At 71.6% G+C, this 106611-nt stretch carries 99 protein-coding genes and 1 pseudogene; 58 read left to right on the top strand and 42 right to left on the bottom strand.

Annotation, left to right across the window (positions count from 1 at the left end):
• From ABT254_RS40360 to ABT254_RS40395, 8 genes are all read left to right on the top strand, one after another.
• On the top strand, positions 1-408 hold a 408-nt coding region (locus ABT254_RS40360), incomplete at its 5' end, for an alpha-glucosidase C-terminal domain-containing protein (protein ID WP_351482094.1).
• A 25-nt stretch (positions 409-433) separates the two neighbouring features.
• Complete coding sequence (gene treS / locus ABT254_RS40365; protein WP_351482097.1) at positions 434-2158, top strand: maltose alpha-D-glucosyltransferase; 1725 nt, start codon at positions 434-436, stop codon at positions 2156-2158.
• A 22-nt stretch (positions 2159-2180) separates the two neighbouring features.
• The gene (locus ABT254_RS40370) at positions 2181-3542 is read left to right on the top strand and encodes a maltokinase N-terminal cap-like domain-containing protein (RefSeq protein WP_351482100.1); all 1362 of its coding nucleotides are present in this window, start codon (positions 2181-2183) and stop codon (positions 3540-3542) included.
• 4 nt (positions 3543-3546) lie between these two features.
• The gene (glgB, locus tag ABT254_RS40375) at positions 3547-5757 is read left to right on the top strand and encodes a 1,4-alpha-glucan branching enzyme (RefSeq protein WP_351482103.1); all 2211 of its coding nucleotides are present in this window, start codon (positions 3547-3549) and stop codon (positions 5755-5757) included.
• Positions 5758-5821: 64 nt separating this feature from the next.
• A complete protein-coding gene (locus ABT254_RS40380; protein ID WP_351482107.1) occupies positions 5822-6910 on the top strand; it encodes a glutamate--cysteine ligase 2 in 1089 nt (362 codons plus the stop codon).
• Between the two features lie 124 nt (positions 6911-7034).
• Positions 7035-8942, top strand: coding sequence for an AMP-dependent synthetase/ligase (locus ABT254_RS40385; RefSeq protein WP_351482109.1), 1908 nt, complete (start codon positions 7035-7037; stop codon positions 8940-8942).
• 232 nt (positions 8943-9174) lie between these two features.
• Entirely contained in the window at positions 9175-10551 is a 1377-nt protein-coding gene (locus ABT254_RS40390; protein WP_351482112.1) for an NAD(P)/FAD-dependent oxidoreductase, read from the top strand.
• Between the two features lie 78 nt (positions 10552-10629).
• A complete protein-coding gene (locus ABT254_RS40395; protein WP_351482115.1) occupies positions 10630-12873 on the top strand; it encodes an FUSC family protein in 2244 nt (747 codons plus the stop codon).
• Positions 12874-12883: 10 nt separating this feature from the next.
• Here the strand turns inward: ABT254_RS40395 and ABT254_RS40400 are convergent, their stop codons facing one another.
• From ABT254_RS40400 to ABT254_RS40420, 5 genes are all read right to left on the bottom strand, one after another.
• Complete coding sequence (locus ABT254_RS40400) at positions 12884-13315, bottom strand: hypothetical protein (RefSeq protein ID WP_351482118.1); 432 nt, start codon at positions 13313-13315, stop codon at positions 12884-12886.
• 28 nt (positions 13316-13343) lie between these two features.
• Positions 13344-14183, bottom strand: a complete 840-nt coding sequence (locus tag ABT254_RS40405) for a DUF1206 domain-containing protein (RefSeq protein ID WP_351482121.1) — start codon at positions 14181-14183, stop codon at positions 13344-13346.
• A 94-nt stretch (positions 14184-14277) separates the two neighbouring features.
• Complete coding sequence (locus tag ABT254_RS40410) at positions 14278-14511, bottom strand: DUF5133 domain-containing protein (protein ID WP_351482124.1); 234 nt, start codon at positions 14509-14511, stop codon at positions 14278-14280.
• Between the two features lie 26 nt (positions 14512-14537).
• On the bottom strand, positions 14538-15389 hold the full coding sequence (locus tag ABT254_RS40415) for a SigB/SigF/SigG family RNA polymerase sigma factor (protein WP_351482127.1): 852 nt from the start codon (positions 15387-15389) through the stop codon (positions 14538-14540).
• Positions 15390-15563: 174 nt separating this feature from the next.
• Positions 15564-16007, bottom strand: coding sequence for an ATP-binding protein (locus tag ABT254_RS40420; RefSeq protein ID WP_351482130.1), 444 nt, complete (start codon positions 16005-16007; stop codon positions 15564-15566).
• Between the two features lie 253 nt (positions 16008-16260).
• Between ABT254_RS40420 and ABT254_RS40425 the strand changes: the two genes are divergently transcribed.
• From ABT254_RS40425 to ABT254_RS40435, 3 genes are all read left to right on the top strand, one after another.
• Positions 16261-16482, top strand: coding sequence for a hypothetical protein (locus ABT254_RS40425; protein WP_351482132.1), 222 nt, complete (start codon positions 16261-16263; stop codon positions 16480-16482).
• Positions 16483-16560: 78 nt separating this feature from the next.
• A complete protein-coding gene (locus ABT254_RS40430) occupies positions 16561-18048 on the top strand; it encodes an aminotransferase class I/II-fold pyridoxal phosphate-dependent enzyme (protein ID WP_351482135.1) in 1488 nt (495 codons plus the stop codon).
• Between the two features lie 267 nt (positions 18049-18315).
• Positions 18316-18771: a cyclic nucleotide-binding domain-containing protein gene (locus ABT254_RS40435; RefSeq protein ID WP_351482138.1), complete on the top strand. Its 456-nt coding sequence runs from the start codon at positions 18316-18318 to the stop codon at positions 18769-18771.
• 198 nt (positions 18772-18969) lie between these two features.
• On the opposite strand, the gene ABT254_RS40440 is transcribed toward ABT254_RS40435, so the two are convergent.
• Both ABT254_RS40440 and ABT254_RS40445 read right to left on the bottom strand, forming a co-directional pair.
• A complete protein-coding gene (locus ABT254_RS40440; RefSeq protein WP_351482141.1) occupies positions 18970-20268 on the bottom strand; it encodes an MFS transporter in 1299 nt (432 codons plus the stop codon).
• Between the two features lie 239 nt (positions 20269-20507).
• Positions 20508-21122 (bottom strand): LysE/ArgO family amino acid transporter, encoded by a 615-nt coding sequence (locus ABT254_RS40445; RefSeq protein WP_351482144.1) that lies wholly within the window; start codon positions 21120-21122, stop codon positions 20508-20510.
• Between the two features lie 66 nt (positions 21123-21188).
• On the opposite strand from ABT254_RS40445, the gene ABT254_RS40450 reads away from it, so the two are divergent.
• Positions 21189-22115: a LysR family transcriptional regulator ArgP gene (locus tag ABT254_RS40450; protein WP_351482147.1), complete on the top strand. Its 927-nt coding sequence runs from the start codon at positions 21189-21191 to the stop codon at positions 22113-22115.
• A gap of 32 nt (positions 22116-22147) precedes the next feature.
• A complete protein-coding gene (locus ABT254_RS40455) occupies positions 22148-22633 on the top strand; it encodes a winged helix-turn-helix transcriptional regulator (protein WP_351482150.1) in 486 nt (161 codons plus the stop codon).
• Here ABT254_RS40455 and ABT254_RS40460 read toward each other — a convergent pair.
• From ABT254_RS40460 to ABT254_RS40470, 3 genes are all read right to left on the bottom strand, one after another.
• Positions 22591-24270, bottom strand: coding sequence for an MBL fold metallo-hydrolase (locus ABT254_RS40460; RefSeq protein ID WP_351482153.1), 1680 nt, complete (start codon positions 24268-24270; stop codon positions 22591-22593). The two genes, ABT254_RS40455 and ABT254_RS40460, sit on opposite strands and share 43 nt — an antisense overlap.
• A 19-nt stretch (positions 24271-24289) precedes the next feature.
• Positions 24290-25705 (bottom strand): DHA2 family efflux MFS transporter permease subunit, encoded by a 1416-nt coding sequence (locus tag ABT254_RS40465; RefSeq protein ID WP_351482156.1) that lies wholly within the window; start codon positions 25703-25705, stop codon positions 24290-24292.
• A gap of 100 nt (positions 25706-25805) precedes the next feature.
• On the bottom strand, positions 25806-26513 hold the full coding sequence (locus tag ABT254_RS40470; RefSeq protein WP_351482159.1) for a TetR/AcrR family transcriptional regulator: 708 nt from the start codon (positions 26511-26513) through the stop codon (positions 25806-25808).
• Positions 26514-26623: 110 nt separating this feature from the next.
• Between ABT254_RS40470 and ABT254_RS40475 the strand changes: the two genes are divergently transcribed.
• Both ABT254_RS40475 and ABT254_RS40480 read left to right on the top strand, forming a co-directional pair.
• Positions 26624-27838 (top strand): saccharopine dehydrogenase family protein, encoded by a 1215-nt coding sequence (locus ABT254_RS40475; RefSeq protein WP_351482162.1) that lies wholly within the window; start codon positions 26624-26626, stop codon positions 27836-27838.
• A 110-nt stretch (positions 27839-27948) separates the two neighbouring features.
• Positions 27949-28206 (top strand): WhiB family transcriptional regulator, encoded by a 258-nt coding sequence (locus ABT254_RS40480; protein ID WP_351482165.1) that lies wholly within the window; start codon positions 27949-27951, stop codon positions 28204-28206.
• A 14-nt stretch (positions 28207-28220) separates the two neighbouring features.
• Here the strand turns inward: ABT254_RS40480 and ABT254_RS40485 are convergent, their stop codons facing one another.
• From ABT254_RS40485 to ABT254_RS40500, 4 genes are read right to left on the bottom strand one after another with little or no spacing between them, the layout of a single operon-like run.
• Entirely contained in the window at positions 28221-30047 is a 1827-nt protein-coding gene (locus tag ABT254_RS40485; protein ID WP_351482168.1) for a sensor histidine kinase, read from the bottom strand.
• Positions 30044-30742 (bottom strand): response regulator transcription factor, encoded by a 699-nt coding sequence (locus ABT254_RS40490; RefSeq protein WP_351482171.1) that lies wholly within the window; start codon positions 30740-30742, stop codon positions 30044-30046. The genes ABT254_RS40485 and ABT254_RS40490 overlap by 4 nt, the downstream gene beginning before the upstream one ends.
• An 18-nt stretch (positions 30743-30760) precedes the next feature.
• On the bottom strand, positions 30761-31525 hold the full coding sequence (locus tag ABT254_RS40495) for a L,D-transpeptidase family protein (RefSeq protein ID WP_502972136.1): 765 nt from the start codon (positions 31523-31525) through the stop codon (positions 30761-30763).
• 41 nt (positions 31526-31566) lie between these two features.
• On the bottom strand, positions 31567-32934 hold the full coding sequence (locus ABT254_RS40500) for a M1 family metallopeptidase (protein WP_502972137.1): 1368 nt from the start codon (positions 32932-32934) through the stop codon (positions 31567-31569).
• Between the two features lie 207 nt (positions 32935-33141).
• Here ABT254_RS40500 and ABT254_RS40505 point away from each other — a divergent pair, with 207 nt between their 5' ends.
• Positions 33142-33501, top strand: a complete 360-nt coding sequence (locus ABT254_RS40505) for a DUF488 domain-containing protein (RefSeq protein WP_351482179.1) — start codon at positions 33142-33144, stop codon at positions 33499-33501.
• Here the strand turns inward: ABT254_RS40505 and ABT254_RS40510 are convergent.
• From ABT254_RS40510 to ABT254_RS40535, 6 genes are all read right to left on the bottom strand, one after another.
• Positions 33456-35315: a GMC family oxidoreductase gene (locus ABT254_RS40510; protein ID WP_351482182.1), complete on the bottom strand. Its 1860-nt coding sequence runs from the start codon at positions 35313-35315 to the stop codon at positions 33456-33458. The two genes, ABT254_RS40505 and ABT254_RS40510, sit on opposite strands and share 46 nt — an antisense overlap.
• The gene (locus ABT254_RS40515) at positions 35312-35551 is read right to left on the bottom strand and encodes a hypothetical protein (RefSeq protein WP_351482185.1); all 240 of its coding nucleotides are present in this window, start codon (positions 35549-35551) and stop codon (positions 35312-35314) included. The genes ABT254_RS40510 and ABT254_RS40515 overlap by 4 nt, the downstream gene beginning before the upstream one ends.
• Positions 35548-36930 carry a tocopherol cyclase family protein gene (locus ABT254_RS40520; protein ID WP_351482188.1) on the bottom strand — a complete coding sequence of 461 codons (1383 nt, stop codon included), beginning with the start codon at positions 36928-36930 and terminating at the stop codon, positions 35548-35550. Before ABT254_RS40520 ends, ABT254_RS40515 begins: the two co-directional genes overlap by 4 nt.
• On the bottom strand, positions 36927-37613 hold the full coding sequence (locus tag ABT254_RS40525) for a FadR/GntR family transcriptional regulator (protein WP_351482190.1): 687 nt from the start codon (positions 37611-37613) through the stop codon (positions 36927-36929). Before ABT254_RS40525 ends, ABT254_RS40520 begins: the two co-directional genes overlap by 4 nt.
• A 174-nt stretch (positions 37614-37787) precedes the next feature.
• Positions 37788-39458 carry an FAD-binding dehydrogenase gene (locus ABT254_RS40530; RefSeq protein ID WP_351482192.1) on the bottom strand — a complete coding sequence of 557 codons (1671 nt, stop codon included), beginning with the start codon at positions 39456-39458 and terminating at the stop codon, positions 37788-37790.
• A gap of 55 nt (positions 39459-39513) precedes the next feature.
• Positions 39514-40140 carry a TetR/AcrR family transcriptional regulator gene (locus tag ABT254_RS40535; RefSeq protein ID WP_351482195.1) on the bottom strand — a complete coding sequence of 209 codons (627 nt, stop codon included), beginning with the start codon at positions 40138-40140 and terminating at the stop codon, positions 39514-39516.
• A gap of 119 nt (positions 40141-40259) precedes the next feature.
• Between ABT254_RS40535 and ABT254_RS40540 the strand changes: the two genes are divergently transcribed.
• From ABT254_RS40540 to ABT254_RS40550, 3 genes are all read left to right on the top strand, one after another.
• A complete protein-coding gene (locus ABT254_RS40540; protein WP_351482198.1) occupies positions 40260-40886 on the top strand; it encodes an alpha-ketoglutarate-dependent dioxygenase AlkB in 627 nt (208 codons plus the stop codon).
• A gap of 172 nt (positions 40887-41058) precedes the next feature.
• Positions 41059-41805, top strand: coding sequence for an MBL fold metallo-hydrolase (locus ABT254_RS40545; RefSeq protein WP_351482201.1), 747 nt, complete (start codon positions 41059-41061; stop codon positions 41803-41805).
• 41 nt (positions 41806-41846) lie between these two features.
• Positions 41847-43082, top strand: coding sequence for a DUF4032 domain-containing protein (locus tag ABT254_RS40550; RefSeq protein WP_351482204.1), 1236 nt, complete (start codon positions 41847-41849; stop codon positions 43080-43082).
• Position 43083: 1 nt separating this feature from the next.
• Here ABT254_RS40550 and ABT254_RS40555 read toward each other — a convergent pair whose 3' ends face one another.
• Entirely contained in the window at positions 43084-43956 is an 873-nt protein-coding gene (locus ABT254_RS40555; RefSeq protein WP_351482207.1) for a universal stress protein, read from the bottom strand.
• A 61-nt stretch (positions 43957-44017) separates the two neighbouring features.
• Between ABT254_RS40555 and ABT254_RS40560 the strand changes: the two genes are divergently transcribed.
• The 5 genes from ABT254_RS40560 to ABT254_RS40580 all read left to right on the top strand — a co-directional run bounded on the left by ABT254_RS40560 (position 44018) and on the right by ABT254_RS40580 (position 51115).
• Positions 44018-44371, top strand: coding sequence for a VOC family protein (locus ABT254_RS40560; RefSeq protein ID WP_351482209.1), 354 nt, complete (start codon positions 44018-44020; stop codon positions 44369-44371).
• A 129-nt stretch (positions 44372-44500) separates the two neighbouring features.
• Positions 44501-46177 carry an NAD(P)/FAD-dependent oxidoreductase gene (locus tag ABT254_RS40565; protein WP_351482211.1) on the top strand — a complete coding sequence of 559 codons (1677 nt, stop codon included), beginning with the start codon at positions 44501-44503 and terminating at the stop codon, positions 46175-46177.
• Positions 46174-47631: an ATP-binding protein gene (locus tag ABT254_RS40570; RefSeq protein ID WP_351482214.1), complete on the top strand. Its 1458-nt coding sequence runs from the start codon at positions 46174-46176 to the stop codon at positions 47629-47631. The genes ABT254_RS40565 and ABT254_RS40570 overlap by 4 nt, the downstream gene beginning before the upstream one ends.
• The gene (locus tag ABT254_RS40575) at positions 47628-47978 is read left to right on the top strand and encodes a UBP-type zinc finger domain-containing protein (RefSeq protein WP_351482216.1); all 351 of its coding nucleotides are present in this window, start codon (positions 47628-47630) and stop codon (positions 47976-47978) included. The genes ABT254_RS40570 and ABT254_RS40575 overlap by 4 nt, the downstream gene beginning before the upstream one ends.
• Positions 47979-48142: 164 nt before the next feature.
• Complete coding sequence (locus tag ABT254_RS40580; RefSeq protein ID WP_502972138.1) at positions 48143-51115, top strand: helix-turn-helix transcriptional regulator; 2973 nt, start codon at positions 48143-48145, stop codon at positions 51113-51115.
• Between the two features lie 2 nt (positions 51116-51117).
• On the opposite strand, the gene ABT254_RS40585 is transcribed toward ABT254_RS40580, so the two are convergent.
• Positions 51118-52365, bottom strand: coding sequence for an SGNH/GDSL hydrolase family protein (locus tag ABT254_RS40585; protein WP_450749280.1), 1248 nt, complete (start codon positions 52363-52365; stop codon positions 51118-51120).
• A gap of 265 nt (positions 52366-52630) precedes the next feature.
• Complete coding sequence (locus ABT254_RS40590; protein ID WP_351482222.1) at positions 52631-54436, bottom strand: M4 family metallopeptidase; 1806 nt, start codon at positions 54434-54436, stop codon at positions 52631-52633.
• A gap of 262 nt (positions 54437-54698) precedes the next feature.
• On the opposite strand from ABT254_RS40590, the gene ABT254_RS40595 reads away from it, so the two are divergent.
• The 7 genes and pseudogenes from ABT254_RS40595 (at position 54699) to ABT254_RS40625 (ending at position 63316) form a co-directional block, all read left to right on the top strand.
• Entirely contained in the window at positions 54699-55892 is a 1194-nt protein-coding gene (locus tag ABT254_RS40595) for a serine hydrolase domain-containing protein (RefSeq protein ID WP_351482225.1), read from the top strand.
• 81 nt (positions 55893-55973) lie between these two features.
• A pseudogene (locus ABT254_RS40600) lies at positions 55974-57463 on the top strand (CAP domain-containing protein).
• A gap of 64 nt (positions 57464-57527) precedes the next feature.
• Entirely contained in the window at positions 57528-58205 is a 678-nt protein-coding gene (locus tag ABT254_RS40605) for an AIM24 family protein (RefSeq protein WP_351482227.1), read from the top strand.
• Positions 58206-58380: 175 nt separating this feature from the next.
• Entirely contained in the window at positions 58381-59421 is a 1041-nt protein-coding gene (locus tag ABT254_RS40610) for a tetratricopeptide repeat protein (RefSeq protein WP_351482230.1), read from the top strand.
• Positions 59418-60455 carry a polyprenyl synthetase family protein gene (locus ABT254_RS40615; RefSeq protein ID WP_351482232.1) on the top strand — a complete coding sequence of 346 codons (1038 nt, stop codon included), beginning with the start codon at positions 59418-59420 and terminating at the stop codon, positions 60453-60455. Before ABT254_RS40610 ends, ABT254_RS40615 begins: the two co-directional genes overlap by 4 nt.
• Before the next feature lie 143 nt (positions 60456-60598).
• Positions 60599-61558: a pyridoxal-phosphate dependent enzyme gene (locus ABT254_RS40620; RefSeq protein WP_351482235.1), complete on the top strand. Its 960-nt coding sequence runs from the start codon at positions 60599-60601 to the stop codon at positions 61556-61558.
• Between the two features lie 132 nt (positions 61559-61690).
• Positions 61691-63316 (top strand): serine/threonine protein kinase, encoded by a 1626-nt coding sequence (locus ABT254_RS40625; RefSeq protein WP_502972139.1) that lies wholly within the window; start codon positions 61691-61693, stop codon positions 63314-63316.
• On the opposite strand, the gene ABT254_RS40630 is transcribed toward ABT254_RS40625, so the two are convergent.
• The gene (locus ABT254_RS40630; RefSeq protein WP_351482240.1) at positions 63308-64753 is read right to left on the bottom strand and encodes a serine hydrolase domain-containing protein; all 1446 of its coding nucleotides are present in this window, start codon (positions 64751-64753) and stop codon (positions 63308-63310) included. The genes ABT254_RS40625 and ABT254_RS40630 overlap by 9 nt on opposite strands.
• Positions 64754-64827: 74 nt before the next feature.
• Between ABT254_RS40630 and ABT254_RS40635 the strand changes: the two genes are divergently transcribed.
• From ABT254_RS40635 to ABT254_RS40645, 3 genes are all read left to right on the top strand, one after another.
• Positions 64828-65799, top strand: coding sequence for an LLM class F420-dependent oxidoreductase (locus tag ABT254_RS40635; RefSeq protein ID WP_351482243.1), 972 nt, complete (start codon positions 64828-64830; stop codon positions 65797-65799).
• An 84-nt stretch (positions 65800-65883) separates the two neighbouring features.
• On the top strand, positions 65884-66900 hold the full coding sequence (locus ABT254_RS40640) for a hypothetical protein (protein WP_351482246.1): 1017 nt from the start codon (positions 65884-65886) through the stop codon (positions 66898-66900).
• Between the two features lie 90 nt (positions 66901-66990).
• On the top strand, positions 66991-67698 hold the full coding sequence (locus ABT254_RS40645) for a DUF2238 domain-containing protein (RefSeq protein WP_351482248.1): 708 nt from the start codon (positions 66991-66993) through the stop codon (positions 67696-67698).
• On the opposite strand, the gene ABT254_RS40650 is transcribed toward ABT254_RS40645, so the two are convergent.
• Positions 67622-68092 (bottom strand): DUF6328 family protein, encoded by a 471-nt coding sequence (locus ABT254_RS40650; protein WP_351482250.1) that lies wholly within the window; start codon positions 68090-68092, stop codon positions 67622-67624. The genes ABT254_RS40645 and ABT254_RS40650 overlap by 77 nt on opposite strands.
• Positions 68093-68279: 187 nt before the next feature.
• Here ABT254_RS40650 and ABT254_RS40655 point away from each other — a divergent pair, with 187 nt between their 5' ends.
• On the top strand, positions 68280-68624 hold the full coding sequence (locus ABT254_RS40655) for a hypothetical protein (RefSeq protein WP_351482252.1): 345 nt from the start codon (positions 68280-68282) through the stop codon (positions 68622-68624).
• 14 nt (positions 68625-68638) lie between these two features.
• Here ABT254_RS40655 and ABT254_RS40660 read toward each other — a convergent pair whose 3' ends face one another.
• Complete coding sequence (locus ABT254_RS40660) at positions 68639-69622, bottom strand: aldo/keto reductase (RefSeq protein WP_351482255.1); 984 nt, start codon at positions 69620-69622, stop codon at positions 68639-68641.
• 190 nt (positions 69623-69812) lie between these two features.
• On the opposite strand from ABT254_RS40660, the gene ABT254_RS40665 reads away from it, so the two are divergent.
• Positions 69813-71492 carry a cholesterol oxidase substrate-binding domain-containing protein gene (locus ABT254_RS40665; protein ID WP_351482258.1) on the top strand — a complete coding sequence of 560 codons (1680 nt, stop codon included), beginning with the start codon at positions 69813-69815 and terminating at the stop codon, positions 71490-71492.
• Positions 71493-71515: 23 nt separating this feature from the next.
• On the opposite strand, the gene ABT254_RS40670 is transcribed toward ABT254_RS40665, so the two are convergent.
• On the bottom strand, positions 71516-72121 hold the full coding sequence (locus ABT254_RS40670) for a TetR/AcrR family transcriptional regulator (RefSeq protein WP_351482261.1): 606 nt from the start codon (positions 72119-72121) through the stop codon (positions 71516-71518).
• Positions 72118-73557 (bottom strand): MFS transporter, encoded by a 1440-nt coding sequence (locus ABT254_RS40675; RefSeq protein ID WP_351482264.1) that lies wholly within the window; start codon positions 73555-73557, stop codon positions 72118-72120. The genes ABT254_RS40670 and ABT254_RS40675 overlap by 4 nt, the downstream gene beginning before the upstream one ends.
• Before the next feature lie 393 nt (positions 73558-73950).
• Between ABT254_RS40675 and melC1 the strand changes: the two genes are divergently transcribed.
• The 3 genes from melC1 (at position 73951) to ABT254_RS40690 (ending at position 75718) form a co-directional block, all read left to right on the top strand.
• Positions 73951-74322, top strand: coding sequence for an apotyrosinase chaperone MelC1 (melC1, locus tag ABT254_RS40680; protein WP_351482267.1), 372 nt, complete (start codon positions 73951-73953; stop codon positions 74320-74322).
• A gap of 34 nt (positions 74323-74356) precedes the next feature.
• Entirely contained in the window at positions 74357-75181 is an 825-nt protein-coding gene (gene melC2 / locus ABT254_RS40685) for a tyrosinase MelC2 (RefSeq protein ID WP_351482270.1), read from the top strand.
• 84 nt (positions 75182-75265) lie between these two features.
• A complete protein-coding gene (locus ABT254_RS40690) occupies positions 75266-75718 on the top strand; it encodes an SRPBCC family protein (RefSeq protein ID WP_344398215.1) in 453 nt (150 codons plus the stop codon).
• Positions 75719-75758: 40 nt separating this feature from the next.
• On the opposite strand, the gene ABT254_RS40695 is transcribed toward ABT254_RS40690, so the two are convergent.
• On the bottom strand, positions 75759-76457 hold the full coding sequence (locus ABT254_RS40695; protein ID WP_351482273.1) for a ribonuclease H family protein: 699 nt from the start codon (positions 76455-76457) through the stop codon (positions 75759-75761).
• A gap of 53 nt (positions 76458-76510) precedes the next feature.
• Entirely contained in the window at positions 76511-77305 is a 795-nt protein-coding gene (locus tag ABT254_RS40700) for a VOC family protein (RefSeq protein WP_351482276.1), read from the bottom strand.
• 162 nt (positions 77306-77467) lie between these two features.
• Between ABT254_RS40700 and ABT254_RS40705 the strand changes: the two genes are divergently transcribed.
• The 7 genes from ABT254_RS40705 (at position 77468) to ABT254_RS40735 (ending at position 85755) form a co-directional block, all read left to right on the top strand.
• Positions 77468-78472 (top strand): zinc-binding alcohol dehydrogenase family protein, encoded by a 1005-nt coding sequence (locus ABT254_RS40705; RefSeq protein ID WP_351482362.1) that lies wholly within the window; start codon positions 77468-77470, stop codon positions 78470-78472.
• Between the two features lie 254 nt (positions 78473-78726).
• The gene (locus ABT254_RS40710; protein ID WP_351482279.1) at positions 78727-80169 is read left to right on the top strand and encodes a family 2B encapsulin nanocompartment shell protein; all 1443 of its coding nucleotides are present in this window, start codon (positions 78727-78729) and stop codon (positions 80167-80169) included.
• Between the two features lie 14 nt (positions 80170-80183).
• The gene (locus tag ABT254_RS40715) at positions 80184-81233 is read left to right on the top strand and encodes a family 2 encapsulin nanocompartment cargo protein terpene cyclase (RefSeq protein WP_351482282.1); all 1050 of its coding nucleotides are present in this window, start codon (positions 80184-80186) and stop codon (positions 81231-81233) included.
• Between the two features lie 47 nt (positions 81234-81280).
• Entirely contained in the window at positions 81281-82159 is an 879-nt protein-coding gene (locus ABT254_RS40720) for a geranyl diphosphate 2-C-methyltransferase (protein WP_351482285.1), read from the top strand.
• 233 nt (positions 82160-82392) lie between these two features.
• The gene (locus ABT254_RS40725; RefSeq protein WP_351482288.1) at positions 82393-83067 is read left to right on the top strand and encodes a response regulator transcription factor; all 675 of its coding nucleotides are present in this window, start codon (positions 82393-82395) and stop codon (positions 83065-83067) included.
• A 29-nt stretch (positions 83068-83096) separates the two neighbouring features.
• A complete protein-coding gene (locus ABT254_RS40730; RefSeq protein ID WP_351482291.1) occupies positions 83097-84758 on the top strand; it encodes a hybrid sensor histidine kinase/response regulator in 1662 nt (553 codons plus the stop codon).
• An 82-nt stretch (positions 84759-84840) separates the two neighbouring features.
• Entirely contained in the window at positions 84841-85755 is a 915-nt protein-coding gene (locus ABT254_RS40735) for an SGNH/GDSL hydrolase family protein (protein ID WP_351482294.1), read from the top strand.
• A gap of 42 nt (positions 85756-85797) precedes the next feature.
• Here the strand turns inward: ABT254_RS40735 and ABT254_RS40740 are convergent, their stop codons facing one another.
• Complete coding sequence (locus ABT254_RS40740; protein WP_351482297.1) at positions 85798-86280, bottom strand: VOC family protein; 483 nt, start codon at positions 86278-86280, stop codon at positions 85798-85800.
• A gap of 123 nt (positions 86281-86403) precedes the next feature.
• Between ABT254_RS40740 and ABT254_RS40745 the strand changes: the two genes are divergently transcribed.
• The 3 genes from ABT254_RS40745 (at position 86404) to ABT254_RS40755 (ending at position 88966) form a co-directional block, all read left to right on the top strand.
• A complete protein-coding gene (locus ABT254_RS40745; RefSeq protein WP_351482300.1) occupies positions 86404-87615 on the top strand; it encodes an epoxide hydrolase family protein in 1212 nt (403 codons plus the stop codon).
• 108 nt (positions 87616-87723) lie between these two features.
• Complete coding sequence (locus ABT254_RS40750; RefSeq protein WP_030927332.1) at positions 87724-88362, top strand: ClpP family protease; 639 nt, start codon at positions 87724-87726, stop codon at positions 88360-88362.
• A gap of 1 nt (position 88363) precedes the next feature.
• Positions 88364-88966, top strand: a complete 603-nt coding sequence (locus ABT254_RS40755; protein ID WP_351482303.1) for a ClpP family protease — start codon at positions 88364-88366, stop codon at positions 88964-88966.
• 21 nt (positions 88967-88987) lie between these two features.
• Here the strand turns inward: ABT254_RS40755 and ABT254_RS40760 are convergent, their stop codons facing one another.
• Positions 88988-89380, bottom strand: coding sequence for a helix-turn-helix domain-containing protein (locus ABT254_RS40760; RefSeq protein WP_351482306.1), 393 nt, complete (start codon positions 89378-89380; stop codon positions 88988-88990).
• A gap of 207 nt (positions 89381-89587) precedes the next feature.
• Here ABT254_RS40760 and ABT254_RS40765 point away from each other — a divergent pair, with 207 nt between their 5' ends.
• On the top strand, positions 89588-90475 hold the full coding sequence (locus tag ABT254_RS40765) for an RNA polymerase sigma factor SigF (RefSeq protein WP_351482310.1): 888 nt from the start codon (positions 89588-89590) through the stop codon (positions 90473-90475).
• Between the two features lie 57 nt (positions 90476-90532).
• On the opposite strand, the gene ABT254_RS40770 is transcribed toward ABT254_RS40765, so the two are convergent.
• Positions 90533-90988: an ATP-binding protein gene (locus ABT254_RS40770; RefSeq protein ID WP_351482313.1), complete on the bottom strand. Its 456-nt coding sequence runs from the start codon at positions 90986-90988 to the stop codon at positions 90533-90535.
• Between the two features lie 118 nt (positions 90989-91106).
• A complete protein-coding gene (locus ABT254_RS40775; protein ID WP_351482316.1) occupies positions 91107-92249 on the bottom strand; it encodes a DUF6777 domain-containing protein in 1143 nt (380 codons plus the stop codon).
• Between the two features lie 161 nt (positions 92250-92410).
• Here ABT254_RS40775 and ABT254_RS40780 point away from each other — a divergent pair, with 161 nt between their 5' ends.
• Both ABT254_RS40780 and ABT254_RS40785 read left to right on the top strand, forming a co-directional pair.
• Positions 92411-93688: a streptophobe family protein gene (locus ABT254_RS40780; protein WP_351482319.1), complete on the top strand. Its 1278-nt coding sequence runs from the start codon at positions 92411-92413 to the stop codon at positions 93686-93688.
• Between the two features lie 53 nt (positions 93689-93741).
• Positions 93742-94158 carry a nuclear transport factor 2 family protein gene (locus ABT254_RS40785; protein WP_351482322.1) on the top strand — a complete coding sequence of 139 codons (417 nt, stop codon included), beginning with the start codon at positions 93742-93744 and terminating at the stop codon, positions 94156-94158.
• 51 nt (positions 94159-94209) lie between these two features.
• Here the strand turns inward: ABT254_RS40785 and ABT254_RS40790 are convergent, their stop codons facing one another.
• From ABT254_RS40790 to ABT254_RS40805, 4 genes are read right to left on the bottom strand one after another with little or no spacing between them, the layout of a single operon-like run.
• Entirely contained in the window at positions 94210-95205 is a 996-nt protein-coding gene (locus tag ABT254_RS40790; protein WP_351482325.1) for a serine/threonine-protein kinase, read from the bottom strand.
• Positions 95195-95740 carry a hypothetical protein gene (locus ABT254_RS40795; protein ID WP_351482328.1) on the bottom strand — a complete coding sequence of 182 codons (546 nt, stop codon included), beginning with the start codon at positions 95738-95740 and terminating at the stop codon, positions 95195-95197. Before ABT254_RS40795 ends, ABT254_RS40790 begins: the two co-directional genes overlap by 11 nt.
• On the bottom strand, positions 95740-98079 hold the full coding sequence (locus ABT254_RS40800) for an FHA domain-containing protein (protein WP_351482331.1): 2340 nt from the start codon (positions 98077-98079) through the stop codon (positions 95740-95742). Before ABT254_RS40800 ends, ABT254_RS40795 begins: the two co-directional genes overlap by 1 nt.
• 59 nt (positions 98080-98138) lie before the next feature.
• The gene (locus ABT254_RS40805) at positions 98139-98549 is read right to left on the bottom strand and encodes a hypothetical protein (protein ID WP_351482334.1); all 411 of its coding nucleotides are present in this window, start codon (positions 98547-98549) and stop codon (positions 98139-98141) included.
• A gap of 324 nt (positions 98550-98873) precedes the next feature.
• On the opposite strand from ABT254_RS40805, the gene ABT254_RS40810 reads away from it, so the two are divergent.
• On the top strand, positions 98874-99257 hold the full coding sequence (locus ABT254_RS40810) for a nuclear transport factor 2 family protein (RefSeq protein WP_351482336.1): 384 nt from the start codon (positions 98874-98876) through the stop codon (positions 99255-99257).
• Positions 99258-99480: 223 nt separating this feature from the next.
• Here ABT254_RS40810 and mgrA read toward each other — a convergent pair whose 3' ends face one another.
• Positions 99481-100473 (bottom strand): L-glyceraldehyde 3-phosphate reductase, encoded by a 993-nt coding sequence (gene mgrA / locus ABT254_RS40815; RefSeq protein ID WP_351482339.1) that lies wholly within the window; start codon positions 100471-100473, stop codon positions 99481-99483.
• A 139-nt stretch (positions 100474-100612) separates the two neighbouring features.
• Between mgrA and ABT254_RS40820 the strand changes: the two genes are divergently transcribed.
• Both ABT254_RS40820 and ABT254_RS40825 read left to right on the top strand, forming a co-directional pair.
• Positions 100613-101506: a LysR family transcriptional regulator gene (locus ABT254_RS40820; protein WP_351482342.1), complete on the top strand. Its 894-nt coding sequence runs from the start codon at positions 100613-100615 to the stop codon at positions 101504-101506.
• A gap of 17 nt (positions 101507-101523) precedes the next feature.
• Positions 101524-102039, top strand: a complete 516-nt coding sequence (locus ABT254_RS40825) for a mycothiol transferase (RefSeq protein ID WP_351482345.1) — start codon at positions 101524-101526, stop codon at positions 102037-102039.
• On the opposite strand, the gene ABT254_RS40830 is transcribed toward ABT254_RS40825, so the two are convergent.
• Positions 102021-103091: an adenosine deaminase gene (locus ABT254_RS40830; RefSeq protein WP_351482348.1), complete on the bottom strand. Its 1071-nt coding sequence runs from the start codon at positions 103089-103091 to the stop codon at positions 102021-102023. The two genes, ABT254_RS40825 and ABT254_RS40830, sit on opposite strands and share 19 nt — an antisense overlap.
• Positions 103092-103140: 49 nt before the next feature.
• Positions 103141-103533 (bottom strand): VOC family protein, encoded by a 393-nt coding sequence (locus ABT254_RS40835; RefSeq protein WP_351482351.1) that lies wholly within the window; start codon positions 103531-103533, stop codon positions 103141-103143.
• Positions 103534-103825: 292 nt separating this feature from the next.
• Here ABT254_RS40835 and ABT254_RS40840 point away from each other — a divergent pair, with 292 nt between their 5' ends.
• Entirely contained in the window at positions 103826-104923 is a 1098-nt protein-coding gene (locus tag ABT254_RS40840) for a bile acid:sodium symporter family protein (RefSeq protein ID WP_351482354.1), read from the top strand.
• A 48-nt stretch (positions 104924-104971) separates the two neighbouring features.
• Complete coding sequence (locus tag ABT254_RS40845) at positions 104972-105430, top strand: pyridoxamine 5'-phosphate oxidase family protein (protein WP_351482357.1); 459 nt, start codon at positions 104972-104974, stop codon at positions 105428-105430.
• A 49-nt stretch (positions 105431-105479) separates the two neighbouring features.
• On the opposite strand, the gene ABT254_RS40850 is transcribed toward ABT254_RS40845, so the two are convergent.
• On the bottom strand, positions 105480-106385 hold the full coding sequence (locus tag ABT254_RS40850; protein WP_351482359.1) for an aldo/keto reductase: 906 nt from the start codon (positions 106383-106385) through the stop codon (positions 105480-105482).
• Positions 106386-106553: 168 nt separating this feature from the next.
• On the opposite strand from ABT254_RS40850, the gene ABT254_RS40855 reads away from it, so the two are divergent.
• Positions 106554-106611, top strand: a 58-nt coding sequence (locus ABT254_RS40855; RefSeq protein WP_351482365.1) for a helix-turn-helix domain-containing protein, incomplete at its 3' end; no start/stop codon positions are given.

The raw sequence follows: 106611 nt of genomic DNA on the forward strand, positions 1-106611 counted from the left end.
TCGGAGAAATACCAGCTGCGCCCCCGCGACTGGGAAACAGCCGAACGCGAAGGCCGCACCATCACCCCCCTCATCACCCGGCTCAACGCCATCCGACGGCGCCATCCGGCTCTTCAGCGCCTCAGGAACCTGCGTTTCCACCACACCGACAACGACATGGTCATCGCCTACAGCAAGACCACGGGCCAGGACACGGTCCTCGTCGTCGTCAACCTCGACCCGCACCACACCCAGGAGGCCACGGTCTCGTTGGACATGCCGCAACTCGGTCTGGAGTGGCACGCATTCATGTCCGCGCACGACGAACTGACGGGTGAGACCTATCACTGGGGCAGAACCAACTATGTGCGCCTGGATCCCGGGCGGGCCCCGGCACACGTGTTCCACATCCAGCAGTCGTCCGCGTAGCCACCGATCGGAGATTCAGAGCGACATGACCGTCAACCAGCCCGTCCCGGACACCTTCGAGGACACTCCCGCCAAGGACCGGGACCCGGAGTGGTTCAAGCGTGCCGTCTTCTACGAGGTCCTCGTCCGTTCCTTCCAGGACAGCAACGGCGACGGCATCGGCGACCTCAAGGGGATCACGGCCAAGCTGGACTATCTGCAGTGGCTGGGCGTCGACTGCCTGTGGCTGCCGCCCTTCTTCAAGTCACCGCTCCGCGACGGCGGCTACGACGTCTCCAACTACACCTCGGTCCTGCCCGAATTCGGCGACCTCGCCGACTTCGTCGAATTCGTCGACGCCGCCCACCAGCGCGGCATGCGCGTCATCATCGACTTCGTCATGAACCACACCAGCGACCAGCACCCGTGGTTCCAGGAATCGAGAAAAGACCCGGACGGCCCCTACGGTGACTATTACATGTGGGCCGACGACGACAAGCAGTATGCCGACGCGCGGATCATCTTCGTCGACACCGAGGTCTCCAACTGGACCTTCGATCCCGTCCGCGGGCAGTACTTCTTCCACCGCTTCTTCTCCCACCAGCCGGACCTCAACTACGAGAACCCGGCCGTCCAGGAGGAGATCCTGGCCGCCCTGCGCTTCTGGCTGGACCTGGGCATCGACGGATTCCGCCTGGACGCCGTGCCCTATCTGTACGCGGCCGAGGGCACCAACTGCGAGAATCTGCCCGCCACCCACGCGTTCCTGAGGCGCGTCCGCCGCGAGATCGACGCGATGTATCCGGATACCGTGCTGCTGGCCGAGGCCAACCAGTGGCCGGAGGACGTGGTCGACTACTTCGGCGATTTCCAGAGCGGCGGCGACGAATGCCACATGGCATTCCACTTCCCCGTCATGCCCCGCATCTTCATGGCGGTACGACGGGAATCCCGCTACCCCGTCTCGGAAATCCTCGCCAAGACCCCCGCCATCCCCGCGGGCTGCCAGTGGGGAATCTTCCTGCGCAACCACGACGAGCTGACCCTGGAAATGGTCACCGACGAGGAACGCGACTACATGTGGGCGGAATACGCCAAGGATCCGCGTATGCGCGCCAACATCGGCATCCGCCGCCGGCTCGCCCCGCTCCTCGACAACGACCGCAACCAGATCGAGCTGTTCACCGCCCTGCTGCTGTCACTGCCCGGCTCGCCGATCCTCTACTACGGCGACGAGATCGGCATGGGCGACAACATCTGGCTCGGCGACCGCGACGCCGTACGCACCCCGATGCAGTGGACACCGGATCGCAACGCAGGTTTTTCGTCCTGTGACCCCGGGCGGCTGTTCCTGCCGACCATCATGGACCCGGTCTACGGCTACCAGGTGAGCAACGTCGAGGCGTCCATGTCCGACCCGTCCTCGCTGCTGCACTGGACCCGCCGGATGATCGAGATCCGCAAGCAGAACCCGGCCTTCGGCCTCGGGTCCTTCACGGAACTCCCGTCCTCCAATCCGGCGGTGCTGGCCTTCCTCAGGGAGTACGGCGACGACCTGGTGCTGTGCGTGAACAACTTCTCGCGGTTCGCGCAGCCCACCGAGCTCGATCTGCGGGCCTTCGACGGGCGCCATCCCGTGGAGCTCATCGGCGGGGTGCGCTTCCCGGCCATCGGTGAGCTGCCGTATCTGCTGACCCTCGCCGGCCACGGCTTCTACTGGTTCCGGCTCACCCGAGTCGCATCCCGCATCGGCCGCCGTCCTCTGGCGTGAGGCGAGGAAAGGACGCGTCACCATGGCGAAGACCGCACCGCTCCGCCCGAGACCCAGCGTCGCCGCCGGGCCCATGACCTCGCTCGCCGGGCTGCTGCGCGAGTGGCTGCCGAGGCAGCGCTGGTTCGCGGGCAAGGACCGACCCGTCACGGACCTCGGCCTGCTGTCCATGACGGAGCTGTTCCCCGGCTGTCTGCATCTGCTGGTGCACACCGGTCAGAGCGGCCTGCCCGCGCCCAGCGGCGCCACGCCCGCCGGTGACTGCTACCAGCTGCTGCTCGGCGTGCGCCGGCACCTGTCACCGAGGCTCGGACGGGCCCTGATCGGCAGGGCGGAGGAGGGCCCGCTGGCCGGTCTGACGGTGTACGACGCGCTGCAGGATCCCCGTTCGGCGCAACTGCTCCTGGAGCGGCTGCGGCAGCCCGGTGCGGCGGGCCCGCTGCGCTTCGAGGCAGATCCGTCCGTGCATGTGCCCGCCGGGCTGGTGCCGCGGGTGCTGGAGGCCGAGCAGTCCAACTCCTCCCTGGTGTACGGCGACGAGTTCATCCTGAAGGTGTTCCGGCGCGTGCAGCCCGGCGTCAACCCCGACCTGGAAGTACCGGGCGCGCTGGCCGGGCAGGGCTGCGGCCGGGTGCCGGCGCCGGTGGCGTGGTTCCGTACGACGCATCCGCAGGAAGCGACGCTCGGTGTGCTGCAGCCGTTCCTGCCCGATGCCTCCGACGGCTGGGCGCTGGCCCTGCAGGCGCTCGCCGCCGGCGACGAGTTCACCGTGCAGGCCCGCGAGCTGGGCCGGGCCACCGCGGAGGTACACCTCGCGCTGGCGGCCGCTTTCCCCGCCGGGGCACACGACGAGAGCGTGCGGACGGCGGCGGCCATGACCGAGCGCCTGGACGCCGCAGCCCACTGTGTGCCGGCGCTGCGCCCGTACGTGCCCCGGCTGCGCACCGCCTTCGGCGCCCTCGTCGCCTGCGATCCGGGGCCGCCCGCCCAGCGCATCCACGGCGACCTGCACCTGGGGCAGGTGCTGCGGGCCGGCCGGGACTGGTTCGTCATCGACTTCGAGGGCGAGCCGTCCCGCCCGCTCGCCGAGCGGCGCAGCACCCAGTCCCCGGTGCGGGACATCGCGGGCATGCTGCGCTCCTTCGACTACGCCGCCCGCCAGCGCCGCCCGTGGCGCCCGGAGTGGGCGCGCCGCTGCCGCGAGGCCTACTGCGCGGGCTACGCCGAGCGGGCCGGCTGGGACCCGCGCAAGAAGCACGGACTGCTCCGTGCCTATGAGACCGATCGAGCCGTGTACGAGGTCCTGTACGAAGCCCGGCACCGGCCGGACTGGCTCCCCGTACCGATGGCGGCGATCGAACGTCTCGCCGTAAGAGGAGGCTGACCCCGTGGCCCTGCGTGACACCTCGCTCCCCGAGCCGTCCGGACCGCACACCGCCGGATGTGCGAGCGCGCCCGCCCTGGATCCCGGCGAACGAGAACGCCTGCTCACCGGCCGGCACCACGACCCGCACGCGCTGCTGGGCGCCCACCCGGTCCCGGACGGCATCGTCTTCCGGGCGCTACGGCCCTACGCCCGCGCGGTGAGCGTCGTCGTCGACGGCAGGCGGCGAGCGCTGGCCTCGGAGGGCGACGGCCTGTTCTCCGGGGTGCTGCCCCTCGACGCGATCCCCGAGTACACGCTGGTGGTGCGGTACGCGGACGGTGAGCACGAGACGGCCGACCCGTACCGTTTCCTGCCCGCCCTCGGTGAGCTCGACCTGCATCTCATCCGCGAGGGCCGGCACGAGCAGCTGTGGAAGGCGCTCGGCGCCGAGCCCATGGAACACGAGGGCGTGACCGGCACCCGGTTCACCGTGTGGGCCCCGAACGCCCAGGGCGTCCGGGTCGCCGGGGACTTCACCTGCTGGGACGGAACAGCTCTGCCGATGCGCTCCCTGGGCGCCTCGGGGGTGTGGGAGCTGTTCGTGCCCGGTATCGGGGAGGGCGCGCTGTACAAGTTCGAGATCACCTCCCGCTACGGTGGCCGTTTCCTCAAGGCCGACCCCATGGCGCGCTACGCGCAGGTCCCGCCGGACACGGCGTCGGTCGTGCACGCCTCGCACTACGAGTGGGGCGACGAGGAGTGGATGGCGCACCGCGGTGACCTTCCGGTGCACGAGGCGCCCTTCTCCGTGTACGAGATCCATCTCCCCTCCTGGCGGCACGGGCTGACGTATCGCCAACTCGCCGAGCAGCTGCCGCCGTACGTGAGCGGTCTGGGGTTCACCCACGTCGAGTTCATGCCGGTCGCCCAGCACCCCTTCGCCGGTTCCTGGGGCTACCAGGTCACCGGCTTCTATGCGCCGATGTCGCGGCTGGGTACGCCCGACGACTTCAAGTACCTGATCGACGCCCTGCACCGGGCCGGCATCGGCGTGATCATGGACTGGGTGCCCGCCCACTTCCCCAAGGACGACTGGGCCCTGGCGCGGTTCGACGGGGATCCGCTGTACGAGCCGGGGGACTCGCGGCGGGCCGAGCACCCGGACTGGGGGACCTACGAGTTCGACTTCGGGCGTATCGAGGTGCGCAACTTCCTCGTGGCGAACGCTGTTTACTGGTGCGAAGAGTTCCACATCGACGGTCTGCGGGTGGACGCCGTGGCCTCCATGCTCTACCTGGACTACTCGCGCGACTCGGGCCAGTGGACGCCGAATGTGCACGGAGGGCGGGCGGACCTGGACGCGGTGGCGTTCCTGCAGGAGATGAACGCGACCGTGTACCGGCGGGCGCCCGGCGTGGTGACCATCGCGGAGGAGTCCACGGCGTGGGACGGGGTCACCCGCCCCACCGACAGCGGCGGGCTGGGCTTCGGCCTGAAGTGGAACATGGGCTGGATGCACGACTCCCTCGGCTACATGGAGCACGAGCCGGTGCACCGCAAGTACCACCACAACGAGATGACGTTCTCGATGGTGTACGCCTACAGCGAGAACTACGTCCTGCCCATCTCGCACGACGAAGTGGTGCACGGCAAACAGGCGCTGGTGTCGAAGATGCCGGGCGACTGGTGGCAGCGACGCGCCAACCACCGGGCGTACCTGGGGTTCATGTGGGCCCACCCGGGCAAGCAGCTCCTGTTCATGGGGCAGGAGTTCGCCCAGGGTTCCGAATGGTCCCAGGAGCACGGGCCGGACTGGTGGCTGGTCGACCCCGGCTACGGCGCCGAGCCCGACCATCGCGGAGTCCGCGACCTGGTGCGCGACCTCAACGCCGTCTACCGCCGCACCCCTGCGCTGTGGCAGCAGGACACCCGGCCCTGCGGCTTCCAGTGGGTGATGGGGGACGCCGCCGAGGACAACGTCTTCGCTTTCCTGCGGTTCGCCAGCGACGGCAGCCCGCTCCTCGCGGTCTCCAACTTCTCCCCCGTGGTGCGCCACGACTACCGCCTCTGGGCGCCCGACGAGGTGCCCGCCTGGCGGGAGATCCTCAACACCGACGCCATGCGCTACGGCGGCAGCGACGTCACCAACCCCGACGACGTCAAGGTGGAGGAGGCAAGGATCACGCTCACCCTGCCGCCGCTCGCCACGATCTGGCTGACTCCGCTGCTGTGACCGGCCAGGCGGGGTACTCGGTGCTCGTCCTAGCCGCAGCCCGGCCACAGAAAGGCGGCCACACGTGCGCACCGTCGGAGTGGAGGAGGAGCTCCTCCTGGTGGACCCGGAGACGGGCGAGCCCAAGGCGTTGTCCGCCGCGGTGCTCGCCCGTGCGGCGCGGGACGACACCTGCGAGGGCGTGTTCGAGAAAGAGCTGTACAACCAGATGCTGGAGTTCAACACGCATCCCCAGTCCGACATGGCGGACCTGAACGCGGAGATCGTGCGCTGTCGCCGGGAGGCCGCCCGGCACGCCGGGGAGATCGGGTGCACGGTGGCCGCGCTGGCCACCTCGCCCCTGCCCGTCAGCCCCACCGTCACCAGGGGAAGCCGCTACCAGTGGATGGAGGAGCAGTACGGCATCGCCGTACAGCAGCAGCTCGTGCTCGGCTGTCACGTCCATGTCTCCGTCGACTCCGACGAGGAGGGCGTCGCGGTCCTCGACCGCATCCGGCCCTGGCTGTCGGTGATCTCCGCGCTCAGCGCCAACTCCCCGTTCTGGCAGGGCAGGGACACCCGCTACAACAGCTATCGCAGCCGGGTGTGGCAGCGCTGGCCGTCGGCCGGTCCCACCGAGGTCTTCGGCTCGGCCGAGCGCTACCACGGGCGGGTGGCGGACATGGTCGCGAGCGGGGTGATCCTCGACGAGGGGATGATCTACTTCGACGCACGTCTGTCCCGGCAGTACCCGACCGTCGAGGTCCGGGTCGCGGACGTCTGCCTGCACGCCGACACGGCCGCCCTCGTCGCCACGCTCACCCGGGGTCTCGTGGAGACCGCCGCCCGGGAGTGGTGGGACGGCCACCCGCCCCTCGACCACAGCGTCAGCCTGCTCCGGCTGGCCGCCTGGCAGGCCGCGCGCTCCGGTCTCACCGACGAGCTGCTGCACCCCGTGACCATGCGGCGGCAGCCCGCCGAGAACGTGGTGGGCGCGCTGCTGGAACACATCGGCGACGCGCTCGCCGACAGCGGCGACCTGGAGCGTGCCCGGGAGACCTGCGTCCGGCTGCTCAAGGGCGGCACCGGCGCACAGGTTCAGCGTGAACTCCTGGCGCGCAACGGCAATCTGCGGGAGGTCGTCACTGGCTGCGTGCGTCACACCCAGGCCTGATCATCACGGATCCGCAACTTCGCAGGTTCCGGTCACCATCCGCACCCACCTGGGCTAGATTCGAGCACCGTCGACAACGGAACTCGTCGGCATGGTCACCCTCCGTACAGCTCAGGAGCAGCGCATGCGCGACTTCGCCCTCGCTCCCCCCACCGTCTCGCCCCTGACCGGCGGACTGGCCGACACCGTTTTCGACACGGCAGCTCACCACCCCACCCTGCCCATGCTCGCGCGCCGCCCCGCCCCGTCCTCCACCACCTGGGAGGAAGTGACCGCCGTGGAGGTACGGGACGAGGTGGTGGATCTGGCCAAGGGGCTGGTGGCGTGCGGGATTTCGCCCGGCCACCGCGTCGCGATCATGGCGCGCACCCGGTACGAGTGGACGGTGCTCAGCCACGCCCTGTGGGCGGTCGGTGCCGAGGTCGTCCCGATCTACCCGACCTCCTCGCGCGACCAGGTGGAGTGGGTCCTGCGGGACGCCGGCTGCGTGGCCGTGGTGGTGGAGGACGAGCAGGCGGTGATGACGGTCGGCTCCGTGTGCGGGGCGCTGCCGCTGCTGCGCCACGTCTGGCAGTTGGACGCGGGGGCGCTGGGCGACCTGCGGGAGCGCGGCAGGTTCATCCCGCTCGCCACGGTCGACTCGCTGCGCCGCATCGTGCTGCCGGACTCCACGGCGGCCATCAGCTACACCTCCGGCACCACGGGCCGGGCGCTGGGCTGCGCGCTCAGCCACCGCAACCTGGCGAGCGCCTGCGACACCCTGCTGAGGGGCTGGGGTCACACCGTGATCCCGCCGGGCGAGCAGCAGGCCTCGGTGCTCGCCTTCCTGCCCTTCTCGCACGTCTACGGCCTTCTGGTGCAAACCCTGTGCATCCGCGGCGGCATGGTGATGGCGCACGAGCCCGACATGAGCGAGGAAGCGCTCTCGGCGTCCCTGCTCTCCTTCCGGCCCACGTATCTGTGCGCGGTTCCCTCGCTCCTGGAGAAGATCTACAAGAACTTCCTGCGCGTCGCCCAGGAGGCGGGCCGCGGGGCGCTGTTCGAGCGGGCCGCGGACACGGCACGGGACTTCGCCGCGGCGCTGGAGCGGCACCGGCTGGGCGGCGGTTCGGGGCCCGGTTTCGATCTGCGGCTGCAACACGCCCTGTTCGAGCGGACGGTGTACCGCAAGCTGCGCGCGGCGATCGGCGGCCGGGTGATGCGGGCGTCGTCCGGCGGCTCCTCCCTCAGCCGTGAACTGTCGCTGTTCTACGAGGGGATCGGAATCTATGTGGACGACGGGTACGGCCTGACGGAGGCCGCCGGCGGCATCACCGCGCAGCCGCTGGGCCGGGAGATGTCGGGCACCGTCGGGCAGGCGCTGCCGGGCAACGAGATCGCGGTGGCCGAGGACGGCGAGATCCTGGTCCGCGGTCCCTCGGTGTTCCAGGGCTACATCAACGCCGAGGCGGCGACGCGGGCCGTGCTGCGCGACGGCTGGCTGGCCACCGGCGACCTCGGACGGATCGACGCGCAGGGCTATCTGACGATCACCGGCCGCAAGAAGGACATCATCGTCACCAGCAGCGGCAAGAACGTCGCCCCGTCCGCCCTGGAGCAGCGGTTGAGGATGCATCCGCTGATCCACCAGGCGGTCGTCGTCGGCGACAACCGGCCCTGTGTGGGGGCGCTGATCACCCTGGATCCGAAGTTCCTGGCGTACTGGCGCGGTTCCCTCTCCCTGCAGAGCGACACGCCGAGCCGGGAGGCTCGCGAGGAGAACGCGCTGCGCGAGGAGATCGGGCGGGCCGTGGCCGCGGCCAACAGCGCCGTGTCGCGCTCGGAGTCGATCCGGGTCTTCCGGGTGCTGCCGGAGCAGTTCGACATGTCCAACGGGCTGATGACGCCGTCCATGAAGCTGCGCCGGGACGCGATCGTGCGGCACTACGCGTTCGAGATCGACGCGATGTACCAGGCACGCACCCGTGCTCCCCGGCAGACCGTGCCGGACGAACTGTCGAGCTGGGACGAGGCCGACAACGTGTTCCGCTGACCGCGCCGAACACAATCTCGCCACTTCCTGTGCAGCACGTGATCCAAAAGGTTCACTCCTGACCGGTGCGTTTCCGCATGCAGACGGGCATGGTGGTGCTCGACGCGTTCGTCTGCCTGCCGCACCCAGCTGGCGGAACGGCTGGGGCCACGGTGGGATCGATGTGGTGCAAGCAGCGATCCAGGGCATGCGAAGGGCGTTGGATGCAGACCGCCTGGAGCCGCAGAGAGGGATGAACACCGTGACACGACCCAGGATCCTGGTGGTTGGCGCAGGTTTCGCCGGCGTGGAGTGCGTACGCCGGCTGGAGCGGAAACTCGCGCCCGACGAAGCGGAGGTCACCCTGGTGACGCCGTTCGCCTACCAGCTCTATCTGCCGCTGCTGCCCCAGGTCGCCTCCGGGGTGCTGACGCCCCAGTCGATCGCCGTCTCGCTGCGGCGCAGCAAGAAGTACCGCACCCGGATCATTCCGGGCGGAGCCATCGGCGTCGACCTGAAGGCCAAGGTCTGCGTCATCCGCACCATCACCGACCGGATCGTCAACGAGCCGTACGACTACATCGTGCTGGCCACCGGCAGCGTCACCCGCACCTTCGACATTCCGGGTCTGACCGAGCACGCCTTCGGTATGAAGACCCTCGCGGAGGCCGCGTACATCCGCGATCACGTCATCTCCCAGCTCGACCTGGCCGACGCCAGCGACGATCCGGCGGAGCGGGCCTCGCGGCTGCAGTTCGTGGTGGTCGGCGGCGGCTACGCCGGCACCGAGACCGCCGCCTGTCTGCAGAAGCTCACGCACGCCGCGGTCAAGCGCTACCCGCGCATCGATCCGGCGCTGATCAAATGGCATCTGATCGACATCGCCCCGAAGCTGATGCCCGAACTGGGCGACAAGCTCGGCCGCAGCGCCCAGGAGATCCTCAAGCGGCGCGGCATCGACGTCTCGCTGGGTGTCTCCATCGCCAAGGCGGGCCCCGAGGAGGTCACCTTCACCGACGGCCGGGTGATCCCCACCCGCACCCTGATCTGGACCGCCGGTGTCGTCGCGAGCCCGCTCATCGCCACGCTCGACGCGGAGACGGTGCGGGGCCGGCTCGCCGTCAACGCCGAGATGAACCTGCCCGGCCACGACGGCGTGTTCGCGCTGGGCGACTCCGGCGCGGTGCCGGACAAGGCCAAGGACGACGAGTCGGCGATCTGCCCGCCGACCGCGCAGCACGCCATGCGGCAGGGCAAGCACGTCGCGGACAACGTCATCGCGACCCTGCGGGGCAAACCCCTGACGCCGTACGTCCACAAGGACCTCGGGCTGGTGGTCGACCTCGGCGGCAAGGACGCCGTCTCCAAGCCGCTCGGCATCGAACTGCGCGGTCTGCCCGCCCAGGTGGCCGCCCGCGGCTACCACTGGATGGCTCTGCGCACCAACGTCGCCAAGGTCCGTGTGGCGACGAACTGGACGCTCAACGCCCTGGCCGGCGACGACTTCGTCCGTACCGGCTTCCAGGCCCGCAAGGCGGCCACGCTGAAGGACTTCGAGTTCACCAACGCCTATATGACGCCGGAACAGGTACGCGCGCATGTCGAGGAGACGGACCGCAAGGAGACCTGAGGCGGTGCGCACGCTCCGGTCACGTCGTGCCATGCTGAGATCCGGATCATGACGTGAAGCGGGAGTGAGTACGGCGGCGTGAGGGCAGCGGAAGGGTCGGTCCGGGCACGGCTGCGCGATCTCGTCGCGGCCTCCGATCCCGGGTTGCTCCGGCTGGCCGCGGGCCTGAGAACGGTGGGCGCCATCGCCCTCACGCTGGCCGTGCTCTCCCTGCTCGGCGCCGACGTGCGCCATCTGGTGGCGGGCGCCATCGCGGCGATGGTCTCCACCTTCGCCATCCGGGAGAAGCAGCGCGGCCCGCAGGCCGTCACACTCGCGCTGGGCCTTCCGGTCGCGCTGGCCTCCGTGTCCCTGGGTGCGCTCCTGCACACCCGGGTGGTGGGCGGTGACCTCTTCTTCGTCGCCCTCATCTTCTGCGCCGTCTACGCCCGCCGCTTCGGTGACCGCGGCACCGCGCTCGGGCTGATCGGCTTCCAGGTCTACTTCATGTCCCTGTTCGTCGGCGCCACCATGTCCGCGCTGCCGCAGCTGTGGGGCGTGGTTGCCGTCGCCGTCGCCTGCAGCGCCGTGGTGCGCTTCGCGCTCGTACCCGAGACGCCCGCGGGCATCCTGCAACGGCTGCGTGAGGCCTTCCGCGCCCGGCTGGCGCAACTGGTCACCGCACAGCTCGCCCTCCTCGACGCCGGACCGGACGAGATCGACAAGGCGCTTCAGGACGTACGCGACGGCACCGCCCGCCTCAACGAGACGGCCATGATGATCCAGGGGCGGCTGGAGGAGGGCACCGCCGACGAGGCCGTGGCCCGGCTCGTGCAGCGCCGCATCGCGGACGCCGAGATCGCCGCAGAACGCCTCGGACTGCTGCTGCTGAACGCCCGCAGCGCCGAGCGGGCGGACACCCTGACCCTGCATCTGCCGGGGGCGCCCGTTCCGCCGGGCGGCCGGCTGCCCGTACAGGACGAGTCGACCGCGACCCTGCGCCGCGACCTGGGGGCGCTGCGCCTGCTGGTGCTGCGGCCCGTCTCCGAGGACCTGGGAACCGGCCTGGCCCAGCTGCGCAACCGGCTCCTCGGCTACCGCGACGAGGAGAACCTCCCGAAGGCCTCCCCCGCCGTCCAGGACGTCTTCCGCGGTGTCGGCGAGGCCGCCCGCGCGGTGCTCGGGCTGCGGATCGCACTCGGCGACCCTCAGGACGACGCGGACGACACCCCGTCGACGGCACGCTCACGCGAGGAACTGGACGCGGAGGACGCGGCGATCGACGCGGGCGAGGAGGCCACCGAGGAGGCGCCGAAAGGTCTGAAGCGGCCCACCACCCGCGCCGCCGTGCAGGTCGCGGTGGGATCGGCGCTGGCGATCGTCGGCGGTGAGTTCCTCTCCAGCCAGCGCTGGTACTGGGCGGTGCTGACCTGCTGGATCGTGTTCATCAACACCGCCTCGACCGGCGAGATCCTGGTCAAGGGCTACCGGCGGCTGCTGGGCACGGTGCTCGGCGTGGTGGCCGGTCTGCTGCTCGCGGCGCTGGTCGGGCACCACACCTGGACGGCGTTCGCGCTGGTGCTGCTGTGCGTGTTCGCGATGTTCTACACCGCCCCGCTGTCCTACACGCTGATGTCCTTCTTCGTCACCGCGGCGCTGGGCGTGCTGTACACCCTGCTGCACACCTACAGCCTGTCGGTGCTGGTGCTGCGGGTGGAGGAGACGGCGCTCGGGGCGGCCTGCGGGATCATCGCCGCGGCGTTCGTCCTGCCGGTGCACACCGACCGCCGTACCAACGACCTCCTCGTCACCACCCTGGAGCGGCTCGCCGACGTCACCGAGGCCGCCGTCGACCAGCTCAGCGGCGGGGACCCGGCCGAGCTCCTCGACAAGGCGCGCGACCTGGACCAGGCGCTGGCGGACCTGCGCACCGCCACCCAGCCCCTCACCCACCCGGTCACTCCGCTGCGGGCCCGGCGCAACACCGCCCGTTATGTGGTGGCCCTGCTGGAGACCTGCGCGTACCACGCGCGTTCGCTGGCCGCGATGGCCGAGCTGCTGCCGACGCATCCCTCGATCGCGGCGGATCCGCGGTTGCGGCGGGCCGGCAAGCGCATCCTCGGCAACATCGGGACGATCGCCGCCCGTGTCGCGGACGGGCGGGCCGCCGTCGAGGTCGAGACGGGGGCGAGCATCGCCTCCCTCCTGGAGTCCGACCTGCCCGGCGGCTCACGCTACGGCCGCATCACCGACCGGGTGCTACGGCATCTGCAGCGCCTCGACGAGGCGGTGGTCGGCCTGGCCCGGCCACTGAAGGTGCCGGTGGCTACGCCGAAGCGGTGAGCGCCTGCCCTCAGAAGTCGGTGGGCAGACCGCTCACCTCGGCGATGCCGCGCAGCTCCTCGTCCTGGCGGTGCCTCTCCCGGATGTAGTCGGCGATCTCACCCAGCCGCACCGGGTCCGAGGCGGTGTCCGCATCGGTGATCACCCTGATCGGGCCGGTCCCCTCGAGGTCGATCTCGACGACCTCGTTGTCGAGCCGGCCGGTCACGGCGGCGGCGATGACCAGGGCCGCCTCGTCACGGACCTCCTGGGACAGCCCCTCCCCGTGGTCGTCGCCGAGCGCGAAGTCCACGGAAGGCATGCGCTGTTCCTCGAGCGCCCGCAGGACCGGTTCGACCACCCCCAGCAGCTGCCGGAAGTCCTCCGTGTCCATCCGGGTGCGCAGGAGACCGAGGTAGAGGTCGACGGGCCGGTGCTCCGGTGGAAACTCGGATTCGTTCATCCGATTCGTGTTCCCCGTGTGGCGCGTGTCAGACCCTGCCCCAGCGGGCCAGCGCGAACGAGAACAGACCGAACAGGGCGAAACCGGCCGCGACGCAGGCGAGCAGCGACGGACCCAGCGGAGTGTGGGCGAACGAGCGCAGCGTGTCGTCGAGCCCCTTCGCCCGCTTCGGGTCGTAGTCGACCGCGGCGCGCACCGCGAAGGTCCCCGCGGCGGCGAACACCAGGCCGCGCGCCGCGCCGCCCACCACGCCGGTGACGTCCACCAGCCGTCGCGACCAGGGGGACATCTCACCCAGCTTGAGCTGCTCGCGGTAGTCACGCCGCACGGCTTGGACACCGATCCACACGCCCGCCACGACGACGCCGGCACCTGCCGCGCCCACGAGCCACTGCCCTGCGGGCAGGTCGAGGACCCTGGCCGTGACATCACGGGACTGGGCGTCACTCGACCGGCTGCCGCCGCCGTGCGGGCCCGCCGCGAACGTCAGCACCGAGTAGGCGACCACCGCGTAGAAAACGCAGCGGGCGACCCCGAGCAGCCGCTTTCGTGGCGTACGGCCGTCCGGGCCGACCGAGCCGAACACGGCCTCCGACAACCGCCACACCGCCATGCCGGCCAGCCCCAGACCCAGCGCCCACAGCAGCACGGTGCCGAACGGCTGCCCGGCCAGCGTGGCGAGGGCGCCACCGCGGTCCGCCTGCCGGCCGCCGTCCCCGAACGCGATCTGCAGCGCCAGGACGCCGACCAGGAGGTAGATGACGCCGCGGGCGGCGAGCCCCGCCCGGGCGGCGCCCTCGGTCACCGAGCCGCGCGCCGCCCGCTCGGCCTCGCGCCTGCTCGTCCGCGCCATGGCACTGGAATTCACGGGCACCTCCCGGGCTCCGCAGGGCAGGTGTGCTTCTCGGTGACCGGGCCGCGCTCCGCCCGGCCGGCGACCTGGACGTCGTCCATGCGCGGTGTCACCGGATTCCGATCTCCGGCGCCGCCGATCGTGACGGGGGTGTGGCCGCGAGCAGCCGGTGTGCCGCTTCCAGCGCCCGTGCCACGTTGCGCGTGCCGGTCGACACGCACAGGGTGTAGGCCAGGTCCTGGACCCGGGGGCTCGCCCCGCCGCCGCGCCCGGCCTCCTCGGCCAGCGCGGTCTCGTACTCCTCGACAAGCCTGCGCAGGACGGCAGGATGAGGGATCAGCATCGGTCCTCCTCCTCGCTGCGGGCCGCTCAAGCCGCGGCCGCCCGTCCGTTGCCGGCCGCCTGCCCCAGCGCCTCGGCCCGCACCCGGGCGCAGCTGCGGCTGATGAGGCGGGAGACATGCATCTGGGAAATGCCGAACCGGTCGGCGATCCGGCTCTGTGTCATGTCCTCGAAGTAGCGCATGTAGAGGATGGCGCGGTCGCGTTCGGGCAGACGCCGCAGGCCTTCCTTGGCGGCTTCGCGGTCGATCACGACGTCGTACGCGGAGTCCGCCGCGCCGAGGGTGTCGGCGAGGCTGTAGCCGTCCTCGTCACCCGAGAGCTCGGCGTCCAGCGAAAGGGTGCTGAAGCTGTCGAGGGCCTCCAGGCCGGAGTTGACCTCGTCCTCGGTGAGCCCGGTGTGGGCGGCGATGTCGGCGGCGGAGGGTTCGGAGCTGCCCGGGGTCTGGGTCAGCTCGCGGCGGGCCACCCGCACCTTGTTGCGGAGTTCCTGGATCCGGCGGGGCACCCTGAGGGCCCACATACGGTCCCGGAAGTGGCGCTTCACCTCACCGGTGATGGTGGGCACGGCATAGCTCTCGAACGCTCCCCGCTCGGGGGCATACCGGTCGATCGCCTTGACCAGGCCGAGCGCCGCGACCTGGCGGAGATCCTCGATGGACTCGCCGCGGTCGCGGAAGCGGCCGGCGATCCGGTGGGCCATGGGCAGCCAGGCCGTGACGAGTTCGTCGCGGACCGCCTCCCGCTCGGGGCCGTCCTCCAAGGTGGCGAGGCGGGCGAAAAGGTCCGCCGTGTCGGGGGCGTCGTCGTGCCGCCGCCGGGTGGCGGCGGTCGTCCGGGCCTGGGTGCCGGAAGTGCTGGTCGACATGTCGATAAGCATGCGGATTCGCTCCTGAACGAGGGGTTTCAGGGACTTACCGCGGGAAGACCGACGCCCGGACCGAATGGAGGGTCCAGGGCAGCCATATCGCTCCCGCTGGCGCGCCTCCGGTCCGAAGCACGAACATCCGTATGCCCGGCGGTCGAGGGAACAAACGCCGCCTTGTGGAGGCCTTCAGTGGAAGGGGACCACGGCCGTGATGCACTTGCCGCCGGCGGGCAGTTCCGACACGCGCACGTCGCGGGCCAGCCGGCACACGATGGGCCAGCCGTGGCCGCCGACGCGGTGCCGTCGCCGTGGGTCCGTGGGCTGCCTGGTCACCGGCAGCCGGTCGCTGCGGTCGCTCACCGAGACGCGCACGCCCGTTCCCAGGACGTCGACGCGGAAGTCCGTGACGCCGCCGCCGTGCAGGATGGCGTTGGTCGTCAGCTCGGTGGCGACGAGCAGGGCGTCCCCGAGGGCCTCCTCGTCGCAGTGGGTGTGGGTGGCCCTGCAGCGTTCATTGACCGCCCGCTCGACCGCCCTGCGCGCCTCGGCGGGCCTGCACGAACACGGCGGTCCGGTCCGCTGCGCGCCCAGCCGCCCGAGGGTGGATTCGGTCCCGTGCTCCTCGCACATCGCCTGGCTCCCTGATCGGTGAAGAACCGGCCTCCCTTGTGCAGGGGGAGGGAAGCCGGACCCTGCCTCGCCCGCGGCCGCCGCAGTCCGGGCACACGCCTCTCGGACACGGCTTTCCCCCGCCCGTTCGCAGCGATTGCGCCTCCTGCTGCGCGGGCACCGCAGGTCTCCTTGTTCGGCTCACCTGCGCAGGCCCGGCCAAACCTCCCGGCGGAAAGTACGTGCCCGGGCCATCGGGGGGTACGCGGATGTCATGACCGATGTAGTGGACTCAGACGAACTGCTGCGGCGCATCCAGCGTGCGCGGGCCTGCGCGCAGCAGGAGCAGCGCCGGTGGCGGGAGCGGGACGAGGGCCTGCGGGCGGACGAGCCCGAGGCTGCGCGCGAGGCCGCCGTACGGACGCTGGCCTATGAAGCCGTCCTCAGGGTGCTGGACGAGATCGTGACCCCGGGCAAAGCCGGCGGACAGGGCTGAGCGACGGGCCGGGCGTCCGCTTCGACGGCTCGGTGCGCGCCCGGTTGGCGGTGTCCGATGGCGGGAACCCGGGTGCGCATGACTGTCGATCACAGCCGAGCGCCCATCCTGGAAGCCCTGGCCGACTACCACCGCCGCGGGCGGCTGGGGTTCACCCCGCCGGGCCACAAGCAGGCCCGCGGCGCCGATCCCGCCGTACGGGAGGTGCTGGGTGATGCGGTCTTCCTCGGTGACGTACTGGCATCGGGCGGGCTGGACGACCGGCTCACCCGGGGACGGGTGCTGGTGCGTGCCGAGGAGTTGATGGCCGACGCCGTGCACGCCGAGCACACGTTCTTCACCACGTGCGGCAGTTCCCTGTCCGTCAAGGCGGCGATGCTGGCCGTGGCGGGACCGCACGAGAAGCTGCTGATCGGCCGGGACGCCCACAAGTCGGTGGTGTCGGGGCTGATCCTCTCGGGCATCGAGCCCGTCTGGGTCGAGCCGCGCTGGGACCCGCAACGCCACCTCGCGCATCCGCCGTCGGCGCAGAGCTTCGAGGCGGCCTTCGAGGCTCATCCCGATGCGAAGGGTGCGCTGGTCACCAGCCCCACGCCGTACGGGAGTTGCGCGGAACTGCAGGCGATCGCCGAGGTCTGCCACCGGCGCTCCGTCCCGCTGGTCGTGGACGAGGCCTGGGGCGCCCATCTCCCCTTCCATCCCGACCTGCCGACATGGGCGATGGACGCCGGCGCGGACATCTGTGTGACGAGCATCCACAAGATGGGCAGCGGCCTGGAACAGGGCTCCGTCTTCCATCTCCGCGGCGACCTCGTCCCGCCGGATCTGCTGAAGATGCGGGCCGATCTGTTGGGCAGCACCAGCCCGTCGGTGCTGATCTACGCCGGACTCGACGGCTGGCGCCGCCAGATGGCCCTGCACGGCAGGGAGTTGATGGGCGGTGCGCTGGACCTCGCGGCCGAGGTCCGTGCCGCGATCGAGGAGATCGACGGGATGCATGTCAACGACCGTGAGGACTTCTGCGGTCCGGACCGGGCCGACGATCTCGACCCGCTGCCCGTGATCATCGACATCGCCGGGCTGGGCATCACGGGGTTCAAGGCCGCGGACTGGCTGCGGGACCAGCGGGCCCTGGACGCCCACCTGGTGGACCACCGCCGCATCGGCGCGCAGATCACCCATGGAGACGACCGGCAGACGACCGGGGAACTGCTCGCCGCGCTCAAGGACCTGGCTCGCGCCGCGCCCGGACTCGGACCGGGCCCGCGGGTGGATGTGCCGTCGCCCTCCGAGCTGCGCCTGACGCAGGCGGCACTGCCCCGGGACGCCTTCTTCGGCCCCGCGGAGAACATACCCATCGAGGATGCCGCAGGCCGCATCGCGGCGGAGATGATCACGCCGTACCCGCCCGGAATCCCGGCCGTACTGCCCGGCGAGCGGCTCACCGAGCCCGTTCTGCGCTATCTGCGCACCGGTCTGGAGGCGGGGATGTACCTGCCGGACCCCAGCGACTCGAAACTCGAGACGATCAGGGTCGTGGCGGCCGGTGAAGAGGCCGAGGAGTGAAACCGGTCACGTGACCCGCTTCTGGCGGGGCAAAACACCGGCAGATGGTTTACGGTTCATTCATACGTGGTGACGGAGTCGACCGTACCGTCCTCCGACGCCACCGCTTACGGCCCTGGCTGGCCTCCCCCGTCCAGCCAGGGCTTTTTCATGCCCTGGAGATTCCCGGCGGGAACTGCTGTCCGCCGAGGTGCTCGGGGCGTCGGCAGCGGCTGAAATGGGCGTAGGGAAAGCACCGGAACCGATCCCGGCGAGGAGCCCCGCGTCATGACCAAAGCCATAAAACTGCTGACCGCCCTTGCCCCGCCCCAGCGGCAGAGCCTGATGACGCTCGCGCAGGAGGTCTCCTTCCCGGAGGACACCCGGATCTTCGAGGCGGGCGGCAGGGCCGACCGCTTCTGGGTCATCCGCTCGGGCGCCGTCTCGCTCGACCAGCGGGTCAACTCGCTGCAGCGGGTGACCGTGGCGAGCCTCGGCTCGGGCGATCTCCTCGGCTGGTCCTGGCTGTTCCCGCCACACGAGTGGGACTTCGGCGCGGAGGCCTTCAGCCCCGTGCGCGCCTACGAGTTCGACGCGGCGGCCGTGCTGCGGCTGTGCGAGCAGGACACCCAGCTCGGGCTCGCGCTGGTGCGCAGCGTCGCGGAGATCCTCGCCCACCGGCTGGAGGTGACCCGGGGCAAGCTCATGGAACAGCACATGGGCCGCGGGCGCAGCGTGCTCTAGAGCCCGTCCGGCAGGTCGGGTCGACTGTCGGACGCGCCTCGCAGCGGCGCCCAGCGGCGTGCGACTGCAGCACCCAGCGCCGGCATCCGGCGGCGAACACCGCTGAGGTTCCCCGTTCCCCTGGGAGGATCGGGGAGCGCAGCCAGGGCCCGCGACGCCGAGCTGATCCGCCGGACGGGCCCTGGCCCCGCCTCGGGGTCAGATGCGGTAGCGGCGCAGTGCCGGGATCGCTGCGGTCAGGGCCAGCATCACGGCGACGACGAGGAGGCCGCCGCCCGCCACGGCCGCGCGCGGGCCGAAGGCCGAGCCGGCGGTGCCGTGCAGGACGTCGGCCAGGCGCGGGCCGCCCGCGACGACGACCGTGAAGACGCCCTGCATACGGCCGCGCATCTCGTCGGTGGCGGCGGACAGCAGGATCGCACCGCGGAAGACCATCGAGACCATGTCGGCGACGCCGGCCAGGGCCAGGAACGCGGCCGCGATCCACAGGTTGCCGCTCAGCCCGAAGCCGGTGATCGCCGCGCCCCAGGCGACGACCGCGCCGATCACCATCCAGCCGTGCCGGCGGGCCCGGGAGAACGTGCCCGAGAACAGACCGCCGAGCACCGCTCCGATGGGGATCGCCGCGAACAGCAGACCGAGGGCGAGCCCTTCGCCGTAGGAGCTGTAGGTCTGGGCGGCGAGCTGCGGGAACAGGGCGCGGGGCATGCCGAGGACCATCGCGATGATGTCGGCGAGGAAGGACAGCAGCAGCACCTTGTGCCCGGAGATGTAGCGGAAGCCCTCCGCTATCTCCCGTACGCCCGCGCGTCGCTTCTCGGTGCCCGTCAGGGGCGGCAGGGAGGGCAGCTTGTAGACCGCCCACACCGTGACGCAGAGGGCGAGGGCGTCGATCAGGTACAGCTCGGGCAGACCGATGACGGGGATCAGGGCGCCCGCGAGCAGCGGTCCGACCACCTGCCCGGTCTGCATGACCGTCGAGCCGAGGGCGTTGGCCGCCGGAAGCTGGCCCTCGGGGACCAGGCGGGCTATGGAGGCGTTGCGGGCGGGGGCGTTCAGCCCCCAGAAGGCTTGCTGCACCGCCAGCAGCACCATCAGCGCGGCCACGGACTCGAGCCCCGTGAAGGCCTGGAGCCAGAACAGCAGCGAGGTGACGGCGATGCCGCTGTTGGTGATCAGGAGCAGCTTGCGGCGGTCCATGCTGTCGGCGACCGCGCCGCCCCACAGCGCGAACACGATCAGCGGCAGCAGCCCGGCGAGGCTCGCCGCGCCGACCCACGCGGAGGAGCCGGTGATGTCGTAGATCTGCTTGGGCACGGCGACCGCGGTGAGCTGACTGCCGACGGCCGTGACGATCGTCGAGGACCACAGCCGTCGGTAGGCCGGGATGCGCAGCGGCCGGGTGTCCATGGCCCAGCGGCGCCAGCCGCGCCGCGGCGGGTCGGCCGCGACCGGGTCCGGTGTCTGCGGTTCGGTACTGCTCTCACTGGTGTCCACGGGCTTCCTGGTTGCTCGATACATCTTTCGGGGCCGGGGTTCACTATCCCAGCCCCGCCCGAGAGTTCGGGGCGCGGATGCCCGGGTTGTGGACTTCAGTGCCTGCTCAACTCGTGATCAGAGTTCTCCGACCTTCCGAGCTGAAGGTCGAGGCGGCAGCCGCCCAGGCCGGCCTTACGGCGACCGTCGACGGAGGTGCGGAGCGCGGGTTGGATCCGCAGATGCAGTGGCTCGGCTTCTCAGGCCCTGGCGACGAGCAGGCCGCCGAGTGTGATCATCGTCGCGGCGACGAGGCCGTCCAGGATCCGCCAGGCGGCCGGCCTGGCCAGGAAGCGGCCCAGAGCACGGGCGCCGAATCCGAGCGCGGCGAACCAGCACAGGCTGGCGAGGGCGGCTCCGAGGCCGAACGTCCAGCGCAGGGGGCCGCGGTGGGCGGCGATCGAGCCGAGCAGGAACACGGTGTCGAGGTAGACGTGCGGGTTGAGCCATGTCAGTGCCAGACAGGTCAGCACGGCCCGCCTGCGCGAGAGCGCCGTCTCCCCCTCGGTCTGCAGGGCGCCGCCCGGCTTCAGCACCCGGCGGGCGGCGAGGGCGCCGTAGCAGAGCAGGAAGGCGCCGCCGATCAGGCCGACCGCGGTGAGCGCCTGCGGGTAGGCGACCACCACCGCTCCCACGCCGCCGACACCGAGTGCGATGAGGACGGCGTCGGACAGGACGCAGATGCCGACGACGGCGAGGACCGCGTCGCGGCGGATTCCCTGGCGCAGGACGAAGGCGTTCTGGGCGCCGATGGCGACGATGAGTGACAGGCCGGTGCCGAAGCCCGCGGCCGCGGCGGTCAGAGCGTTGGTCATGGCTTTGACGCTACGGATTCGATCACTACGCGTACAGCTAAAGATTCTTACGTATCATTAGCCAATGTGAAGACGGAGTTGACGGAGCTGCCTCTCGACCAGGTGCGAACGCTGCTGGCCGTGGTGGACGAGGGCACTTTCGACGCGGCGGCCGCGGCCCTGCATGTGACGCCCTCGGCGGTCAGTCAGCGGGTGAAGGCGCTGGAGCAGCGCACCGGCCGGGTGCTGCTGATGCGCACGAAGCCGGTGCGGCCGACCGAGTCGGGTGAGGTCGTCGTGCGGTTCGCCCGTCAGCTGGCGCGGCTGGAGCGTGATGCGCGCGCGGAGCTCGGCATGAGCGGGGCCGGGGAGCCGACCCGGGTGTCGATCGCGGTGAACGCCGATTCGCTGGCGACCTGGCTCCTGCCGGCGCTGACGCGGGTGCGGCACGAGCCCCGGCTCTGTTTCGAGCTGCGCCGCGAGGACGAGACGCGCACGGCCTCGCTGCTGCGGGAAGGCCTGGTGATGGCGGCGGTGACCTCGTCCGCCGAGCCCGTCACGGGCTGCAGCGTGCGCGCGCTGGGACGGATGCGCTATGTACCGGTGGCCAGTCCGGACTTCGCCCGGGAGTATTTCGGCGGGCCGTTGCCGGAGGCGCTGGCGGTGGCGCCGACGGTGACCTTCGACCGCAGCGACGACCTGCAGGACGCCTTCGTGCGCAGGCTGCGGCACGGCAGGAGCGGGGCGAGTCCGGTCCGGCACTTCGTGCCCACCTCGGAGGGGTTCGCCGAGTCCGTCGCGGCGGGCCTGGGCTGGGGCCTGGTGCCCGAGGTGCAGGCCGAGCCGTTGCTGTGGGCCGGGCGTCTGGTGCGCCTCGCTGCGGACCAGACCCTCGACGTCCCGCTGTACTGGCAGCAGTGGAAGCTGGACTCCCCGGCGCTCGCGGCGGTCGCCGAGGCGGTGCTGGAGGCGGCTGCCGGGGCGCTGCGCGGCGGGGCCGTCCCGCGCCACTGACTTGCGTGATGCAATCGACGTACGATGGGGACGTGCTTCCTCGTACGTACGAAGGTCAGGTCTGCTCGATCGCCCGGTCGCTCGAAGTGGTGGGTGAGCGCTGGACGTTGCTGATCGTGCGCGACGCGCTGCGCGGCACACGGAGGTTCGAGGACTTCCGCGCCGGCCTCGGCATCGCGCACAACGTGCTGTCCGACCGGCTGGGCAAGCTCTGCGAGGCCGGGATTCTCGAGCGGCAGCTCTATCAGACCCGCCCGGAGCGGTACGAGTACGTGGTGACCCCGGCGGGCCTCGACCTCTGGCCGGTGATCATGTCCCTGCTGCTGTGGGGGGACGGGCACCGGGCGCCGGATGGGCCGCCGCTGGTGGTTCTGCACCGCGGCTGCGGCGGCCGGCTCCGGCCCGGGCTCACCTGCTCCGCCTGCGGGAAGCCGCTCGGTCCGTACGACTGCGAGATGCGGCCCGGGCCGGGTGCTCAGCCCGCGGGCGCCACGGTCAGTCCCGCGAGCCCCGCGTAGTACGCGAACCTGAACGGGCTGAACAGCTGGTGCCGTTCGACGAGCGCGCGCAGGATCCGTCCGCGCAGCTCGGCGAGCGCCGCGTCCTCCGGGTGACCGAGCAGGGCGCAGTCGACGATCCTGAGCGCCACGGCCGTCTCCCCGCGCGCCAGCAGTTCCTCGCCCGCCGCGCCGAACGCCTCGGCGCGGCCGCCGGCCAGCAGGTCCAGCGCTGCGGCCCACTGTCCCCGGCCAATGGGGTCCACGCCTTCTCCGTCCGCCTTCCAGTAGCCGGTCCGCTGGTCGTGGACGCGCTGGATCAAGCCCTCGCGCATGACCAGGTACGGGAGGATCGCCGCCGGATGCCCGCGCAGCACCTCGGGCAGGTGGTCACGTTCCAGCAGGTCGGTCAGTGACCGGCCCGCGACGATGTCGTCCGCGACGACGGTGTGCAGCTCGCGCAGCGCGGCGAGCAGGCCGGGCAGCGCCTCGACGGTGAAGTTCTCGGTCAGCGGCGGGTGGCCGTGGATCAGCAGCCGGGGGCGCAGATCCAGGACCGTCCGCAGCGCGTCGAACAGCCCCTCTGCCGAGCCTTCGGCGAAGAACGGCGCCCCCAGATACGGCATGCACATGTCCCCGGTGAACACCACGCCCTCGTCGGGGAGTTGGACCAGGAGACCGTCGCGTGTCTCGCCTCCGGCGATGGGGACGAGGGTGAACCTCCGCCCGCCGACGGTCAGCGTCTCGGGCTGCTCGACGAGCCGGTCCGGCACGACGTGCGGACGGCGCTCCTGGCCGTCCGGCAGCAGGGCCGGGAAGGGCGGCGGGCTCACGGCCTGCAGCGCGAGTTCGTCGGGGAAGGCGGCCTGGGCGACGACCTGTGTCCCGGGGCCGGCCAGGGCTTCCATGCCTCCGATGTGGTCGAAGTGTGCGTGGGTGAGGATCACATGAGTGATCGGCGCGGGGGTGACGGCCCGCAGATCGCGCAGGGCCGCTTCGGCGTGCCGGGGGTGGCTGGCCGCGTCGATCGCCACGATGCCCTCGTCCGTGACGACGAACGCGAGGTCGGCGAAGTCATAGCCCTGGGCGACGTGCACGCCCGGCGCCATCTCCACCAGCCATGGCGCGGTCATGCGCAGGCCGTCCTCGGCGCTGACCAGGTAGTCCGTGACGAGTGACAGGCCTGGGGCGTGTCCGATGCACTCGCGCGCGGCCCGGGCCTCCTCGGTACGGCCCTGACAGGCGTAGGCGCGGGCCAGGGCGGCGTGCACGGAGTGCAAGAACCCGGCCGGGAACTGGTCCCGTACGGCGAGCACGAACTCCAGGTCGGCGATCACCGTGTCGGCCCGGCCCGCGCAGTCCGGGAGGTTCGCGAGGGCGGTTCCCCTGAAGTACTGCGGCAGCCCGAGACCGCGTTCCGCGGCCGCGTCGAGCCGGGCGATCGCCTTCTCGTCCGGTCCGTCGAGGCGGGCCTGGAAGACTCCCGTCAGGCTTTCGGCCAGGGCCGATTCGGGGCGTTCGGCGCTGAGCGCGGTGAAGTAGTCGTACCCTTCGCGGAATTGGCGGGCTGCGAGCATCTGCTGGGCGAGCACGGCGGTCACCCGGTCGGGAATGCCGGGCCAGCGCACGGCACGGCGCAGGGCGTCGGTCTCCTTCATGGCCTCTCCTTCAGCGACGTCATGGTGTTTCGTTCAGGGGCGCGGTCCGCTGCGGGACGGCCTTCTCGGGTTCCGGTCGCGGTGCCCGGACGCGACCCAGGGCGAGTGAGACGACGGCGGCGAGCCAGCCGGCGCCGGTGATCATGAGCCAGGCGTGGCGGAAGCCGCCGAGGGCCTGGGGTCCGGGTGTGCCGAGGAGGGCGACCAGGGCCGCGACGCCGACGACTGCGCCCAGTTGCCGCAGGGCGGACGTCATGCCGATACCGGTGGCGAGGCTCGACGGCGGCAGTTCCAGGACGGCGGCGCCGCCGAGGGCGGGCAGGGACAGGCCGACTCCGACGCCGGTGATGGTCGCCGCCGGGAACAGGACCGTCCAGTAGTGCGGCCCGGCCGTGGCGGTCAGGGCCAGCAGGAGCGGGCCGGTGCCGAAGAGGAGGGTGCCCGGCACGGCGGCGACGCGCGGTCCGTACCGGTCGGTGACCCTGCCGGCCAGCGGGGCCATGAGGGCGGCCATCAGGGGCCCCGGTGTGACCGCGGCTCCGGCGCGCAGGACCGGCCAGTGCCACACGGTGGTCAGGAACAGCACGTTGCACAGCAGCGAGGCGAAGAACCCGGCGCCGAAGACGAACGTGCCGAGGGTGGCGACGGTGAAGGAGCGCAGGCGGAACAGGCCGAGGTCGGCCACCGGTGTCGCGTGGGCCACCGACCGCACGACGAACAGGGGCAGCAGTACGGCGGCGGTCCCGAAGGCGGTGAGCACCGCGCCCGAACTCCAGCCCCAGTCCGCGCCCTTGACGATGCCCAGTGCGAGGCCGCCCACGGCGCCCACCAGCAGCAGCGCGCCGAGGGCGTCGGGAACGCCCTGCGCCCGCTCGTCGCGGCTCTCGCGCAGCAGCCGTGCGGCGGCCACGAGTGCGGGCAGGCCGATGACGAGGTTGACGAAGAACACCGCACGCCAGCCCTGCCAGTCCACCAGCAGTCCGCCGAGCGAAGGGCCCACTCCGGCGGCCACCGCTCCCGCCGCCGTCGACAGGGCGATCGCGGTGCCGCGGCGCTCGGGCGGGAACTCCGGCAGGGTCAGGCTCAGCGAGGTCGGCAGCACGGCCGCGGCGCCGAGTGCCTGCACGACGCGGGCCGCGACGAGGACCGGCACCGACGCGGCCAAGGCGCTCGCCACGGACGCGGCCAGGAACAGCAGCAGCCCGGCGAGGAAGAGCCGTCGGCGCCCGTACCGGTCGGCCAGGCGGCCTGCCGGTACGAGGGCGGCGGCGAACACCACGCTGTATCCGTTCAGCACCCACGACAGGTCGGCGAGGGAGTCGCGCGGGAACGACCGCCCGAGGTCGGTGAACGCGATGTTCACGATGGTGACGTCCAGCAGGGCCATGAAGACCACGGCCGAGGTGACGACGAGGACCTTCCAGCGACGCTCCATGTTTCCGCCTCCGGCACCGAGCGGTCGATTGTTTGATGCAATCGACTCCACTGACTATAGAGACGTGACTTGCATCAAGCAATCGAGTGGCCGGATTACGTCAGGAACCCAGTGCCGCCAGCTGCGCCGCGGCGCTGTCCAGCAGCATCTCCAGTGCCGTCGGATACGCGCTGTCGACCATGCGGGCCGCCAGCAGGGGTGCCGCCTCGGCGATACGCGGGTGGGTGGTGCGGGGCAGCCGGGCGTACGTCGAGCGCCACATCTCCTCGTCGGCGCGCAGCGCAGCGCTGGGCAGAGCGAGGGCGGCGGCATCGAGGGCGGCGAAGGCCAGGGTCTGGTCGATGAAGGCGTGATAGATGCGCACCGTGTCCGGCAGCGGGAATCCGGCGGTGCGCAGGACGTCCAGCACGGCCTCGTCGGCGGCCAGTTCGTTGGCCCGGCCGGTGACCCGGCTGGTGGTCAGCACCGCGGCCTGCGGGTGGGCCAGATAGGCGGCGTGGATGCGCAGGCCGACCGAGCGCAGGTCGGCCCGCCACTCCCCCGTCGGGCGCCAGCCGTCGAGGGCCTGCCCGATGAGTGCGTCACCGATGGCGAGGGTGAGCTCGTCCATGCCGCGGAAGTAGCGGTAGAGGGTGCTCGGGTCGGCGTCCAGGGCGAGTCCCAGGCGGCGGGCGGTGAGGCCCGCGCTGCCGTGTTCGCGCAGCATCCGCAGCGCGGTCTCGACGATCAGCCGCTCGGACAGCACCGTGCCGCTCTTCGTGGGCCGGCGCCTGCGCCGCTTCTCCTCGGGCACCACCGGTTTGGGCATGACAACCTCCCGAGGCCCTTATGCCAACGCCATTGACCTTACGTGAAACGGCGGCGTTGCATCTGCGGCGGGGCCCCTCGTCATCAACCCTTAGGACAGGGAGATCTGTCATGCGTGTCCTGCTCGTGGGCGCCGGCGGTGTCGGCACCGCCGTCACCCGGATCGCCGCCCGCCGTTCGTTCTTCGAGGCGATGGTGGTGGCCGACGACGACCCGGCGCGGGCCGACGCGGCGGTCGCGGCCCTCGACGACGGCCGCTTCTTGGCCGCCCGTGTCGACGCAGGCGACGAGTCGGCCGTGGTGGAGCTGCTGCGCCGGCACGGCTGCGACGTGCTCCTCAACGCCACCGACCCGCGCTTCGTGATGCCGCTGTTCCGCGCGGCGCGCTCCGCCGGCGCCACCTACCTCGACATGGCCATGTCCCTGTCGCACCCGCACCCCGAGCGACCCTACGCGGAGTGCGGGGTCAAGCTCGGCGACGACCAGTTCGCGCAGGCCGAGGAGTGGACGAAGGCGGGCGCGCTGGCCCTGGTCGGCATGGGCGTGGAGCCCGGTCTGTCGGACGTCTTCGCCCGGTACGCCGCCGACGAACTCTTCGACGAGATCGAGGAGATCGGCGTCCGAGACGGCGCGAACCTCACCGTCGACGGCTACGACTTCGCCCCGTCCTTCAGTATCTGGACCACCATCGAGGAGTGCCTCAACCCGCCGGTGATCTACGAGGCCGGGCGCGGCTGGTTCACCACCGAGCCGTTCAGCGAGCCCGAGGTGTTCGACTTCCCCGAGGGCATCGGTCCCGTCGAGTGCGTGAACGTCGAGCACGAGGAGGTGCTGCTCGTCCCGCGCTGGGTGCACGCGCGCCGGGTCACCTTCAAGTACGGGCTGGGCCGGGAGTTCATCGAGACGCTGAAGACGCTGCACCTGCTGGGCCTGGACCGCACCGAGCCGGTGACCGTGCCGAGCGCCGCCGGTCCGGTCTCCGTCTCGCCCCGGGACGTCGTCGCCGCGTGCCTGCCGGACCCGGCGACACTCGGCGAGCGGATGCACGGCAAGACCTGCGCGGGCACCTGGGTGCGGGGGGTCAAGGACGGTGCGCCGCGCGAGGTGTACCTGTACCACGTGGTCGACAACCAGTGGTCCATGACGGAGTACGGCAGCCAGGCGGTGGTGTGGCAGACGGCCGTCAATCCGGTCGTCGCCCTCGAACTCCTCGCCACCGGCGCCTGGTCCGGCACGGGCGTCCTCGGCCCGGAGGCGTTCCCCGCCCGCCCGTTCCTTGATCTGCTGACCGTCTACGGCTCCCCGTGGGGCATGCGCGAGCAATGAGCACCGGATCTGCGCGATTTCCGTCGTTTCACTCCCGCATCGACAGGTGACTCGAAACCGAGTAAGCCATTCGCGAGGGCACGTACGACTTCGATCGCAGGTGACATTTCATGGACAACTGGCGAGACCAGGCCGCGTGCCGAAACGAGGACCCCGAGCTGTTCTTCCCGATCGGCACCTCAGGCCCCGCGTTGATGCAGACGGAGAAGGCGAAGGCGGTGTGCGCCCGCTGCCCGGTCCGGGAGCAGTGCCTTGAATGGGCGCTGGGCCACGGGGAGATCCTGGGCGTGTGGGGCGGCACCGGAGAGGCGGAACGGCACGCCATGCAGCGCAGGCGCCGCCGGCGCGCGGCCGCACGCAACGGTTAGGCCTGTCCGGCGGCTCAGCCCTTTGGGGCCGGGCCGCCCGGCAGTCTCAGGGTGAACACCGCGCCGGCACCCGGTTCGCACTCGGCGACCGCCGTTCCGCCGTGTGCGGCGACCAGGTGACGGACGATCGGCAGCCCGAGTCCGCTGCCGCCGGTGCGGCGGCTGCGGGACTTCTCGGCACGCCAGAACCGGTCGAAGACGTGCGGCAGGTCCTGCGGCGCGATACCCGTGCCGGAGTCGGTCACCGTGAAGACGACCTCGTCGCCGTCACGGCGGGCGGCCAGGGTGACAGTGCCCTCGGCGGGTGTGTGCCGCAGCGCGTTGGAGACGAGGTTGCCCAGCGCCTGCCGCATGCGCACCGGATCAGCGTCGAGCCACGGGCTGCCGTCCTGTTCGGTGCGTACGGTGACACCGGCCGCGTCGGCGGCGACCCGATGCGCGGCGGCGACCTGGTCCAGCAGTTCGTCGGCGCGCACCGGTTCGCGGTGCAGGCGCAGGGTGCCCGCGTCGGCGGCCGCGAGGTCCTGGAGGTCGTCGATGATGCGCTGCAGTACCAGCGCCTCCTCGTGCAGGGAGCCGAGCAGCGCGGGATCCGGGTCGACGACGCCGTCCCGGGTGACCTCCAGCCAGCCGCGGATGTTGGTCAGCGGGCTGCGCAGTTCGTGCGCGATGTCGCTGACCATGGCCTTGCGCTGGGCCTCCAGCCGGGCGCGCCGCTCGGTGAGGTCGTTGAACGCCTCGGCGAGGATGCCCGTCTCGTCCCGCGTGGTCACCGGCACCCGTACATGCATGTCCGGCGGTTGCTGCGCCGCCTCGGTCAGCGCCCGCAGGGGCCGTACGAGCCGGGTGGCGACAACGGCCGTGACGGCGAGGGTGACGGCGAGGACGAGACCGGCCGCACCGACGATCTTGGCCTTGTTGGCCGGGGACATGTCGAAGCGGGGCGGGGTGGTGTCGTCGCCGCCGAGGTACAGCTCGGCCACAGGCGCCACATACGGGTCGAGTTGGGTGCGCAGGGCGTCGTCGCTGCAGGTCTGCGCCGTCTTCACCGCCTTCGCGTCGCCCTCCTTGGCGAACTTGGCGATGGCGTACCGGCTCACGGGGGCCTTGCCGGGGGGACTGAGCATGAGGTAGAGAGGCCTGCCGAGGTTCAGGCCGTGTTGCTGCAGACAGGCGCGGGCGCCCCGGGTCAGCTCGTCGAGCGCCTTCTTCTCGGTGCCTGTGGGATCGCTGAACAGCCCGTAGCCGCAGTCCTCGGCCGGATAGTCGGGGGCTGCGGTGCCGTCGGAGTTGACGATCATGGGACGGCCGCTCGGGCTGTGCTCGACCTTGGTCTCGACGCCGAACCGGCGGTAGCACGTCCGCTGTTTCTCCGCGATCGCGTCCAGTTGGGCGCGCTCTTTCGCCGTGAGCCGGTAGGGGCCCACGGCTCGGGGATCGATCCCGCTGAGCTGGGCGCCGGTCTCGGTGTAGGTGTCGGTGTGCAGGGGGTCCACGGTGGCGGCCGCGCCGAGGGGCAGGGAGGTTCCCTTGCGCGCCGAGTCGGCGATGAGGGTGCGGTCGGCGGTGGTCAGGGCGATACGCCTGCCCATGGTGGCGGCCAGGGAGCGGACGGTGGCCCCGACACCCTTCCAGTCGGGGTGCGTTGCCGCGTAGCCGCTGAGCTCCGCGAGGATCCGCATGTCGTCCGCGAGATCCTGACCCTGCTCCTCACGTAGGGCACGGGTGGTGGTCTCCACCGCCAGCCAGGCCGTCGCCGCCACCGAGCACACCGCGATCAGCACCGACGCGATCAGCAGCCGCACCAGCATCCGCTTGCGCAGCGGGATGCGGCGCTTCACGGACGGCCACCGCTGAGCTTGTAGCCGACCCCGAACACGGTCAGCAGCCGCGCCGGCCGGCGCGGGTCGGCCTCGATCTTCCTGCGCAGGTTCATGATGTGGACGTCGACGGCCCGCTCGGTGGAGGACCGGTCGAAACCACGGGTGCACTGCAGCAACTGCCGTCGGGTGAAGACCCGTTCGGGCTCCGCCACCATGGCGAGCAGGATCTGGAACTCGGCCGGCGTGCACTCCACGGATACGCCGTCGCAGCGCACCTCGTGCCGTTCCGGATCGACGGCGAGCCCGGCCGCGCGCACCACCGGATCCTCCCGCACGCCCGCCGTCCGGCCGCTTCGCCGCAGCACGGTACGGATGCGGGCCATCAGCTCGCGCGGGCTGTACGGCTTGGTCATGTAGTCGTCGGCGCCCAGTTCCAGCCCGAGCAGGACGTCGTCCTCCTCGGACCGTGCGGTCAGCATGAGCACCGGTATGTCCTCCTCGCCCCCGCGCAGCACCCGGCACACCCCGAAGCCGTCGACCACGGGCAGCATCAGGTCGAGGACCACGAGGTCGGGTCTGAGCCGGCGGGCGGCGTCCAGGGCGGCCGCGCCGTCATGGACCACCGTGGCCGTGTGGCCCTCCGACAGCAGGGAGCGGCGTATGAGTTCGGCCTGCATCTCGTCGTCCTCGGCGACCAGCACATGTGCGCACACGCGGCGGATCCTAGGCGCTCAGCGGGCGAGGGACTTCGCGTCGCCCATGACGACGACGGGGTGGAGGGCGGGGTCGAGCGCGCGCAGCAGGTCCTTCATGTGCTGCTCCGAGACGCTGACACAGCCGTGGGTGGGGCCGCCGTGGTCGACGTGGAACCATATGCCGCCGCCGCGGCCCGCGCCGAGGGGGCGGGTCCAGTCGAGGGGCGAAGTGCCGGGCTCGCGGTTGTAGTTGATGGCGATCACATAGTCGAAGGAGCCTGCGAGGGGCTCGCCCTCGAAGCCCGTGCCCGGTGAGGTGAAGGCACGGGAGCGGTGGTACGGCAGCCGGGTGCCGGGATCGCCGAGCAGCCCGCCGGCGTCGGTGAGGCCGTACACGCCGACGGGCGAGCGCAGGTCGCCGCCCGTGTGGTGGTCGGACCAGCCCTTGAGCGCGTTGTGCGCGGGCCAGCTCGCGCCGGCCTGCCAGCCGGCCGCGGTGCGCTCGTACAGCACGACCGTGGACTGCGGGGAGTTCCTGTCGCGTCCGGTGACGACGACTGCCTGCCGGGCGTCGCCGGGGATCGCGGCCAAGGTCTTCGGTCCCAGGCCGGGCAGGTGCAGCGGCGCGGCCTGGACGGACAGCTGCGGCGAGGGCGGGGCGAGGGCGGCCACGTCCGGTGTGCTCGTCGTGGCCGTGGGGGCGCCGGACGGGTGTCCCGGCGAGGCCACTGCCCCGCCGCTGCATCCCGTGAGGAACAGGGATGCGGCGAGCAGGGCGACACGGGGTCTATTCATGATCACGGGTCGACTGTGACCGACACATGTGAGGAACTCGTCAGGTTCTAGGCTTGGTTCGGCTTCCCTGGACTGTACAGCCACGTGGTGAACAGGTGGTCAAGGTCCTTGCCCGACTTCCGTTCCGCGAGGCGGACGAACTGCGCGGTCGTCCCGTTTCCGTCGTGATGTTCGGCGGCCCAGGCCCGCAGGATGCCGAAGAAGGTGCGGTCGCCGACGGCGGTGCGCAGTTCGTGCAGGGCCATGGCGCCACGGGCGTAGACGGGCGTGCCGAAGATGTTCTTGCCGCTGCCGGGGTCGCCGGGCGGGAACGCCCACAGGCGGTCGCCGGCCGGACGGGCGTAGAGGTCGTCGAAGGTCTCCTGGGCGCTGTCGCCGCCGTGCTGCTCGCTGTAGAGCCACTCGGCGTAGGTCGCGAAGCCCTCGTTGAGCCAGATGTCCTTCCAGGAGGTGAGCGAGACGGAGTCGCCGAACCACTGGTGGGCGTTCTCGTGGACGAGGGTGCTCAGGTCCGGCGCCGAGTCGTACAGGGGGCGCGACTGGGTCTCCAGCGCGTACCCGACGTCCGGCGCGTGGTCCACGATCGACCCGGCGTTGCGGAAGGGGTAGGGCCCGAAGAGTTTGCTCTCCCATGCCAGGACGGACGGCAGCTTCTTCAGGACGGGTGCCGACTCGGACGCCTCGCGCGGGTCGACGGCGTTGTAGACGCGGATGGCGTCGCGGGTGGTGTACTGCTCGACCTTGAACTTCCCGATCGTCGCGGTGGCGAGGTAGGCGGCCATGGGTTCGCTCTGGCGCCAGTGGAAGGTGGTGTGCCCGTGCGCGGTCCGCTGCCCGACCAGCGTGCCGTTCGAGACTGCGGTGCGGTTCTCGGGGACGGTGACCGTGATGTCGTACGAGGACTTGTCCTTGGGGTGGTTGTTCGCCGGGAACCAGGTCATGGCGCCCTGCGGCTCCCCGGCGACGAAAGCGCCGTCGTCGGTCGTTATCCAGCCGTCGGCCGAGCCGTCGGGGTCGGTGACCTGCTTGGGGATGCCGCTGTAGGTGACGGTGACGCGGAACGTCTCGCCCTTGTGCAGGGGGCGGTGCGGGGTGACGACGAGTTCCTGGCCGTCGCGGCGGTACTGCGCCCGGTCGTGGTCGACGGTCAGGCCGGTGACCTTCAGCCCGCTGAAGTCGAGGTCGAAACGGGTCAGGTCCTGGGTGGCGCGGGCGGTGAGGACGGCGGTGCCGTCGAGGTGGCGGCTCGTCGGGTCGTAGCGGAGGTTCAGGTCGTAGTGGTCGACGTGGTAGCCGCCGTTGCCGGCGAGCGGGAAGTACGGGTCGCCGACGCCGGATGCGCCTCCGGTGCCGGCCGTCGCGGGTCCGGCGGCGGCGAGCAGTGCCGCCAGGGCGACCGGAACGGTCGCGGTCATGGCCTCGCGGCGAAGCACCGTGGCGGGTCTGACGGAGTGTCGGCCGGACTGCCTCATATGCGCTCCTGGGGGTGGCTGATGATCATACGAAGCCAGGTTATGGGCAGCACTCCACGGTTTCCTCCTCGATTGGGTCAAGTGATACGGCGTCACCCGACGCCTGCGCACTACCCTCGACGTCACCCGCCCCCCCAGAAAGGCCCGATCGTGAGCGTTCGCGTGCGTCGCGTCCACGAACCGCCCGAGCCGGACGACGGTGTACGCGTCCTGGTCGACCGGCTGTGGCCGCGCGGCCTGTCCAAGGACGCCGCGCACGTGGACGAGTGGCCCAAGGCGCTCACCCCGTCGACCGAACTGCGCCGCTGGTATCACGCGGGTGAGGGGTCCTACGAGGAGTTCGCCGACCGTTACGAGGCGGAGCTGGACGCCCCTGAGGCGTCCGAACTGCTCGAGCACGTCCGGGAGTTGGCGGCCAACGGGCCCGTCACGCTGCTGACCGCGTCCAAGGAGCCCGGGCGGAGTCATGCCGAGGTGCTGGTCCGGCTGCTGGGTTCGCGTTCGAGGTAGGTCTCGGTGACGGCCAGCGCGGCCGCCATGATGCTCAGTTGCGGGTTCACCTCCGGGCAGCCCGGCAGCACGGAGGCGTCCGTGACGAGGAGGCCGTCGACGCCGCGCAGCCGGCCCTCGGCGTCGGCCGGTGCCCGCTCGGGGTCGCTGCCCGCGGCGACCGTGCCGGCCGGGTGGAAGGCCGACAGGTGCAGGTCGCGCGGGGTGATCCCGGTGAGCAGCGCGTCGAGTTCCGCGAAGGTGCGGGCGCGCGGCACCCGTGGGATGCCGGTGAGCACCTCCACGGCGCCGGCGGCGAAGAGGATGCGGCCCATGGCTCGTACGGCCGTCATGAGCCGGTCGCCGTCGCGGGGGTCCAGGCGGTAGCGGACGAGGGTGCGGCCCCGGCCCAGGACCCGGCCCGAGGGCCGGTCGGCGATCATGGCGCCGAGGATCGCCAGCCGGTCGGCCTCCTCCAGTTCACGGCGCAGCGAGCGCCCGAGGCCGGGGAGCACGAAGCTGCTCATGCCCGGCGGGCTCGCGGTCGCCTCGATCAGGATCCCGCGGTCGTGCAACTCCTCGACACCGGTGCTCTGCAGGACGCCTTCCCAGGACGTGACCGGTTCCGTGAAGCGGCCGGCGACGCTGGTGGCCGGGTGGACGCTGAGGTTGCGGCCCAGGCGAGGATGAGCGCCCGGGCCGCTGCGGCGCAGCAGCGGCGGGGTCTGCAGGGCGCCCGCGGCCGTGACGACGAGGGGGCTGAGGATCTCCAGCTCGCTGCCGTCCGCCCGGCGGGCCAGCACGCCGGCCGCCCGTGGCGGGCCAGGGCGGTCGTGGTCCAGCAGGATCCGCAACACGCGTGCGCCGGTGACGATGCGGGCTCCGTGGGCACAGGCGTCGGGCAGTACGGACAGCTGCACGCTCTGCTTCGCGCCGGTGGGACAGCCCACGACGCACTGGCAGGAGCCCTTGCAGCCCGGTGCGTTGCGGCGCAGTGGACCGGCCCGCCAGCCGAGTCGTTCCGCGCCGGCCAGAGCGAGCAGGCCGTTGGCGCCGAGGACGTCGAGGGGCTGGGTGGCGACGCGCAGGGTGCGTTCGATCTCGTCCAGCCGAGCGGGAAAGCCGTCGGCGAGACGGAAGCCGTGACGGCTGACCCAGCGCGCGAGGACACGATCCGGAGTCCGGTAGCAGGTGCCGGAGTTGACGACGGTGGTGCCGCCGACGGCGCGTCCGACCGGCAGCAGGAGCGGCGGATCACCCAGCGCCGCGGTCGCCCCGCCGTCCCGGTACAGGTCGGTGAAGCGGTCCAGCGGTGCACGGTGGCCGAAGGAGGCCGTGCTGTGGTGCTCGCCCTCCTCCAGCACGACAACGGCGAGCCCGGCGCGCGCGAGAGTACGGGCGGCGACGGCTCCTCCGGCGCCCGATCCCACGACGACGGCGTCCGCGGTGGCACGCGCGGGCCACTCCTCGGCCGGGGTGCAGTTCAGGGGAGGGTCCTCGGGGGCGACAACCGGCGCTCGTGGGGTAGGGGTTCGCTCGGTGGCTGCGGCGAGTAGCACGGGGATCTTCAGGAGATCCAGCGCCGGTACGAGTCCGGGACGCGAGGCAAGGGAGCCGAGCACCGTCTCACGCTCGTCGGGAGCGAGGGCGGCCAGGCGGCGCCCGCTGTGCAGGACCGCGTACGCGTCGACCCCGGCGGTGGCGGCCCGCACTGCGGCCCGTACCGGAGCGGGCAGCGCGGCCAGGAACGCGTCGAGCGTGCCGGGCACCCGCCCCAGCCACTCCTCGTCCCCGGTGTCGGCAAGCAGAGCAGCGACCAGCCCCCGCCCGGTCACCGGTCCCCCACCTCCGCGTGCGCGGTGCCTCGCAGGGTCCATGAGGCTTCGGGAGCGAGACGGGCCAAGCGGCGCCAGATGTCCAGAAAAGCGTAGGCGTCGACGGTGGTGACGGCGGCCCGTACCGGAACGGGCAGCGCGGCCAGGAACGCGTCGAGCCTGCCGGGCACCCGCCCCAGCCACTCCTCGTCCCCGGTGTCGGCAAGCAGAGCAGCGACCAGCCCCCGCCCGGTCACCGGTCCCCCACCTCGGCGTGCGCAGTGCCCCGTAGGGTCCATGAGGCTTCGGTGCGCCAGTGGCCCCACCAGCGCTCCAGGAGGATCTTCGCGTCTGCGCTCTCGCTGTTGCGGCAGACCGCGGGGGAGCCGTCCGGGTCGCGGTAGTCCAGGGCGAGGGTGCGCTCGGCCGGCTGGGTGACCTCGACGCGGATGCGGCGCAGCAGCGTGCGGCCGGTCACCGTCCAGTCGGGCAGTGCGAGGCGGGCGCGGAACCGTCCGATGCCGAACAGGCCCACGGCGGAGCGCTCCGCCCGGCGCGGCCAGGTGCGGTCGCCGTGCCGCAGGCGCAGGAAGACGAGCGGGGGCAGCCGCCGCAGTACGGGCCGCGTGGACACCGCTGCGATCACCTCGAGTACATCGCCGTCGCCGAGATCCGCGTGGAGCCAGGCCCAGCGGCGGGCATTGCCGTGGCCGTGAATGCGGGCGGAGGCGCCGGGGGCGCCGCGCAGGGTCAGCGTCTGCTTCCCGTCACTGAAGGTTCCGTCGTACGTGGCCCGGGCGGCCGGAAGCATGTGGGCGGCGGGGAGCAGGGCGTGCCGCCAGGACCAGCGGGGAAAGGTGAACAGCGGCTCGGCCAGGGGCTGTTCGGCGAGGTCCCAGTGGAAGTCGCCCACGCTTCCGGTCAGTTGGCCCGCGGTGGCGGAGACGCCCGGGGTGGTGAATCCGTGCGTGGGATTTGTCCAGGGAGCGGGTCCGAAGCGGACGTGGCGGACCTCTCCGTCGGGTGGGAAGGCGGCGGCCCAGCCGTGTGCGTGCGGCGCGGATCCGTCGGTGGGTGCGACCAGTTCGTGGTGGAGCCAGATGCCGGTGCCGGTGGTGGGGTCGGTCAGCGTGGTGTACCAGACCTCGGCGCGGCCGGGGCTGCCGTCCCAGCGCGGTGCGAGGTACTGGGCGGGCTCCTCCTGCCGGGGAAAGCGGAAGCTGAGGAGGAAGGGTGCCAGGCCAGTGGTGACGGGGAAGCGGAGGGTGCCCTGGCCGATCCTCGCGCCGCCCTCGTACAGCGTGAAGGGCAGCACGGTCATCGACTTCACCGGACGACGCGGGGTCACGGACTTCCAGCCGTCCAGGGTGAGCGGGCGGCCGTCGGCGGTGAACGTCAGCCGGTAGCGGATGCGGCGGCGGGCGAGGGGCGAGATTTCCAAGTCGCCTGTGGCGTCCGGGTCGTCGGCCAGTCCGCTGATGCGGATACGGCCGGCGAGCCGGGCCCGGGTGGTGCGGTGCGGGCGCAGGACCTCGTCGGCCTCGGCCCGCAGGTCGAGGCGGATGCGGCGAACCGGGCCCGGGCCGTCGAGCCGGACCGTGCCGAGCATGGTCTCCGTGAACGTGGTGCCCCTCACGCCAGTCCCTCCAGCATGATGCGTTCGGTCTCGCGCAGATAGTCGTCGGCTGCCGTGTGGGCCTGGCGGCTGTCGCCGGACGTCACCGCCTCGACCACCGGGGCGAGGCGCCGGTGGGCGGTTTCGGCGTCGGTGAACGGTCCGCGCAGGGCGGCGCGGACGGGGAGGTAGGCGTTGAAGAGGGTGTTGGTCAGCAGGACGTAGACCCGGTTGCCGGTCGCGCGGGCGAGGGCGCGGTGCACCTCGACGTCGGCCAGCTGCACGGCGTCCGCGCCGTCCGCCTCCCGAACGGCCTCCAGGAGGCGGCGCAGTTCGGCGTGGTGGGCCCGGGTGGCCCGGGCCGCGGCCCGCTCGGCGATCAACGCGCCCACGGACCGCCGTACTTCGAAGATCTCGCGCACCCACTTCGCGTCGTGCCGCACGAGCATCGGCAGGAGGTCCGCGCCGCCGAGCCGGGCGTAGTCGCGGACCTTGGTGCCGACGCCGTGCCGGGTCTCCAGCAGGCCGGCCTGGACGAGGCGGCCGAAGGCGTGTTTGAGGGTGGTGCGGGTGACGCCGTACCCGTCTGCCAGTTGGCGTTCCGGGGGCAGGTAGGTGCCCGCCGGATGGTGTCCGGCCAGGATGTCCTCGCGCAGTCGGGCCTCGAGGACGTCCACGATCGTCTCGCGGGGCAGGGCCTCCACGGATGCCTCCTCGCATGGGCGGAGTGGATGAGTGGCTCAGCCACTGAAGCAGCGGAGGCGTCTGCGGGTCAATCCCCTTGCGAGCCAATCCCCTTGGAAGACCGGGTTGTTCACGCGAGGACGCGGCGGGGCGGCCGGGGTCGTTCCCCGGCCGCCCCGCCGCGCGTCCGTCGCTCAGGCGGTCTGCTTCGCCGCCGCCCGTCCGGCTGCTCGCCCGGAGAAGAGGCAGCCGCCGAGGAAGGTGCCCTCCAGGGCGTTGTAGCCGTGCACGCCTCCGCCGCCGAAGCCCGCGACCTCGCCGGCCGCGTAGAGGCCGTCGATCGGGTTGCCGCCTGCGCCCAGGGCGCGGGAGTCCAGGTCGGTCTGGATGCCGCCGAGGGTCTTGCGGGTGAGGACGTGGAGTTTGACGGCGATGAGCGGGCCGGCCGCCGGGTCGAGGATGCGGTGCGGGGTGGCGACGCGCCCGAGGCGGTCGCCGATGTAGCGGCGGGCGTTGCGGATGCCCTGGATCTGGGAGTCCTTGCTGTAGGGGTTGGCGACCTGCAGGTCGCGCGCCTCGATCTGGCGGCGCAGGGCGTCCGCGTCGAGCAGTGGCTTGTCCGTCAACTCGTTCATCCTGGTGACGAGTTGCTCCAGGGTGGGTGCGGTCACGAAGTCGGCGCCCTTGCGCAGGAACGCGTCGACCGGGGCCGGTGCGCCCTTGCCCAGGCGGTTCTTCAGGACCGCGCCCTTGTCCTTGGCGGTGATGTCGGGGTTCTGCTCGGAGCCCGACAGCGCGAACTCCTTCTCGATGATCTTCTGGGTGAGGATGAACCAGGAGTGGTCGTACTCCGCGATGTCCGGGGTGGTGCGCAGGTACTTCAGGGTGCCGAGGGTGTCGTAGCCGGGCAGGCAGGGGTCGGGCAGCCGGCGGCCGAGGGCGTCGAACCAGAGGGAGGACGGGCCGGGCAGGATGCGGATGCCGTGGCCGGGCCAGATCGGGTCCCAGTTCTGCAGACCCTCGGTGTAGTGCCACATGCGGTCGCGGTTGACCAGGCGGACGCCCGCCTCGGCGCTGATGTCGAGCATGCGGCCGTCGACGTACGCGGGGACGCCGGTGACCATGCCGGTGGGCGGGGTGCCGAGGCGCTCGGGCCAGTAGCGGCGGACGATGTCGTGGTTGGCGCCGATGCCGCCGGTGGTGACGACGACGGCCTGGGCGGTGAGTTCGAAGTCGCCGATGCGGTCGCGGTTGGAGGCGGCGCCCCGGGGCGAGCGGTCCTCGGCGAGCACCGTGCCGCGCACTCCGCGGGCGGCGCCTTCCTCGATCACCAGCTCGTCGACCTGGTGGCGGTGGTAGAAGGTCAGCAGTCCGTCGCGGGCGGCCTGCTTGGCGCGGTCGACGAACGGCTCCACCACGCCGGTGCCGGTGCCCCAGGCGACATGGAAGCGGGGTACGGAGTTGCCGTGCCCGTCGGCCCGCAGGTCGCCCCGTTCGGCCCAGCCGACCGTCGGCAGCAGCTTGATGCCGTGCCCGTCCAGCCAGGACCGCTTCTCCCCCGCCGCCCACTCGACGTAGGCGCGTGCCCAGCGCACCGCCCAGGAGTCCTCGTCGTCGACCCGGTCGAACCCGGCGCTGCCCTGCCAGTCGTTCCAGGCCAGGTCGAAGGAGTCCTTGATGCCGAGGCGGCGCTGCTCCGGGGAGTCGACGAGGAACAGCCCGCCGAAGGACCAGAACGCCTGGCCGCCCAGGTTGGCGGCGTTCTCCTGGTCGACCAGCGCGACCCTGCGGCCCCGGCTGGTGAGCTCGTGCGCGGCGACCAGGCCCGCGAGGCCCGCTCCGACGACGATGACGTCCGCATCCATGGCGAGGGTTCCTTTGCTCGTTGAGTGGTCCGGTTGAGGGGGCTCGTTCGGAGATCTATCGGGCGGTGCCGCTGCCGTCGGTCAGCAGCGCGGTGAGCAGTTGCTTGAGCCAGCCGCGGGCGCCGTCGACGTCCTTGTCCAGCAGGAGTTGGGTGGTGACACCGTCGTACGCGGCGACCACGGCGTGCGCCGCGCCGTCGATGTCGCCGAGCACGGCGGGCAGTTGGGCGAGTCCCTGCGCGCGGGCGAGCCGGTCGGCGACCGCCTGCCGCAGCCGCGCCCGGTGTTCCAGCAGGGTCTCGGCGACCTGCGGAGCGCGGGCGGCGTGCACCAGGAAGTCCGTCTTCACCAGCAGCCAGTCCAGGTCGAGGAGCAGTACTTCGGTGACGCGGTCGACGGCGGCGGGCACGTCCAGGTCCGGTCCGTCCAGGGCGAGGGCACCGGAGACCTGGTCCGCGATGAGGTCGGCGCGCTGCTGGTAGAGGGCGAAGAACAGCTCGTCCAGGCTGTCGAAGTTGGAGTAGAAGGCTCCCCTGCTGTAGCCGGCGGCCTCGCAGACCTCCTCGATGGAGACCCGCCCGAAGCCCTTGGCGGCGAACACCGAGAAGGCGGCGTCGAGGAGGTTGGCGCGGGTGCGGACCCGGCGCCTGGTCACGCGTGGGGCCGTTTCCTCCGTCGTCATCTCCGACCTCCGTTCGATACAGGAATGTATCCGATACATCGATGTATCGGAAGGCGGTCGGCGCACGTCGACAGAAAGAGATGGGAACAGATTTTCGAATATAGGAGTACGCTGAATCTGTGACCAGGCACCTCCAGGGCTCGCTCTTCGACCAGACCGACGAGCTGCGTCTCGGCTCCCTCGACGGGATCCGGCGGACGCACCTCGGCATGGGCGCCTGGATCGACGTGCTGCCCGGATGGCTCAGCGGCTCGGACATCCTGTTCGAACAGCTGGCCGCCGAGGTGCCCTGGCGTGCGGAGCGACGCAAGATGTACGACCAGGTCGTGGACGTGCCCCGGCTCCTCGCGTTCTACGGTGCGCACGAGGCACTCCCCCACCCGGTGCTGGACGAGGCGCGCGAGGCCCTGTCCGCGCACTATGCCGACGAGTTGGGCGAGCCGTTCACCACGGCCGGGCTCTGCTACTACCGCGACGGGCGGGACAGTGTCGCCTGGCACGGCGACCGGATCGGGCGGGGCGCCCGCGAGGACACCATGGTCGCCATCCTCTCCGTGGGCGCGCCTCGCGATCTGCTGCTGCGTCCGATGCGGGGAGGCGAGAGCGTGCGGCGCCCGCTGGGGCACGGCGATCTCATCGTGATGGGCGGCTCCTGCCAGCGGACCTGGGAGCACTCCATCCCGAAGACCACACGCGCCGCAGGACCGCGCATCAGCATCCAGTTCCGCCCGCACGGCGTGCAGTGAGGCGGAGAGGCGGCCGCTTCGGCTGCACGCGGGGGGCTGCCTCCGGCGGACGGTGCCGGAGGCAGCTCTCACTCTCCGGACTCGCAGATTGGCGGGGACCTGCCGCTTCCGGTGCGGACCGGGTCTGCTTTGCTGGTGCTGTCGGGCAGGGACCTCACCACGCGGGGAAATCATGCAGGCAGACGTGCGGCAAGTCGCCGACGGCATTCACCTGGTACACGGCAGCAACACCAACTGGGTGATCCTCACCGAGGGCGACGAGATCACCCTCGTGGACACCGGCTATCTCGGCGACCGGGAGCAGTTGCTCGCGTCGCTGGCGGCGGTGGGCGGTGCACCGGAGGCCGTCGCGGCCGTGCTGATCACCCACGCGCACAACGACCATCTGGGCTCCGCCGAGTATCTGCGCTCCACCTACGGCACGCCCGTGTATCTCCACGAGGCCGAAGTGCCGCACGCACGCCGGGAGTTCCTGCAGCAGGTGACCGTCGGGCAGGTCGTGAGGAACAGCTGGCGGCCGGGGGTCCTGCCCTGGTCGGTGCACACCCTGCGCGCCGGCGGCATGGCCCATGTGCCGGTCGCCGCCCCGGAGCCGTTCCCGGCGGCGGGCCCGCTGGACCTGCCGGGCCGCCCCGTGCCGGTGCACACGCCCGGCCACACCGACGGGCACGCGGCCTTCCATCTGCCCGACGCCGGGGTGCTGATCTCGGGCGACGCCCTGGCCAGCGGCCATGCCACCTCGCGGATCCAGGGACCGCAGCTGCTGCCCGACATGTTCCACCACGAGCGGGCCCGTGCCGTGGCCTCACTGGACATCCTGGCCGCACTCGACGGCGAACTGCTGCTGCCCGGGCACGGCCCGGTGCACCGCGGTCCACTACGTGAAGCGGCACTTCAGGCCAAGGAGCGTGCCCTCTAAGGTGAGGTGACGATCACCAGCGAGGCAAGGACACGCACGCCATGGCACTGCAGATCAGCGCGACGAACCCGGAGCACCCCGCGCTCCTGCTGGCCCTGCCCTGGCACCTGCCCCTGGAGGAGTGGCCCGACGACTACCTCGTCCCGCTGCCGCGCGGCATATCCCGCCACGTCGTGCGCTACGCCCGCGCCGGCGACGAGGTGATCGCCGTCAAGGAACTCGCCGAACGGCCCGCCCTGCGCGAGTACGAACTGCTGCGCGACCTGGACCGGCTCGGCATCCCCGCGGTGGACCCGCTGGCCGTGGTCACCGGCCGCTCCGACCACGCGGGCGACCCGCTGGAGCCCGTGCTGATCACCCGGCATCTGCGCGGCTCACAGCCGTACCGCTCGATGTTCGAGACGACGATGCGCCCGGCCACCATGCACCGCCTCATGGACGCGCTGGCCGTCCTGCTGGTGCGGCTGCACCTCGCCGGGTTCGCCTGGGGCGACTGCTCGCTGTCCAACACCCTCTTCCGGCGCGACGCGGGCGCCTACGCCGCCTACCTCGTGGACGCCGAGACCGGCGATCTGCACCCCCAGCTCAGCGACGGGCAGCGGGAGTACGACCTCGACCTCGCCCGAGTGAACATCAGCGGCGAGCTGCTGGACCTGGAGGCCTCGGGGGCACTGCACCCGTCCGTCGACCCGGTCGAGTTCGGTATGGAGATCTGTGCCCGCTACGGGGACCTGTGGCAGGAGCTGACCCGCACGTCCGTGTACCCGGCGGGCAAGTACCACTACATCGAGCGCCGCATCCGCCGGCTCAACGAACTCGGTTTCGACGTGGCCGAGATGCAGATCCAGCACTCCCCCAACGGGGACACGGTCACCTTCGTCCCCAAGGTCGTCGACGCCGGCCACCACCAGCGCCAGCTGCTGCGTCTGACCGGCCTGGACGCGGAGGAGAACCAGGCGCGACGGCTGCTCAACGACCTGGAGAGCTGGATGGCCACCCAGGACGACTACGCGCCCGGCGACCCCCTCGCGGCCCGCCCCGAGGTGCTGGCCCACCGATGGGTACGGGACGTCTTCCGGCCCACCGTGCGCGCCGTGCCCCTCGAACTGCGCGGCGCGATGGACCCGGCGGAGATCTACCACGAGCTGCTCGAGCACCGCTGGTACCTGTCCGAGCGGGCCCAGCACGACATAGGGCTGGACACGGCGGTCGAGGACTACATCGAGAACGTGCTGCCCAAGGCGCGCGAGACGCTGGAGCCGGTGACCCCGGAGTGACTCAGGCGTGCGGGACCACGGCCACCGGACAGTCCGCATGGTGCAGGACGCCATGCGCCACCGAGCCGATGCGCGCGCCGACGGCCGTGCGATGGGCGCGCCGGCCGACGACCATCAGCTGGGCCCGCCCGGCCACCGACAGCAGCACCTGGCCCGCACTGCCGATCTCCAGGTGCTCGATCACGGGCACGTCGGGGAAGCGTTCCCGCCAGGGCCGCAGGGCTGCGGCCAGCGCCTTCGTCTCGAAGGGTTCCAGGCCGCCGGCCTCGTCGAGGAGGTGCATCGAGCCCGGGCTGTAGGCGAACACCGGCGGCAGCGTCCAGGCCCGCACGGCACGCACGGTGGCGCCGCGGGCGGCCGCCGTCTCGAAGGCGAACCGCAGGGTGTCGGCGCTGTCGTCCGGCTGGCCCTGCTGGCCTACGACGACCTCCCGTCCGGCGGCCTCGGCGGTCGGCTGGTCTCCCGCGCGCACGAGCACCACGGGCCGCGTCGCTCCGGCGATCACCTGCTGCCCGACGGAGCCGAGCAGGAAGCCGACGACCGGCCCGTGCCCTCGTGAGCCGAGCACCAGCATCTCGGACTCAGCGGCCGCGTCCAGCAGCGTGTCGACCGTCTCCCCCGCCACGACGTCCGTGGCGACGTCGAGGTCCGGATGGCGCGCGGTGACACTCCGGACGGCCTCGGCCAGGGCGTCCCGCACCCAGCCGGCCTGCGTGTCCGGGTCCGCCGCGTCGATCGCCTCGTACGGCTGGAAGCGCCAGGCCCGCAGCACGCGCAGCGCCAGGCCCCTGCGGACCGCCTCCCGGGCCGCCCAGTGCAGTGCCGCGATGCTCTCCTCTGTTCCGTCGACGCCTGCGGTGATCGGGCGGGTCATGCGGCTGCCTCCGAGTCTCGTGATCAGGTCACTCGGACCCAGTCTTCACTACGCTCCTGCCATGGCCTTGGAATGGGAGCAAGTGAACGTCGACGCGGCCGACGCCGTCGCGCTGGGACGGTGGTGGGCCGAGGCGCTCGGCTGGGTCGTGGTCAACGACGCGGCCGACGAGTTCGAGATCCGACCCGAGAAGGAGCGACTGCCGGGACTGATCTTCGCCCCGGTGCCGGAGGGCAAGACCGTCAAGAACCGCCTCCACCTGGACTTCCGTCCCGACGATCAGGACGCCGAGGTGGCCCGGCTGCTCGCGCTGGGCGCGCGGCGGGCGGACGTCGGACAGGGTGAGCAGTCGTGGGTGGTGCTGGCGGATCCCGAGGGGAACGAGTTCTGCGTGCTCTCGTCGAGGCGCCGCTGAGCGGCGGCCCCGCCGTATACCGGAGCGAAGCGGGACGATCGAACATACGATGGGCGGGAGCCGGCGTGGTGGCTGCCTTGGCGACAGGGCTCGCCGGCCGCCGGTCCGACCACTCGGGGTGGGAGACGTATGGCACAGGCGTCCGACGCAGCGCGGACCGTCATCATGACCGTGGACGACGATCCGGGAGTCTCCCGGGCCGTCGCCCGTGATCTGCGGCGGCGCTACGGCGAGTCGTACCGGATCGTGCGCGCCGAGTCCGGCGAGTCCGCGCTGGACGCGCTGCGGGAGCTGAAGCTGCGCGGCGACCTGGTCGCGGTGATCCTGGCCGACTACCGCATGCCGCAGATGAACGGCATCGAGTTCCTGGAGCAGGCCCTGGACGTGTATCCGGGCGCCCGCCGGGTGCTGCTGACCGCGTACGCGGACACCAGCGCGGCCATCGACGCGATCAACGTCGTCGACCTGGACCACTATCTGCTCAAGCCGTGGGACCCGCCCGAGGAGAAGCTCTACCCCGTCCTGGACGACCTGCTGGAGGCCTGGCGGTGCAGCGACTTCCGGCCGGTGCCCAGCACCAAGGTGGTCGGGCACCGCTGGTCGGCGCGTTCCTCGGACGTACGGGAGTTCCTGGCCCGCAACCAGGTGCCCTACCGCTGGTACTCGGCGGACGAGCCCGAGGGCAGGCGGCTGCTGGCGGCGGCCGGGCAGGACGGGCAGCGGCTGCCGCTCGTGATCACCCCGGACGGGTCCCCCCTGGTCGAGCCGGAAGCGCCCGAGCTGGCCGCGCGGGTGGGGCTGGCGACCACGCCGGCGGCGGACTTCTACGACCTCGTCGTCATCGGCGGCGGGCCCGCCGGGCTCGGGGCCGCGGTGTACGGCGCCTCCGAAGGCCTGCGGACCGTGCTGGTGGAGCGGTCGGCGACCGGCGGGCAGGCGGGGCAGAGCTCGCGGATCGAGAACTACCTGGGCTTCCCCGACGGCGTGTCCGGAGCGCAGCTGACCGACCGGGCGCGCCGGCAGGCGGCGAAGTTCGGCGCCGAGATCCTCACCGCGCGCCAGGTGACGGGACTCGAGGTCAATGGCGCCGCGCGGACCGTGCGGTTCTCCGACGGCTCGGCGGTCGCCGCGCACAGCGTGATCCTGGCGACCGGCGTGTCGTACCGGCAGCTCGACGCGCCGGGCTGCAACGACCTGACCGGATGCGGGGTGTTCTACGGCTCGGCGCTGACCGAGGCGGCCTCCTGCCAGGGCCACGACGTGTACATCGTCGGCGGCGCCAACTCGGCCGGGCAGGCGGCGATGTACCTGGCGCGGGGCGCCAAGTCGGTGACGCTGCTGGTGCGCGGGCCGGACCTGTCCGCGTCGATGTCGTACTACCTGATCCAGCAGATCAACGAGGCGCCCAACATCTCGGTGCGCGCCCGCACGGTCGTCGATTCCGCGCACGGCTCCGGCCGCCTGGAGCAGCTCACCCTGCGCGACACGGAGACCGGCGAGACCGAACTCGTCGACGCGCAGTGGATGTTCGTGTTCATCGGCGCGGCGCCGCTGACCGACTGGCTCGACGGGACGGTGCTGCGCGACGAGCACGGGTTCATCCTGGCCGGGCCCGACCTGACCCCGGACGGGCGGCCGCCGGCGGACTGGGAGCTGGACCGGCCGCCCTACCACCTGGAGACCAACATTCCCGGCGTGTTCGTGGCGGGCGACGCCCGCGCCGAGTCCGCGAAACGGGTCGCGTCCGCCGTCGGAGAGGGAGCCATGGCCGTGATGCTCGTCCACCGGTATCTGGAGCAGTCGTGAGCGGGCAGGTCATGCCCTGCAGCCCGCAGGAGATCGGTTCGCTGTTCCTGTTCGAGAAGCTCACCCCCCAGCAGCTCGGGCGGCTGTGCAGCGAGGGGCGGGTGGAGCGGTACGAGGCGGGGCCCGTCTACGCCGAGGGCGAGCCCGCCACCTGCTTCTTCGTGATGATCGAGGGCACGGTCGTGCTGTCCCGGCGGGTCGGCGGCGACGATGTCGAGGTGACGCGCACCTCGCAGCCCGGCGTGTACTCCGGCGCCATGCAGGCGTATCTCGGGGACCGGGTGCGGCAGCTGTACAACAACTCCATGCGCGTGACGGAGCCGACGCGGTTCTTCGTGCTGCCCGCCGACACGTTCGCGGCCGTCATGCAGGAGTGGTTCCCGATGGCGGTGCATCTGCTGGAGGGGCTGTTCTTCGGTTCGAAGAGCACCCAGCGGGCCATCGGGCAGCGGGAACGGCTGCTGGCGCTGGGCTCGTTGTCCGCCGGGCTCACCCATGAGCTCAACAATCCGGCGGCGGCGGCCGTGCGGGCCACCGCGACGCTGCGCGAGCGGGTCGCGAAGATGCGGCACAAGCTGGGCGTCATCTCCGCGGGCCCGTATCCGCGCGAGGCTCTGGCGAACCTCATCGAGGTGCAGGAGCGCACCGCCGAACTCGTCGCCAAGGCACCCACGTTGAGCCCGCTGGAGGCCGCGGACCGGGAGGACGCCCTCACCGACTGGCTCGACGACCACGGCATCCCGGACGGCTGGCGGCTCGCGCCCACGTTCGTGCAGGCCGGTCTGGACGTCGACTGGCTGGACCAGGTCGCGGCGGACGTGGACCCGGAGATCCTGCCCGGGGCGATCGGCTGGCTCAACTACACGGTCGAGACCGAGCTGTTGATGGACGAGATCGAGGACTCCACGACGCGTATCTCGCACCTGGTCGACGCGGCCAAGCAGTACTCGCAGCTCGACCGGGCCCCCTACCAGAACGCCGACGTCCACGAACTCCTCGACAGCACGCTGCTGATGCTCTCGGGCAAGATCGGCTCGCGGATCCAGGTCGTCAAGGACTACGACCGCACCCTGCCGAAGATCCCGGCCTACCCGGCGGAGCTCAACCAGGTGTGGACCAACCTGATCGACAACGCGGTCCACGCCATCAACAGCGCCGGCGGGGAAGGCACGTTGACGGTGCGGACGGCTCTCGATCACGACCGGCTGCTGGTCGAGTTCCGCGACACCGGGCCCGGCGTGCCGCAGGAGATCCGCGGCCGCATCTTCGACCCGTTCTTCACCACCAAACCGGTGGGCGAGGGCACCGGGCTGGGTCTGGACATCTCCTGGCGGATCGTCGTCAACAAACACCACGGCACCCTCCAGGTCGACTCCGAACCCGGGGACACCCGCTTCCAGGTCCTGCTGCCCCTGACCGCGGCGGACAACGACACACCGGAGGAGCCCGCATGAGCAGTGCCGACGGAATCGACCCCGCCGTCCCCCCGAGCGGCACCGGGTGCGTCGAGTGCGACGCGGCCGGCGGCTGGTGGTTCCATCTGCGACGCTGCGCGCAGTGCGGGCACATCGGCTGTTGCGACGACTCGCCCGCCAAGCACGCCAGCGCCCACTACCGGGAAACCGGCCACCCGGTGATCCGCAGTTTCGAGCCGGGCGAGAGCTGGTTCTGGGACTTCGACACCAACGAGCTGTACGAGTCCGGACCCGACCTCGCTCCCCCGGTGAGCCATCCCGCGGACCAGCCGGCGCCGGGCCCCGCGGGGCGGGTGCCGGCGAACTGGGCGGAGACGCTGCGCTGAGCGCTCCGCTGGCTATGCGGTGAATTGTCCGGGGATACGTCGTGGCTGGGCGCGCCCACGCGGCGGAGCCGCACATCGATACAGCCCCGCGCCCCTTTGGGGCGCTCCCGAAGCGTGGCGGACTTGTCAGTGGCGCGTGCCAGGATGGATCCGTGCCGCAGACCATGTTCACCACGCCGCTGATCGGCCGGGACGAGGAGATCGCCCGGCTCACCGGGACGCTGGAGCGCGCCCGGGGCGGGGAGGCCCGGGCCGTGCTGCTCGCCGGGGACGCCGGCGTGGGCAAGACGCGGGTGCTGGACGAGGTCGCGGGACGGGCGGCCCGGGCCGGGATGACGGTCCTCACCGGTCACTGCGTCGACCTCGGTGACGTCGGGCTGCCGTATCTGCCGTTCACCGAGGTCCTGGGCGCGCTGGCGGCCGACGAGCGGTTCGCGGACGCGCTGGCCCGGCATCCGGTGGTGGACCGGCTGCGCGGCGCGGGCGCGGACGCGGGGCGGGACGAAGGGGACACCCCCACGCGTTCGGACAGCGGCGGAGGGCGGCTGCGGCTGTTCGAGGGCATGGCGGGGCTGCTGGCCGACCTGTCGGAGATCGCTCCGCTGCTGCTGGTCCTGGAGGACCTGCACTGGGCCGACCAGTCCTCCCGGGACCTGCTGCGCTTCCTGCTCAGCCGCGGCATCCTGCAGCGGCCGGCCGGTGGTGCGCCCACCCACCGGCTGGCGGTGTTCGCCTCCTACCGGGCGGACGACCTGCACCGCCGCCACCCCCTGCGCCCCCTCCTCGCCGAGCTGGTACGGCTGCCCGCCGTGGAGCGGCTGGAGCTGCGCCCCATGGCGGACGCCGAGGTGACCCGGCTGGTGCGCGCGCTGCAGGAGGGCCCGCTGCCGGAGGCCACGGTCCGCGGGATCGTCGAGCGCGCCGAGGGCAACGCCTTCTATGCGGAGGAGCTGCTCGCGGCCACGGACACGGAGGCGGGCGGCGTGCCCAGCGGCCTGGCCGACGTCCTCCTCATCCGCATCGAGCAGCTGTCCGACACCGCACAGCAGGTGCTGCGCACCGCCGCGGTCGCCGGGCGGCGCGTGGAGCACGACCTGCTGCGCGAGGCGGTCGGGCTGCCCGAGGACGAGCTGGAGGCGGCGCTGCGCGAGGCTGTCGGCCGCCAGCTCCTGGTCCCCGGTGACGCCGACACCTACGCCTTCCGGCACGCACTGGCCCGGGAGGCGGTCTACGCGGATCTGCTGCCCGGCGAACGGGCCCGGCTGCACGGCGCGTTCGCCCGGCTGCTCGCCGGACGCGGGCACCCCGCCGAGAGCGCCGCGGAGCGGGCCCACCACTACCGCGAGAGCCATGACCTGGCCGAGGCACTCGCCGCCTCCCTGGAGGCGGCCGAGCACGCCGGCCGGGTGGGCGCGCCCGCCGAGGAACTGCGGCATCTGGAGACCGCCCTCGACCTGTGGGCGTCGGTGGACCCGGCGGCCCGCCCCACGGGCGACGGCATCGACCAGGTGACGCTCACACTGCGCGCCTCGGCGGCGGCCGCGCACGCCGGTGAGTCTCACCGCGCGGTGTCCCTCACCCGGGCCGCGCTCGCCGGCACCGGCCAGGACACGGACTCCGAGCTCGCCGCCCGGGTCCGGTACACACTGGCCGGCAATCTGATGAGCGTCGACAACCTGACGGCCGCGTTCGCCTACAGCAGCGAGGCGCTCGCCATGATCCCCGCCGAACCGCCGACCCGGACCTGGGTGTGGGCGGCGGCGACGCATGTCATGGCGGCCCGCCACATCGGGGACGACGAGACGGCGCTGCGGGTCGCCCACCAGGCCCTGCACATCGCCGAGCAGCTGGGCGTCGCGGACGCGCAGGCCGACCTGCTCATATCACTGGCGGTCCTGGAGGGCGGCGGCCGGCGCACCGTCGAGGGCCGTGAGCGGCTCAAGGAGGCCCGGGAGCTGGCCCGGCGGGCGGGGAACGCGCCGGTGGAGATGCGCGCCCTGTTCAACCTGGCCGTCGGCTGCTTCGAGGCGGGTGACCTCGAGGGCTGTCTGCCGTGGGTGACCGAGGGTCTGGAGCGCGCCCGCCGGGCCGGGCTGCTCTCGTCGCCGTATCCGCTGGAGATGCGCTATCTGCATCTGCTGGTGCTGTACACGCTGGGCCGCTGGGACGAGTGCGTGCAGGGCGCGGCGGCCGACGCTGCCGTACTGCCCTCGGCAGGCGGCTATGCGATGGGGCCGGCCCTGTATGTGGCGCTGGCCCGCGGGGACATGAGCGCCGTCGAGCGGGCACGGGCCCTGCTGGAGGGGCCCTTCGACTGGATGGCCACGCTGGTCGCGGGCATCGCGCTGACCGAGGCGGCCGTGCTGCGCGGCGAGCCGGAGGCGGCGGTGGAGCGGACCCGGGCGACGGTCGCGGCGCTGACCGACGAGGCGGGACACCTCCCCTACTCCTCGGTGCGGTTCGCGACACTCGCCCTGACGGCGGTCGCCGACGCGGCCATGGAACTGCGCTCGTCCGGCGGCGAGTGGCACCGCTGGAAGGACACGGCGGACGAACTGGTCGAGCTGGCCCGGCAGTCGGCCCTGCACGGCGAGGACGGCACCCCGCAGGGCCCCGAGGGGATGGCCTGGCTGGCCCGCGCCGAGGCGGAGTGGCTGCGGGCGGTGTCCGGGCCCGACGCGGCGGCCTGGGAGAAGGCGGTGACCGCGTTCGGCTTCGGGGACGTGTACGAGCGGGTCCGCTGCCAGGTGCGGTTCGCCGAGGCGCTGTTGGCGGCCGAGCGGCGCGAGGAGGCGGCCGTGCAGGCCCGCGAGGCGCGAGCGGTGGCCGAGCGGCTCGGCGCGGCGCCCCTGCTGGAGCGGATCGACGCTCTGATACGCCGCGGCCGTCTGGCCACCGCCCCCTCGGACGGGGAGCGCCCCTCCCCGCTGACCGCCCGGGAGCAGGACGTGCTGCGGCTGCTCGCCCGCGGCCGCAGCAACCGGCAGATCGGCGAAGAGCTGTTCATCACCGGCAAGACGGCCAGCGTCCACGTCTCCAACATCCTGGCCAAGCTGGGTGCTTCGAGTCGTACGGAGGCGGTGGCGATCGCCTATCGGCAGGGGCTGATCGCACCGGAGCCGACGGCTTCGGGCTGAGCTCAGCCGCCGGGGTGCCGGGCGGCGCAGTCGAGGCTCGGCAGGTCCACGGCGTCGGCCAGGGCCCGCATGCCCTTGTCGTTGGGGTGCAGATGATCGCCGCCGTCGAGGACGGGACGGATGCGCTCGGGGTCGTACGGGTTGCGCAGGACATGGTCGAAGTCGGTGACGGCGTCGAACTCGCCGCTGCCGCGGATGTACCGGTTCACTTCCCCGCGTACCTTCTCACCGGCCGGATCCCATTCCGGCCAGCCCTTGTAGGGGGCGACGGTCGCGGCGACGACGCACTTCCCGGCCGCGTGTACCCGCTCGACGATCTCGCGGTAGCCGGCGATCAGGTCCTGGGCGGTGACTTGGGTGTGGGCCTTGATGTCGTTGACGCCTTCGAAGAGGAAGACGGTGCGGACACCCGGCTGGGAGAGGACGTCGCGCTGCAGACGCTTCAGGGCGCTCGGGCCGCCGCCGTCCGCGAGGACCTGATTGCCTGAGACCCCTTCGTTCGCCACGCCTTTGAGGTGGCTGCCGGAGGAGCGCAGTCGGCGGGCGAGGTAGTCGGGCCAGCGGCGGTCGAGGCCCGTGGTGGACTGCCAGCCGTCGGTGATGGAGTCGCCGAGGGTCACGACCGCTCGGGTGCCGGCGGGCGGGCGTACGGAGACAGCGTCCAGGTAGAACCAGGAGCCGGTCGTCTGCGTCCAGTGGGCGGCGCCCTCCTCGGCGGTGTGGTCGCCCTGGCTCGTGTAGGACGTCTGCAGGGCCAGCCAGTGACCGGTCGCGGGTCCGGCCGCATCCGATGAGTGGATGCTGACCACGAGGTCGGTCGCCGCGGGAAGCCTTCCGGGCAGGGGGTCGCTGAGGGCGGCGGCGCCCGCGGGGACGCTGACGGAGCGGGCGCCGCCGAAGGTGAGCCGGTGGTTGCTGCCGGGGACCAGCCGGGCGCCCTCCCGCCGCCTACCGGCGTAGACGCTGTCGAAGGTCACCGGCCGGGTCCCGAAGGCGTTGGAGAGGCGGATCCGCACGTCGCTTCCGGCCGTACTGGTGTGGACGACGAGCCGGTAGCCGCGACCGGCGACCGCGTCGTCCATGCGTTCGGCGCTCGCACCCCAGGTGACGACCTCACGGCGGTCCGCGGGCGCTCCCACCACCGTGAACGGGGGCCGCTCGTCGGTCGCGTGCACGGGGGTGGCCTGGATGGCACCGGCCAGCAGCAGGAGGCCGCCGAGTCGGCCGGCCCGGACGAAGCGGGCCGTCAGCGGGCGATGTCCTCCGGCGTGACGGAACCGCTCGGCGAGGTGGTCGGGGGACATCCACTCCTCCAGCCGGACGGGCTTTCGGGCTCACCTGCGGGAGATACAGCTGTCTGGGGGACCGGAAACGGTGGCCGGGCTTGCATTGTCGCACTTGAGTTCGGCCGCCGCAGCGCGATGATGACCGGGCCCTTCAGAAGAGGGTAGTTGTGCCGGATCCGGGCGCCCCACCTGACAGGGGCGCCCGCACCGGTGTCACCGTTCCGCGGGGTCAGCGGTGTGCGGCCGGGGTGTTGGCCGAGGTGACGTTGACGGCGGCCCAGGCCTGGTCCACCGTGCTGTACTCCGTGCTGCCTGCACCGTAGAGGTCCTTGGCCGCCTTCAGCGTCGCGTTGCGCGCGTCGTGGAAGTCGGTCGTGGAGACCATGTAGCGGGTCAGGGCCCGGTAGAAGATGGCCGTGGCCTTGGTGCGGCCGATGCCCTTGACCGTCGAGCCGTCGTAGGTCGGGGAGTCGTACTTGACGCCGCCGATCGTCTTCTGGCCGCTGCCCTCGGCGAGCAGGTAGTACGCGTGCGACGAGACGCCGGAGCCGGCGTGCACCTCGGCGTCGTACACCTCGGGCGCCCAGTAGTCGATGCTGCCCTCGAGCCGGTCCAGCGACGGGTGGTCGAGGCGGCGCAGGAACTTCTGGGCCAGGCCCATCTTCTCGCCGATGAGGTAGTCCGGCTTGTCCGACGCGTTGTTCGCGAAGAACTCGACGTTGGAGCCGAAGATGTCGGCGAGGGACTCGTTGAGCGCGCCCGCCTCGCCGTACTGGTTGCCCCTCTCGTCGATGCGGGTGGGCTCCAGCTTGGCGGTGGCGTCGACGACGCCGTGGGTCAGCTCGTGGCCGCTGACGTCCAGGGCGACCAGCGGCTTCTTGATCTCGTCGCCGTCGCCGTCGCCGTAGAGCATGCAGTCACAGACCGAGTCCCAGAACGCGTTGGCCACCTTGTTGCCGAAGTGGACCATGGCGCGGGCGCCCTTGCCGTTGTTCTCGATGCCCTTGCGACCGAAGGTCTTCTTGTAGAAGTCCAGGGTCTTGGTGATGCCGTACTGGGCGTCGGCGGCGGCGGTGTTGCGGCTGGTGACCTTGCCGTTGCCGAAGACGTCGTTGCTGGTGGTGATCTTCTTGCCGCGGGCGAAGCTCTCCAGTTCCTGGCCCTTGGCGTCCCGGGTCTCGGTGCCCCAGCGGGTCGGGTCCTTGAGGAGATAGGTGGTGCGGGCCGTGCGCGTGGTGGTCAGCGGGACGGTGCCGACGAAGAGGGACTTGCCGGTGCCGTGGGCCGTCGAGGGGTAGCGGGTGGCAGCGGCCGCGGACGAGGCCGAGGTAGCGGCGAGGCCGGCCGTCTGCGCACCGGCGCCCGTGGCGGGGTCCAGCGTCTCGCCGCGCTCGCGCAGGGTGTCGAGCAGCGCCGGCGAGAGGAACTCGTCGCTGTCGGGCGTGTTGCTGCGCACCTTGCCGGTGACGGCGTCGATGACGACCGTCCGGGAGCCGCTGCCCTCTGCGGTAGCGCTGTCGCTGACCCGCACCTGGTAGGCGAGGGCGGATGCGCCGTCGCGGGCGTCCACGACGAGTTCGGCGGTGCCGGCGTCGCCCTTGGCGGCCGTGGCCGCCTTCTGCTGCGCCTCGGCGGCCGACAGCTTGGCCGCGGTGGCGGCAGCGGGCTTGACGGTGTGTCCGGCGGCCCGGGTGACACCCGCGTACGCCAGCTGCCTGGTGAGGTGGACGACGAGGTCGCCGCCGAGCACCTGCATGCCCTGGTGCGCCCGGGTGAACCGGACGTGCCGGGCACCCTCCGGGTCGATCATGACGTCCTCGGCGTGCAGTTCGTCGCCCTGGGGGACGCCGGTCGAGGCGGAGTGGGCGAAGGCGGCGGCGCGGGCGGCGGCCACCACGGAGGCGGCCGAGGTGCCGGCGGTGGCAGCGGTGTGAGCCGTCCCCGTGGTGGTGCCGAAGGCGGTGCCGGCCAGGCCCGTGGCGGCCGTCGTCACGGCGACGGCAACCGCCACGCTGCGTATGTGCGGTCTACGCACTGATGAGGGTTCCTTCCTTGCAAGGCGGCCGGGATCACCAACCGCCTTGACGCATGGCGCCGTTGAGCGCCATGGGGGCTGGTCGGGCCCCGGAAAGAAACCCTTTCGGACGAGTCATGTCCATGTAAAGACTAAAATAACGCTTTCCGTGCGATATATGGCAATACTTTGCAAATCCACATCGCTCAGTGATCAGCGGGTGACCAACTGTGCGTCGACTGTGGAGATGTGACGACACGGAAGAAAGTTGCCTCACGTGAATGTGACTCATCTCGCATCCAAGGGCACGGTCCTGGGAACGGTCGTGCTCTCCCTGCTCGTGGTCCCCTCGCACGCCACGCCCGCCGTGCCGCTGCCCAAGCCGGACCTCGCCGGTCTTCAAGGCCGCCTCGTCACCGCGCTGAAACAGGGTGCACCGGGCGCGGTCGCCCGGATCGACGACCACGGCAGGGTCGAAGGGGCCGCCATGGGCATCGCCGACCGCACGAGCAGACGGACGATCAGCACCGCGGACCGGTTCCGCATCGGCAGTGTCACCAAGACCTTCACGACCGTCGTGCTGCTGCAACTGGCCGACGAGGGCAAGCTGAGACTCGACGCCCCGGTCGACGGCTATCTGCCGGGGCTGCTCCCGGACCGCACGATCACAGTGCGCGAGATCCTGGGCCACCGAAGCGGCCTGTACGACTACACGGACACCATGTTCGCGAAGACCGTCCCCGGCTTCGAGGAGGTCCGCGGCAAGGTCTTCACCTACCGTGAGCTGGTGAAGCGCTCGCTGTGGCACCCACGCACCAGCGCTCCGGGCTCGTTCTCGTACTCCAACACCAACTTCGTCGTCGCCGGCATGCTCATCGAGAAGCTGACCGGCCACCCCGTACGCACGGAGTACGAGAACCGCATCTTCAAGCCGCTGAAACTGCGCGACACCTTCTACGTCCACCCCAGCGCGCAGATTCCCGGCCGCCACGCCAGGGGCTATCTCACCCCGGACCAGAAGGACGCGCCCCTGATCGACGCGACGGACCAGACGATGTCCTGGGCGCAGACCTCGGGCGCGATCATCTCCACCACGCGGGACCTGAACACCTTCCTCTCCGCCCTGCTCGCCGGCCGGCTGACGTCACCGGCGCAACTGCGGCAGATGGAGCGCATGGTGCCGGTCAGCAGCACTCAGGGGTACGGCCTCGGACTGGGGCGCCGCGACCTGTCCTGCGGTGTCTCGGTGTACGGGCACACGGGCGTCGTCCAGGGCTACTACACGTACGCGTTCGCCACGAAGGACGGCCGGCGCAGCTTCACGGCCGTGGCCACCACGTCCAACAACATCCCCGTGCTCAACACGATGCTGAGCACCATGGAGTCCGCGTTCTGCGGCAAGCAGTCGAAGGTCGGGCGCGTGGCCCCGCCCGTGGAGCGCCACGAGGACATCGCTCCCGGCGTTGCCCGGGACTGAGCCGACGGGAACCGCGCCGCCCCGGTGGACGTTGTCCGGTGGAGCCCATAGAGGCGTGAGCGACGACACCGGGGCGGCGGGATGAGCGAGTTGGTGCCCGGGGGCAACATGCCCCTTCCGGACGGCGCCGTGAGCGTCCGGGTGCCCGGCCCCTTCGATGTGTCCGCGCTGATCACGGACGACGGGGGCAGGGTCCGCGGCGACGCCGACTTCGTGTTCTACAACCAGCCCTCCGCGCCGGGCGCCCGACTCGACGGCGACACCCTCACCGTCGACCCGCCCAGGCTGCGCCCGGGAGCCACCCGGGTCACGGTGGTCGTCAGCCCGGCCGAACCCGGCACTGCTCTGGGCCTCCTGCCCGCGCCCACGCTCCATGTCTCGGCCGCGGCCGGCCGTTCACTCGCCCGCTTCACCCCGCCACGCCCCGGTGAGGAGACGGTGGTGCTGCTCGCGGAGATCTACCGGCGCGGCGGCGGCTGGAAGCTGCGGGCCCTGGGACAGGGCTACGCCGACGGTCTGGCCGGGCTGGCGCGGGACTTCGGCGTGGACGTCCTCGACGAAGGCGCCGGGACGGCGGTGACACACGGGGTGCAGGCCCGGTCTGCGGCACGAGGGGCACCCGGGGGCCGCGCCTCGGCCGCGCCACCGGGATTCCCGCCCACAGCGCCGGCCTCGCCGTCCCGACCCACCGCCCCGGCATCACCGCGCGCCGGAGCCCGGCAGGCGCCCCCCACACCGCCCCTCCCCCGGGCCCGACCCCACTCCCCCGCCCCGGCCACGCTGAACTCCTCTGACCCCGAGGGCTTCCTCGGCCTGGTCAACTCCGCCCGCACCGAAGCCGGTTCACCCCCCGTGGCCCTCGACGCCCGTCTGACGTCGGCGGCCCGCGCCCATGCCGGTGCCATGGCCTCGGCAGGACGCCTCGGTGTCGAGGGCCGGGACGGCCTCTCCGTGTACCAGCGGGTCACGGCCGCCGGGTACACGTATCTCACCGTCGGCGAGCACCTGGTCTCCGGTCCGCGTACGCCCGCCGAGTTCGTCGAGTACTGCCTGAGCGAGGAGCAGTCCGGCCGCACCCTGTGCGACCCGGCCTTTGTGCATGCCGGCCTGGCGTACGCCCTCGACGGCCGGTCGGGCGACATCTACTGGACCGCACTGTGGGCCAGGCCGCTCGGCCCGGGCGATCTGGCGCGGACGGCGGCCGAGGTCGTCGCCCTCACCAACCGGGAGCGCTCCGGCGCCGGTCTGCCGCCGCTGGCCACCGACCCCCTGCTGACCACCGCGGCGCAGGCGCACAGCGCGGACATGGTGGCCCGCGCCTTCTACGCGCACACGTCCCCGGAGGGAAGTCAGCCCTGGGACCGCGGGCCGCCGCCGCGGGGGCACGACGGCGCTCGATCGGCGAGAACATAGCCTGCGGTCAGCGCTCCCCCGCCGAGGTCGTGGACGGCTGGATGAACAGCCCCGGCCACCGCGCCAACATCCTCAAGCCCGATTTCACCCATATCGGGATCGGCTTCGCGGGCGGCGGCCCGGCGGGCATGTACTGGACCCAGCTGTTCGGCGCCTGACCACCGGAAACCGACCCTCCCCGTGATCTTGGCGGAACGGAATCCTCCGGGACAGGATGCCCGCATGAAGGGTTCCCTCTTTTCCAGCGAGCACATGGTCCAGCCGGCCACCGCGCCCGGCATGACGGTCGAGAACGCCAAGTGCATCAAATACGCGGTGAACGGCGACATGCTCGCCCGCCAGGGCGCGATGGTCGCCTACCGCGGCAACCTCCAGTTCGAGCGCAAGGGCCAGGGCGTGGGCGGCATGCTCAAGCGCGCGGTCACCGGGGAGGGGCTGCCGCTGATGACGGTGCGCGGGCAGGGCGAGGCCTGGTTCGCGCACGAGGCGCAGAACTGTTTCATCGTCGAGGTCGACCCCGGCGACGAGTTCACCGTCAACGGCCGCAACGTCCTGTGTTTCGACGCCTCGTTGTCGTACCGGATCGCGACGGTGAAGGGCGCGGGCATCGCGGGCGGCGGCCTGTTCAACAGTGTCTTCACCGGACAGGGCCGACTGGGCCTGGTGTGCGAGGGCAATCCGCTGGTCATCCCGGTCTCGGCGCAGTTCCCGGTGTACGTCGACACGGACGCGGTGGTCGGCTGGACGGCCGGTCTGCAGACCTCGCTGCACCGTTCGCAGTCCATCGGATCGATGCTGCGCGGCGGCAGCGGGGAGGCCGTGCAGTTGATGCTGCAGGGCGACGGTTACGTGGTCGTACGGCCGAGCGAGGCGACCCCGCAGAAGGCCCAGCAGCACTGACCCTCACCGAGTGATCTGCGCCTCAGGAGCAACCTCTCCGGCGCCGACGACGTCTTGATCCCCAACAGGTGACGCCCTGGTCCCACGGGCCAGGGCCCATTTTTCGACGCTCTATACACACCATGTATACGTGCAATGTATAGATGGGGTGTATACATGCCACCGAAAGGGATCCATGTACGGCAAGGCATTCGCCCCCGAATACCAGGGCGCTCTCAACGCCCTCTCCGTGAACTCCTCGCTCACCGACGTACTGGCCGCCGGGACACGGGAGTTGAGAGCGGCCGAGCAGGCCGGGCGGCATGCGGAGGTGGCCCGGTCCGGCCTCGCGGTCGCGGAGGCACACCGCCGGCTGGGGCAGGTCGGGGACGCCGACCGGGCGTGGAAGGCGAGCTACCGTGCGGCCCGCGCGGCCGGGGACACGGCCGCGATGGCGTGGGCGCTGTGGAGCGGCGGCACTCTGGCCCGGCAGCGCGGCGCCTTCCCGCTGGCCCGGCGGCTGCTGGGGCTCGCGGCCGAACTCGGCGAACGCGGCGGCGACGTCGTCGTACGCGGCTACTCCCTCGCCGGACTCGCCGAGACCGGCCGCATCCAGGGCGACTACCAGGCCGTGCGCAGGCTCCACGAACAGCTGCTGGCGGAGGCCCGGCGGCGCGGCGAGGCGCGGCACACGGTGTGGGCGCTGGAGGGCATCGCGCAGATCCACCGCAACACGGGTGAGTACGACACCGCGTTCGCGCTGTTCGAGGAGGCGGCCGCGATAGCCGCGCGCGCCGACGACCGTCGCGGCCACGCCTGGGCGCTGCGCGGGCTCGCCGACCTCGTGTCCGTGCGGGACGGGGACACCGAGCGGGCGCTGACCCTGCTGTCCGAGGCGGAGACGATCTGCCGGGCGATGAGGCTGTCCAGCGCGCTGGCCTACAACCACAAGATGCGCGGCAACGTCCTGTACCGGGCGGGGCGCCTGGCCGAGGCCCGGGACCTGTACGAGCAGGCGCTCGCGGAGTTCCGTGCGATGAGTGAGCCGCGCGGGCAGGCGCTGGCACGGCTGGGGCTGGCCAAGTCCCTGGCCCGGCTGGGCCGCGACCGCGCCGAGACGGCGGCCGAACTCGCCGACCTGGCACAGGAACTGGAGCGGATCGGGCTGCGGCACGCACGGGAGATGGTGGCGCGGGCGCAGCAGGAGTTCGGCGTGGCCGCGGAGGTCGTACGGTGACGGCGCTTCCCTCGACGCTGCGGGCACCCGCCGCGGCACCTCAGGTCCTCGACCGCTGCCGCGAGCTGGTGCGGCCCGCGCTGGTGGAGGCCGTGGGGCGCATGCATCCCTGGGTGGGAGAGATGGCCGCCTACTCCTTCGGCTGGTGCGAGGTGGGCGGTGCGCCGACCGGCGCGTCCGGCGGGAAGGGCGTGCGGCAGGCGCTGGCCGTGCTCGGAGCCGAGGCCGCGGGCGCGGACGGGCGGGCCGGGGTGCCCGCGGCGGTCGCGGTGGAGCTGGTGCACACCTTCTCCCTTCTGCACGACGACATCATGGACGGCGACACGGCCCGGCGCCGCCGCCCCACCGTCTGGAAGGCCTACGGCACCGGGCCCGCCGTCCTCGCGGGCGATGCGCTGTTCGCGCTGGCCGTCGAGACCCTGGCGGCGGCACCGGGCGGGCCGCAGGCGGTGCGGGTGCTGTCGGCGGCGCTGGGCGACCTGGTGCGCGGCCAGGCGGACGACCTGCTGTTCGCCACCCGCCCGTGGACGGGGCCGCGGCGGGTGCGGCCGGAGGAGTACCGGGCGATGGCCGAGCACAAGACGGGCGCCCTGCTCGGCGGCGCGGCCGCCCTCGGTGCCCTGCTCGGCGGCGCGGCGCCTGCGCTCGTCGACACCCTCGACCGTGCCGGACGGCACCTCGGCATCGCCTTCCAGGTCGTCGACGACGTCCTGGGCATCTGGGGCGATCCCGCGGTCACCGGCAAGCCCGTACACGGCGATCTGCGGGAACGGAAGAAGACGTTCCCGGTGCTGGCCGCACTCGACTCCGGCGCCCCTGCGTCGCGCCGGCTCGCCGCACTCCTGGACGCGGGCGGGGACCCCGGGGAGACGGCCGCACTGATCGAGACGCTGGGCGGCCGGACGCAGGCGCTGGCCGAGGCGCGGGCGCACATCGCCGCGGTGGAGGGGGCTCTCGACGACCTGGCCCTGCCGGCACGGCCGGTGGAGGAGCTGCGGTCCATGCTGGAGTACCTGGTGCTGCGGGATCTCTGAGGCGGTGGCGGCGCCTGCTCGCGGGGCACCGACGCCCGTCGCCCGCCATGAGCGGCCAAAGCGTTTGACCTACGCCGTCTCCGGCGGCAGGGTGCGAGGCGGTGCGGGCCCTCGTCTCCCCCGTGCCGGGAGGGGTGACTGTCTTGATCGGGATCTCGGAGGTCGAAGCCGCGGCCGAGCGCATCGCCGGGCACGTCGTGCGTACGCCTACGCTGCCGAGCCCGGGACTGGCCGCACTGCTCGGAGCCCCGGTCACCGTCAAGCTGGAACTGCTGCAGCGCACCGGTTCGTTCAAGGCGCGCGGTGCGACGGCGAAGCTGCTGTCGCTGAGTACCGGTGAGCGGGCCGCCGGAGTCGTGGCGGTCAGCGGCGGCAACCACGGGATCGCCCTCGCGGTCATGGCCGCCGCCCTCGATGTGAAGGCCACGGTGGTCATGCCGCGCTCGGCACCGGCCCGCGCGATCGAGATCGCCGAGGCCGCGGGAGCGTCGGTGCGGCTGACGGACACCATGGGCGAGGCGTTCGCGCTGATGACGCGGCTCCAGGAGGAGGGGCTGACGCTGGTCCATCCCTTCGACGATCCGGTGGTCGTCGCCGGACAGGGCACCGTCGGGCTGGAGTTCGCCGCCGACGCGGGTGAGGTCACCGACGTGCTCGTCAGCATCGGGGGCGGCGGACTGATCTCCGGTGTCGCGGCAGCGCTGCGGGACCGGCGGCCGGACGTGCGGATCTGGGGTGTGGAGACCGAGGGTGCGCAGGCCATGTCGGCGGCGCTGGCGGCGGGCGGCCCGGTGCCGGTCGCCCTGTCGTCGATCGTGAGCACGCTCAGCGCACCGTCCGTCTCGCAGCTGACCTACGACCATGTGTCCGCGCTGGTCCACGAGGTGCTCGTGGTGCCGGACCGGGAGGCGGTGCGGGGCACGCTCGACCTCGCCGACCACGCCAAGGTGTGGGCCGAACCCGCGGCGGGCTGTCTGCTGCCCGCGGCCCGGCAGGTCCTGGAGCGGGTCGGCGAGGGCGCACGGCTCGGACTGGTCGTGTGCGGGGGCAACGCGACGACCGGCGATGTCATGGGGTGGGCGAAACGCTTCGGAGCGGGCTGAGTTCGAGACGTTGTCCGCTGAATGAACAAATGCCCGCGGGCGCCGATGATTTGCGGATCCTTTGAACGCACCCCGTCGCGCTCCCCGTACCTCTGTGAAAGGTGAGACGCAGGGGTACGACGAGGGATGGCCATGGTCAAGGCGCATGTCTTCACGCACGAGTTGGTCGCCGGGAGGTACCGGCTCGTCGATGTCGTCCACCAGGAGACGAACCGCATCTGCTGGTACGGCAAGGACGTCAATGTCGGACGCGCCTATCTCCTCACCCAGATCGCCCTCCCGGCCGACCCGGACGGAGAGACCGGGCCCCGGGCGACCGCCCGAGTCATCCGCATGTCCGAGACGATGGGGTTGATGTGTCCCGGCGCGGTCGCGACGGTCGTCGACGCCGTCGAGCAGGACGGCACGCTGTGGACCGTGACCGAGTGGATCGACGGGACACCCCTGAGCGAACTCGTCGCCCAGCAGGGCACGTTCAACTATGTGCGGGCGGCACGGATCGGGCTGGAGCTGCTCGATGTGCTGGAGGCCGCGCACGGCGAGGGCATCACCCATGGCGAACTGAGCCCCGGTCAGGTCTATGTGCACGAGCGGGGTGGCGTCGTGGTCACCGGCTTCGGCCTGGCCGGCGCGACCCTGGCACCGAGGCTCTCCGCGCCGTCGTACGCCTCCCCCGAGCAGGCCCGTGACGAGCGCATCGGGCCGGCGGCCGACCTGTGGGCGCTGGGCGCGATCCTCTACACGATGGTCGAGGGACGCCCTCCGTTCCGGGACCGGGACCGGCCCGAGGCCACCTTGAAGGGCGTGGACCGGCTTCCGCTGCGCACCCCGGTGCACGCCGGCCCCCTCACCCCCGCCGTGCAGGGGCTGCTCCGCAAGAACTCCAGGGAGCGGCTGACCCGCGCGGTGGTGCGCGAGGCCCTCACCCGTGTCCTGACCGAGGACCCCGACACGCTCTCGGGCACCGTGGCGCGGCCCCGGCTGCGCGGTGTCTACACCGCCGCCTGCCACGCCGCCCCCGGCTGGAGCAGACGCACCATGGCCATCGGCACCGCGCTCGCCGTGCTGACCGTGACGGCCGCCGTGCTGGCCGCCACCGACAACCTGCCGGGCACCGGCACATCCGCGACCGACACCGCGCCCCAGCCGTCCGTGTCCGCCACCGTGTCCGCCACGCCACCGGCCAGCCGCACCGACGGCAAGAGCTCCCGCCCGTCCGCGTCACCCACTCCCACGGCCTCGCGGACGGCAACCGCGCCCTCGCCCTCGTCCCCCGCGGCGGCCGGCGCGCTGCCGCCGGGCTTCTACCGCTACACCGCGCCCGAGGGCTTCTCCGTCGCCCTCCCCAAGGACTGGAAACGGGTGCACACCTCGCGCGTGGGCGACCTTTCGACCCGCGTGACCTTCGGCGCGGACGGCGATCCCCGTACCCTCGCGGTCACCTACAGCACCGTCGTGGGCCCCGACCCGGTCGCCGTCTGGCGCGACGACGTCGAACCGCAGCTGGAGAAGGACGACGGCTTCCAGCGGATCGGCGAGATCAAGGCCACGACGTACCAGGGCCACAAGGCCGCCGACATGGAATGGCTCTCCGAGGCCGACGGCACGCGGGTGCGCACCTTCGGGCGCGGTTTCCTGCTCGGCGGCGGCCGCGGCTTCTCACTGCGCTGGACGACTCCGGCCGCCGACTGGAACGACGCCGCCAACCGGCAGGCGCTGGACACCTTCCTGCGGACCTTCCGGGTGACGTCAGGCTGAGGTCCGGGGCGCGCGCAAGGCGCGCAGCGGGGGGCTGTGCAGCGGAGTGGTGTGCCATCGCGCCGTGAAGGTGCGCTCCGGCAGCGAGCACGTCACGGTCAGCCGGTGCGGTGTCTCCAGGAACACGACGTCCACGGCGAGAGTGTCCGCGTCGGTCCATCCCCCGCTCACCGCGGTCGGCAGCGGATCGTCCGTGACCGTCCAGCCGTCCTCCCCTACCGGCAGATCGAGGTCGTGCCCGTCCTCGGTCAGGCGCAGTGTCCAGCCGTCCGCGCCCCTTCTCACCCCGGCCGCGGTCAGCTTCGGCTGGTCCGCGCAGACGCCGCCGTACGGCGTGAACTCGCCGCCCGCCCAGTCCTGCTCCCGCTCCGGCGGTGCGGGCTTTCCCGCGGCCGGGGGCAGCGCGAGCCTCGTCATCCGCTCCCGCAGGGCCGTGTCCTCGTGCTCGCGGCCCGGCAGCGGTTCGGGGCCGAAGGCCGGCAGAAGGTGCTGCCAGGCGAGGTCGAGCACCTGCTGCATCTGTTCGGTCGCCGCGGTCGTCGCGACCACGGCGTCGTGCTCGGGCAGCACCAGGCAGAACTGCCCGTACGCACCGTCGCCGCGGTAGCCGTGCCGGGAGGTCCAGAACTGGAAGCCGTAGCCCTGCTGCCAGTCCGACAGCGCCCCCGCAGCCGTACCGTCGCCGTTGCCGATGTGCGGGCGCGTGGCCTCGGCCACCCATCCCTCGGGCAGCAGGCGCCGGCCCTCCCACACCCCGTCCTGCAGATACAGCTGGCCGAGCCGGGCGATCGCGTCGGTGGTGGCGTGCAGCCCGCTGAAGCCCAGTTCCCGGCCGGCCCGGTCGCGCAGCCAGGCCGCCTCGCCCACCCCGAGCGGGTCCAGCAGCCGCGGGCGCAGATACGAGGTCAGCGACTGCCCTGCGACACGCTGCACGATCGCGGCGAGGGTGTAGGTCGTGGGCTGGTTGTAGGCGAAGACGCTCCCCGGCTCCCGCTCGGGCGGCAGCAGCAGGAAGCCGCGCACCAGGTCCGCGCGGTCGGCGGCGAGCGCCCGGTCGAGGGTCTCCGCCTCGTGCCCGCTGGCCATGGACGCCACGTGCCGTACCAGCATCGCGCGGCTGCGCGGGTCGGTGATGTCGGCGTCGAACTCGGGAAAGTACGAGATCACCGGGTCGTCGAAGCGCAGCAGCCCCTCACCGGCGGCGATCCCGGCGGCCGTCGCCGTGAAGCCCTTGCTGAGGGAGTACAGCAGGTGCGGTCGTTCCAGTGTGTAAGGCGCCCACCAGCCGGAGGCCACTAGCCGGCCGTGCCTCATGATCATCAGGCTGTGCGGCTCGATGTCCGGAGCGGCTTCGAGGGCGTCGAGGAATGCGTGGACGCCGGTGGCGTCGACGCCTTGGGCGGCGGGGCTGCCGACGGGCAGCGGGCGGGCGCTCATGAGGGCATCCTCCCTGCTGACCGGCGCTCGATCGAGGGCCGTTTTCAGCTGCCTGTACCGGGGACTCGGCGGACATGGTGCAAATCGGATACACGATGATGACCGAGCAGGCCGGCCCCCGTGACCTCGTCGACCATCTGGTGCGGGCCGAGGGCGCCGGCTACGACTTCTCCGTGACCTCGGACCACTATTTCCCGTGGCTGCGTTCGCAGGGTCACTCGCCGTATGCGTGGAGCGTGCTGGGCGCGGCGGCCCAGGCGACCTCCACCATTCCGCTCATGACCTACGTGACCTGTCCCACCGTCCGCTACCACCCGGCGGTGGTGGCGCAGAAGGCGGCGACGATGCAGTTGCTGTCCGAGGGCCGCTTCCGGCTGGGTCTCGGCTCCGGGGAGAACCTCAACGAGCATGTGGTGGGCGGCGGTTGGCCGTCCGTCGACGTGCGCCACGAGATGCTGGAGGAGGCGGTGGAGATCATCCGGGCGCTGTTCAAGGGCGGCCATGTCAACCACCGCGGCACGCACTTCGACGTGGAGTCGGCCCGGCTGTGGGACCTGCCGGACGAGGCGCCGCCCATCGGCATCGCCGTCTCCGGCGAGCAGTCCTGCGCCCTCGCGGGCAGGCTCGCCGACCTGGTCATCGCCACCGAGCCCAAGGCGGGCCTGCTGACCGCGTTCGACGAGCACGGCGGTGAGGGCAAGCCGCGCGTGGGCCAGCTGCCCGTGTGCTACGACCCCGACCGGGACACGGCGGTGAAGCGCGCGCACGCGCAGTTCCGCTGGTTCGGCAACGGCTGGAAGGTCAACTCCGAGTTGCCGCACCCGGATGCGTTCGAGTCGGCGACGCAGTTCGTCACCCATGACGACGTCGCCTCGTCGATCCCGTGCGGCGACAACCCGGACGACTTCGTCGAGGCCGTACGCCCGTACGCCGAGGCCGGCTTCGGGGAGATCGCACTGGTGCAGATCGGCGGCGAGTCCCAGCCGGCGTATCTGGACTGGGCGGAGAAGACACTGCTGCCGGCGCTGCGGGACGCCTTCGGCTGATCGCGGAAGTCCGGCGGACGGGTCCGGATAGGCTGCCGGTCTGCACGTTTGCAGTCCGACCAGCTTTGCACAGGAGAGTCGTCCGTGACCCTAGCGATCGTCCCGTCCGAGTCGTCCCCCGCCCCGCTGTCCGACCTCGTCGCGCGGGACGCGCGCGAGTTCGGGGTCTACGCGCGGACCGGAGGGTGGGCCTTCGGCCTGATGGTGGCGCGCAGCGTGCGGCCCGGCGGGCAGGGTGCGGAGGAGACGCCGAAGGTGTCCGCGAAGGAGTTCGCGGAGCTGGCCGGGTGCTCCCCGGAGCGCGTCATGCGCTACTACAAGGCCTGGGACCGGGCCGCCGACGACGGCATGGTTCCGCACTTCGAGGCGCTGGCGCCGGGCCAGGAGGTGGAGCTGCCGGACGCGGACGTATGGCTGAGCTACTACGTGTCCCGCAACAGCGCGACCTCCGAGCGGGGCACCGCCATCGCGGAGGCCGCCGAGGCGGAGGGCATCCGGCCGACGAAGGCGCTGGAGGTCGCAGAGAACCCCACCGCCCTGCGCGCCGCGATCCTCGCCGACCCCTCCACCGCCCGGGCGGCCCGCCAGGCTCTGCTCGACCGGGTCCGCGAGGACCCGGAGCTGCAGGCCGAGTTGGCGCGGGACGTCGTCCGCACCGACGACCTGAAGAAGGCCGTCGCCACCGAGAGCCGGGCCGCCGACCGGATCGGCTATGTGCGGCAGATCGCCGAGTCGGGGCAGGTCAAGACCCCGGCGGGGCAGACCATCGACGCGCCGGTCGATCTGCGCCAGGAGGCCGAGCGGCACCTGTCGCTCATCGACGAGCTCGAGGACGACGAGGACACCGGAGAGTGGGCCGGCGAGGCCTACGACACCATGAAGTCCCTCGTCGCCGAGGCCGTGGAGGCCGACCCCGAACTGCGGGTGCAGGAGCGGCGGACCAAGTTCTACAGCAGTCTGCAGAAGGCGACGAAGGCGTTCGAGGAGCTGACCTTCGACGATGTGCAGGACTTCGTCGAGGACGACATGGTCCAGCGTCTGGAGGAGCTCCAGCAGGCCATCGTGATGTGCCTGAGCGCGCTGCGCGGCGACAAGGGCTGAGGATCTGGGCCCGGGCGGGGCTGAGTAGCCGTACTCATGCCCTCGCCCACCCCCTCGGCCAGCATGGGGCTTCCACGAGGAGGAGCCCCCATGACTGCTGTTCTGCACTCCGCCGTCCCGCGACGGCGGCTGCCCGCCCTGCTGGCCGTGGCCGTGGCACTGGGCCTGGCCGCCTCGGCCTGGGGTGCGCGCGATCGCACCACCTGGTTCCTGGAGACGGTGTGGGTGCTGGCCGGGCTGCCGCTCGTGGTGCTGACCTGGCGCCGCTTCCCGCTGACGAACCTGCTGTGCTGCCTGCTGGCCGCCCATGCGCTGGTCCTGGCGGTGGGCGGCCACCACACCTACGCGCAGGTGCCGCTGGGCGACTGGGTGCGGGACACCTTCGGCCTTGCCCGCAATCCGTACGACCGCTTCGGCCACCTGATGCAGGGCTTCGTACCGGCCGTTCTGGTACGGGAGTTGCTCAGCCGTACCTCGCCGCTGCGCGGCAGCCGCTGGCTGGCGCCGCTGACCGTGTGCGCGTGCCTCGCCTTCAGTGCCGTCTTCGAGATGCTGGAGTGGCTGGCCGCGGTGACCGGCGGGCATTCCGCGGACGCCTTCCTGGCCACGCAGGGTGACGTGTGGGACACGCAGTGGGACATGTTCTGCGCGCTGGTCGGCGCCACGGTCTCGGTGCTGCTGCTCTCCCGCCTGCACGACCGGCAGCTCGACGCACTGGGCGTCACTCCGTATGGCGGTACCGGGTCCACAATGGCACCCCGTACCAGCACAGCACGTACCACGCGACCACTCCCGTGACGATCCAGGGCACGGCCGCGTTGTGGGTGGCGACCCGGAGGATCAGCAGCAGCGAGGAGGTCATGGTGGCGAGCAGGAGCGCCAGGCCCACGAAGGTCATCCGGGAGGCCCACTCCACGGCCTGTGGCTTGACCCGCCGCCCGGACACCAGGCGGTGCAGGGAGACCGGCCCGATCAGCGCTCCGGTCGCGGCGGCGCCCAGCACCACGGTCACGATGTAGATGGTCTTGTCGGTGTGCGCCAGCGAGTCGTACTTCTGCTGGAACACCACGGTGAGCAGGAAACCGAACAGGATCTGCACTCCGGTCTGGGCGACCCTGACCTCCTGGATCAGCTCACCCCACTTCCGGTCGGCCCTCTCCTCCTCGGTCTCGTGCCGCCCCCACTCGTTCACTTCTGCTCTGCTGTTTGTGGCCGGCAAAGTTCCTCCCGGCTCGATCGCCCCGGATGTCTACCTGACCCGGGTTCCCTGTTCGCGCGGGATTGACCGGGCCGTGCGCAATCGGACCCTGTTTGGGCGATCAACAGGCGGTTACACGGAGCGCATGGCGCACGACGACCACCCTAGGAGTCCGACGACCATGTCCGGCAGCGAGCTCACGGTCACCGTCAGCGGCGGCACCGCCGCGGACGCACGCGCGGTCGTGCGGGTCCTGGAGCCCGCCTTCGGAAGGCCGAAGGAGGAGCTTCCCGCCGACGACGAGGTCACCGTCCACACGGCGAGGTTCGAGCACGATCCGGCGGGCCACCCGGCCGAGGCCGCTCCCGCCGGCCATCTGTCCGGGGCGGTCACGCTGACCGTGCAGGGCTCCCCCGTGGCGGTGGCGCGGGCGCGTGAGACGCTCACCCAAGCCTTCACGGCCCAGGACCAGGGCTCGGTCTCCGGCGACCAGGAGCAGGAGTGGCAGCTGCTCCTGGAGCCGTGAGCCGATTGCCGCGGTTACCAGCGGGCTTCCACCTGGTCCTTGATCCGGCGGTCGTAGAGGTCGCGGATCGCGGTGAGTGTCTCGTCCGTGAGCGGCGGGAGCTTGGCGGCGGCCGCGTTGGCGCGGGCCTGCTCGGGCGAGCGGGCGCCGGGGATCACGGTGGTCACGCCGGGCTGCTGCACGATCCAGCGCAGCGCGAGCTGGGCCGGGGTGTACCCCTCGGGCGCGAGCGCGGAGAACTCGGCGGCCGCCTCGACGCCCGTCGTGTAGTCGACGCCCGAGAAGGTCTCGCCGACGTCGAAGGACTCGCCGTGCCGGTTGTAGGTGCGGTGGTCGTTGGCGGGGAAGACGGTGTCCTTGGTGTACTTGCCCGACAGCAGACCGGAGGCGAGGGGGACACGGGCGATGATGCCGACGCCGGCTTCCTGGGCGGCCGGGAGGACCTCGCGCAGCGGCTTCATGCGGAAGGCGTTGAGGATGATCTGGACGCTCGCCACGTTCGGCCGGGCGATCGCGGTCAGCGCCTCGGCGCAGGTCTCCACGCTGACCCCGTAGGCCGCGATGCGCTCCTCCTCGACCAGGGTGTCCAGGGCGTCGAACACCTCGTCCGTGGAGTACACGGGCGTGGGCGGGCAGTGCAGCTGTACGAGGTCGATGCGGTCGACGCCGAGGTTGCGCCGTGAACGGTCGTTCCAGGCGCGGAAGTTGTCGAGGACGTAGTTCTCGGGGATCTGCTCGACGCGGCGGCCCATCTTCGTGGCGACCAGCACATGCAGGTCCGGCCTGCCGCTGAGGAACGCGGCGATGGTCTGCTCGCTGCGCCCGTCGCCGTACACGTCGGCGGTGTCGAAGAAGGTCACCCCCGACTCGGCCGCCGCCTCCAGCACCGCCAGGGCTTCCTTGTCGTCGACGTCTCCCCAGTCGGCGCCCAGCTGCCATGTGCCCAGACCGACGACGGACGCGTGCTGACCCGACCTACCGAATGTGCGCTCTTCCATGGGGGCAGTCTGTCATCCGTCACGCCTGTGCACGGAACCGACCGCTCCGGAGCGCCACCTGTGAAACATTCACTCGGACGAGTGATGGTATTGGACAGGAATCCTGCACGTGTCAACGGGCCCCTAGCGTGAAGCCGTGACTGATTGTTCAGCGAGCAACTTATCGTCCCGGTCGTCGGAGAACTCGTCGTTGAGCCGTCGCGGCTTCCTTGCGGGCGCGGCCGCGCTGGCCGCCGCACCCGTGCTGATCGCGGCCGATCCTGCCCTCGCCGCACAGGAGCTGCCGGACTTCCCGGCGGATGTCGCCCTGTACCGCTCGGCGTACCGCAACTGGGTCGGCGAGATCACCGCGGACGGGCTGTGGGCCTGTGCTCCGGCCGGCGCGGATCAGGTGGCCGAGGTCGTCAACTGGGCCTGGCGGCACGGCTGGAGGGTGCGTGCCCGGGGTTCCGCGCACGGCTGGTCGCCGCTGACGATCACCGAGGGCACCGGGTCGGACGCACCTGTACTCCTTGTGGACACCGCCCGTCATCTCACCGGCCTCACCCTGGAGTCGGCGACCGCGGTGCGCGCCGGCACCGGCGTCACGATGGAGGCCCTGCTCACCTACCTGGAGGAGCACGGCCTGGGGGTCACCGCCGCGCCCGCCCCCGGTGATCTCACCCTGGGCGGCGCGCTCGCCGTCGACGCGCACGGCACCGCCGTACCGGCGCGGGGCGAGCAGCGGCTGCCCGGGCACACATACGGCTCGCTCAGCAATCTGGTGCTGTCGCTGACGGCGATCGTGTGGGACGAGAGCTCCGGTGCGTATGTGCCGCGCACGTACGAGCGCGACGAGGCGGACTGTGCCGCGCTGCTCACCCATCTGGGCCGTGCGCTGGTGACGGAGGTCGTGCTGCGGGTCGGCGCGAATGTCGATCTGCGGTGTGTGAGCCGTACGGACATCCCGGCCGCCGAGCTCTTCGCGGCGCCCGGCGCCGAGGGGCGCACCCTCGCGAGTTACCTCGACAAGTCGGGGCGGGTGGAGGCGATCTGGTTCGCCTTCACCGAGTTCCCCTGGTTCAAGGTGTGGAGCGTGGCGCCGACGCGGCCGCTCACCTCGCGGCATGTGACATCGCCGTACAACTACCCGTTCTCCGACAACGTCCCGACCGTGGTGGCGGACCTGGTCGGGCGGATGACCTCGGACGCGGCCTGGTATCTGGCTCCGGTGCTGGGCAACGCGCAGTACGACGTGGCGGCGCTCGGGCTGGTGGCGACGCTGTCCGCCGACATCTGGGGGCCGTCGAAGAACACCCTGCTCTACATCAAGCCGACGACGCTGCGGGTGACCGCGAACGGCTACGCCGTTCTCACCGCACGGGCCCAAGTACAGCGGGTGGTCGCCGAGTTCACGTCCTTCTACCGGGAGCGGCTCGCCGCGTACGCGGCGCTGGGCCGCTTCCCGGTGAACGGTTCGGTGGAGATCCGGGTGACCGGCCTCGACGACCCGGCCGATACCGACCTGGACGGCGCTCGCGCCCCTTTGCTGTCGGCGCTGCGGCAGAGCGACACACACCCGGAGTGGGACACGGCGGTGTGGCTGGACGTCCTCACCCTGCCGGGCACGCCGTACGCGGAGGCGTTCCTGCGCGAGCTGGAACAGTTCCTGCTGCGCACGTTCGACGGGGAGCACGCGCTCACCCGGGTCGAGTGGTCCAAGGGCTGGGCCTACACGGACGAGGCGGCCTGGAGCGACGGGGAGGTGCTGTCCACGACGGTGCCCGCGTCACTGGGCGAGGCGGCATGGGGGCAGGCGGCCGGCACCCTGGACCGCCTCGACCCGCACCGCGTCTTCGGCAACGGGTTCCTGGACCGGCTGCTGCACTGAGCGGCGCCTTGCCGTCGGCATGGCTACGGCCGGGGGGTGCCTCCGCCCGGTGTGAGGTGCGCCTGCAGCGCCGGCGCGTAGCGGGCCACGATCTCCTCCAGCGCGGCGCCCCGCACCTGGGTGCCGCGCGCGATGCCGTACATCACCCCCAGGCCCAGCAGGTTCGCGACGGCCAGCTCGGCGCGCAGGCCCGCTTCGGGGCCGTCGAGGCGTTCGGTGAGGCGGTCGGTGACCTGGGTGCGGAAGTTGGTGCGCAGGATGTCGCCCTGTGCGCCGTGCAGGGGCGCGAACACGATCCGCAGGAGCGGGTCGGCGCCCTGCTGCGACTGGCTGACCAGCACATGACGCACCATGTGCCGGCCGAGCTCGTCCAGCGGCGCGTCCAGCAGGGCGTCGGCGTCGGTCTCGAAGGACATGACGCGGGCGAAGAGGGTGTCCTTGTTGCCGAAGTACTTCAGGATCAACGGCGGGCTGACACCGGCCCGTTCGGCGACCGCCTTGAGTGTGATGTCGGCGTGGGCGTGGCGGGCCAGCAGGTGGCGGGCCGCCTTGAGGATGGCCGTCTTGGTCGCCTCGGCGTCTCGGCGGGCGGGCACGGAGGTGGTGGGGGGAGTGCTCACGGCACTCATGCTCCCTCCAGCGCCTCGTCGCGGGGATCCCGGGTGCGCCCGCGGGTTCGGGGTGTCCCGCCCGTCGCCGCGTCGCCGGGGATGGTCAGGGCCGCGGCACTGGCCGCCAGGGCGACCGCGCCGGCGATGCCGAAGGCGAGCAGATAGCCGTGCAGGGTGGGCACGGCGGCTGAGCCGACCAGGCTGGTGTGGTGGACCAGTACGGCGGCGACGGCGGCGCTGGAGACGGCCTGGCCGATGGTGCGCATCAGGACGTTGACGCCGTTGGCGGAGGCGGTCTGGTCGGCGGGGACGGCACGCAGGATCAGGGTGGGCAGGGCCGAGTAGGCGAGCGTGGTGCCCGTGGACACCACCGTCGCTCCCAGGATGATCATCCAGAGATCGCGGCTGTCGGCGATGCGCACCGCGTAGCCGCAGGCGATGACCGCGGCCCCGAGGGCGAGGGTGATGCGCGGGCCGCGGGCAGCGGAGATGCGGGCCGAGACGGGTGAGAACAGCAGCATGGTGATGCCGCCGGGCAGCAGGCACAGGCCGGTCTGCACGATCGACAGCCCGAGCCCGTACCCGGTGGCCTTGGGCGCCTGCACGAGCTGGGCGGTCACCAGGGAGTTGGCGTAGAAGGCGAACCCGGTGAGCAGCGCCGCCACGTGCGACAGGCCCACGCGCGGCCTGGAGACCAGCCGCAGGTCGACCAGCGGGCGTTCGGTGCGCAACTGCTGCCACCACCACAGCGCCAGTACGACGACGGCGCCAAGGAAAAGGCCGACGATTCGCGCGCCGCCCCACCCCCACTGCCCGCCCTGCGAGACGCTCAGCAGCAGACACACCAGCCCTACGGCGAGCCCCAGCGTGCCCGGTATGTCGAAGCGGCCGGGCTGCCGTACGGGCGATTCGTTGACCGCCCACCACACCGCCGTCACGCCGAGCGCGCCGAGGGCGCTGGTCAGCCAGAACATGGTGTGCCAGTCGGCGTACTGCACGACCAGCGCGGCCAGCGGCAGGCCCAGGGCGGCGCCGATGCCCACGGTGGAACTCATCAGCGACACCGCGGAGCCCCGGCGCTCCGGCGGCAGCTCGTCGCGCAGGATGCTGATCGACAACGGCACCACGGAGGCGGCGGCGCCCTGCAGGGCACGGGCCGCGATCAGGACGACGATGTCGGACGACAGGGCGCACATCACCGAGCCGACGGTCATCAGGACGAGGGCCGACATCAGCACCTTGCGCTTGCCGTACATGTCGCCGGCCCGGCCGAGCACGGGGGTGAGCACGGCACCGGACAGCAGGGTCGCCGTGACCATCCAGGAGACCGTGCCCGCGGAGGCGCCGGTCAGCCGCGGCAGATCGGGCAGGAGCGGTACGACCACGGTCTGCATGACGGCCATGAGGATGCCGCCGAACGCGAGCACCGGAATCGTGAGCCGGTCACGGACCATCGGGCACTCCAAGTGGCTGGTACCGGAAACAAGAGGTGAATGACAATTCACCATAACGGGTGAATGGCAATTCACCCAAGAGGATTCCTGAGCCTGGCCGGCTGCGGTCGTCGATCACCGATACGGATCACGTCAGTTCTGCGAGGTGAGACAGGCCACTTGCGGCGCAGGCGCCCGCGAAGGATCACCTCGAACAGGGGGCACCCGGGAAGGAATTCCCCGTTCCGGTGGCCGGTGGACCCCAGACTCGGCAAGATCGACTTCGTTCAATCTTGCATGACATGTACACAATTGTCCTGATCGTAGCCAACCACTCTCGGGGGATTTCTCCCGTTCGCCGCGGGGCCGATAGGCATTCCGGGTCGTCAACCGAACGAACCCTGGAGATCCCGAATGCCGGCCCTGACCCGACGCCGTGCGCTCACCGCGGCGGCCGCCCTCACCGCGGCCGCCGCCGCCCACACCGCCGCCGCCCCTGCCGCGTCCGCGGCCGACCCCATGCACCACGGCTCCCCCGAACCCTTCGACGAGGTCTACAAGGGCCGCCGCATACAGGGCCGCCCGTCCTCCATGGGCGGCCACCACCACGGCACCGGCTACGCCGTCCTCGTCGACGGGGTCGAACTGCACGTCATGCAGAACGCCGACGGCACCTGGATCAGCGTCGTCAGCCACTACGCCCCGGTGACCACGCCGCGCGCGGCCGCACGCGCCGCCGTCGACGAGCTGCAGGGCGCCCGGCTCCTGCCCTTCCCCGCCAACTGACCCGTCCCGCAAGCACCTTGGGAGCACCCGCACCATGACCGTCCGCAAGAACCAGGCGAGCCTGACCGCCGAGGAGAAGCGGCGCTTCGTCGCCGCCGTCGTCGAACTCAAGCGCAGCGGCCGCTACGACGCCTTCGTCACCACCCACAACGCCTTCATCCTCGGCGACACCGACAACGGCGAACGCACCGGCCACCGTTCGCCGTCCTTCCTGCCCTGGCACCGAAGATTCCTGCTGGAGTTCGAGGGCGCACTGCAGTCGGTGGACGCCTCGGTGGCGCTGCCCTACTGGGACTGGAGCACCGATCGCTCGCCGCGTTCCTCGCTGTGGGCACCGGACTTCCTCGGCGGCACCGGGCGCGCCCGTGACGGCCAGGTGATGGACGGCCCGTTCGCCGCGTCCGCCGGCAACTGGCCGATCAACGTACGGGTCGACGGGCGTACGTTCCTGCGTCGCCAACTGGGTGTGAACATACGGGAGTTGCCGACCAGGGCCGAGGTCGAGTCGGTGCTGTCCACGGCGATATACGACATGCCGCCGTGGAACAGCGCCTCGGACGGTTTCCGCAACCACCTGGAGGGCTGGCGCGGCGTGAACCTGCACAACCGGGTCCATGTCTGGGTCGGCGGACAGATGGCCACCGGGGTCTCCCCCAACGACCCCGTGTTCTGGCTCCACCACGCCTACATCGACAAACTGTGGGCCGAGTGGCAGCGGCGCCACCCCGGCTCCGGCTATCTGCCGACCGCCGGAACACCCGACGTGGTCGACCTCGACGAGACGATGAAGCCGTGGAACGACGTACGGCCCGCCGATCTCCTGGACCACACCGCCCACTACACCTTCGACACCGACTGACGGCCACAACCCGACGGTTTGCTCCGCAGGTCAGGGGTACCCGCGCCGAACGCAACCGATGTAGAGCGAAGGAGGGGTTCACCCGTGTCGCAGGTCGAGGAATCCATCGAGGTCGGCGTCCCGGTGCACACCGCCTACAACCAGTGGACTCAGTTCGAGACGTTCCCCGAGTTCATGAACGGCGTGGACCGCATCGAACAGCGCACCGACACGCTCACGCACTGGGTGACCAGCGTCAACGGCGTGCACCGCGAGTTCGACGCGGAGATCACCGAGCAGATCCCGGACGAGCGGGTCGCCTGGACGACCGTCGCGGGTCAGGCCCGGCAGGCCGGGGCGGTGACCTTCCACCGGCTCGACGACAACCACACCAAGGTCATGCTGCAGATGGACTTCCATCCGGACAGCATCACCGAACAGGTCGGCGACAAGCTGGGCTTCGTGAAGCGGCAGACCAAGGGCGACCTCGAGCGCTTCAAGAAGTTCATCGAGTCGCGCGGCCAGGAGACCGGCGAATGGCGCGGCGTGGTCACCTGACCCGCGCCCGGTCCTGAACGGTGTGCCGTACGGCCCGGCCCTAACCGGCCTCCGCCGTACGGCACTCCGGGTGTCCCCAGCCCTGCCCGTTCTTGGCGATGGGCTCACCGGCTCCGTAGGAGCGGCCGCACAGGCAGCGGCCCGGGAACTTCGCCTTGATGGTGCGGGACGACGAGCCCGTGCCCTGCCGGGACCCGGCCGGCTTGCGGCGCGGGGCACTCGACTTCGGGGTGTCCGGGGAGGGCGGCGGCGCCGGTGAACCGAGGTCGCTGCCCGCGGGCTCCTGGACCTTGGCGGCCTGACTGGCGGCGCGGTCGGCGAAGTCGTTGAGCGGGTCGCCGTCGACCTGGTGGGCGGGTACGTAGCGGAACTCGACCGTGCGCCCGTCGAGCAGTGCGTCGATGCGGACGACCAGCTCCTGGTTGGCGACCGGCTTGCCGGCGGAGGTCTTCCAGCCGTTGCGCTTCCAGCCGGGCAGCCAGGTGGTGACCGCCTTCATGGCGTACTGGGAGTCCATGCGGACCTCGAGCGGGACGCCCGGGTCGGTCGCCGCCAGCAGGCGTTCCAGGGCGGTGAGTTCGGCGACGTTGTTGGTTGCCGTGCCCAGCGGCCCCGCCTCCCAGCGGGCCGGGGTCGTGGAGTCGTCGGAGACCACCCATGCCCAGCCCGCAGGTCCCGGATTTCCCTTCGATGCCCCGTCGCACGCGGCCACCACACGTTCACGCATGGCCTCGATCATGCCACGGGCGCGAGGGGACCTCGACCCTCGTCCGGGAGGCGACCTCGTACGTCCTAGACGTCCTTCGTCTTGGGCAGCTCTCCCTCGGTCCTCGTGATGTCGATCACCGAGAAGTTCGCGCCCTGCGGGTCGCTGATCGCCGCGAACCGGCCGTAGGGGCTGTCCATCGGCCCGAAGCGCAGCACGCCGCCCAGCTTGGTGGCCTTGGCGATAGCGTCGTCGCAGTCCGGGACGACAAAGTAGAGATTGATGTAGGACGGCACCTCGGGCGGGAACTCGTCGCCCATCTTCATCCGGCCGAGGACCGTGGTGTCGCCGAGGTTGAACATGCGGAAGTCGACATTGTCGTCGACGATCTGCTGCGCCGTGTACGGGAAGACGGCCCTGAAGAACGCGTCCGCCTTCTCGGGTTCACGGGTGAAGACCTCGGCCCAGCCGTAGGCGCCCGGCTCGGCGGTCACCTCGAAGCCCTCGTGGGTGCCGCCCTGCCACACCCCGAAGACGGCGCCGCTGGGCTCGCGGGCGATGCACATCGTGCCGAACTCGCCGACCTGCATGGGCTCCATCACCACCTCGCCGCCGTTCTCCCTGATTTTGGCGGCGGTGGCGGCGGCGTCCGCTGAGGCGAAGTAGAGGCACCACTGCGACGGGGCCTCCTGGCCCGGCATCGGCGGGACCACGGCGGCGACCGCCTTGCCGTCCGCATAGGCCTGGGTGTAGTTGCCGTACTCCGACGACGCCTCGCCGAAGGTCCAGCCGAGGACGTCGCCGTAGAAGCTCTTCGCTCCCTCGACGTCGCCGAACATCGCGTCGGCCCAACAGGGGGTTCCCTCAGGTTGTACGGCCATGACTGCGGCCCTTTCCCGAATCGGCGGATGGTCCGTTTCCTCACGCTAGCCATGCATGCGGTGAAGCGCGCGCCGAACGCCCGGGTCCGTTTCAGACTGGACGGGCAGGGCCTCGGCACACTTTCGACGCGGCGGACGGGGTGCGGAATGGCGGACGGGACGATGCGCGCGTGGTCGGTGGTGACACCGGGGCCGGTCGAGGAGAACGGCCTGCGCCTCCTGGAGAAACCGGTACCGGTGCCGGGTGACGACGAGCTCCTCGTGCAGGTGCGCGCCTGCGGGGTGTGCCGCACCGACCTGCACGTCACGGAGGGGGATCTGCCGGTGCACCGGGCGGGGGTGACACCCGGGCACGAGGTCGTCGGCGTGGTGGCCGGGGCCGGGGCGGGGGTGTCCGGCTTCGCGACCGGGGACCGGGTGGGGGTGGCGTGGCTGCGGCGCACGGACGGCACCTGCGGGTACTGCTCGCGCGGGGCCGAGAACCTGTGCCCGTCCTCGCGGTACACGGGCTGGGACGCGGACGGCGGCTACGCCGAGTACACGACCGTGCCTGCCGCGTTCGCCCACCGCCTGCCGGATGCCGTCGAGGACGTGGCGCTCGCGCCGCTGCTGTGCGCCGGGATCATCGGCTACCGCGCGCTGCGCCGGGCGGCGCTGCCACCGGGCGGACGGCTCGGTCTGTACGGTTTCGGGGGCAGCGCCCACCTGTGTGCGCAGCTGGCGCTGGCCGAGGGCGCCACCGTGCACGTCATGACCCGTGGGGCGGCGGCGCGGCAGCTCGCGCTCGGCCTGGGCGCCGCCTCCGCGCAGGACGCGTACGCCATACCGCCCGAGCCGCTGGACAGCGCGATCCTGTTCGCACCGGTCGGCGACCTGGTGCCGGTCGCGCTGCGGGCCCTCGACCGCGGCGGCACCCTCTCGATCGCCGGCATCCACCTCAGCGACACCCCGCCCCTGCACTACCAGAGCGACCTGTTCTACGAGAAGCAGATGCGCAGCGTCACCTCCAACACCCGTGAGGACGCACGCGAGTTCCTTGCGCTGGCCGCCCGGCACGGTGTCCACGCCACCACCCACACCTATCCCCTGACGCGGGCCGACGAGGCACTGCGGGACCTCAAGGCCGGGCGCTTCGACGGGGCGGCCGTGCTGGTGAACGACCTCTGACGAGAAGTGTGACGGCGGGGGCGCACGGGGTGGGCTGGAGGCGCGGGAGTGCGGAGGTCTCGGTGCGCTGCCTCGTTCGCCAGGTTTGCGTTACCACGAGGTGAAACCGCCCCCTTCGCGCCGTACCGGGGCATCCGCGGGGCTGTTTGCCTTGTACATGCGACGCCGGGCTGTCGTCCATCGCGGCGTCGCCCTCATCTCCGACCACTCCGCTCACTCCTGTACGTCGCCAGGTACGTCCCCAAGGAGGGAATGTGTCCGCCCCCGAAAGCGCCACCGGACCCGACACCGACGAACCAGCCCCCGCACCCGACGGCGAGGGGCAGCTGACGAGTCTCAGCACCCAGGCGGCGCGCCAGCTCGCCACGACGACCAAGTCCGAACCGCAGATGCAGGCCATCAGCTCGCGCTGGCTGCTGCGGACGCTGCCGTGGGTGGACGTCAAGGGCGGCACCTACCGGGTCAACCGGCGTCTGCAGCTGCGGATCGGCCGCGGGCGGGTGCAGTTCGAGCAGAACGGCGCCGACGACATCAAGGTCATCCCCGAGACCCTCACCGAACTGCCGGTGCTGCGCGGCTACTCCGACACCGACGTCCTCAAGGAGATCGCGACCCGCTTCCGGGTCCGCGAGGTGCGGGCGGGACAGGTGCTGTTCCAGGCCGGGCAGCGGGTCACGGAGGCCTATCTCGTCGTGCACGGCAAGTTCACCCGCTACACCGAGGGCAAGTACGGCGAGGAGGAGATCATCGGGGTCGTCACGGACGGCGACCAGATGGGCGACGAGGCCATCGGGCAGTCCAGCCCGCTGTGGCTGAGCTCGGTGCGGGCGGAGACGGCCGGCGTACTGCTGGTGCTGCCCTGGGACGTGGTCACGGAGCTCACCGACCGGGTGCCGTCCCTCGCCGCGCATCTGGAGGCGTTCGCGGCGCGACAGAAGCTGCCGATGAACCGCAAGGGCGAGGCGGACGTTCCCGTACAGGCCGGCCATGTCGGCGAGCCGACGCTGACCGGCGGCTTCGTGAACTACGACCTGGCGCCGCGCGAGTACGAGCTGTCGCTCACCCAGACCGTGCTGCGCGTCCACACCCGGGTCGCCGACCTCTACAACAACCCGATGAACCAGACCGAGCAGCAGCTGCGCCTGACGGTCGAGGAGATCCGCGAGCGCCAGGAGTGGGAGCTGGTCAACAACCGGGAGTTCGGACTGCTGCACAACGTCGACTACGGCCAGCGCGTCAGCACCTTCGCCGGGCCGCCGACCCCGGACGACATGGACGAGCTGCTGGCCATGCGCCGCAAGACCAAGGTGTTCCTCGCCCATCCGAAGGCGATCGCGGCCTTCTTCCGGCAGTGCAACCGGCGGGGTCTGGTGCCGGGCACGGCGAGTGTGGAGGGGCACGAGATTCCCGCCTGGCGGGGAGTCCCGATCTTCCCCTGCAACAAGATCCCCATCAGCCGCGACCACACCAGCAGCATCATCGCGCTGCGCACCGGCGAGTCCGACCAGGGAGTGATCGGCCTCTACCAGACCGGCATCCCCGACGAGTTCCAGCCGGGCCTGAACGTGCGGTTCATGGGCATCGACACGGCCGCGATCATCCGCTACCTGGTGACCGCCTACTACTCGCTGGCCATCCTGGTGCCGGACGCGGCCGGGATCCTGGAGAACGTCCAGATCGGCCGGACGGCCGACTGAGGGTGGAGTACGCAATGAGCACGTCCGCCGCCTCTTCCTCGCTGCCGGGGCCACCCAATCTGGCCCACACCCTGCGCACCCGGCGCGGCGGGGCGATCCCCGGGCTCAAGTACCGGCAGGTCGCCCCCGCCGACCCGGCGAAGGTGGAGGAGGTCGACCGCAGGCTGGAGGCCTGGGCCCACGGCCTCGACCTGTTCCCGAAGGCGTGGTCCGGGGACTTCTCGGGCTTCCAGTTCGGCCGAGCCGTGGTGCTCCAGCATCCGGCGGCGGCCGATCTGGAACGCCTCACCGCCGCCGGCAAGTTCCTGCTGGCGGAGAACCTCGTCGACAGCTGCTACTGCGAGGAGGACGAGGGCAGGGGCGGCGCCCGCCGCGGCCTGGGCGGCCGGCTGATCCTGGCCCAGTCGGCGCTCGACCCCTTCCACAGCACACCCGCGCTGCAGGAGCAGTGGGCGCGTGGAGTGCAGGCCGACGGACCGCTGCGCTCCTACCACTGGGCGATGAAGGACTACGCCGCCGTCGCCACTCCCAGCCAGACCGACCGGTTCGTGCACGACATGGCGCGGCTGCACCTCGGCTATCTCGGCGAGGCCGCATGGGCGGAGATCCGGCACATGCCGCAGGTCTGGGAGTACCTGGTGATGCGGCAGTTCAACAACTTCCGCCCCTGTCTGTCGATCATCGACGCGGTGGACGGATACGAGCTGCCGGAGGCCGTCTACGCCCGCCCGGAGATCCAGCGCATCACGGCACTCGCCTGCAACGCCACCACCATCGTCAACGACCTCTACTCCTTCACCAAGGAGCTGGCGAGCGACCCCACCCACCTCAACCTGCCCCAGGTCCTCGCCGCCAACGAGCGGTGCGGGCTGAAGGCCGCCTATCTCAAGGCCGTCGAGATCCACAACGAGATCATGACCGCCTTCGAGGACGAGTCCGCCCTCCTGTCCGCCACTTCGCCCCTCATGGAGCGCTACGCCCGGGGCCTGTCCGACTGGGTGGCCGGCAACCACGAGTGGCACGCCACCAACACCCACCGCTACCACCTGCCCAACTACTGGTAACGCCCGCAGTGCTGACATCCCGTCAGACGCACCACGAGGAGTCCTAGTTGACCATCGCCCCCCACGCCGACACCAAGGCGGCACCGGTGCCGACCCAGTCCACGTACCAGAACCGCGTCGCGGACTACTGGAACGCCGAGGAGAACCCGGTCAACCTCGAACTGGGCAAGATCGACGACCTCTATCACCACCACTACGGCGTCGGCGACGTCGACTGGACCGTGCTCGACGAGCCCGACCCCGACCTGCGGCGGGGACGCATCACCACCGAACTGCACCGCCTGGAACACGCCCAGGCGGAGCTCCTCGCCGGTCATCTCGGCCCGCTGTCCGCCACCGACCGCGTCTTCGACGCCGGCTGCGGGCGCGGCGGCGGCAGTGTCGTGGCGCATCTGCGCCACGGCTGCCACGCGGACGGCGTGACGATCTCCGCCAAGCAGGCCGCGTTCGCCAATGAGCAGGCCCGCAAGCGGGGCATCGACTCCCAGGTGCGCTACCACCACCGCAACATGCTCGACACCGGCTTCGCCACCGGCGCGTACGCGGCGTCGTGGAACAACGAGTCGACCATGTACGTCGAGCTGGAACTGCTGTTCGCCGAGCACTCCCGGCTGCTGCGCCGCGGCGGGCGCTATGTGGTGATCACCGGCTGCTACAACGACACCTACGGCCGGGCGTCCCGCGAGGTGTCCCAGATCAACGCCCACTACATCTGCGACATCCACCCGCGCTCGGAGTACTTCCGGGCGATGGCCCGCCACCGCCTCGTCCCCGTCCACGTCCAGGACCTCACGGCCGACGCCATCCCCTACTGGGAGCTGCGCCGGCAGGCGGATCACCTGGTCACGGGCATCGAGGACACGTTCCTGACCGCGTACAAGAACGGCAGTTTCCAGTATCTGCTGATCGTCGCCGACCGGGTGTGATGCCCTCGGTCACGGCGTAGCGGCACACGCGCGCCGGGGCGCACGTACCGGCACGGGCCTGTGCGATCCATGCGGCATCCCCGCATCGCACGAGCCCGTGCCGGAACCCCCCCGAGCGGCTCCCCCTTGAACCGTGGGCATTTACTGTTCTACCTTCGCCACATGGTCGGGGCATCAACGCCCGCTCATCAGCGGCACAACGGGCGGACGCCAGACGGTCCGGGTGATGCGGAATGCGACCGCACCTCGCTCTGATCGAGGACGATCCCGACTTCGCACTGATGTGCCGTTCCTATCTGGAGCGCGCGGGCTTCACGGTCACCTGGGCCATGGACGCGCGCGCCGGGAAGGCCGCCCTGCACGAGGGCGGTGTCGATCTCGCCGTTCTCGATCTGGGGCTGCCGGACGGCAGCGGCCTGGAGCTCCTGCGGGCGCTGCGCTCCACCAGCCGGCTGCCGGTCATCGTGGTCACGGGGCGCGGCGCGGAGGCCGACCGGGTGGCGGGCCTGGAAGTCGGTGCGGACGACTATCTGGTCAAGCCGTTCTCGCAGCGGGAACTGGTGGCCCGCATCCACGCCGTGCTGCGCCGCTCGCAGCCGCCCGAGTTGCCGAGCGTGCTCCAGGTCGGCGCGCTGCGCATCGACTCCGCCGCCCGTCTGGCGTCCGTCGACGGTGTCCAGCTGATGCTGCGGCCCAAGGAGTACGCCCTGCTGGAGATGCTGGCCGCCGCACCGGGCCGGGTGTTCTCGGCGGAGCAGCTGCTGGAGCGGATCTGGGGCACGTCCTGGCAGCAGGCCGCGACCGTGGTGGAGCACGTCTACCGGCTGCGCGGCAAGCTGGCCGGCCTGCCCGCACCCGCGCCGCGGATCACCACCGTCCGGGGCTACGGCTACCGCCTCGACCCCTGAGTCACCGCTTCGGCCGCGGAGGTCCGACCATGCCCGATGCGCCGGACTTCCGGAGCCTGTTCGACGCGACGCTGTCCCCACTGCTCATCCTCAGCCCCGACTTCACGATCGTCGAGGTCAACCGCGCCTATCTCACGGCGACCCGCACCGAGCGGAGCATCGTGGGCCGCCCCGTCTTCGACGTGTTCCCCGACAACCCGGACGACCCGTCGGCCGACGGCGTCGCCAATCTGCGCCGTTCGCTCCAGACGGTGGTGGCGAGCGGTCGTACGGACACGATGGCGCTGCAGCGCTACGACATACCGGCGGGCGAGGAGGGCGGCTTCACCGAGCGGTACTGGAGTCCGGTCAACACGCCGGTGCTCGGTGCCGACGGGCAGGTGCGCTACATCATCCACCGTGTCGAGGACGTCACCGAGTTCGTGCGTCTGCGGCGGGTGGGACGGGAGCAGCAGCGGGCCGTCGCCGAGGCGGAGATGCGCGCCGAGGGCATGGAGATCGACCTGTTCGTACGGGCGCGGGAGATCCGCGAGGTGAACGAGCAGCTCAGCCGGGCCAATCACGAACTGGACGCGGCGGGCCGCAGGCTGCGGGAGGAGCAGCAGGCCAAGGACCGGTTCATCGCCACGCTCTCGCACGAGCTGCGCAACCCGCTCGCGGCCGCCACCGCGGCCACGGAGCTGCTGGCCCTCGACATGCCGGAGGGCCATCCGGCGCTGTCCGTCCTGGAGCGGCAGCTGAGCACCCTGGCACGGATGAGCAACGACCTGCTGGACGGCACGCGCGCGGTGACCGGGCGGCTGGAGCTGGTGTGCGAGCCGGTGGACGTGCGGTCCGTCGTGCAGGGCGCGTGCGCCGACATCCACGGCCTGTTCGGGCACGAGGACCGCACGCTGACGGTCGTGCTGCCAGCCGAGCCGGTGATGGTGGACGGCGACCGGCTGCGGCTGGCCCAGGTGCTGACGAACCTGCTGTCCAACGCGCTGAAGTACACCCGGCCGGGCGGCCGCACCGAGGTGGGCCTGACGGCCGCCGACGGACAGGCCGAGCTGACCGTGCGGGACGACGGCATCGGCTTCTCCCCCACCCAGGCCGAGGAGCTGTTCGGGGTGTTCATGCGGGCGGCTCCGGCCGGTCCGGACACCCCCGAGGGCCTGGGGCTCGGGCTCGCGGTGGCGCGGACGGTGGTGGAACTGCACGGCGGCCGCATCTGCGCGCACAGCGACGGACCGGGCAAGGGCGCGACCTTCACGGTGCTGCTGCCGATGACGGACGCCGTGAGCCCGCGCCGGCCGCGGCCGCCCGCCGTCCACGGCTCCCCGCGCCGGCTGTCCCTCCTGATCGTCGAGGACAACGCGGACCTGGCCGCCACCTACCGCACCCTGCTGGAACGCCAGGGCCACCAGGTCACGGTGGTGCACACGGGCCAGGACGCCCTCACCACCACCGAGGCACACGCCTTCGACGTCGTCCTGTGCGACCTGGGTCTGCCGGACATCGACGGCTACGCGGTCGCACGTGCCCTGCGGGCGCGGCCGGACGGCGGCACACTGCGGCTGATCGCGGTGTCCGGATTCAGCCAGGGCAGCGACCGTGCCCTGTCGCGGGCGGCCGGGTTCGACGCCCATCTGGCCAAACCGCTGCCGCTGACCGACCTGCTGGACCTGCTGGAGCGCCCGGACGGCGCCTGAACTCACCCCGGTGTCTTCCGCCTTGGGCCCGCCTGTGCTTGCCTGGGGAGCCGTTTTCGGTTGCCGGGGCTGGAGTTGCCGTATGCGCAAGCCGTGGATCCTGGGGATGCTGCTGACCGGAGTGCTGCTGCTCGGCGCGTGCGGCGACCCCTCGTCCGGGCCGGAGGAGGCACCGCCCTCCCCCGCCGTACCGGGAGCCTCGGCATCGACGACGCACCAGCAGGCCCCGGCCTCCCCGAACGCCCCTGCCGTGGCGCCGCGCGTGCTCTACCTCGGGGATTCCCTCGCGATGGAGGCCCAGAACGTGCTCGGGCAGGAGCTGCGCCGGGACCTGAGGGCGAAGTACACGAGTGCTCCCTACTCGGGCACCACCCTGTGCGACTACCTGGAGGGCACCGGGGCGAAGTCGTTGGTGCCGGACGCGGACAAGGCGGCCGCGCTGGTCCGTGCGCAGCATCCGGACTTCGTGGTCATGCAGTTCTGGGGCAACGCGTGGGGCTTCACGTGGTGCATGGACGGCATCACCTACAACGCCTCGCAGCAGAGGTACTTCACCCGCTACCGGGCCGACCTGCGGCGGCTCACCGAGCAGATCGCCGCGGCGGGCGGCAGCAGGCGTCCGCGGATCGTGTGGGTGTTGCAGGGCCCGGACCCGATCACGCCCGACCGGGTCCGGCGCGTGAACCGGATGTACGAGCAGCAGGCCGCCGCCTCGGGCGACCTCGTCGCCGACGCGGGCGCGACGGTGAGCCCCGCCGGGGCGCGCTACACCTGGTCGCAGTACCTGCCCTGCACGGCCTACGAACACGCACACAGCGACTACTGCACCGAGCCCGGCCGCGACCGCACCGCCCTCCACCTCGACAAGGACTATCTGCACTTCTGCCTGGCGCCCACCACCGCCACGCCGAAGCCGTGCCCGGTGCGCTCCCCCGGCATCCTGCGGATCACCCGCGAGATCACACGAGTGATCGGGGAACAGGCCGGCACGCGGTGAGCCGGTTGCTGCCGACCTGTTCCTCACCACACGGGAGCGGCCTCACTCGCCCGCGTAGGCCCGCTCCAGGGCGGCGATGTCGAACTTGCTCATCGCCATGAACGCCTTGGTCGTGCGGGACGCCTTCTCCTGGTCCGCGTCGCTGATCATGTCGATCAGCTTGTCGGGCACGACCTGCCACGACAGGCCGTACTTGTCCTTGAGCCAGCCGCAGGGGCCGGGCTCGCCGCCGCCCTCGGTGAGCTTGGCCCAGTAGTAGTCGATCTCCTCCTGGTCCTTGCAGAAGATCTGGAAGGAGATCGACTCGTTGAACTTGAACTGCGGGCCGCCGTTGAGCGCGACGAACTTCTGGCCGTTGGCCGTGAACTCCACCGCCAGCACCGAGCCGGCGGGGCCCGCGCCTCCCTCGACGTTGCGGCCGACCCGGCCGATGCTGGAGTTCTTGAAGATCGACACGTAGTAGTGCGCGGCCTCCTCCGCCTGGCCGTCGAACCAGAGACACGTGGTGAATCCGTCGGTGGTCATGAGCACCTCCTGGGGCGTGGAACGCGGTCACCTGTACCGACTGATCCTCGCCGCGGAACTCATCGGTCGGACGGCCGATTGACCCGGGTGGCCCCATCGCCGTACCGAACTAGGCTCGCGGCCATGACGTCTTCGCCCGCAGAGACCGCGGACAGCGGCATCCGGCCCTTCCGCATCGACATCCCGCAGAGCGACCTCGACGACCTCCATGACCGCCTGGACCGCACCCGCTGGCCGGACGAGCTGCCCGGCACCGGGTGGGCCTACGGCGTGCCGGCCGACTACCTGCGCGAGCTCCACCACTACTGGCGCACCTCCTACGACTGGCGGGCCGCCGAAGCCCAGCTCAACCAGTGGCCGCAGTTCACCACCACGATCGACGGCTCGAACGTCCACTTCGCCCACGTCCGCTCCCCCGAGCCGAACGCCACACCGCTGATCATCACGCACGGCTGGCCCGGGTCGATCGTCGAGTTCCTGGACGTCGTCGGGCCGCTCGCCGACCCCCGCGCGCACGGCGGCGACCCGGCCGACGCGTTCCACGTCGTCGTACCGAGCATCCCGGGATTCGGGCTGTCCGGGCCTCCCGCCGACACGGGCTGGGAGGCGGGCCGGGTCGCCGACGCCTGGGCCGAGCTGATGCGACGGCTCGGCTACGAGCGGTTCGGCGCGCAGGGCGGCGACTGGGGCGCCGCCATCTCCCGCGAGCTGGGGCGCGCGCACCCGGACCGTGTGATCGGCGTGCATCTCAACCTGCTCCCGGGCGCGCAGCAGGCCACCGAGCCGACGCAGGAGGAGCTGGACGAGCTCGGCACCGAGGAGCAGGAGCGGGCGCTGCTGTCCTGGCGCCGGTGGAGCGAATGGTCCCGCGAGGGCACGGGCTACGCCGTCCTGCACGCCACCCGGCCGCAGACCGTGGCGTACGCGCTCAGTGACTCCCCCGTGGGTCAACTCGCCTGGATCGTGGAGAAGTTCCTTGAGTGGACGGACTCGGCGCTGCTGCCCGAGGAGGCCGTGGACCGGGACCGGATGCTCACCAACGTGATGCTGTACTGGCTGACCGGGACCGCCGGTTCCGCCGCCCGCATCTACTACGAGCGGGCGCATGCCACGGGCCGTGTCGCCTTGCCGGCCGAGCCGTCGACCGCACCCACCGCGCTCGCCCTCTTCCCCGCCGAGCTCCAGATCCCGCTGCGCCACAAGGCGGAGCGCACGGAGAACATCGTGCGCTGGACGGAACTCGACCGCGGCGGGCACTTCGCCGCCATGGAGGAGCCCGACCTGCTGGTCGAGGACGTACGGGCGTTCTTCCGGCAGCTGCGCGAGAAGGGCTGAGAGCCGGCTCTGCCCGTGGCGAATCTGCCACGGGCAGAGAAACCGGATGCGGGGCCGGGGCAGGGCCAAGAGTGGAGTCGACGGCATCACCGCTCGACGGGAGAGACCATGACTCCACTCACCACGCTCGCGCCCCGGGCCGAGGAGGGCGACACCCCGCCCAGCCGGCTCGACGACCATCTCGCGGCCCAACTCCTCGGCCAGCGCATCGTGTTCCTCGGCACCCAGGTCGACGAGGTCTCCGCGAACCGGGTCTGCGCACAGCTGCTCCTGCTGTCCGCCGAGGACCCGCGCACCGACATCAGCCTGTACATCAACAGCCCGGGCGGCTCCGTGCACGCGGGCCTCGCGATCTACGACACGATGCGGCTGATCCCCAACGACGTCTCGACGCTCGCCATGGGATTCGCGGCCAGCATGGGCCAGTTCCTGCTGTGCGGCGGCACACCCGGCAAGCGGTACGCGCTGCCGAACGCGCGGATCATGATGCACCAGGGCTCGGCGGGCATCGGCGGCACCACCGCCGACATCGAGATCCAGGCGGAGAACCTGGAACACACCAAGCGGACCATGGAGCGGCTCATCGCCGAGAACACGGGCCAGTCCCCGGAGACCATCGCCCGGGACGGCGACCGCGACCGCTGGTTCACGGCCGAGGAGGCCAGGGAGTACGGCATGGTGGACCGGGTCCTGGAGTCCCTCGCGGACGTCCGCCCGGCCGCCTCGAAGCGACGGATGGGGCTGTGACATGGGGAACTACACGATTCCGTACGTCGTCGAGCGCACCGCGCACGGTGAGCGCTCCTCCGACGTGTTCAGCCGGCTGCTGTCCGAGCGGATCATCTTCCTCGGCACCGAGATCGACGACGGGGTGGCCAACGTCGTCATCGCGCAACTGCTCCATCTGGAGTCCTCGGCGCCGGAGAACGAGATCTCGGTCTACATCAACTCGCCCGGCGGCTCGTTCACTTCGCTGATGGCGATCTACGACACCATGACCTTCGTGCAGGCGCCGATCTCGACGGTATGCGTCGGCCAGGCGGCCTCGACGGCGGCCGTACTGCTGGCCGCCGGGGACCCGGGGCGGCGGATCGTGCTGGAGCACGCGCGCGTGCTGCTCGGTCAGCCCGCCGCCGGTGGCAGCCGGGGCATGATCTCCGACCTCACGCTCCAGGCCAAGGAGATGGTCCGGATCCGCTCCCAGGTCGAGCAGGTGCTGGCCCGGCACACCGGGCACGACATCGCGACGCTGCACGCGGACATGGACCGCGACAAGGTGTTCACCGCCGAGGAGGCGGTGGCCTACGGGCTGGCCGACGAGGTGCTGAGCCGGCGCCTCGCCGCGATCTGAGGCACCGACCACAGGCGTCCGTCAGGCGGCCAGGCAGAGTCCGTCGTACGGCGAGGCGGACGTCCGGCGGCTCCTGTGGGACTGCCGGCTGCCGATCCGCACGAGCTCTCCCTGCGCCCGTGCCAGCAGGTCGCCGAGGCCCAGCCCGAGGGCATGGGCGGCGGCCGCGAGGACCTCGGAGGAGGCCTCCTTGCGGCCGCGCTCCACCTCGGAGAGATAGGGCATGGAGATCCGGGCCTCGTCGGCCACGTCCTTCAGGGTGCGCTCCTGGGCGAGGCGTTCCCGCCGCAGGACTTCGCCGACGAGGTCCCGCCACAGGGGCTCCCTGGGCGGCGGGGGCGCGGCGGCAGGCCGCTCGCCCTGCGGGCGGCGCAGCGGGATGACATCGGCTTCGTTCGGCGCTCGGCTGCTCACTGCTTCAGATTCCCCCGCTCCGAGGGGAAGCGATCGGCATTCCGCTCTGGGTGGAATCAGCGGCAAGGTTCGCGCTGACGGTGGGACGCGTTCCGGTCTCGGGCATGTCCTGGCGCAGAGCGGGTACGCGCATACAGCAGAGCACAACGCAGGCAGGACCAGGACGTACCAAGACAGACGTCGAACCTTGACTTCGTGGGAGAGGAAATGGACACCGCCGTGGAACGGTCGGAGGCTGAGGTCGTCGAGAAGACCGCCGGGACCTGCACGGGTGATGGACCACTGCCGGGGATCGCGGAGCCACGCACCGTGGCTCCGCGTGACGCACGGGAACTTTCCCGTCAGTTCTTCCAGCGCCTCTCGGAGCTCGAGGAGGGTACGCACGAGTACCAGTACGCACGCAACACCCTCATCGAGATGAACATCTCGCTGGTGCGGTTCGCGGCCGGGCGGTTCCGGGGACGCGGCGACGACATGGAGGACATCGTCCAGACCGGCATGATCGGCCTGATCAAGGCGATCGACCGGTTCGAGCTGTCCCGCGAGGTCGAGTTCACCTCGTTCGCGCTGCCATACATCGTCGGCGAGATCAAGCGTTTCTTCCGTGACACCACCTGGGCCGTGCACGTGCCGCGCAGGCTGCAGGAGCTGCGTGTCGAGCTGGCCAAGGCCCGCGAGGAACTCGCCAGCCGGCTGGACCGGGAACCGACGGTCCCCGAGCTCGCCACCCTGATGAACATCTCCGAGGCCGAGGTGATCGAGGCGCAGATAGCGTCCAACGGCTACAACTCCTCGTCCCTCGACGCGGCGCTGACCGGCGACGGGCCGGAGGGCGGCGAGGCGGTGCTCGCCGACTTCATCGGTGTGGAGGAGGACGGACTGCGGCTCGTCGAGGACTTCCAGTCGCTGGCCCCGCTGATGGCGGAGCTCGGCGAGCGCGACCGTCAGATCATCCACATGCGGTTCGTGGAGGAGGCCACGCAGGCGGAGATCGGCGAACGGCTCGGTTGCTCGCAGATGCATGTGTCCCGACTGATCAAGCGGATCATCGCGCAACTGCGCAAGGGAATGCTGGGCGAACTCGGCTGCGCGTAAGGGGCAGCCGGTCGCATCACTGACCGCCGCGGCCGCCGGTAGAGGCGGCCGCGGCGGTCATGCGCGGGTCAGGCTCACCACGGCGGACACGCGCTTGCCGACGGGCACCCGCTCCACGACGACCTGCCTCGCCAGGACATGGACTATCTCCAGGCCGTGCCGGCCGACGCGCTCGGGGTCGCGAGGGAAGCGGCGGGGCAGGGCCGCGCTGCTGTCGTAGACAGACACCGTGACCGCGGTGTCCGTGCCCTCGAGCTCCAGGATGTACGGCCCGTTGCTGTGCCGGTCCGCGTTGGTGACCAGCTCGCTCACCACCAGCAGCACCTCGTCCTCGGCGCGGTCCTCGATCTTGGCGCACCATTCGGTGCGGAGCCGGCCCACGAAGTGCGCGGCGAAGGACCGGGCCTCGGCGATGCATCCCGGTTCGCCGGTGTAGTGCGCCGCCCGCCGTAGCGGTTCCACGGGCACGTCGAAACCAGTCGGTATCACTGCCCCGCCCACGTGCTCGATCATGCATGTCTCTCTCGGAAGCCGGCCTGGCCGGACGCTGCTGCATCAGTGCTGCTACCCAGAGCCGCGCCCGGCAGTCCCCCGCCCGGGCCGATGTGTCCGCTAACACGCGGAACGCCGGTCATGTGGTGCTCGACTCCGGAGCACTGTACGTGCCGGTGTCTCCGGGTGACTCCGGTTCGGTCGTTCCGGGTTCGCTGGAGGGTGACTCGGAACTGGGCGTCGGGGTGGAGGGGGAGGTCGACGTCGGAGGGCAGGGGCTGGGCGTGCCGGTGACCACGCTGGGTGCGGAGGCGCACGAGGAGGACGAGGACGAGGGTGCCGTGGGCGTGGACACGCTCACCGACGGGGAGGGCTTGGCCGGCGGTTCCGTCCGGTGGTCGTGGCGGCCGGTGTCGCCCCGGTGCCGGGCGATCCACTCGCCGTGGTCGGGGTCGAAGAGGACGAAGATGTTGATGATCTGCGGTGCGGGGGTGACCACGACGACGTTCGAGGGCCGGTACGACGGCCAGGTGTCACCGGTGCGCCTGGGGGTGGTCTGCTGGGCTACGGGCGGCGTCAGCGGGTTGCCGCAGGCGCAGCGCACGCGCGGGACGCCGTGATCGTCGACGAGGACGGCCGTTCCCGCCTGCAGGACGGCCTGGTAGCTGGTGGCGGCGCCGTCGCGGTAGCCGTGGTTGGTGACGCGGGTGTCCATGCGCAGCTGTACGGGAGTGAGCGCGCGGAGGTAGGCCGGGACCCCGGAGGGTGCGACACCGGCGACCGAGGCGAACGCCGCGTTCTTCGGCGAGGCCGTCCGGAGGGCCTTGATCTGCCGCTCCACATCGCAGCTGGAGACGTTGCGGGTGCCGCCGTACAGTCCGGGCGCCCCGCCGCCCACCGCCCGTACCGCGTTCGCGGGCGCCGATCCGGTGGCCGGGGAGACGGGGACGGCCGGGGCTGAGCTGTGCGTGGCCGTCGACTGGGTGAAAGGATCGGGGCCGGTCTTGCCCGCGGCCTGCAGGAAGACCTCCCCGCCCTTGCCGGAGCCGCCGCCGGAGCGGCTGAAGACGACGGCCAGGACCACGGCGGCGACCACCACGGTGGTCAGTACGGCGACACGGGGTGCGGACCTCCACCAGGGTCGGCGGGGCGGCGGCGCAGGTGTGCCGCCGCCGCTGCCCGGTGGTTGCGAGGGTGGGCCCGAGGGCGGTTGGGAGGGGCCCGAGAGCGGGCCGGAAGGGGGGCCTGTGGGGCGTCCGGAGGACGGCGGTTCGAGGCTCACGAGCTCTTCTTCCCGATGCGGTTTCCTGCGGCCTGCCCCGAGTTGGGCCGCTTTCTTACCTGCCGCCACCATTGTGTGCTCCGGTGCGGTGCCGCTCGCAAGCCGACGCGGACGGCCCTCCCGGCGGGCGGGGTTCGCGGGCGCTGCTTAGCGTGGCGAGGGTGAGCCCGCGAACCCCCTCCGCCCCGGCCCTCGCCCGCCACGGCTGGGTGCAGGCCCTGGCCGGGGTGCTCGCCGCGCTGATCGTCATGGGCGTCGTCGCCGGCCTGGGGTTGTGGGCGGCCGGGGCGGCGGATCTCCCGGACGGTGCGTTCCCCCGGGTGGTCGCGGCGACGGTGGTGACGGCCGTCGGCGGCACGATCGAACTGTCGGGCAACGCCGGCGCGCTGGCCCGGTCCGCGGCCGGCATGACGGTGATCCCGCTGTCGGTGACGCTGGCCGGGGCGCTCGTCCTCGCGGCGGGTTTCCTGCGCCCGTTGCGGTACCGGGCGGTCGCCGGCGCCCCGGAGCTGGCGGGGTGGGCCGCCCGGGTGGCCGTGGTGTGGCTGCTGGCGCTGCTCGGCCTGTCCCTGGGCGCCCGCCAGACCTTCGCGGTCGACCTCGGCAACGGGACCCTCGGCGACATCGGCGACCTGTTCGGCGTCGCGCCGAAGGTCGGCTTCAAGGCGGATGTGCCGCTGACCCTGTTCTTCGGGGTGCTGTGGCTGGCGGGGGTGCTGGTGCTGGCGCTGCTGGTCTCGCGCGGGGCGCCGCTGCCGGGGCGGCTGCTGCGCTTCCAGGAGTCGGTGCGGCCGGCCGCGTACGCCATGGTCGTGCTGCTGCTCGCGTTCGTCGTCCTGGGCGTCGTCGTCGCCCTGGTCGTCGCGGTGACCCGCGGCCACTCCCCGGAGACGCTGGCGGTGATCCTGCTGGGGCTGCCGAACCTGGTCTGGCTGGCGCTCACGATCGGTCTGGGTGCCACCTGGACGGGGCGCGTGCACGGGCCGTTCGGGCTGCCCATGCCGCATGTGCTGGACGAGGTGCTGCGCACGAAGGAGGTTTCCACGCTCAATCTCCGCACGCTCGCCCAGTACGACGGGCGGGTGTGGTGGCTGGTGGCCGTCGACGCGGTGCTGCTGCTGGCCGCCGCGTTCGTCATGGCCGCGCGCTCCCCGGCCCGGATGCGGGCCTGGCAGCACGCCGTGCACATGGCCGCCGCCCTCGCGCTGACGGTGCTCATGATCTGCCTGGTGTGCCGGATCGACGCCCACTACGGGCTGTCGCTGCTCGGCGTGGGGGACGTGGGCGGGGGCCTGTCCGGGGACCTGTTCCTGAAGCCGAAGGTGTGGACCGCGCTGGGCCTGGCCGTGCTGTGGGGGCTGGTGACCGGTTTCCTCGGTGCGCTGCTGGCACGGCCGGTGCGGCGGCGGGGGAAGACCGAAAAGGAGTGGGAGGCGTGATGCAGTCCGTGGCAGTGTCCGACCGGTCGAGGTGCCCAGGGGAAGGGAACGCCATGGCGTTGGCTCTCGAGGACCGGCTCGCCGTGACCGAGTTGATCGCGCTGCACGGCCATCTGGTCGACGGCGGGGAACTGGAGCGCTGTGACGAGGTGTTCACCTCGGACGTCGTCTACGACCTGTCGGACTTCGGCCAGGGCGAGGTCACCGGGCTCACCGCCGTCAAGCAGGCCGCGCTGGCGCTCGGCGCGAAGAACCCGGTGGCGCACCACGTGACCAACGTGGTGATCGAGGAGGTGGCCGACGGCCGGGTCCGCGCCCGGTCCAAGGGGCTGGGGATCATGGCGGACGGCTCGTGCGGATCCGTGACGTACGAGGACGTCGTGGTGCGCGTCGACACGGGCTGGCGCATCTGCCGGCGCAGGGTCGTGGCGCGCCGTGTACCGCTGGGCGGGCTCGGTCAGGAGCCCTGAGCGGGTCTGGCGAATCCCCGGCGGCACATGACCGCACGCTCCGCGGAGCGCTCAGCTCCGGCTCCGGAAGACCGGCTCGGCCCAGCGCGGTGGGGGCTCGGGGCGGTCCTGCTCCGCGCGTACGGCCCGCAGGTCCACCTCCGTCGGCGGGTGGCCGGTACCCGGGCCGGCGCCGGTCATGGCGCCGCGCAGGGCGGCGACGAACGTGAGGCAGGAGGCGTGACGCTCGTCCGGGCCCTTGGCCAGGGCCTTGGCGAACACGGTGTCGACGGCCGGGGCGAGGTCGGGGCGGAATTCGGTCAGCGGCGGCGGCTGGTCGTACTGGTGGGCCCACAGCAGGGCCATGTCGTCATCGCGCCGGAAGGGCGGCCGGCCCGCCAGGCACTCGAACACCACGCAGGCGAACCCGTAGACGTCGCAGCGTCCGTCGACGGGCCGGCCGGAGATCTGCTCCGGGGCCACGTAGTCGAGGGTGCCGACGAACTGGCCGACGGTCGTGAAGCCGGTCAGGGACAGGGACTTCTTCGTCAGGCCGAAGTCGGTGAGGTAGGCGTGCTCGGGGTGGTCGCTGTCGGTGCCGCGGGCGACCAGGATGTTCCCGGGTTTCACATCCCGGTGCACCAGCCCGTAGTCGTGGGCGGCATCCAACGCGGAGGCGATCTGCGCCGCGATGCGCAGCGCGGCCACGGGCTCGAGCGGGCCCCGTCGGTCGAGGAGATGACGCAGGTCGCTGCCTTCGACGTAGCGCATGGCGATGTACAGGACACCGTCCGTCTCGCCGGCCTCGTAGACCGGCACGATGTGCGGGTGGTCGATCGCGGCGGCGGCCCGGGACTCGTGGGTGAAGCGCAGGCGGAAGGTGTCGTTGCGGGCGAGTTCGGGGGCGAGCAGCTTGAGGGCGACCGTGCGGTCCAGGCGCAGGTCGCGGGCGCGGTAGACGACGGCCATGCCGCCGCGGCCGACCTCGCGCTCGATGCGGTAGCCGGCGACCTGCCGGCCGATCAGTTCGGAGGGCCGGCCCGAGAACAGGCTCGTGTCACGGGCCATCGGGGGTCACGACCTGCGTGGGGGCGTGGCCAGGGCCTGCGGGTGCGGCACGGGGTCCGTCGTCGGTGGCGTACGTGCTCAGGTGCTTCCCGTCGCCGTACACCCAGCGCCCCTGCTCGGTGTCGTACAGCCACACGGACTCGCCGTCGACGACGATCCCGATGCGCAGTCCCTGCGTGCGGCCGCGGAAGGCCTCGCCGTCGAGGCCGCCGCGGGCCAGTTCCTCGACCGCGCTGCGGTAGCGGGCCAGGGTCTGTTCCGTGCGGGCGAGCAGGGGGCGCGGGTCGGCGGTGCGGTCCTGGGGGCCGCCGGTGGTAGGCGGGTCCTGGGGTACGGCGACCAGGCAGCGGCCGTCGACCCAGGCGGACCAGCCGTTGGCGCACAGCACGTGCCCCCAGTCGCCGCGCCGCTCGACGAGCTGGACCGGCAGCAGCGGGTCGAGGGGCACGGTGGGGCGGGCCGGGTCGGGGTCCTCCCAGGCGGGCATGCCGTCCCGGGGGACGACGTGGGTGGGCCGGAAGCCGGGCGTGGCCATCACGACTTCCGCATCACGGCGGGTTCGTGGCGGCGCAGCAGCCGGGAGACGGCGAAGCAGAAGACCGCCGAGAGCACCACCAGCATGGCGATGTTCAGCAGCCACACCCCGGCCGAGTGCTTGAACAGCGGATCGCCGGTGAGGTCGCCGGGCACGATCCGAGCCAGGCCGACGGTGCCGGCCATCGCGCCGAGCGCCCACCGGGAGGGCACGAGCCAGGACAGCTGTTCCAGGCCCGGCACCCCGTGGAGCTTCAGGAGGGCGCCGCAGAAGACGACCTGGACGATGGCGAGCAGCACCAGCAGCGGCATCGTCACCTCCTCCTTGCGCACCAGCGCCGACACCAGCAGCCCGAGCGTCATCGCCGTGAACGCCAGCAGGGCGACGGCGACGGTGATTTCGACCAGGGGCGGCATCAACACGCCTTCGCCGCCGGGCGCGTTGAGGTCGACGCCCAGGAGGGCCACCAGGGTGAGCACCACGGCCTGCAGCACGGTGATGGTGCCCAGGACGACGACCTTCGACATCAGGTACGCCGATCTGGACAGGCCCACGGCCCGCTCGCGCCGGTAGATGGTGCGTTCCTTGACGAGTTCGCGCACGGCGTTGGCCGCGCCGGTGAGGACTCCGCCGACGCACAGGATGAGCAGCGCGTTCATCGCGGTCTCCTGTGTGAGCTTGCTGCCGGCCAGCGCGCGGGCCATGGCGCCCATCACGAACGGCAGGGCGATCATGATGGCGAGGAAGGTGCGGTCGGCGCCGAGCGCGGCGGTGTAGCGGCGCACCAGCGTGCCGAGCTGGGCGCCGCGGCTGCGGGGCCGGGCGGGCGGGGTGATCACGACCGGTCCCGAGCGGGGTACCCGGGGCTGGGCGGTGGCCTCGGTGATGTAGTGCCGGTGGAAGGGCGAGAAGCGGTAGTCGCCGGCCCAGTCGCGGTCGTCGTGTTCGAAGGCCTCGAAGGCCTCCGGCCACTGCTCGAAGCCGAAGAAGGCGAGGGCGTCCTCGGGCTGGCCGTAGTAGGCGATCCTGCCGCCGGGCGCCAGCACCAGGAGCCGGTCGCACACGTCGAGGCTGAGCACGCTGTGGGTGACGACGATGACGGTGCGGCCGTCGTCGGCGAGGCCGCGCAGCATGTGCATCACCGAGCGGTCCATGCCGGGGTCGAGGCCGGAGGTGGGTTCGTCGAGGAAGAGCAGCGACGGCTTGGTCAGCAGTTCCAGGGCCACGCTGACCCGCTTGCGCTGTCCGCCGGACAGGCTGTGCACGGGCTGGTCGGCGCGCTGTTCGAGGCCCAGTTCGCGGATGACCTCGTCGACCCGGGCCCGGCGCTCGGCCTTCGCGGTGTCCTGCGGGAAGCGCAGCTCGGCGGCGTAGGACAGGGCGCTGCGGACGGTGAGCTGGGCGTGCAGGATGTCGTCCTGCGGGACCAGGCCGATGCGCTGGCGCAGCTCGGCGTAGTCGCGGTAGAGGTCGCGGCCGTCGTAGAGCACGGTGCCGTGGTCGGCGGGCCGCTGCCCGGTGAGCGCGTTGAGCAGGGTGGACTTGCCGGCGCCGCTCGGGCCGACGACCGCGAGCAGGCACTTCTCCCCCACCGGGAACGACACATGGTCGAGCAGGGTCTTGCGGCCCTGGTCGACGGCGACGGTGAGGTCCTGCACGTCGAGGGAGATCTCGCCGGTGTCGACGTACTCCTGCAGCTGGTCGCCGACGAGGCAGAACGCGGAGTGGCCGATGCCGACGATGTCGCCGGGGCCGATCGGGGCGGCGGTGACGGGTGAGCCGTTGAGGTAGGTGCCGTTGTGGCTGCCGAGGTCGGCGATCTCGTAGCTGCCGTCGGGCAGGGCGCGCAGTTCGGCGTGGTACCGGGAGATGATGAGGTCGTCGACGACCAGGTCGTTGTCCGCGGCGCGGCCGATGCGGACGGTGCGGGTGGGCAGCGGCCGTACGGTGGTGGGCCGGCGGAAGGTGCCGGTCAGGCCGGGCATCGACACGGCGGAGGGGCGCTCGGGGACCGGTGCCGGGGGGCTGACGAGGACGGCGCACGGGCCGTCGGAGGGGTTGCCGAAGCGGATCACGCTGCCGGGGCCCACGCCCCGCTCGTGGATGCGGCGGCCGTCGGCGAAGGTGCCGTTGGTGCTGTTCTCGTCCTCGATGGTCCAGTGATCGTCCTCGGGGCGCAGCACCGCGTGGTGCCAGGAGACCCGTGCGTCGTCGAAGACGATGTCGCTGAGCGGGTCGCGTCCTACGTGGTAGTCGCGGCCCGGGCTCATCACCGTGGAGCCCGCCTCGGTCTCCAGGACGAGTTCGGGCGCAGTCGGCGCGATCGGCCGCTCTGCCATGGAGAGAATTCTACCGATTCGCCCACATCTGCGCCCGGCGTGGCGGGCGCCGCACCCACTCAGCCGACGGGCAGGACGAGCGCCGGGATGGTCCGCTGCATGCGCAGGGCGTCGACGGACTCGGCCAGCAGCTCGTATTCGGTGGTCTCGTCACTGATCGCGATCCGCACCAGGTGGCCCGCGGCCAACTCGTCGGCGACCAGCTCCTGTTGGGCGAGGTTGGCGCACCACGAGCGCAGTACGGCCGGTACGTCGGGCACGGTGTCGGCGACGGGGACGAGCGAACTCGGCGGGAAGTGTTCCGCCTCCGGCTGGGGGTCGAGACGGTCGGCGATCCAGTTCGCGCGGTCACGCAGCCACCACAGGGCGAGGGCGAGCGTGGGAGCCCGGTACGTGCCTAAAGGCACACCGATACGTTCGCCTCCGCAGGTCCCGTAAGCCGTGACATGGCATAAGAACTCGTCGTGCACGTTTCGCTCCCCCGCTGCTCGCTCGCCTGCCGGCCGGCCTCTCTTTCGGTGCGGCTCATGTGCTGTGCGTGATGGCGTCTTCGCTCGCCGTGAAGTCCCTTGACTGTTGAGTATGTTCACTACTGAACCACTGTCACCACGACTTTTTGGCCAGTCTCCTGGCATATTCACAGGGGCAGTTGGCCGAAACCCTGCGAATGCTGCATTACCCGAGGGGTAATCGACGGTCCCGCACGCACCGGGCATGGTGGCTGTACCGGGTCGCCGCAACCGCGAATCCGGGTCCTGACCAGTAGCTACGACCTCGATGGAGGCTGATTTCCCATGTCCGCGAACACCGACCGTCACGAGAACGCCGTCGCCCGCTACTTCGAGGCCTGGAACGCGGGCGAACCGGAGGCGCTGGCGAAGGCCGTCGCCGCCGCCTGGGCGACGGACGGCACGTACACCGACCCCCTCGCCGACGTCCGCGGCCACGACGAGATCGCGGCTCTGATCACCGCGGCGCACGCGCAGTTCCCTGGTTTCGCCTTCCGGCTGACCGGCGCCGTGGACGGCCACCACGACACGGCGCGTTTCTCCTGGGAGCTGGTGAGCGAGGCCGACGGCTCGGCACCCGTGGCCGGCTTCGACGTGATCACCCTGGACGCGGACGGCCGTATCCGCTCGGTGCTCGGTTTCCTGGACCGGGTGCCCGCCGGGGCGTGAGCGAGGGGTTTCTGCGCTCGCGGCGGTTTCTGCGGTGGACGACCAGCGCCGACTCAGCAGGTGCGGTGAGGGGCGGCCCGGGTCGCCGTGCATGAGGCGCGCAGCGCCGGGCGGGCAGCCGGCGCGCTGCCCTGGCCGCGGCGGAGACCACGTCGGCCGCGTCGTACGGCAGCGGGCCGTCGCCCCGGAGGCGGCGGCCCGCCTCCGGGAGGACGGCGAGGGCCTACTGCTTGATGATCGCGTCGATGCGCGCCAGTTCCTCGGCCTCGAAGTCCAGGTTGCCGGTGGCCGCGACGCTGTCCTCGATCTGCTGCGCGCTGCTCGCACCGACCAGCGCGGAGGTCACCCGGCCGCCGCGCAGTACCCAGGCCAGGGCCAGTTGGGCGAGGGTCTGGCCGCGGCCCTTGGCGATCTCGTCGAGCGCGCGCAGCCTGCCGACCAGTTCCTCGGTGACCGCGTCCGACTGCAGGAAGGGGCTGTCGCTCGCCGCCCGCGAGCCCTCCGGGATGCCGTCGAGGTAGCGGGAGGAGAGCAGGCCCTGCTCCAGCGGGGAGAAGACGATGGAGCCGACCTGGAGCTCGTCGAGGGCGTCCAGGAGGCCCTCCTCCTCGGGCCGGCGGTCCAGCATCGAGTAGCGCGGCTGGTGGATCAGCAGCGGAGTGCCCAGCTCACCGAGGATGCGGGCGGCCTCGCGGGTCTGCTCCGCCGAGTAGTTGGAGATGCCGACGTACAGCGCCTTGCCCTGCTGGACCGCCGAGTGCAGGGCGCCCATCGTCTCCTCCAGGGGAGTCTCCGGGTCGGGGCGGTGCGAGTAGAAGATGTCGACGTAGTCCAGGCCCATCCGCGCCAGGCTCTGGTCCAGCGAGGACAGCAGGTACTTGCGGGAGCCCCACTCGCCGTACGGGCCGGGCCACATCAGGTAGCCGGCCTTGGTGGAGATGACCAGTTCGTCGCGGTACACAGCGAAGTCCGCCTTCAGGAACTCACCGAGCGCGGACTCGGCGGCGCCCGGCGGCGGGCCGTAGTTGTTGGCCAGGTCGAAGTGGGTGACCCCGAGGTCGAAGGCGCGGCGCAGGATGGCCCGCTGGGTCTCGACCGGACGGTCGGGACCGAAGTTGTGCCACAGGCCGAGCGAGATCGCGGGGAGCTTCAGGCCGCTGCGTCCGGTGCGCCGGTAGGGCAGGTCCGCGTAACGGTCGGGGTGTGCGGTGTACAACGCGACTCCAGAGGGGTTGGCACACGGTTTCCCGGTTCCCGGAACGTGAAAGGAAGCCGGCACCCCATATCTTTCGCGACCTGCGAGCAGTGGTCCAACAGGAGAATGCGATGGGATTGAGCGGATAGGCTTCTCAATTATGGAACTGCGCCATCTCCAGCACTTTGTCGCGGTCGCCGAGGACCAGCATTTCACCCGGGCGGCGGAACGGCTGATGGTGTCCCAGTCGGGGCTGTCGGCCTCGATCCGGGCGCTGGAGCGGGAGTTGCAGACCCCGCTGTTCGTACGGACGACCCGCAGGGTCACGCTCACGGAGGCGGGGCGGGCGCTGCTCGGCGAGGCGGAGCGGATCCTGGCGCAGGTGCGGTCCGCGCACGAGGCGGTCGCCGCCGTGCAGGGCGTGCTGCGCGGCACGCTCGCGCTGGGCACCGAACAGTGCATCGCGGGAGTGCATGTGGCGGGGCTGCTCGCCGCGTTCCGGCGCCGGCATCCGGATGTGGAGATACGGCTGCGGCAGGCCGGCTCGGGCGCGCTGGCGGAGGAGGTCGCGGCCGGGCGGCTGGACCTGGCGTTCGCCTACCGGACGCAGGCGGACACCGACCAGCTGCGCTCGGTGTCGCTGACCGGCGAGCCGATGACGGTGCTGTGCCATCCCACCCACCCACTGGCGACGGGCGGCGCAGCGGTCACCCCGGAGGAGCTCGGCGGGGAGGTGTTCGTCGACTTCCACCCGGACTGGGGGCCGCGCCGCACCACCGACACGGCCTTCGCGGAGGCCGGCGTACGGCGCACCGTGGCGCTGGAGGTGAACGACGTGCACAGCCTGCTGGACCTGGTCGACGAGAACCTCGGCATCGCGGTCGTGCCCCGGCATTTCCGGCACAAGCGGGAGGCGCTCACCGCCCTGCCGGTGAAGGGCACCGGCGAGGCGGTCTACGAGACGGTGGCGCTGCTGCCGCCGGCGCAGGCGACGAGCCCTGCGGCCCGGGCGCTGATGGCGCTTCTGGAGCAGGGCACGCACGACGGGCCGTAATGCGCGATGGTGGATGCATGCATGCCAAGGACATCCTCATCGACGGGTTCAACCGCATCCAGGAAGAAGTCCACGCAGCCGTCGAGGGCCTCGGCCCCGACGACCTCAGCGCCCGCCCCTTGGAGGCGGGCAACGCCATCGCCTGGCTCGTCTGGCACCTCACCCGGGTCCAGGACGACCACATGGCCGACGCCTTCGGGCTCGACCAGGTGTGGCTCGCCCAGGACTGGGAGAAGCGCTTCGGTCTTGACCTCCCGCGCCGCGACACCGGCTACGGGCACAGCTCCGCCAAGGTGGCCAAGGTTCGGGTCGACTCCGGCGACCTGCTGACCGGCTATTACGACGCCGTGCACGAGCAGTCCCTCGGCGCCCTGCGCGAGCTGGCCGCGAAGGACCTGGAGCGCATCGTCGACGAGAACTGGGATCCGCCGGTCACCCTGGGCGTGCGGCTGGTGAGCATCCTGTCCGACGACCTTCAGCACGTCGGACAGGCGGCGTATGTACGGGGGTTGCTTCAGAGCGCGGCGTCGTAGCCAGGCAGGACGACGTCCTCGATGAGGGCGTTGCGCTCGTCGAACGGGATGAACGCGCTCTTCAGCGCGTTGACCGTGACCGTGCGCAGGTCCTGGAGCGTCCAGCCCGCCTGTTCCACCAGCAGCGCCATCTCGCGGGTCATCGTGGTGCCCGACACCAGGCGGTTGTCGGTGTTGAGGGTGACGCGGAAGCCGAGGTCCTTCAGGGCGGTGATGGGGTGCTCGGCGATGGAGGTGGCGCAGCCGGTCTGCAGGTTGGAGGTGGGGCACATCTCCAGCGCGATACGGCGATCGCGCACCCAGCCCGCCAGCCGGCCCAGCTTGCCGTCGACGATGTCCTCGGTCAGGCGTACGCCGTGGCCGATGCGCTGGGCGCCGCACACCTGCAGCGCCTGGTGGATGCTGGGCAGGCCGTGCGCCTCGCCGGCGTGGATGGTGAACGGCACACTCGCGCGGCGCAGGTGTTCGAAGGCGGCCAGGTGGTCGGCGGGCGGGAAGCCGTCCTCGGCGCCGGCGATGTCGAAGCCGACCACGCCCGCGTCCCGGAAGGCCACCGCGAGGTCGGCGGCCTCACGGACCCGGTCGAACATCCGCATGCCGCACAGGAGGGTGCCCACGCGGACCGGGGTGCCCGCGGCGGCCGCCTTCGCCATGCCGGCGGCGAGGCCCTCCTGGACGGTCTCGACGACCTCGGCCATGCGCAGCCCGCCGGTGGTGTTCAGCTCGGGGGCGTAGCGCACCTCGCCGTAGACGACGCCGTCCGCCGCCAGGTCGAGGACGTATTCCTCGGCGGCGCGCAGCAGGCCCTCGCGGGTCTGCAGCACGGCCAGGGTGTGCTCGAAGGTGGCGATGTAGCGCACCAGGTCACCGGAGTTGGCGGCCTCGACGTACCAGGCGGCCAGCTCGCCGGGGTCGGTGGTGGGCAGGGTGTGGCCGACCTCGGCCGCGAGTTCCACCAGGGTGGCGGGGCGCAGACCGCCGTCGAGGTGGTCGTGCAGGACGGCCTTGGGCAGGCGGCGGATCACATCGGCGTCTATGCGCGTAGCAGACATGGCGAGGTCTTTCCTTGAGCGGTGGTTCGAATCGGCGGGGCGGAGATCGTCAGTCGGCGGGCTGGAGCAGGTCCCAGCGATTTCCGTACAGGTCCTGGAAGACGGCGACCGAGCCGTAGGGCTCGTGGCGCGGCTCCTCCAGGAACGTCACGCCCGCGGCGAGCATGCGAGCGTGGTCGCGGGCGAAGTCGTCGGTGTGCAGGAAGAAGCCGACACGTCCGCCGGCCTGGTCCCCGACCCGGGCGCGCTGCGCCTCGTCCTTGGCTCGGGCCAGGAGCAGGGCGCTGCCCGCGGCCTCGGCGCCGGGCTGGACGACGACCCAGCGGGAGCCGTCGGGTCGGGGCGTGTCCTCGACGAGCCGGAAGCCGAGGGCCCCGGTGTAGAAGCGGATCGCCTCGTCATAGTCGTCGACGACGAGGGTGACCAGGGCGATGCGTCTCATCGGGGCCTTTCGCGAGGTCGGAGGGTGGTTGATGACGGGTGAGGTTATACGTAAAACCTCGGGTACGCCAGTCGGTCGCTGTCACCGCCTTCGTCTACAGTTCAGTAGACCGTCTACATGTCTGTAGTCACTCGGCCACGGCATGCCGTCGCACCCGCACCGACCACAAGAAAGGGGCAGCCCACCATGACCACAGGGCCCCGCGCACACCCCCACGCGAGCACCCCGGTGGGCCGCTTCGCGATACCGGCGCTCCTTCTCCGCCCCAGCCCCACGACGGAAGAGCGCCGCCATGAGCCCCCAGCCCGTGAAGACCACCGACGATCACCAGCCGCGACCGCCCCGGCGACCTGCCGCGTTCGCCGTGCTCCGGCGCCGCCTGGGCGCGGCGATCGTCCTGACCTACGCGGCCGCGGCGCTCCTGCCCGCTCCCGGCCTGTGGCTGCGCCACCCGCACTCGATCGGCATCCCCGCCCTCGCTGAACTCTCCCTGAGGACACCGCAGTGCCTCCTCGCGCTCGTGCTGTTCAGCGCCGGCCTCCAGGTGCCGCTGGGTGAGCTGCGGTTGCTGCTGAGGCGCCCGGCCGCGCTGGTCGCCGGGCTCGTGCTGCACGTGGTGGCGCCGTTGTTGATCGTCCCCGGCGTCGCGTTCGTGCTGCGCCACTCCCCCGACCAGGACGGCGGCAGCGGCATGGTCGCCGCCATGATCCTGATCGTCGCGATGCCGGTGGCGGCCGGGGCGACGGTGTGGACCGCCAAGGGGGACGGCGACCAGCCGACGGCTGTCGGACTGGTCCTCGCCTCCACGCTGGTCAGCCCGCTGACAGTGCCATTGACCCTGGCGGTGCTGTGCCCACTGCTGCGCGGCGAGTACGCGGGCCGGCTGGCCGACGCGGCGCAGACCGCCGGGCACGCCTTCGCACTGACCTCGGTCGTGCTGCCCTGCGGCGCGGGCCTGCTGTGCCGGCTGCTCCTGCCGCGGCGGGGGTCGGAGGGGCTCGTAGGCGCCGCCGTCGCCGCGGCTCTCCCGGCCTCGCTGTTGCTGACGTATGTGAACGCCAGTGGTGTGCTGGGGCCGTTCCTGCGTCATCCGCGCCCGGCGCTGCTGGTCGGCGCGCTGGCCGTCGCGGCGACGGTGTGCGGGCTGTCCTTCGCGCTGGGGCGGATCGCCGCCCACGCCCTGCGGCTGGATGCGAGAGCCGGCGCGTCCGTGACGCTGGCCTGCGGGATGAACAACAGCAGCGCCAGTGCCGTGCTCATCACCACGACGCTGCCCGACCGTCCGCACATCCTGCTGCCCGTGCTGGCGTACGGGCTGTTGCAGAAGGTGGCGGCCGGGCGGGTGGTGCGCGGCTTCGGCCCCCGGAGAGGAGGAGGCCTACGGACTTAGGACCGCGGCCCGAGGTGCGATCCGGGGCGCGCCGGTAGCGTCCCGGGCATGAAGATCACCGAGCCGCCCCGCAGCGCCGAGCAGCGCAAGCAGGACGTACTGGCCCGACTGGCGCGGGAGTCGGACATCTGGGTCGCCACCGCCGACGAGGGCGGGCTGCCGTGCCTGGTGGCGCTGTGGTTCGCCTGGGACGGGGAGTCGGTCTGGATGTCCACGCGGATCACCAACCCCACGGGCCGCAATCTGCGCGACGGCGGGCGCACCCGGCTGGCCTTCGGCGACACGCAGGACGTGGTGCTCGTCGACGGGGACGTGGAGACGTTCACCGGACAGGACGTGCCGGCCGCGGCGGCCGACGTGTTCGTGGCGAAGACGGGGTGGGATCCGCGCAAGGACAGCGCGTCGTACGCCTTCTTCCGGGTGCGGCCGCGTGGCGTGCAGGCCTGGCGAGGCGGGCATGAGCTGCCCGGGCGGCATCTGATGCGGGACGGCGTGTGGGCGGTCTGAGACGGCTCGGCACAGCGGCTGAGGGGCCCCGCCCAGAGGCCCCTCGATCTCAGTCGGCCTTGCTGTGCAGGGCGTTGAGCCGCTCCAGCTCGTCGGCGGTGAGGCGGAGCGCGCCGGCTGCCACGTTCTCGGCCAGGTGGTCGGGGTTGCCGGTACCGGGGATGGCCAGGACGTGCGGTCCCTGGTGCAGCGTCCAGGCGATGCGGACCTGGCTGGGGCTCGCGTCGTGGGCGCGGGCGACGGCGAGCACTTCCTCGTCGTAGGTGGTGCTCGCGCCCTTCGCCCCGCCGTCGCCCGCGACGGCGAAGAACGGTACGAAGGCGATGCCCTGTTCGCCGCACAGGCGCAGGACTTCGTCGGTGGCGGGGTCGCGGTGTTCGAGCCCGTACCGGTTCTGCACGCACACCACCGGCGCGATGGCCTGCGCCTCGGCAAGGTGGCGGGGTTCCACGCCGGAGATGCCCAGGTGCCGGATCAGGCCTGCCTCGCGCAGTTCGGCCAGCGCGCCGAAGTGCTCGGCGATCGAGTCCTGCTCGGTGCGGCGGAAGTTGACGACGTCGAGGTGGTCGCGGCCGAGCTGGCGCAGGTTCTCCTCCACATGACCGCGCAGCTGGTCGGGGCGGGCCGGACTGCCCCATTCCCCCCAGTAGTTGCGGTAGGGACCGACCTTGGTGGTGATGACGAGCTCGTCGGGGTACGGGGCCAGCGCGCTGTTGATGATCTCGTTGGCGGACCGCAGCTGCGAGAAGTAGAAGGCAGCGGTGTCGATGTGGTTCACGCCGAGCTCGATCGCCCGGTGCAGCACGGCGATCGAGCGCCCGCGGTCGCTGGGTATCCCGTGATGGAAGGCGGCGCTGCCCGTCAGCCGCATCGCTCCGAAGCCGATGCGGTTGACGGTCAGGTCGCCGAGTTTCCATGTACCCGCAGCGTCCGCGGTGATCGTTTGGGAGGTCATCGGGTTTCCTCCGTGGATAATCCGCCCTTCAGGGCGGAGTGGAAACGGACTCCTGCGGAGCAGGGCATGGGGCGGCGATTCGCTGTCAGGGCGGATCGCAGTGCTCTGGCCGGCAGGTTTGGTCTTCACGCATGGCCTCACTAGTTTGTGAGGGTGACCACAACGTGTGTGAAGCGGGCTTTCAAGTACCGCTTCTACCCGACGGAAGCGCAGGCGGCCGAGTTGT

Origin of the sequence: Streptomyces sp. NPDC001137 (assembly GCF_040298885.1) — a bacterium.
Classification (GTDB): Bacteria; Actinomycetota; Actinomycetes; order Streptomycetales; family Streptomycetaceae; genus Streptomyces.

What these genes read in the sequence shown, in the direction of transcription:
- treS (WP_351482097.1), top strand. Translation starts at nt 434, where the DNA reads ATGACCGTCAACCAGCCCGTCCCGGACACCTTCGAGGACACTCCCGCC.
- ABT254_RS40370 (WP_351482100.1), top strand. Translation starts at nt 2,181, where the DNA reads ATGGCGAAGACCGCACCGCTCCGCCCGAGACCCAGCGTCGCCGCCGGG.
- ABT254_RS40385 (WP_351482109.1), top strand. Translation starts at nt 7,035, where the DNA reads ATGCGCGACTTCGCCCTCGCTCCCCCCACCGTCTCGCCCCTGACCGGC.
- ABT254_RS40390 (WP_351482112.1), top strand. Translation starts at nt 9,175, where the DNA reads ATGAACACCGTGACACGACCCAGGATCCTGGTGGTTGGCGCAGGTTTC.
- ABT254_RS40400 (WP_351482118.1), bottom strand. Translation starts at nt 13,315, where the DNA reads ATGAACGAATCCGAGTTTCCACCGGAGCACCGGCCCGTCGACCTCTAC.
- ABT254_RS40410 (WP_351482124.1), bottom strand. Translation starts at nt 14,511, where the DNA reads ATGCTGATCCCTCATCCTGCCGTCCTGCGCAGGCTTGTCGAGGAGTAC.
- ABT254_RS40415 (WP_351482127.1), bottom strand. Translation starts at nt 15,389, where the DNA reads ATGCTTATCGACATGTCGACCAGCACTTCCGGCACCCAGGCCCGGACG.
- ABT254_RS40420 (WP_351482130.1), bottom strand. Translation starts at nt 16,007, where the DNA reads ATGTGCGAGGAGCACGGGACCGAATCCACCCTCGGGCGGCTGGGCGCG.
- ABT254_RS40425 (WP_351482132.1), top strand. Translation starts at nt 16,261, where the DNA reads ATGACCGATGTAGTGGACTCAGACGAACTGCTGCGGCGCATCCAGCGT.
- ABT254_RS40430 (WP_351482135.1), top strand. Translation starts at nt 16,561, where the DNA reads ATGACTGTCGATCACAGCCGAGCGCCCATCCTGGAAGCCCTGGCCGAC.
- ABT254_RS40435 (WP_351482138.1), top strand. Translation starts at nt 18,316, where the DNA reads ATGACCAAAGCCATAAAACTGCTGACCGCCCTTGCCCCGCCCCAGCGG.
- ABT254_RS40445 (WP_351482144.1), bottom strand. Translation starts at nt 21,122, where the DNA reads ATGACCAACGCTCTGACCGCCGCGGCCGCGGGCTTCGGCACCGGCCTG.
- ABT254_RS40460 (WP_351482153.1), bottom strand. Translation starts at nt 24,270, where the DNA reads ATGAAGGAGACCGACGCCCTGCGCCGTGCCGTGCGCTGGCCCGGCATT.
- ABT254_RS40465 (WP_351482156.1), bottom strand. Translation starts at nt 25,705, where the DNA reads ATGGAGCGTCGCTGGAAGGTCCTCGTCGTCACCTCGGCCGTGGTCTTC.
- ABT254_RS40470 (WP_351482159.1), bottom strand. Translation starts at nt 26,513, where the DNA reads ATGCCCAAACCGGTGGTGCCCGAGGAGAAGCGGCGCAGGCGCCGGCCC.
- ABT254_RS40475 (WP_351482162.1), top strand. Translation starts at nt 26,624, where the DNA reads ATGCGTGTCCTGCTCGTGGGCGCCGGCGGTGTCGGCACCGCCGTCACC.
- ABT254_RS40480 (WP_351482165.1), top strand. Translation starts at nt 27,949, where the DNA reads ATGGACAACTGGCGAGACCAGGCCGCGTGCCGAAACGAGGACCCCGAG.
- ABT254_RS40500 (WP_502972137.1), bottom strand. Translation starts at nt 32,934, where the DNA reads ATGACCGCGACCGTTCCGGTCGCCCTGGCGGCACTGCTCGCCGCCGCC.
- ABT254_RS40530 (WP_351482192.1), bottom strand. Translation starts at nt 39,458, where the DNA reads ATGGATGCGGACGTCATCGTCGTCGGAGCGGGCCTCGCGGGCCTGGTC.
- ABT254_RS40535 (WP_351482195.1), bottom strand. Translation starts at nt 40,140, where the DNA reads ATGACGACGGAGGAAACGGCCCCACGCGTGACCAGGCGCCGGGTCCGC.
- ABT254_RS40545 (WP_351482201.1), top strand. Translation starts at nt 41,059, where the DNA reads ATGCAGGCAGACGTGCGGCAAGTCGCCGACGGCATTCACCTGGTACAC.
- ABT254_RS40550 (WP_351482204.1), top strand. Translation starts at nt 41,847, where the DNA reads ATGGCACTGCAGATCAGCGCGACGAACCCGGAGCACCCCGCGCTCCTG.
- ABT254_RS40555 (WP_351482207.1), bottom strand. Translation starts at nt 43,956, where the DNA reads ATGACCCGCCCGATCACCGCAGGCGTCGACGGAACAGAGGAGAGCATC.
- ABT254_RS40560 (WP_351482209.1), top strand. Translation starts at nt 44,018, where the DNA reads ATGGCCTTGGAATGGGAGCAAGTGAACGTCGACGCGGCCGACGCCGTC.
- ABT254_RS40565 (WP_351482211.1), top strand. Translation starts at nt 44,501, where the DNA reads ATGGCACAGGCGTCCGACGCAGCGCGGACCGTCATCATGACCGTGGAC.
- ABT254_RS40575 (WP_351482216.1), top strand. Translation starts at nt 47,628, where the DNA reads ATGAGCAGTGCCGACGGAATCGACCCCGCCGTCCCCCCGAGCGGCACC.
- ABT254_RS40580 (WP_502972138.1), top strand. Translation starts at nt 48,143, where the DNA reads ATGTTCACCACGCCGCTGATCGGCCGGGACGAGGAGATCGCCCGGCTC.
- ABT254_RS40605 (WP_351482227.1), top strand. Translation starts at nt 57,528, where the DNA reads ATGAAGGGTTCCCTCTTTTCCAGCGAGCACATGGTCCAGCCGGCCACC.
- ABT254_RS40610 (WP_351482230.1), top strand. Translation starts at nt 58,381, where the DNA reads ATGTACGGCAAGGCATTCGCCCCCGAATACCAGGGCGCTCTCAACGCC.
- ABT254_RS40625 (WP_502972139.1), top strand. Translation starts at nt 61,691, where the DNA reads ATGGTCAAGGCGCATGTCTTCACGCACGAGTTGGTCGCCGGGAGGTAC.
- ABT254_RS40630 (WP_351482240.1), bottom strand. Translation starts at nt 64,753, where the DNA reads ATGAGCGCCCGCCCGCTGCCCGTCGGCAGCCCCGCCGCCCAAGGCGTC.
- ABT254_RS40635 (WP_351482243.1), top strand. Translation starts at nt 64,828, where the DNA reads ATGGTGCAAATCGGATACACGATGATGACCGAGCAGGCCGGCCCCCGT.
- ABT254_RS40645 (WP_351482248.1), top strand. Translation starts at nt 66,991, where the DNA reads ATGACTGCTGTTCTGCACTCCGCCGTCCCGCGACGGCGGCTGCCCGCC.
- ABT254_RS40655 (WP_351482252.1), top strand. Translation starts at nt 68,280, where the DNA reads ATGTCCGGCAGCGAGCTCACGGTCACCGTCAGCGGCGGCACCGCCGCG.
- ABT254_RS40660 (WP_351482255.1), bottom strand. Translation starts at nt 69,622, where the DNA reads ATGGAAGAGCGCACATTCGGTAGGTCGGGTCAGCACGCGTCCGTCGTC.
- ABT254_RS40670 (WP_351482261.1), bottom strand. Translation starts at nt 72,121, where the DNA reads ATGAGTGCCGTGAGCACTCCCCCCACCACCTCCGTGCCCGCCCGCCGA.
- ABT254_RS40675 (WP_351482264.1), bottom strand. Translation starts at nt 73,557, where the DNA reads ATGGTCCGTGACCGGCTCACGATTCCGGTGCTCGCGTTCGGCGGCATC.
- melC1 (WP_351482267.1), top strand. Translation starts at nt 73,951, where the DNA reads ATGCCGGCCCTGACCCGACGCCGTGCGCTCACCGCGGCGGCCGCCCTC.
- melC2 (WP_351482270.1), top strand. Translation starts at nt 74,357, where the DNA reads ATGACCGTCCGCAAGAACCAGGCGAGCCTGACCGCCGAGGAGAAGCGG.
- ABT254_RS40695 (WP_351482273.1), bottom strand. Translation starts at nt 76,457, where the DNA reads ATGATCGAGGCCATGCGTGAACGTGTGGTGGCCGCGTGCGACGGGGCA.
- ABT254_RS40700 (WP_351482276.1), bottom strand. Translation starts at nt 77,305, where the DNA reads ATGGCCGTACAACCTGAGGGAACCCCCTGTTGGGCCGACGCGATGTTC.
- ABT254_RS40705 (WP_351482362.1), top strand. Translation starts at nt 77,468, where the DNA reads ATGCGCGCGTGGTCGGTGGTGACACCGGGGCCGGTCGAGGAGAACGGC.
- ABT254_RS40715 (WP_351482282.1), top strand. Translation starts at nt 80,184, where the DNA reads ATGAGCACGTCCGCCGCCTCTTCCTCGCTGCCGGGGCCACCCAATCTG.
- ABT254_RS40725 (WP_351482288.1), top strand. Translation starts at nt 82,393, where the DNA reads ATGCGACCGCACCTCGCTCTGATCGAGGACGATCCCGACTTCGCACTG.
- ABT254_RS40730 (WP_351482291.1), top strand. Translation starts at nt 83,097, where the DNA reads ATGCCCGATGCGCCGGACTTCCGGAGCCTGTTCGACGCGACGCTGTCC.
- ABT254_RS40735 (WP_351482294.1), top strand. Translation starts at nt 84,841, where the DNA reads ATGCGCAAGCCGTGGATCCTGGGGATGCTGCTGACCGGAGTGCTGCTG.
- ABT254_RS40740 (WP_351482297.1), bottom strand. Translation starts at nt 86,280, where the DNA reads ATGACCACCGACGGATTCACCACGTGTCTCTGGTTCGACGGCCAGGCG.
- ABT254_RS40745 (WP_351482300.1), top strand. Translation starts at nt 86,404, where the DNA reads ATGACGTCTTCGCCCGCAGAGACCGCGGACAGCGGCATCCGGCCCTTC.
- ABT254_RS40750 (WP_030927332.1), top strand. Translation starts at nt 87,724, where the DNA reads ATGACTCCACTCACCACGCTCGCGCCCCGGGCCGAGGAGGGCGACACC.
- ABT254_RS40755 (WP_351482303.1), top strand. Translation starts at nt 88,364, where the DNA reads ATGGGGAACTACACGATTCCGTACGTCGTCGAGCGCACCGCGCACGGT.
- ABT254_RS40765 (WP_351482310.1), top strand. Translation starts at nt 89,588, where the DNA reads ATGGACACCGCCGTGGAACGGTCGGAGGCTGAGGTCGTCGAGAAGACC.
- ABT254_RS40770 (WP_351482313.1), bottom strand. Translation starts at nt 90,988, where the DNA reads ATGATCGAGCACGTGGGCGGGGCAGTGATACCGACTGGTTTCGACGTG.
- ABT254_RS40785 (WP_351482322.1), top strand. Translation starts at nt 93,742, where the DNA reads ATGGCGTTGGCTCTCGAGGACCGGCTCGCCGTGACCGAGTTGATCGCG.
- ABT254_RS40790 (WP_351482325.1), bottom strand. Translation starts at nt 95,205, where the DNA reads ATGGCCCGTGACACGAGCCTGTTCTCGGGCCGGCCCTCCGAACTGATC.
- ABT254_RS40795 (WP_351482328.1), bottom strand. Translation starts at nt 95,740, where the DNA reads ATGGCCACGCCCGGCTTCCGGCCCACCCACGTCGTCCCCCGGGACGGC.
- ABT254_RS40800 (WP_351482331.1), bottom strand. Translation starts at nt 98,079, where the DNA reads ATGGCAGAGCGGCCGATCGCGCCGACTGCGCCCGAACTCGTCCTGGAG.
- ABT254_RS40810 (WP_351482336.1), top strand. Translation starts at nt 98,874, where the DNA reads ATGTCCGCGAACACCGACCGTCACGAGAACGCCGTCGCCCGCTACTTC.
- ABT254_RS40820 (WP_351482342.1), top strand. Translation starts at nt 100,613, where the DNA reads ATGGAACTGCGCCATCTCCAGCACTTTGTCGCGGTCGCCGAGGACCAG.
- ABT254_RS40825 (WP_351482345.1), top strand. Translation starts at nt 101,524, where the DNA reads ATGCATGCCAAGGACATCCTCATCGACGGGTTCAACCGCATCCAGGAA.
- ABT254_RS40830 (WP_351482348.1), bottom strand. Translation starts at nt 103,091, where the DNA reads ATGTCTGCTACGCGCATAGACGCCGATGTGATCCGCCGCCTGCCCAAG.
- ABT254_RS40835 (WP_351482351.1), bottom strand. Translation starts at nt 103,533, where the DNA reads ATGAGACGCATCGCCCTGGTCACCCTCGTCGTCGACGACTATGACGAG.
- ABT254_RS40840 (WP_351482354.1), top strand. Translation starts at nt 103,826, where the DNA reads ATGAGCCCCCAGCCCGTGAAGACCACCGACGATCACCAGCCGCGACCG.
- ABT254_RS40845 (WP_351482357.1), top strand. Translation starts at nt 104,972, where the DNA reads ATGAAGATCACCGAGCCGCCCCGCAGCGCCGAGCAGCGCAAGCAGGAC.
- ABT254_RS40850 (WP_351482359.1), bottom strand. Translation starts at nt 106,385, where the DNA reads ATGACCTCCCAAACGATCACCGCGGACGCTGCGGGTACATGGAAACTC.